Annotated in this window: 64 protein-coding genes, 1 tRNA gene and 5 pseudogenes (2 of these 70 running past the window's edge); 28 read left to right on the forward strand and 42 right to left on the reverse strand. The window is 71.9% G+C overall.

Annotated features, from left to right (window positions below; all coding sequences use genetic code 11):
• Nucleotides 1–5,325, forward strand: partial view of a type I polyketide synthase gene (locus tag OHB56_RS37175; protein ID WP_406358257.1) — the 3' end only. It extends 5,496 nt beyond the left edge of the window; the window shows 5,325 of its 10,821 coding nt (coding positions 5,497–10,821); its start codon lies beyond the left edge, outside the window; the stop codon is at nucleotides 5,323–5,325.
• A gap of 95 nt (nucleotides 5,326–5,420) precedes the next feature.
• Here the strand turns inward: OHB56_RS37175 and OHB56_RS37180 are convergent, their stop codons facing one another.
• The 10 genes from OHB56_RS37180 to mqnE all read right to left on the reverse strand — a co-directional run bounded on the left by OHB56_RS37180 (nucleotide 5,421) and on the right by mqnE (nucleotide 29,814).
• Nucleotides 5,421–6,455: a ketoacyl-ACP synthase III family protein gene (locus OHB56_RS37180; protein ID WP_055628649.1), complete on the reverse strand. Its 1,035-nt coding sequence runs from the start codon at nucleotides 6,453–6,455 to the stop codon at nucleotides 5,421–5,423.
• A complete protein-coding gene (locus OHB56_RS37185; protein ID WP_406358259.1) occupies nucleotides 6,445–18,909 on the reverse strand; it encodes an SDR family NAD(P)-dependent oxidoreductase in 12,465 nt (4,154 codons plus the stop codon). Before OHB56_RS37185 ends, OHB56_RS37180 begins: the two co-directional genes overlap by 11 nt.
• A 255-nt stretch (nucleotides 18,910–19,164) precedes the next feature.
• A complete protein-coding gene (locus tag OHB56_RS37190; protein WP_406358261.1) occupies nucleotides 19,165–23,250 on the reverse strand; it encodes an AMP-binding protein in 4,086 nt (1,361 codons plus the stop codon).
• A 10-nt stretch (nucleotides 23,251–23,260) separates the two neighbouring features.
• Complete coding sequence (locus OHB56_RS37195; RefSeq protein WP_406358263.1) at nucleotides 23,261–24,112, reverse strand: ABC transporter permease; 852 nt, start codon at nucleotides 24,110–24,112, stop codon at nucleotides 23,261–23,263.
• A complete protein-coding gene (locus tag OHB56_RS37200; protein WP_326756107.1) occupies nucleotides 24,112–25,101 on the reverse strand; it encodes an ATP-binding cassette domain-containing protein in 990 nt (329 codons plus the stop codon). Before OHB56_RS37200 ends, OHB56_RS37195 begins: the two co-directional genes overlap by 1 nt.
• Before the next feature lie 111 nt (nucleotides 25,102–25,212).
• Nucleotides 25,213–26,418: a cyclic dehypoxanthinyl futalosine synthase gene (gene mqnC / locus OHB56_RS37205; RefSeq protein ID WP_406358265.1), complete on the reverse strand. Its 1,206-nt coding sequence runs from the start codon at nucleotides 26,416–26,418 to the stop codon at nucleotides 25,213–25,215.
• A 34-nt stretch (nucleotides 26,419–26,452) separates the two neighbouring features.
• The gene (locus OHB56_RS37210) at nucleotides 26,453–27,352 is read right to left on the reverse strand and encodes a menaquinone biosynthetic enzyme MqnA/MqnD family protein (protein WP_055627774.1); all 900 of its coding nucleotides are present in this window, start codon (nucleotides 27,350–27,352) and stop codon (nucleotides 26,453–26,455) included.
• 47 nt (nucleotides 27,353–27,399) lie between these two features.
• On the reverse strand, nucleotides 27,400–28,161 hold the full coding sequence (locus OHB56_RS37215; RefSeq protein WP_055627775.1) for a thioesterase II family protein: 762 nt from the start codon (nucleotides 28,159–28,161) through the stop codon (nucleotides 27,400–27,402).
• Nucleotides 28,162–28,255: 94 nt separating this feature from the next.
• Nucleotides 28,256–28,555 carry a ferredoxin gene (locus OHB56_RS37220; RefSeq protein WP_326756109.1) on the reverse strand — a complete coding sequence of 100 codons (300 nt, stop codon included), beginning with the start codon at nucleotides 28,553–28,555 and terminating at the stop codon, nucleotides 28,256–28,258.
• Nucleotides 28,556–28,650: 95 nt separating this feature from the next.
• Nucleotides 28,651–29,814, reverse strand: coding sequence for an aminofutalosine synthase MqnE (gene mqnE / locus OHB56_RS37225; RefSeq protein WP_326756110.1), 1,164 nt, complete (start codon nucleotides 29,812–29,814; stop codon nucleotides 28,651–28,653).
• Between the two features lie 375 nt (nucleotides 29,815–30,189).
• Between mqnE and OHB56_RS37230 the strand changes: the two genes are divergently transcribed.
• From OHB56_RS37230 to OHB56_RS37240, 3 genes are all read left to right on the forward strand, one after another.
• Complete coding sequence (locus tag OHB56_RS37230) at nucleotides 30,190–31,050, forward strand: 1,4-dihydroxy-6-naphthoate synthase (RefSeq protein WP_326756111.1); 861 nt, start codon at nucleotides 30,190–30,192, stop codon at nucleotides 31,048–31,050.
• A gap of 292 nt (nucleotides 31,051–31,342) precedes the next feature.
• Nucleotides 31,343–41,392 carry a type I polyketide synthase gene (locus tag OHB56_RS37235; RefSeq protein ID WP_406358269.1) on the forward strand — a complete coding sequence of 3,350 codons (10,050 nt, stop codon included), beginning with the start codon at nucleotides 31,343–31,345 and terminating at the stop codon, nucleotides 41,390–41,392.
• Nucleotides 41,393–41,449: 57 nt separating this feature from the next.
• Nucleotides 41,450–50,953 carry a type I polyketide synthase gene (locus tag OHB56_RS37240; protein ID WP_406358273.1) on the forward strand — a complete coding sequence of 3,168 codons (9,504 nt, stop codon included), beginning with the start codon at nucleotides 41,450–41,452 and terminating at the stop codon, nucleotides 50,951–50,953.
• 251 nt (nucleotides 50,954–51,204) lie between these two features.
• Here OHB56_RS37240 and OHB56_RS37245 read toward each other — a convergent pair whose 3' ends face one another.
• The 7 genes and pseudogenes from OHB56_RS37245 to OHB56_RS37275 all read right to left on the reverse strand — a co-directional run bounded on the left by OHB56_RS37245 (nucleotide 51,205) and on the right by OHB56_RS37275 (nucleotide 64,702).
• Nucleotides 51,205–51,771, reverse strand: a complete 567-nt coding sequence (locus tag OHB56_RS37245; RefSeq protein ID WP_055630467.1) for a LuxR C-terminal-related transcriptional regulator — start codon at nucleotides 51,769–51,771, stop codon at nucleotides 51,205–51,207.
• A 586-nt stretch (nucleotides 51,772–52,357) separates the two neighbouring features.
• Nucleotides 52,358–55,279, reverse strand: coding sequence for an AAA family ATPase (locus OHB56_RS37250; RefSeq protein ID WP_326756114.1), 2,922 nt, complete (start codon nucleotides 55,277–55,279; stop codon nucleotides 52,358–52,360).
• A 349-nt stretch (nucleotides 55,280–55,628) separates the two neighbouring features.
• Nucleotides 55,629–57,033 (reverse strand): annotated as a pseudogene (locus OHB56_RS37255) (IS1380 family transposase).
• 617 nt (nucleotides 57,034–57,650) lie between these two features.
• Complete coding sequence (locus OHB56_RS37260) at nucleotides 57,651–60,536, reverse strand: AAA family ATPase (RefSeq protein WP_326756115.1); 2,886 nt, start codon at nucleotides 60,534–60,536, stop codon at nucleotides 57,651–57,653.
• 250 nt (nucleotides 60,537–60,786) lie between these two features.
• The gene (locus OHB56_RS37265) at nucleotides 60,787–62,196 is read right to left on the reverse strand and encodes an acyltransferase (RefSeq protein ID WP_326756116.1); all 1,410 of its coding nucleotides are present in this window, start codon (nucleotides 62,194–62,196) and stop codon (nucleotides 60,787–60,789) included.
• 7 nt (nucleotides 62,197–62,203) lie between these two features.
• The gene (locus tag OHB56_RS37270) at nucleotides 62,204–63,424 is read right to left on the reverse strand and encodes a cytochrome P450 (RefSeq protein WP_055630463.1); all 1,221 of its coding nucleotides are present in this window, start codon (nucleotides 63,422–63,424) and stop codon (nucleotides 62,204–62,206) included.
• Nucleotides 63,425–63,478: 54 nt separating this feature from the next.
• Entirely contained in the window at nucleotides 63,479–64,702 is a 1,224-nt protein-coding gene (locus OHB56_RS37275) for a cytochrome P450 (protein ID WP_406358277.1), read from the reverse strand.
• A gap of 313 nt (nucleotides 64,703–65,015) precedes the next feature.
• On the opposite strand from OHB56_RS37275, the gene OHB56_RS37280 reads away from it, so the two are divergent.
• From OHB56_RS37280 to OHB56_RS37295, 4 genes are all read left to right on the forward strand, one after another.
• Complete coding sequence (locus OHB56_RS37280; protein WP_055629155.1) at nucleotides 65,016–65,225, forward strand: ferredoxin; 210 nt, start codon at nucleotides 65,016–65,018, stop codon at nucleotides 65,223–65,225.
• A gap of 46 nt (nucleotides 65,226–65,271) precedes the next feature.
• Nucleotides 65,272–66,519 carry an activator-dependent family glycosyltransferase gene (locus tag OHB56_RS37285; RefSeq protein WP_326756118.1) on the forward strand — a complete coding sequence of 416 codons (1,248 nt, stop codon included), beginning with the start codon at nucleotides 65,272–65,274 and terminating at the stop codon, nucleotides 66,517–66,519.
• A 94-nt stretch (nucleotides 66,520–66,613) separates the two neighbouring features.
• Nucleotides 66,614–67,618 carry a dTDP-glucose 4,6-dehydratase gene (gene rfbB / locus OHB56_RS37290; RefSeq protein WP_326756119.1) on the forward strand — a complete coding sequence of 335 codons (1,005 nt, stop codon included), beginning with the start codon at nucleotides 66,614–66,616 and terminating at the stop codon, nucleotides 67,616–67,618.
• Complete coding sequence (locus OHB56_RS37295; RefSeq protein ID WP_063793889.1) at nucleotides 67,612–68,397, forward strand: AfsR/SARP family transcriptional regulator; 786 nt, start codon at nucleotides 67,612–67,614, stop codon at nucleotides 68,395–68,397. Before rfbB ends, OHB56_RS37295 begins: the two co-directional genes overlap by 7 nt.
• 21 nt (nucleotides 68,398–68,418) lie before the next feature.
• Here the strand turns inward: OHB56_RS37295 and OHB56_RS37300 are convergent, their stop codons facing one another.
• Nucleotides 68,419–69,426, reverse strand: a complete 1,008-nt coding sequence (locus OHB56_RS37300; protein WP_326756120.1) for an NAD(P)-dependent oxidoreductase — start codon at nucleotides 69,424–69,426, stop codon at nucleotides 68,419–68,421.
• A 200-nt stretch (nucleotides 69,427–69,626) separates the two neighbouring features.
• Between OHB56_RS37300 and OHB56_RS37305 the strand changes: the two genes are divergently transcribed.
• The gene (locus OHB56_RS37305) at nucleotides 69,627–70,220 is read left to right on the forward strand and encodes a dTDP-4-dehydrorhamnose 3,5-epimerase family protein (protein WP_406358281.1); all 594 of its coding nucleotides are present in this window, start codon (nucleotides 69,627–69,629) and stop codon (nucleotides 70,218–70,220) included.
• Between the two features lie 50 nt (nucleotides 70,221–70,270).
• Complete coding sequence (locus OHB56_RS37310; protein WP_326756121.1) at nucleotides 70,271–71,494, forward strand: macrolide family glycosyltransferase; 1,224 nt, start codon at nucleotides 70,271–70,273, stop codon at nucleotides 71,492–71,494.
• Between the two features lie 82 nt (nucleotides 71,495–71,576).
• On the opposite strand, the gene rfbH is transcribed toward OHB56_RS37310, so the two are convergent.
• Nucleotides 71,577–72,878 carry a lipopolysaccharide biosynthesis protein RfbH gene (gene rfbH, locus OHB56_RS37315; protein ID WP_055629150.1) on the reverse strand — a complete coding sequence of 434 codons (1,302 nt, stop codon included), beginning with the start codon at nucleotides 72,876–72,878 and terminating at the stop codon, nucleotides 71,577–71,579.
• Nucleotides 72,879–73,233: 355 nt separating this feature from the next.
• On the opposite strand from rfbH, the gene OHB56_RS37320 reads away from it, so the two are divergent.
• Nucleotides 73,234–74,598 (forward strand): acyltransferase, encoded by a 1,365-nt coding sequence (locus OHB56_RS37320; protein ID WP_326756122.1) that lies wholly within the window; start codon nucleotides 73,234–73,236, stop codon nucleotides 74,596–74,598.
• 114 nt (nucleotides 74,599–74,712) lie between these two features.
• Here the strand turns inward: OHB56_RS37320 and metK are convergent, their stop codons facing one another.
• Nucleotides 74,713–75,936 carry a methionine adenosyltransferase gene (gene metK / locus OHB56_RS37325; protein WP_406358283.1) on the reverse strand — a complete coding sequence of 408 codons (1,224 nt, stop codon included), beginning with the start codon at nucleotides 75,934–75,936 and terminating at the stop codon, nucleotides 74,713–74,715.
• A gap of 192 nt (nucleotides 75,937–76,128) precedes the next feature.
• Here metK and OHB56_RS37330 point away from each other — a divergent pair, with 192 nt between their 5' ends.
• Entirely contained in the window at nucleotides 76,129–76,749 is a 621-nt protein-coding gene (locus OHB56_RS37330; RefSeq protein ID WP_326756124.1) for a haloacid dehalogenase, read from the forward strand.
• 52 nt (nucleotides 76,750–76,801) lie between these two features.
• On the opposite strand, the pseudogene rpsN reads toward OHB56_RS37330, so the two are convergent.
• The 4 genes and pseudogenes from rpsN to OHB56_RS37350 form a co-directional block, all read right to left on the reverse strand.
• Nucleotides 76,802–77,104, reverse strand: a pseudogene (gene rpsN / locus OHB56_RS37335) (30S ribosomal protein S14); the annotation flags it as partial.
• A 34-nt stretch (nucleotides 77,105–77,138) separates the two neighbouring features.
• Nucleotides 77,139–78,391, reverse strand: a protein-coding gene (locus OHB56_RS37340) for an IS3 family transposase (protein WP_406358285.1) whose coding sequence is annotated in 2 segments (ribosomal slippage) — nucleotides 77,139–78,109 and nucleotides 78,109–78,391 — 1,254 coding nt in all. Because the reading frame shifts where the segments join, the coding sequence is not laid out codon by codon here.
• A gap of 532 nt (nucleotides 78,392–78,923) precedes the next feature.
• Nucleotides 78,924–79,733 carry a transposase family protein gene (locus OHB56_RS37345; RefSeq protein WP_326757295.1) on the reverse strand — a complete coding sequence of 270 codons (810 nt, stop codon included), beginning with the start codon at nucleotides 79,731–79,733 and terminating at the stop codon, nucleotides 78,924–78,926.
• A 154-nt stretch (nucleotides 79,734–79,887) separates the two neighbouring features.
• Entirely contained in the window at nucleotides 79,888–80,028 is a 141-nt protein-coding gene (locus tag OHB56_RS37350) for a transposase (RefSeq protein WP_326756126.1), read from the reverse strand.
• Nucleotides 80,029–80,103: 75 nt separating this feature from the next.
• On the opposite strand from OHB56_RS37350, the gene OHB56_RS37355 reads away from it, so the two are divergent.
• The 3 genes and pseudogenes from OHB56_RS37355 (at nucleotide 80,104) to OHB56_RS37365 (ending at nucleotide 83,713) form a co-directional block, all read left to right on the forward strand.
• Nucleotides 80,104–80,598 carry a LysR family transcriptional regulator substrate-binding protein gene (locus OHB56_RS37355; RefSeq protein ID WP_326756127.1) on the forward strand — a complete coding sequence of 165 codons (495 nt, stop codon included), beginning with the start codon at nucleotides 80,104–80,106 and terminating at the stop codon, nucleotides 80,596–80,598.
• A gap of 510 nt (nucleotides 80,599–81,108) precedes the next feature.
• Nucleotides 81,109–82,500, forward strand: coding sequence for an NAD(P)-binding domain-containing protein (locus tag OHB56_RS37360; RefSeq protein ID WP_406358287.1), 1,392 nt, complete (start codon nucleotides 81,109–81,111; stop codon nucleotides 82,498–82,500).
• A gap of 449 nt (nucleotides 82,501–82,949) precedes the next feature.
• Nucleotides 82,950–83,713, forward strand: a pseudogene (locus tag OHB56_RS37365) (IS5 family transposase).
• A gap of 162 nt (nucleotides 83,714–83,875) precedes the next feature.
• Here OHB56_RS37365 and OHB56_RS37370 read toward each other — a convergent pair.
• Nucleotides 83,876–84,745 carry an SMI1/KNR4 family protein gene (locus tag OHB56_RS37370; protein WP_406358289.1) on the reverse strand — a complete coding sequence of 290 codons (870 nt, stop codon included), beginning with the start codon at nucleotides 84,743–84,745 and terminating at the stop codon, nucleotides 83,876–83,878.
• Nucleotides 84,746–84,857: 112 nt separating this feature from the next.
• Here OHB56_RS37370 and OHB56_RS37375 point away from each other — a divergent pair.
• The 5 genes and pseudogenes from OHB56_RS37375 to OHB56_RS37395 all read left to right on the forward strand — a co-directional run.
• Nucleotides 84,858–84,941, forward strand: a pseudogene (locus OHB56_RS37375) (NaeI family type II restriction endonuclease); the annotation flags it as partial.
• Between the two features lie 13 nt (nucleotides 84,942–84,954).
• The gene (locus OHB56_RS37380; protein ID WP_406359288.1) at nucleotides 84,955–85,206 is read left to right on the forward strand and encodes a NaeI family type II restriction endonuclease; all 252 of its coding nucleotides are present in this window, start codon (nucleotides 84,955–84,957) and stop codon (nucleotides 85,204–85,206) included.
• Nucleotides 85,207–85,950: 744 nt separating this feature from the next.
• On the forward strand, nucleotides 85,951–86,028 hold the full coding sequence (locus tag OHB56_RS37385; protein ID WP_381030191.1) for a 50S ribosomal protein bL37: 78 nt from the start codon (nucleotides 85,951–85,953) through the stop codon (nucleotides 86,026–86,028).
• 303 nt (nucleotides 86,029–86,331) lie between these two features.
• Nucleotides 86,332–87,477, forward strand: coding sequence for a hypothetical protein (locus OHB56_RS37390; RefSeq protein WP_406358291.1), 1,146 nt, complete (start codon nucleotides 86,332–86,334; stop codon nucleotides 87,475–87,477).
• 144 nt (nucleotides 87,478–87,621) lie between these two features.
• Nucleotides 87,622–88,605, forward strand: a complete 984-nt coding sequence (locus OHB56_RS37395; protein WP_406358292.1) for an aldo/keto reductase — start codon at nucleotides 87,622–87,624, stop codon at nucleotides 88,603–88,605.
• 34 nt (nucleotides 88,606–88,639) lie between these two features.
• Here the strand turns inward: OHB56_RS37395 and OHB56_RS37400 are convergent, their stop codons facing one another.
• The 6 genes from OHB56_RS37400 to iolC all read right to left on the reverse strand — a co-directional run bounded on the left by OHB56_RS37400 (nucleotide 88,640) and on the right by iolC (nucleotide 95,771).
• On the reverse strand, nucleotides 88,640–89,425 hold the full coding sequence (locus OHB56_RS37400) for a GntR family transcriptional regulator (RefSeq protein WP_326756133.1): 786 nt from the start codon (nucleotides 89,423–89,425) through the stop codon (nucleotides 88,640–88,642).
• Between the two features lie 60 nt (nucleotides 89,426–89,485).
• Nucleotides 89,486–90,979, reverse strand: a complete 1,494-nt coding sequence (locus tag OHB56_RS37405) for a CoA-acylating methylmalonate-semialdehyde dehydrogenase (RefSeq protein ID WP_055626134.1) — start codon at nucleotides 90,977–90,979, stop codon at nucleotides 89,486–89,488.
• An 83-nt stretch (nucleotides 90,980–91,062) separates the two neighbouring features.
• Complete coding sequence (gene iolD / locus OHB56_RS37410; protein ID WP_326756134.1) at nucleotides 91,063–92,934, reverse strand: 3D-(3,5/4)-trihydroxycyclohexane-1,2-dione acylhydrolase (decyclizing); 1,872 nt, start codon at nucleotides 92,932–92,934, stop codon at nucleotides 91,063–91,065.
• On the reverse strand, nucleotides 92,931–93,869 hold the full coding sequence (gene iolB, locus OHB56_RS37415; RefSeq protein ID WP_406358295.1) for a 5-deoxy-glucuronate isomerase: 939 nt from the start codon (nucleotides 93,867–93,869) through the stop codon (nucleotides 92,931–92,933). The genes iolD and iolB overlap by 4 nt, the downstream gene beginning before the upstream one ends.
• 14 nt (nucleotides 93,870–93,883) lie before the next feature.
• Nucleotides 93,884–94,759, reverse strand: coding sequence for a deoxyribose-phosphate aldolase (locus tag OHB56_RS37420; RefSeq protein WP_326756136.1), 876 nt, complete (start codon nucleotides 94,757–94,759; stop codon nucleotides 93,884–93,886).
• A gap of 13 nt (nucleotides 94,760–94,772) precedes the next feature.
• Nucleotides 94,773–95,771 carry a 5-dehydro-2-deoxygluconokinase gene (iolC, locus tag OHB56_RS37425; protein WP_406358297.1) on the reverse strand — a complete coding sequence of 333 codons (999 nt, stop codon included), beginning with the start codon at nucleotides 95,769–95,771 and terminating at the stop codon, nucleotides 94,773–94,775.
• A 319-nt stretch (nucleotides 95,772–96,090) separates the two neighbouring features.
• On the opposite strand from iolC, the gene OHB56_RS37430 reads away from it, so the two are divergent.
• Genes OHB56_RS37430 through OHB56_RS37450 form a run of 5 tightly spaced genes read left to right on the forward strand, consistent with a single transcriptional unit; the run spans nucleotide 96,091 to nucleotide 101,085 of the window.
• The gene (locus OHB56_RS37430) at nucleotides 96,091–97,113 is read left to right on the forward strand and encodes a sugar ABC transporter substrate-binding protein (RefSeq protein ID WP_406358299.1); all 1,023 of its coding nucleotides are present in this window, start codon (nucleotides 96,091–96,093) and stop codon (nucleotides 97,111–97,113) included.
• A complete protein-coding gene (locus OHB56_RS37435) occupies nucleotides 97,113–98,189 on the forward strand; it encodes an ABC transporter permease (protein ID WP_406358301.1) in 1,077 nt (358 codons plus the stop codon). The genes OHB56_RS37430 and OHB56_RS37435 overlap by 1 nt, the downstream gene beginning before the upstream one ends.
• Before the next feature lie 5 nt (nucleotides 98,190–98,194).
• Nucleotides 98,195–99,106 carry an ATP-binding cassette domain-containing protein gene (locus OHB56_RS37440; protein WP_326756140.1) on the forward strand — a complete coding sequence of 304 codons (912 nt, stop codon included), beginning with the start codon at nucleotides 98,195–98,197 and terminating at the stop codon, nucleotides 99,104–99,106.
• Nucleotide 99,107: 1 nt separating this feature from the next.
• Nucleotides 99,108–100,010 (forward strand): sugar phosphate isomerase/epimerase family protein, encoded by a 903-nt coding sequence (locus tag OHB56_RS37445; RefSeq protein WP_406358303.1) that lies wholly within the window; start codon nucleotides 99,108–99,110, stop codon nucleotides 100,008–100,010.
• 55 nt (nucleotides 100,011–100,065) lie between these two features.
• Complete coding sequence (locus OHB56_RS37450; RefSeq protein ID WP_406358305.1) at nucleotides 100,066–101,085, forward strand: Gfo/Idh/MocA family protein; 1,020 nt, start codon at nucleotides 100,066–100,068, stop codon at nucleotides 101,083–101,085.
• Between the two features lie 94 nt (nucleotides 101,086–101,179).
• Here OHB56_RS37450 and OHB56_RS37455 read toward each other — a convergent pair whose 3' ends face one another.
• The 3 genes from OHB56_RS37455 to OHB56_RS37465 form a co-directional block, all read right to left on the reverse strand.
• Nucleotides 101,180–102,184: a Gfo/Idh/MocA family oxidoreductase gene (locus OHB56_RS37455; protein WP_406358307.1), complete on the reverse strand. Its 1,005-nt coding sequence runs from the start codon at nucleotides 102,182–102,184 to the stop codon at nucleotides 101,180–101,182.
• A 78-nt stretch (nucleotides 102,185–102,262) separates the two neighbouring features.
• Complete coding sequence (locus OHB56_RS37460) at nucleotides 102,263–103,039, reverse strand: SDR family oxidoreductase (protein WP_406358308.1); 777 nt, start codon at nucleotides 103,037–103,039, stop codon at nucleotides 102,263–102,265.
• A gap of 72 nt (nucleotides 103,040–103,111) precedes the next feature.
• Nucleotides 103,112–104,299 carry a phytanoyl-CoA dioxygenase family protein gene (locus tag OHB56_RS37465; protein WP_326756145.1) on the reverse strand — a complete coding sequence of 396 codons (1,188 nt, stop codon included), beginning with the start codon at nucleotides 104,297–104,299 and terminating at the stop codon, nucleotides 103,112–103,114.
• A gap of 115 nt (nucleotides 104,300–104,414) precedes the next feature.
• Between OHB56_RS37465 and OHB56_RS37470 the strand changes: the two genes are divergently transcribed.
• Complete coding sequence (locus OHB56_RS37470) at nucleotides 104,415–105,458, forward strand: LacI family DNA-binding transcriptional regulator (RefSeq protein ID WP_406358309.1); 1,044 nt, start codon at nucleotides 104,415–104,417, stop codon at nucleotides 105,456–105,458.
• Here OHB56_RS37470 and OHB56_RS37475 read toward each other — a convergent pair.
• A complete protein-coding gene (locus tag OHB56_RS37475) occupies nucleotides 105,439–106,599 on the reverse strand; it encodes a Gfo/Idh/MocA family protein (protein ID WP_406358310.1) in 1,161 nt (386 codons plus the stop codon). The two genes, OHB56_RS37470 and OHB56_RS37475, sit on opposite strands and share 20 nt — an antisense overlap.
• 207 nt (nucleotides 106,600–106,806) lie before the next feature.
• Here OHB56_RS37475 and OHB56_RS37480 point away from each other — a divergent pair, with 207 nt between their 5' ends.
• Together OHB56_RS37480 and OHB56_RS37485 are read left to right on the forward strand one after the other, a co-directional pair.
• On the forward strand, nucleotides 106,807–107,457 hold the full coding sequence (locus OHB56_RS37480) for a GntR family transcriptional regulator (RefSeq protein ID WP_326756148.1): 651 nt from the start codon (nucleotides 106,807–106,809) through the stop codon (nucleotides 107,455–107,457).
• Nucleotides 107,458–107,894: 437 nt separating this feature from the next.
• Nucleotides 107,895–107,968, forward strand: a tRNA-Pro gene (locus tag OHB56_RS37485).
• A 99-nt stretch (nucleotides 107,969–108,067) separates the two neighbouring features.
• Here OHB56_RS37485 and OHB56_RS37490 read toward each other — a convergent pair.
• The 7 genes and pseudogenes from OHB56_RS37490 to OHB56_RS37520 all read right to left on the reverse strand — a co-directional run.
• Nucleotides 108,068–108,256 (reverse strand): annotated as a pseudogene (locus tag OHB56_RS37490) (site-specific integrase); the annotation flags it as partial.
• A 251-nt stretch (nucleotides 108,257–108,507) separates the two neighbouring features.
• A complete protein-coding gene (locus OHB56_RS37495; RefSeq protein WP_326756149.1) occupies nucleotides 108,508–110,487 on the reverse strand; it encodes an FAD-dependent oxidoreductase in 1,980 nt (659 codons plus the stop codon).
• Nucleotides 110,488–110,535: 48 nt separating this feature from the next.
• A complete protein-coding gene (locus OHB56_RS37500) occupies nucleotides 110,536–111,519 on the reverse strand; it encodes an ABC transporter substrate-binding protein (RefSeq protein WP_406358311.1) in 984 nt (327 codons plus the stop codon).
• Nucleotide 111,520: 1 nt separating this feature from the next.
• Nucleotides 111,521–112,741, reverse strand: a complete 1,221-nt coding sequence (locus OHB56_RS37505) for an FAD-dependent oxidoreductase (RefSeq protein ID WP_406358312.1) — start codon at nucleotides 112,739–112,741, stop codon at nucleotides 111,521–111,523.
• Nucleotides 112,742–112,771: 30 nt separating this feature from the next.
• Nucleotides 112,772–113,833, reverse strand: a complete 1,062-nt coding sequence (locus OHB56_RS37510; protein ID WP_406358314.1) for a cupin domain-containing protein — start codon at nucleotides 113,831–113,833, stop codon at nucleotides 112,772–112,774.
• 157 nt (nucleotides 113,834–113,990) lie between these two features.
• Nucleotides 113,991–114,752, reverse strand: coding sequence for a GntR family transcriptional regulator (locus OHB56_RS37515; protein ID WP_406358316.1), 762 nt, complete (start codon nucleotides 114,750–114,752; stop codon nucleotides 113,991–113,993).
• A 155-nt stretch (nucleotides 114,753–114,907) separates the two neighbouring features.
• Nucleotides 114,908–115,343 carry the 3' portion of an ABC transporter ATP-binding protein gene (locus tag OHB56_RS37520; protein ID WP_406358318.1) on the reverse strand. 755 nt of this gene lie beyond the right edge of the window, so only the last 436 of its 1,191 coding nucleotides appear in the window; the start codon falls outside the window, past its right edge — the gene reads right to left on this strand; it ends in the stop codon at nucleotides 114,908–114,910.

Below are 115,343 nucleotides of genomic sequence, written 5' to 3' on the forward strand. Positions count from 1 at the left end.
CCGGTGCTGGCGGTGGTGCGGGGTTCGGCGGTCAACCAGGACGGTGCGTCCAACGGGCTGAGCGCGCCGAACGGTCCGTCGCAGCAGCGGGTGATCCGTGCCGCGTTGGCGGATGCGGGCGTGTCGGCTGCGGAGGTGGACGCCGTGGAGGCGCACGGGACGGGGACCCGGTTGGGCGACCCGATCGAGGCGCAGGCGCTGCTGGCCACCTACGGCCAGGAACGCGCGGGGGACGATCCCCTGTGGCTGGGGTCGGTGAAGTCGAACGTCGGTCACACGCAGGCGGGTGCCGGTGTGGCGGGCGTGATGAAGATGGTGCTGGCCATGCGGCACGGAGTGCTGCCGACGACGCTGCACGTCGACCGGCCGTCCTCGCACGTGGACTGGGACCAGGGCGCGGTGGAGCTGCTGACCGGGGCCCGGGAATGGCCGGAGACGGGGGAGCGCCCCCGGCGCGCGGGTGTGTCGTCGTTCGGCATCAGCGGCACCAACGCGCATGTGGTGCTGGAGGCCGTACCCGAGGAGCCGGCGGAGGCGGAGCCGGCGGTGTGGGCGGGGCCGGTGCCGTGGGTCCTGTCCGCGCGCAGTCGCGACGCCCTGCGCGCCCAGGCCGCCCGACTCCTCGACCACGTCACCGCGCACCCCGACGCACGGCCCGTCGACACCGCGCTGGCCCTGGCGACCACCCGGACGCCCTTCCCCCACCGGGCCGTGCTCGTCGCCACCGGCCACGAGGAGTTCACCGCCCGGCTGCGGGCGCTGGCCGACGGGGCCCCGCTGCCCGGCACCGTCACCGGCACCGCACGCTCCAGCGGCCGTACGGCGTTCCTGTTCACCGGACAGGGCGCCCAGCGGCCCGGCATGGGACGCGACCTGCGCGCCGCCTTCCCGGCGTTCGCCGAGGCCTTCGACGCCGTGTGCGAGCGGATCCCCGGACTGCGCGAGGCGGTGCACGGTGACGACACCGACGCGCTGACCCGTACCGAACACGCCCAGCCCGCACTGTTCGCCTTCGAGGTGGCCCTCTACCGCCTGCTGGAGTCCTGGGGAGTACGGCCCGACCACGTCGCCGGGCACTCCGTCGGCGAGATCGCCGCCGCCCACGTGGCGGGCGTGTTCCCTCTCGACGACGCCTGCGCCCTGGTCGCCGCCCGCGGCCGGCTGATGCAGGCGCTCCCCTCCGGCGGCGCGATGGCGTCGATCCGGGCCGCCGAGGACGAGGTGCTGCCCCTCCTTGCGGGCCGCGAGCACGAAGTCGGCATCGCGGCCGTCAACGGACCCCTCGCCACCGTCGTCTCCGGAACCGAGGCCGCCGTCGCGGAGATCTGCGACCACTTCGCGGCGGCCGGACGGCGCACCACACGGCTGCGGGTCGGCCACGCCTTCCACTCGCCGCTGATGGACCCGGTGCTCGACGACTTCCGGGCCGTCGCCGCCGGCATCTCCTACGCCGAGCCGACACTGCCCCTGGTCTCCGGCCGGACCGGCGAGACCGCCACGCCCGGCCTGCTCACCGACCCCGAGTACTGGGTACGGCACGTACGCGAACCGGTCCGGTTCCACGACTGCGTCGCACGGCTGTACGGACTCGGCGCCCGCCGTTTCCTGGAGGTCGGCCCCGACGGCCCGCTCACCGCGCTCGCCGAGGCCGCCCTCGCCGAGCCGGAGCCGTCCGCGGCGGACGAGCTCGTGTGCGTTCCGTCCGCCCTGCGCGACGGACCGGAGACGGATCAGCTACTGACGGCCGTCGGCACGCTCTTCGCGCACGGCGCCGCACCCGACTGGGCGGCGCTGTTGCCCGGCGCCCGCGTCGTGCCGCTGCCCACCTACGCCTTCCAGCGACAGCGCCACTGGCTGCCCACCGCGCCCTTTGCCGGCGACCCGGAGGCCGCCGGACTGCGCACCGCGGAGCACCCGTTCCTCGGCGCCGAGGTCACCCGGGCAGGCTCCGACGACCTGCTGTTCACCGGGCGGCTGTCGCTGCGCAGCCACCCCTGGCTCGCCGACCACACCGTCCTCGGTCAGGTCATCCTGCCCGCCACCGGCCACCTCGATCTGGCCGTGCACATCGGCGACCGCACCGGCTGCGCACACCTGAGCGAACTCACCCTGCTCAGCCCGCTCGTCGTGCCCGGCGAGGGCGCCGCCCTCATCCAGGGCACCGTCGACGGCGCCGACGCCGACGGCCGCCGCGCCTTCACCGTGTGGTCCCGGCCCGACGGGGACGACGGCCCCTGGCAGCGGCACGCCCAGGGCGTCCTGGCCCCGCTGGCGCCGCCCGCCCCGGCCGACGACCTGGCCACCTGGCCCCCGCCGGGCGCCCGGACCGTCTCCGACGGCGACCCCTACCCGGCCTTCGCCGCCGCCGGATTCGACTACGGCCCCAGCTTCCGCGGCCTGGGCACCGTGTGGGAGCGCGACGACGAGGTGTACGCCGAGGTCGCGCTGCCGGAGCCGTACCGGCAGGACGCCGCACGGCACGCGCTGCACCCCGCGCTGCTCGACGCGGCCGTGCAGACGCTGCTGGTCCGCCGCCCCGGTGTGCCGGACGATGAGGCAGCGGCGCCCATGCTGCCGTTCGCCTGGTCCGGACTGACCCTGCACGCCACCGGCGCGACCGCGCTGCGGGTCCGCCTCACCCCGGCGGGCCACGACCACGGCTACCGGGTCCTGGTCACCGACACCACCGGCCGGCCCGTCGCCACCGCGGACGCGATCACCCTGCGCACCGTCTCCGCCGCCCCCGCCGAAACCAGCCGGCCCGAACTGCTGCGTCTCGACTGGCGGGAGACCCGCCCGGCCCCCGAGGCCCCGCGTCCGGGCACGGTGCGCTGGATCGTCCTCGGCGACGGCGACGACCGGGTGGCCGCCGCCGTCGACGCGGCGGGGGTCCACCTGGAGACCTACGCCGACCTCGAGGCCCTCGGCAAGGCCGTCGACACCGGCATGACCATGCCCGACGTGGTCCTCGTCGCCCCCGAACCGCACCCCGCCGACGCCCACGCCGCCCTGCCCGAACGGGTCCGCGGCCGACTGGCCCGCGCCCACGAGCTGATGTGCGGCTGGCTCGCCGACGAGCGGTACGCCGACTCCCGGCTGGTGTTCGTCACCCGCGCGGCGGTCGGCGCCGGGGACGCCGGGACCGACGCCACCGGTGCCGCCCTGTGGGGCCTGGTCCGCTCCGGCCAGGCCGAACACCCCGGCCGTTTCCAGCTGGTGGACCTGGCAGCCGACGTCACGGACGACGGCGACGCCCCCGCCCTGCTCGCGGCGGTCGCCTCCGGACGCCCGCACGGCGCGATCCGCGACGGCCGCGTCCTGCACCCCGACGCCGCGCCCGCCGGGGCCGGCGCCGCACCCGCCCTCGCCGACGGCACCGTGCTGGTCACCGGCGCCACCGGCACCCTCGGCCGCGCGGTCGCCCGCCACCTCGTCACCCGGCACGGCGTACGCTCCCTGCTCCTCACCGGCCGGCGCGGACCCGCGGCCGACGGGGCCGACACCCTCGTCGCCGAACTGACCGAACTGGGCGCCCGGGTCCACCTGGAGGCCTGCGACATCGCGGAACGCTCGGACGTCCAACGGCTGTTGGACCACCTGCCGGACGAACTGCCGCTGACCGGCGTCGTCCACGCGGCCGGCGTCACCGACGACACCGTCCTCACCGCGCTCGACGGCGGGCGCTTCGACACCGTGCTGCGGCCCAAGGCCGACGGAGCCTGGCATCTGCACGAGCTCACCGCCGGCCGGTCACCCGCCGCGTTCGTGCTGTTCTCTTCCGCCGCGGGCACCTTCGGCGCCCCGGGCCAGGCCAACTACGCCGCCGCGAACGGCTTCCTGGACGGGCTCGCCGCCCTGCGGCACGCCCTCGGGCTGCCCGCCACCTCCGTCGCCTGGGGCCTGTGGAACGACGACAGCGGCATCACCGGCCGGCTGTCCCACGCCGACCGCGGCCGGCTGGCCCGCGGCGGCCTGCGCCCCCTGGCCACCGAGGACGCCCTCGCGCTCCTGGACGACGCGCTGGCCACGACCGACTCCGCGGTGATCGCCGTCGCCACGGGCTCCGGCCGCTCCGGTGTCCGGGCGATGCTGCGGCCCGCCGCCCCGACCGTCACCCGCAGGACCGCGGCGGGCGCCGACCCGGACGCGGCAGCATCCTTGCTCGCCGGACGCACCCCCGACGAGGGCCGCGCCCTGCTGCTGGACCTGGTGCGCGAACGGGCCGCGACCGTCCTCGGCCACGCCGGACCGGACGAGGTGGAGCCCGACCGGCTCTTCACCGAGCAGGGCTTCGACTCGCTCACGGTGGTCGAACTGCGCAACCACCTCGCCACCGTCACCGGCCTGAAACTCGCCCCAACCCTGCTTTTCGACCACGCGACCCCCGAGGCGCTCGCCGCCCATCTGCACGGCAGGCTCGGCGACCGGGCCGCCCCGGACACCGGCCGGGGAGAAGCGGCGCCGGCCGCTGCCGGGGCGCGCGCCGGGGACACCATCGGCACCCTGTTCAAGCGGGCCTGCCTGGACGGCCGGGTCGACGACGGCTTCACCCTGCTCCAGGCAGCGGCGGCACTGCGTCCCACCTTCGCCTCGCCGGACGAACTCACCACCGTTCCCGGGGCGATCCGCCTCTCGGCCGGCGACACCGCCGCACCGCTGGTCTGCTTCAGTTCCTACGTGGCCCTCGCCGGTGTCCACCAGTACGCCAGGTTCGCCTCCGCCTTCCGCGGCCGGCGCGACGTATGGGCCCTGCCGACCCAGGGCTTCGGCACTGGAGAGGCACTGCCGGCCACCTTCGACGCGGTCGCCGACCTGCACGCCGACGCGGTGCACCGCACCGTGGGCGACACCCCGGCGGTGCTGCTCGGATCGTCGTCCGGCGGCGTCCTCGCCCTGTCCACGGCCCGGCGGATGCAGGAACGCGGCGCCGCACCGGCCGCCGTCGTCCTGCTCGACACCTACATGCCGCGGGCCGACTCCCCGTTCCTCCGGTTCTCCCAGCAGATGCTGGGCGGCATGTTCGACCGCGAGTCCATGTTCGCGCACATGGACTCCGACCGGCTCACCGCGATGAGCTGGTACGTGGCGATGATCGGTGAGTGGGAGCCGGGTCCGCTGGACTGCCCGGTCCTGCTGGTCCGCTCCACCGAACCCCCGGTGCCCGCGGAGCCCGGCGAGGAGATGCGGCCCGAGGAGTGGCAGACGTCCTGGGACCGGGCGCACACCGTGCTCGACGTCCCCGGCAACCACTTCACCATGATGGAGGACCACGCCCGCTCCACCGCCGAGGCCGCCGACGGCTGGCTCACCAACCGGGGCGCCTGACCCGGGACCCCGCCCACGCCAAGGGCCCTGCCCCCTCTCCGGAGGGGGCAGGGCCCTTGGCGTGGGCGGGGAGCGACGAAGCCTGTGCGGCCCGGTCAGACCGCCCAGGCCGGAAGGTCCAGGACGGTGACGACACAGGCCGTGCACATCCAGCCCGGCCCCTGCGAGATCAGCAGCACATGGTCGCCGGGCGCCACCTCCCGATTGCGGACCAGATGTTCCAGGGTGATGATCACATCGGCGCCGCCCACGTGCCCGATGCCCTTGCCGTAGTCGAACGTCGACCGGTCCATGGGCAGACCGAGCGGCATCATCACCGAGTACTCGACCATGCGGCCGTCCATGTTGATCGGAACCACCTTGGCGAGGTCGCCGGCGTTCAGATCGGCGCTCACGAGAGCCCGGCGGATGACACCGAGATTGAAGAGGGTGAGCTTCTCGAGGGTCTCGGAGAGCGGTGTCTCGGTCTCGCTGTACCGCGTGGCCCGTTCGGCCATCTCCTCCTCGCTGCGCTGCCCGTCGCCCGGCAGCAGGGGTCCGTCACCGCGGTGCCACCGCTCCAGTTCCGGAAGGATGCCGGTACTCAGCGACCTGACCTGCGCGAAGCCCTCGTCCGCGCTGACCAGGACGGAAGCGCCACCGTCGGAGAGGAAGTAGGCCTGCCCCAGCCCCGAATAGCGGTTCAGGCCCGTCGCGGTGAAGTTCTCACCGGAGGTGATCAGCACGGCCTCCGCCTCCGCCGCACCGGTGATCTGGCCGACGGCCACCTCCAGCGCGCCGAGCATGCCGTTGCAGCCCTGCCGCAGGTACAGCGAGCTGGTCGGCTCCAGCTCCAGCTCGCGCAGCACGTAGCCCGGCGGATAGGAACCCTGCGGGCCCTGGTAGTAGACGGCACTGTGGACATGGCTCGTGAGGGACTCGGGGTCGAGCTTCGAGCGGTCCAGAGTGACGCGTGCGGCGGCTATCGCGAGTTCGACGGCCGGGATGTCGTGGGCGAGATGGGTGCCGGTCAGGCCGTTCGCGTCCACGATGTCCTGCGCGATCAGTCCTTGCGCCACGGCCCGCTCGACGGGCTCGAAATCGTGCAGCACGACCCCCAGCGAGTCGATGAACACGTTCTCAATTCTCATCCTGGTTCCTTCCGTTGTCGTCGAGAGGCGAGGCGGCCGGGGTGAGGAGCTGCTCGATCAGGTGCCGGGCGAGATCCAGCGGCGTTTCGAAGTCGAACGCCACACCCGCCGGCAGCCGGAGCCCCGTCGCCTCGACGAGCGCCGTACGCAGTTGCAGCGCGGTGAGCGAGTCGAACCCGAGATCCTTCAACCGGGCGTCCTCCGCCACGCCGCCCGGTGTCGTGTGCCCCAGGACCGCGCCCGCCCGCTCCCGCACGAGGCCGGTCACCACGGTCTCCCGTTCCTCCGGATCCATCGCCGCCAAGCGGTGCGCGAGGCCGCCCTGCTCCTCGGGGGTGTCCTGAGCCATGCGGCGCGCGGAGCCGGACACGAGGGACCGCATCACGGCCGGTACGGCACCGGACCTGGCGTCGTCGGCCAGTGCGGCGAAGTCCGGGCGGGAGGCGACGACCAGACCGCGGCCGGCCGCCCACGCCGCGTCGAACAACCCGAGGCCGTCCCCGGTTTCGAGCGGACGCGTTCCGTGCAGAGCCGCCGGCTGCCGGTCCGTCGCGACGGAACCCGCCAGACCACTGGCCCCGGCCCACAGCCCCCAGGCGACCGACGTCGCCGGGATGCCCCGGGAGCGCAGATGGTGGGCGAACGCGTCCAGGAAGGTGTTGGCCGCCGCGTAGTTGGCCTGTCCGGGGCCGCCCGTGATGCCGGCGACGGAGGAATACAGCAGGAACTGCCTCACGCCCGCCTCACGGACCAGGTCGTACAGATGCACGGCCGCGTCCACCTTGGGCCGCAGCACCTCGGTCAGCCGCTCGGCCGTGAGGGACGGGAGAATCCCGTTGTGCACCGTGCCGGCGGTGTGGACCAAGGCACCGATCCGCCGGCCGTCGAGCAGCGCGGCCAGGGCGTCGCGGTCCGTGACGTCACAGGCTGCCACCTTGACCCGGGCGCCGAGCGCGGAGAGCTCGGCCTCCAGGGCCGCGGCACCCGGCGCGCCCGACCCCTGACGGCTCGTCAAGAGTAATTCCCTCACCCCGTGTTCGGTCACCAGGTGCCGGGCGACCGCGGAGCCCAGGGTGCCCGTACCGCCGGTGATCAGTACGGTGCCGTCCGGGCCGGCGTCGAATGCCGGGAGGACGTCGGCGGGGGCGAGGCGCGTCATCCGCGGCACCCGGGCCGTCCGCCCGCGCAACGCCCACTGCGGTTCCGGGGTGGACACCACACGGTCCAGGGCACGCCAGGTGGGCTTGGCGGTGTCGGTGTCCACGAGCACGAAGCGGCCCGGATACTCCGACTGCGCACTGCGGACGAGTCCCCAGACCGCGGCCACCGCGAGATCCAGCGGCGACACGTCGTCGGGACCGCTCACCGCGGGCACGGCACCGCGGGTGAGGAACACCAGCCGGGAGTCGTCGTACAGGGGCGTCGTCACCCAGGCGCGCGCCGTCTCCAGGGCCCGGGCCGTCGTGGCGTGGACGGCGTCCACCAGTTCCCGGCCGGAGAGAGCGGCGGCCTCCCGCAGGAAGGGCACCACGACGACATCGGGCACATCGCGGCCGGCCTCCACGGCGGTGGTGAGCGCCGCCAGATCGGGATACGCCTCCGCGTACCGTCCCGCCGCCATCAGCGACGACCGCGCCCGCACGGGATCCTCCCCCACGATGGCCCAGGTCGTGCCGGCGTCCGCGGCGAGGTGCCGCGTGCCGGTCTCGGCCCATTCGATGCCGAACAGGCTGTCCTGCTGCGCCACGTCCGTGGCTCTGCGCACCCCGCGCGGGACGGCCTCCGGGCGGAGGCACACCGCCGACAGGACGGGGCTGCCGGCCGCGTCGGAGGCGAACAGCGCCACGGAACCGTCGGCGCGGGGGGAAACCCGGACGCGCAGGACGGAGGCGCCGAACGCGTGCAGGGAGACGTCCTGCCAGAGTCCCGCCCGCCAGGAGTCCCCGGCCTGGGGCAGGGCGCCCTCGACGCCCACCAGGCCGAGCGCGGCCTGGGCCAGCACCGGGTGCAACCCGAACCACCGGGCCTCCTCGCGCAGCGTGTCCGGCAGGGCGACCGCAGCGAACACCTCGCTGCCGCGACGCCACACGCCCCCCACGGCGGGCTGCACGGGCAGGTGCCGCAGGTCCGGTACGGACTCGGGGGCCGGGGTGGCGTCGGCGGGCGGCCAGACCTCCAGGTCCCAGTCCGGCCGGTCCGCCGCCGCGGCCAGCTCGCCCGTCGCATGGCAGATCCACGGCAGGCCGAGGACCTCGTCGGAGTGCCGGGAATGCACCGACACCGTGCGCACGCCGGGCTCGGAACCCGCACCCACGGTGACGCGGATCTGCAGCGAGCCGGCCGTCGGTGCCGCCAACGGCGCCTGCGGTGTCAGGGTGGGCAGCCGGCCGAGGCCGAGCTGCTCCCCGGCCGCGAGGGCCAGCTCGGCGACCAGCCAGCCGAGGGCGGCCGGGCGCTCGTTCACCAGCCACGGGTGCGTCGACGCCGAGAGACGGCCGGTGAAGACCACGGTCTCGGTGCCGGGCAGCTCGACGGCCGCGCCCAGCAGAGGATGCGCGGCGGCGACCGCGCCCAGGCCGGACGCGCCACGTGTGGAGTTCGCGGAGGGGGTGAGCCAGTGGTGGGTGCCCTGGAAGGGGTAGGTGGGCAGGTCGGGGTGGACGGGGACGGGGGTGGGGCGTACGGCGATGCCGCTGGTGAAGGCGGTGGCGACGGACTCGGTGAAGTCCCGGGCGTCGCCGCGGTGGCGGTGGAGCGTGCCGAGGACCACGGGTTCCGGGTCGGCCACTTCCTGCAGGGTCTGCTGCACCGGCAGGGTGAGTACCGGGTGCGGGCTGACTTCGATGAACGCGGTGAGGCCCGCTTCCGCGGCGGCGCGTGTGGCTGCTTCGAAGGCGACGGTGTGGCGCAGGTTGCGGTACCAGTAGTCGGCGTCGAGGTCACTGCCGTGGATCAGGTCTGCGGTGAGCGAGGAGTAGAGGGGTGTGTCGGTGTCGCGTGGGGTGATCGGGGCGAGTGCGTCGAGGAGTTGGTCGCGCATCACTTCCACGAAGGTGGAGTGGGATGCGTAGTCGACGGGGACGCGTCGGCAGCGTATGTCGTGCTCGTCGCACCATGCGCTGAGCCGGTCCAGCGCCTCGACGGGGCCGGCGAGGACGGTGTTGTCGGGGCTGTTGACGGCGGCGACTTCCAGTCCGAACAGTGCGGCTGTTTCCTCTGCCTCGGTCCGGGGGACGGCGAGTGAGGCCATGCCTCCGCCGCCGGAGTGCTGGGCGATGAGGCGGGAGCGCAGGGCGACGACGCGTGCGCCGTCGGAGAGGGAGAGTGCGCCGGCCACGGTGGCGGCGGCGATCTCGCCCTGGGAGTGTCCGATGACCGCGGCGGGGCGTACTCCCACCGCCCGCCATTGCGCGGCCAGGGACACCATGACCGCCCACAGGGCGGGCTGGACCACGTCGACCCGCTCGAAGTCGGGCTGGTCGGGCACGCCCCGGAGCACGCCCAGCAGATCCCAGTCCACGAACGGCTCCAGAGCCCGCGCACACCGGGCCAACTGCTCGGCGAATGCCCCGTTCTCCTCCAGCAGTTCCACGGCCATGCCGGACCACTGGGCGCCCTGGCCGGGGAAGACCCAGACCGGATCGCCCGCCGGACGACCCGCACCCCACAGCCCTTGGTCCGTTGCGCGCAGGCGTTCCACCAGTGTGTCGCGGTCCGTGCCGGTGGTGGGAAGGGCGGCGCGGTGTTCGAACACCGTGCGTGACCCGGCGAGCATCCGCGCCACCGCGCCCACGGGTACGTCCGGATGCCGTTCGACGAAGTCCGCGACGCGCTCCAGCGAGGCCCGCACCGCGCCCTCGCTCCGTCCCGACACCAGCAGGGGCAGCAGCGTGTCGTCACTGTCGGCGTCGTCCCGGGGAATCTGCTCGACGGGCGGTGCTTCCTCCAGGATCAGGTGGGCGTTGGTGCCGCTGATGCCGAAGGAGGAGATGCCGGCGCGGCGGGGTGTCGCCGTGCCGGGCCAGGGCTGGGCCCGGGTGACGAGTTGTACGTGACCGGCGTCCCAGTCGACGTGTGACGAGGGGCGGTCCACGTGCAGGGTGCGGGGCACGGTTCCGTGGCGCATGGCCAGCACCATCTTGATCACGCCGGCCACGCCCGCGGCCGCCTGCGTGTGACCGATGTTGGACTTCACCGATCCCAGGAGAACCGGCTCACCGGGGGGCCGTCCCTGCCCGTAGGTGGCCAGCAGCGCTTGCGCCTCGATCGGGTCACCCAACGACGTGCCCGTACCGTGCGCCTCGACCACATCCACCTCGGTGGCCGGAACACCCGCCTGGGCCAGCGCCGCACGGATCACGCGCTGTTGCGCCGGACCGTTCGGGGCCGTCAGGCCGTTGGACGCGCCGTCCTGGTTGACGGCCGACCCGCGCACCACCGCCAGCACCGGATGCCCCAGCCGCCGTGCCTCGGACAGCCGTTCCAGCAGCACCAGGCCGACGCCCTCGGCGAACCCCGTACCGTTCGCGCCGTCCGCGAACGCACGGCACCGCCCGTCGGGGGACATGGCACGCTGCCGGCTGAAGGCGGTGAAGGTGCCCGGCGTGGCGATGACGGTGGCGCCGCCGGCCAGTGCGAGCGAGCATTCCCCGTTCCGCAGCGACTGGGCGGCCAGGTGGATGGCCACCAGCGACGACGAGCACGCCGTGTCCACGGTGATCGCCGGACCCTGCAACCCCAGCAGGTACGAGAGGCGGCCGGAGATGATGCTGGTGGCGTTGCCCGTGAGGAGCATGCCGTCCAGGCCCTCCGGGGCCTCGTGCAGCAGGGTCGAACCGTACTCCTGGGCGATGGCGCCGACGAACACGCCGGCCGTGCTCTTGTCGAGAGACGTCGGGTCGATGCCGGCGCGCTCGAAGGTCTCCCAGGCGGTCTCCAGGAGCAGGCGCTGCTGCGGGTCCATGGTCAGCGCCTCGCGCGGCGAGATGCCGAAGAAGGCCTCGTCGAACCGTCCGGCGCCGTCCAGGAAACCGCCGTTGCGGGTGTAGGAGGTGCCCGGCTTGTCCGGGTCAGGGTCGAACAGGGTGTCCAGGTCCCAGCCACGATCGGTGGGGAACTCGCTGATCGCGTCGGTCTCGGACCGCAGCAGGTCCCACAGGTCCTCGGGTCCTGCGACCCCGCCGGGCAGTCGGCATCCCATGGCCACGACGGCGATGGCGTCGTCGTCCGGAGGGGTGCTCGTCCGCGCCGGCGGCAAGGACGCGGAGGCCGCGGTTCCGGCGAGGCTCTCGTTCAGGTGCTCGGCCAGGGCGTGCGGGTTGGGGTAGTCGAAGACGACGGTCGGGGCCAGCCGCAGACCGGTCGCGGCATTGAGCCGGTTGCGCAGTTCCACCGCGGAGAGCGAGTCGAAGCCGATGTCCTTGAACACGCTGTCGGCGCGTACGGCGTCCGGCGTCTCGTGTCCGAGTACCGCGGCTGCATGCCGGAGCACCAGGGCGAGCAGAGCGCGCTCGGCCTCCTCCGGTGAGAGTCCGGCCAGTTCCGCGAGGGTGCCGTCGGCCCGTCCCCCCTCGTCGGTGGCGGTGCGCCGCGTTGCCGCGCGCACCAGACCGCTCAGCAGGACGGGTACCCCCTCGGGGCGGCGGCGCAGTGCGGCGTGGTCGAAGCGGGCGGCGACACAGGTGGCCGCGTCGCCGGTGACGGCGGCGTCGAGGAGGGCCAGTCCCTGGTCGGCGGTGAGCGGCCTGACTCCGTTGCGGGCGATGCGACCGCGGTCCGTGGCGCCCAGGTGCGCGGTGAGGCCACCGTCCTCCCAGAGGCCCCAGGCCACCGCGGTGGCCGGCAGCCCGAGCGAGCGCCGGTGCTCGGCCAGGCCGTCGAGGAAGGCGTTGGCCGCGGCGTAGTTGGCCTGTCCGACGCCGCCGATGGTGCCGGCGATCGACGAGAAGAGGACGAAGTGCGCCAGGTCCGCGTCGCGGGTGAGATCGTGCAGATGCAGCGCCGCGTCCACCTTGGGGCGCAGCACCGTGTCGACCTGCTCCGCGGTCAGATCGGTGACCATGCCGTCGGCGAGGACGCCCGCGCTGTGCACGACGGCGGTCAGCGGGCGGTCGAGGGCGTCGAGTACGGCCGCCAGCGCATCGCGGTCGGCCACGTCGCACGCTTCGACGGTCACGCAGGCGCCCAGGGCGGTCAGTTCGTCGACGAGTTCACCGGCTCCCGCCGTCTCGCGTCCGCGCCTGCTCAGCAGCAGCAGATGGCGGGCGCCGTGCGCGGTGACCAGGTGCCGGGCGGCGAGCCGGCCCACGCCGGTGGTCCCGCCGGTGATCAGGACGACCCCCTCGGGGTCCAGCCGGCGCGGTTCGCCGGGTGCCGCGTCCGTGGCGTGCGTCAGGCGGGGGATCAGCGGGCTGCCGGCGCGCACCGCGGTCTGCGGCTCTCCGGAGGCGGCCGCGGCGAGCAGCCCGGCCACCTCGGCGGAACCGGCTCCGATGTCGGCCCCGGGCTCCAGGTCGACCAGGACGGCCCGCCCCGGCTGTTCGGCCTGCGCCGCCCTGACGAGACCCCAGGTCGCCGCTCCGGCCGGATCGGTCACGCCGGTGGCGGCATCGGCGGGCACGGCGCCCCGGGTGGCGACGATCAGACGCGTCGCCGCGTACCGCTCGTCGGCCAGGTGACGCTGTACGTGTGCGAGCGTGTCCTGGACCCGGGCACGGGCCGCGGCGGCGGTGTCCTCGGCTGTCCCCGCGGGCCGGTCGCGGAGCAGGAGCAACGTGTCGGGCGTCGGACCGGAGGTGTCGGCGCTCGGGTCCGCCACGGCGTGCGCGTCCACGCCTGCGCCGGCGAGGGCGGCGGCGAGCCCGGACGCCCGGTCGCCCACCACGAGCCACCGGCCCGACGGCTGCGGCGCGGGCGTCGGCGCGAGGGCCCGCCACTCCGTGCGCAGCAGCATCCGCCGGACGGCCTCGTCCGCCGCGCTCACCGATCCCTCGGCCACGGGCCGGGTCAGCAGCGTGTTCACGGAGACGACGGGGGCTCCCGCCGGGTCGACGGCGAGCAACGAGACGCCCTCGGACTCCGACCATGTCAACCGGACCCGCAGGGTGGTGGCACCGGACGCGTGCAACTCCACGCCCTGCCAGGAGAACGGCAGGCTGAGCGGCCCGGTGCCCTCCTTCTCGACCTCGTTCAGCACGTCGGCGTGGAGGGCCGCGTCGAGCAGCGCCGGATGGACGCCCCAGCCGTCGGACTTCTCCCGCTCGGGCAGGGCGACCTCGGCGAAGACGTCCCCGTCCCGGCGCCAGACCGCCCGCAGGCCCTGGAACACCGGTCCGTAGCCGTAGCCGGCGCGGGCCATCCGCTCGTAGGCGTCCGCGACGGGCACCTCTTCGGCGCCCCGGGGCGGCCAGTTGGCGAACACCCCGGCCGCTGCGGAGTCGGCGCCCCGCCCCGCTGCGGGGGTCAGGAAGCCGCGGGCGTGCCGGGTCCACAGCGGACTGTCGGTCGACTCGCCGCTCTGCGGCGCGGAGTGCACGGCGACCGGGCGGCGTCCGGACGCGTCCGGCGCCCCGACGGTCACCTGGACGCTGACGGCCTGCCGCGCCTCCACGACGAGCGGGCTCTCCAGGACCAGTTCCTCCAGGGTGGACGCTCCCACCTCGTCACCCGCCCGGATCGCGGCCTCGACGAAGGCCGTACCGGGGAACAGGACGGTCCCGTTCACCACGTGGTCGGCGAGCCACGGGTGGGCGGCCGTGGAGATCTGCCCCGTGAAGACCAGACCGTCCTCCTCCGCGCGCTGGACCGCCGCCCCGAGGAGGGGGTGGCCGACGGGGAGCAGACCGAGGGACTGGGGGTCACCGCCGGTGGACGGGGTGAGCCAGTGGTGGGTGCCCTGGAAGGGGTAGGTGGGGAGGTCGGGGTGGAGGGGGGTGGGGGTGGGTCGGACGGGGATGCCGTTGGTGTAGGCGGTGGCGACGGACTGGCTGAAGTCCTGGGGGTCTCCGTGGTCGCGGTGGAGTGTGCCGAGGACGACGGGCTGGAGGTCGGGCAGTTCCTGGAGGGTCTGCTGGACCGGCAGGGTGAGGACGGGATGCGGGCTCACCTCGATGAAGCCCATGGCACCCGTCTCCGCGGCCGCGCGGGTGGCGGCCTCGAATTCGACGGTGTGGCGCAGGTTGCGGAACCAGTAGTGCGCGTCGAGGTCACCGCCCGGCACCAGTCCCGCGGTCAGCGAGGAGTACAGCGGTATGTCACCCTCGACCGGCGCTATCGGAGCCAGGACCTCCAGCAGTTGGTCGCGCATGATGTCGACGAAGGAGGAGTGGGAGGCATAGTCGACCGGGACGCGTCGGCATCGGATGTCGTGTTCCTCGCACCATGCGGCGAGTTGGTCGAGTGCTTGGGCGGGGCCGGAGAGGACGGTGCTGGTGGGGCTGTTGACGGCGGCGACTTCGAGTCCGAAGCGGGTGGCGGCTTGTTCTGCGTCGGTTCGGGGGAGGGCGAGGGAGGCCATGCCTCCGTCGCCGGCGTATTGGGCGATGAGTTGGGAGCGCAGGGCGACGACGCGTGCGCCGTCGGAGAGGGACAGGGCGCCGGCGACGGTGGCGGCGGCGATTTCTCCCTGGGAGTGTCCGATGACCGCGGTGGGGTGTACTCCGACGGCGCGCCATTGTGCTGCGAGGGACACCATGACGGCCCAGAGGGCGGGTTGGACCACGTCCACGCGGTCGAAGCCGGGCTGGCCGGGCTCGCCGCGGAGGACTCCGAGCAGGTTCCAGTCGACGAATGGTTCGAGCGCGTCCGCGCACTGGGCCAACTGCTGGGCGAATGCGCCGTTCGCGTCGAGCAGTTGGACGGCCATGCCGGTCCACTGGGCGCCCTGGCCGGGGAAGATCCACACTGGATCGCTCACCGGGCGGCCCGTCCCGCGCATCACACTGTCAGGGGTGCGCAGGTGCTGGATCAGCGTGTCGCGGTCGGTGCCGGTGAGGGGGATCGCGGCGCGGTGTTCGAACACGGTCCGTGAACCGGCCAGCATCCGCGCCACCTCGCCCACCGGCACGTCCGCGTGCCGTTCGACGAAGTCCGCGACCCGTTCCAGTGACGCACGCAGCGCACCCTCGTCACGCCCCGACACCACCAACGGCACCAACGCGCCGGAATCGGCAGTCGGCGGAACCTGCTCGACGGGCGGCGCCTCTTCGAGGATGAGATGGGCGTTGGTCCCGCTGGCACCGAAGGAGGAGACGCCGGCGTGGCGAGGTGTCGCCGTACGGGGCCAGGGCTGTGCCTGGGTCACCAGCCGGACGTCGCCCGCGTCCCAGTCCACGTGAGACGACGGCTGGTCGACATGCAACGTACGGGGCATCGTCCCGTGTCGCATGGCCAGCACCATCTTGATGACGCCGGCGACACCGGCGGCGGCTTGTGTGTGGCCGATGTTGGACTTCACCGAGCCCAGCAGCACCGGCTCACCCGAGGACCGTCCTTGCCCGTAGGTGGCCAGCAGTGCCTGCGCCTCGATCGGGTCGCCCAAGGACGTGCCCGTGCCGTGGGCTTCGACCACGTCCACGTCGGCGGGCGACACGCCCGCCTGGGCCAGGGCGGCGCGGATCACCCGTTGCTGGGCCGGTCCGTTCGGCGCGGTCAGGCCGTTGGACGCGCCGTCCTGGTTGACCGCCGAGCCGCGCACCACCGCCAGTACGGGATGGCCGTGCCGCCGTGCGTCCGACAGCCGTTCCAGCAGCACCAGGCCGACGCCCTCGGCGAACCCCGTACCGTTCGCGCCGTCCGCGAACGCACGGCACCGCCCGTCTGCGGAGAGCGCGCCCTGCCGGCTGAACTCGACGAGCGCACCGGGGGTGGACATCACGGTGGCGCCTCCGGCCAGCGCAAGTGAGCATTCCCCGTTCCGCAGCGACTGGGCGGCCAGGTGGATGGCCACCAGCGACGACGAGCACGCCGTGTCCACGGTGATCGCCGGACCCTGCAACCCCAGCGCGTAGGAGATGCGGCCCGAGGCCACGCTGGCGGCGGCGCCGTTGCCGAGGTAGCCCTCCAGGTCCCGCGGGGAACGGTCGTAGAGTCCGGGGCCGTAGCCTCCGTGCATCACCCCGGCGAAGACGCCCGTCCGGCTGCCCTTCATCGTGGCCGGGTCGATGCCGGCGCGCTCGAAGGTCTCCCAGGCGGTCTCCAGGAGCAGCCGCTGCTGCGGGTCCATCGCCAGCGCCTCGCGCGGCGAGATGCCGAAGAACGCGGCGTCGAAGGTTCCCGCCCCGTCGAGGAACGCGCCCTGGCGGGCGGACGACTTTCCGCCGCCCGCCCCCTCGTCGTCCAGTAGACGGTCGAGGTCCCAGCCGCGGTCCTCCGGGAGCGGGCCGACGGCGTCGGTCTCCGCCACGAGCAGGTTCCAGAAGTCCTCCGGTGTCCGGGTGCCGCCCGGCAGGCGGCAGCCCATCGCCACGATGGCGATGGGCTCGTCCGGCTCCGCGGCTGTGGCGTCGGCCGCCGGTGCCGCCTCACCGGTGGCGGAGCCGCCTCGGGCCAGCCCGTCGAGGTACTGCACGAGGGCCTGCGGAGTCGGGTGGTCGTAGGCCATGGCGGCCGTGAGACGGTGGCCGGTGGCCGCGGACAGCCGGTCGCGCAGGGTGACGGCCGCCAGGGAGTCGAAGCCGACCTCGTGCAGGGGCCGGTCGACGACCACGTCCTGGACGGACGGCAGACCGAGGATGTCGGCGATCACGGAACGCACCAGGGTGAGCAGTTCGTGCCGGGCCGCGGACGGGCCGGTGCCGTCGGTTGGCGGGATCACGACGGTTGCCGCGCCCGTGCCGTCGGTACCGTCCGTGCCGTCGGTGGCGGGGCGGACGGTGACGGCCGGGTTGACGAGGAGGAGCGTCGTGGTCAGGTCGCGCAGGCGCCGGCGGGCGGTCTTGCCGTTCGCCGTGCGCGGGACGGCGTCGATGACGTGGAACTCGTCGGGCACCTTGAAGTAGGACAGCTCCCGGCGGCACGTCTCCAGGAGCCGCCCGGTGTCGATGCCCTCGGCGCCGTCGGGTCCCGGCACCAGATAGGCGACGGGCACCTCGCCGAGCACGGGGTGGGGCTTGCCGGCCACCGCCGCCTCGGCCACGCCGGGCACCCCGGCGAGCACCTGCTCCACCTCGGCGGGATGGATGTTCTCGCCGCCGCGGATGATCAGCTCCTTGGTGCGCCCCGTGATGCTGAGAGCTCCGGCCGGGTCCAGGCGGCCGAGGTCGCCGGTGCGGTACCAGCCGTCCACGAGGACGGCGTCGGTGGCCTCAGGGTCGTTGTGGTAGCCGACCATGGTGGCCGGGCTGTGCACCCAGATCTCGCCCTCCTCACCCGCGGCCACCTCTTCTCCGGTCCGGGGGTCCGTCAGGCGCAGCGTCAGGCCGGGCAGAGGAGTTCCGCAGGAGCCCGGAACCCGCGCCCTGGCTGGCTCCTGGGTGGTGATGGCGCCTCCGGTCTCGCTGCTGCCGTAGCTGTCCACGAGGCGTACGCCGAAGGCGGCCTCGAAGTCCTCGTGCAGTTCGGGCGGGCAGACGGAGCCGGCCGCCATGCACACCCGCAGCCCGGGCAGTTCGACCCCCTCCTCGCGCGCCAACTCCACCATGCGGCGGTAGGTGCTGGGGGAGTTGACCAGGAAGGAGGCCCGCTCGCTGCGGACGGTCCCGATGATCTCGTCCGGGGCCGAGCCCTCCAGGATGTACGCTGACGCGCCGACGGCCAGCGTGGCGAGGACGCCGATGTTGTGCGAGGCGGCGTGGTAGAGCGGCATGGGCCACACCACCCGGTCGTCCGGGGACAGGCCGAGGATCGTCGCGGTGCACGCGGCGGTGGCCCACAGTGACTTGCGCTGGGTCGACACCACGCCCTTGGGGCGCCCGGTGGTGCCGGAGGTGTAGAGGATCCAGGCGGTCTCGTCGAGGCCGAGGTCGTCGCGCGCGTCGGTGGCGGGCGGGGTGACGGCGAGTTCCTCGAAGTCGGCGGTCCCGGGTACGGGTTCGGCGGCGCCGACGACGATCGGGCCACCGTCGAGGGCGCTGCCCCCGAGCGTCCGCTGCACCTGGGACAGTTGCGCCACGCCGGTGATCACCGTGCGCGCTCCGCTGTCGGTCAGGTGGTGGGTGAGCTCGGCGTCGGAGGACTTCGGGTCGACCGGTACGCCGACCGCTCCCGCGCGCGCGACGGCGAGGTAACTCTCCACCATCTCGACCCGGTTGCCCATGCGCAGCAGGACACGGTCGCCGCGGCCGACCCCGCGCGCGACGAGGTGGCCGGCCAGGAACCGCGTGCGCCGCTCCAGAGCGGCGTAGGTGACGGCGCGGCGGCCGTCCTGGAAGGCCCGCGCGTCCGGCCGGGTCCGGGCGTGGTCCGCGAGGATCTCATGCAGCGGCCGGACCAGCGCAACACGGGGCTTCTCAGTCACGACGCTCGACTTCCAATCACCTTGGCAACGGAGACACACGACTCGGGCGGTCCGGGCCGCCGGGCACGCGAACGGCGGGGAGTCCTCCCCTGCCTACGGGGTCAGTATGGGCGCGGGCGGGTTAGGTCTTTCTCTAGATCCGGCAGGCCCCGTGACCGGCCGGAACGGCACCCCGGGCGCGGTCGCACGGAGCGCACGGCCGCCTGCCGACGTTCCCCGCACGACCGCACGACCACGCGGGGCGACCGGAGTCCGTCAGCCGTCCCGGTCGGCCAGCAACTCGCCGCACAGGTGGCGGGCCAGGCCCGCCGGTGTCGCGAAGTCGAAGACGACCGAGGCGGGCAGGGAGAGCCCCGTCGCCGACTCCAGCGCGTTGCGCGCGCTCAGCGCCGTCAGCGAATCGAACCCGAGGTCGCGGGTCTCCGCGTCCCCGGGGACCCGACCCGTCGTGGCGAGCCCGAGCACCGACGCGAACCGGTCACGCACCAGGCGCAGCAGGACCTCCTCCTGCTCGGCGGCGGTCAGCACCGTCAGCCTCTGGCGCAGGCCCCCGGGATCGGCGGCCGCGTCACGCGCCGTTCGCCGTACGAGCCCGCCCGCCGCGTCCCGCAGCAGCGCGGCCGTCGCGGTGAGCGGTCCGCTGCCGTGCGGGACGCGGAGGTCCGGCCGCTGCGCCGTGAGCGAGGTCCGCCCCGTGGCGACGGCGGCGGCGAACAGGTTCGTCGCCTCGTCCGTGGCGCCTTCGGGGCCGCGCAGCGACACCGCGGGAACACCCGCCCGCCCCAACGCCCGGACCCACACGTCGAACACCGCCGCCACGGCCGCGTCCGCCAGGCCCGCCACGGCGGGCGCGGGCGTCGCGAACACGACACGGGCGAGGTCACGCCCCGGCGCCGACCGCACCAGCTCGAGCGCCGGGTCGAGCACCGGACGCAGCGCGGCGTCCACGTCGGCCCGGGCGTCCGCCGTCGGGCCGTCGGCGCGCACGGCCGCGGTGAACAGCACCGTGCGGGGAGCACCGTCCAGCAGGGCCCGCACCGGCCCGGCCGGGTCCACCGGGTCCCAGCGCAGCAGCTCCGGCGTCGCGACACACGGCCCGAGCCGATCGGCGACGTTCTTCGCGAACGGCCCCGTCAGCAGCGGCCCGGCCGCCCCCGGCCCGGTGCCGCCGCCGGCCCGGGCGAGGAGCGCCTCGGCCGGCCCTTCCGTCTCGACGCCCGCGAACAGGGCCGTGCGCCCGCGGGCGGGGGCCGGCGCGGGACCGGCGGGGACCCGCACCGCGCGCGGGGCCAGGGCACGGCCGTCGCGCAGGGCCAGTCGCGGTTCGCCGCTCGCGACGGCGTCCTCGACACGGCGCCAGGAATCCGGCCCGGCATCCGTGTCGAGGAGCACGAAGCGCCCCGGCGCACGGTCCTGCGCGGCGCCGACGAGACCCCGGACAGCCGCCGCACCCGCGTCCGGCATCCGCCCGTCGTCCGTGACGACCGCGTCGTGGGTCACGACGGCCAGCCGGGTCCGCGCCAGCCGGGGGTCGGCGAAGTGCCGTACCCATGTGAGGGCCTCACCGACCGCCGCACGCACCGCGTCCGCCGGGTCCGCGCCGCCCCGCGCGGTCGGGGAGACGACCACGACGTCCGGGACGGGCGCGCCCTCCTCGACCGCCGTCAGCAGCGCCACCGGATCGGGATACCCCTCGCTGGGGCGGCCCGCCGACGACAGGGCCGCACGCACCCGCGGCGCGTCCGGACCGACCACGGCCCACCGGTGCGTGCGGACCGCGGACCGCGGCAGTGCGTACGGCTCCCAGGACTCCTCGAACAGGGCGTCCTGCTGCGCCGCCGACGCGGTACGCACGGCGTCGCTCCGCAGCGGCGCGCAGGTCACCGAACGCGCGCTCAGCACCGGGTCCCCGGCGCCGTCGGCGGCCTCCAGTTCCCAGGAGCCGTCCGGCGTCTCCCGCAGCCGTACGCGCAGTACGCAAGCGCCGGTGGCGTGCAGCGTCACGTCCCGCCAGCGCACCGCCACCACGGGCTCGGCACCGGCCGGTGCCGCCCCCCGGGCCAGGCGCAGCGCCCACGCCAGCGCCGCGTCCGGCAGCGCCGGATGGAGCGCGTGACGGTCCTGGCCCGCCACCCAGTCGGGCAGCGCCACCTCGACGAAGACCTCGTCGCCGCGGCGCCACACGCCGCGCGGCGTGCGCGCGGCCTCCGGCCGGTCGGCACCGTGCTGGTCGGTGACCGGGGTGGCCCCCCGCGGGGGCCACACGGACCGGCCCGCGGCGGGTTCCGCGACGGGGGCCGGTGCCACCGTCGCCGTCGCATACCGGGTCCACGGGCGTCGTGCGGCACCGTGCTCGTCGCGCCGCCCGTGCACCGTCACCCGCCGGACCCCGTCGGCCTCCGGCACGCCGACCGTCACCCGGAGCTGCACGCCACCGTGGCGCGGCAGCACCAGCGGCTCGTCCGCCGTCAGGTCCAGGGCCCTGGCGCAGCCGGCGCGGCCTGCCGCGTGCAGCACCAGATCCAGCAGGGCCGCCCCGGCGAACACCGCCGTGCCGTCCGCGCGTTGCGGCAGGGTCGGATCGTCCCCGGTCGCGGTGACCCGGCCCGTGCACACCAGTTCGTCGCGCCCGGGCAGTTCGACCACCGCCGACAGCAGCGGATGGCCCGCGTCGTCCAGGCCCAGACCGACGGCGGCCGACGAGCGGGGCGAGGACTCAGGACCCTGCCGGGGCCGTCGCCACAGCGTCCGCGTCGGCAGCCCCGCCAGCAGCTTCCGGGCGATCTTCCCGCCGGGGTTGCGGGGCACCTCGGTGACCTCGTGGATCTCCTCCGGCAGTTTGAACGCCGACAGCCGCCGCCGGCAGACGGACAGCACCGCCTCCACGTCGAGCCCGCCGGCCGCCGGGACCACGTAGGCGACCGGCACCTCGCCGAGCGTCCCGTGGGGGACCCCCGCGACGGCCGCGTCCGCGACCCCGGGCGCTTGGACCAGGACCCGCTCCACCTCCCGCGGATGGATGTTCTCCCCGCCCCGGATGATCAGCTCCTTGAGCCGGCCGGTGATCGTCACGTATCCGTCGGCGTCCTGGCGGGCCAGGTCACCGGTGCGGTACCAGCCCCCGGAGAGCACCCTCGCGGTCTCCTCCGGCTGCCGGTGGTAGCCCAGCATCAGCGCCGGACTGGACACCCACACCTCACCCTCGGCGCCCCGCTCCACCTCGTCGCCGGTGCGCGGGTCCGTGAGCCGCAGCGTCAGCCCCGGCAGCGGAACACCGCACGAACCGGGCACGTACGGGCCCTGCGGCAGGTTCGTGGTGATCGCGCCGCCCGTCTCCGTGGAGCCGTAACTGTCCAGCAGCGCGAGACCGAACGCGGAGCGGAACGCCTCGTGCAGGGACTGCGGGCACGACGAGCCCACCACCATGCACACCCGCAGCCGCGGAACCGCGAGCGCACCGGACCGCGCGAGCTCCACCATCTGGTGGTACAGCGTCGGCACGCCCACCAGGAACGTGGCGTCCTCCTCCGAGGCCCGGCGCAGCACCTCGTCGGCGTCCAGACCGTCCGTGATGCAGACCGTGGCACCGACGGCCACGGCACCGAGCACGCACACGTTGTGCGCCACCGCGTGGAAGAGCGACATCGGCCACACGACGCGATCCCGTGGGGACAGGCCCAGCAGCGGCGCGTTGCAGGCGGCGGTCGCCCACAGCGACGTCCGCTGCGTGCACACCACTCCCCTGGGGCGCCCGGTCGTCCCCGACGTGTAGAGCAGCCAGGCCGGCTCGTCGAGGCCCAGGTCGTCGCGGGGCGGATGACGCAGCGACCACGACGACGCCAGCTCCTCCCAGCGCGGCAGCACCGCACCGGCCCCCTCGGCGAGGCCGGCCGCCTCCGTGAAGCCCGGCTCGCTGCCCTCGCCGACGAGGACCACCACGGTGCCCGGCCGGTCCGCGAGCACCCGGCGCACCTGGGGCAGCTGCGCGGCACCGGTGACGACCAGCCGTGCCGCGCAGTCCTCCAGCAGATGGGCCAGTTCCGCGTCGGTCGACCCCGGATTGAGCGGCACCCCGACGGCGGCGGCCCGGGTGACGGCGAGGCAACTCTCCACCGTTTCCACCCGGTTCGGCAGATAGATCACCGCCGACGCGCCGCGCGCGAGCCCCAGCTCCACGAGATGGCCGGCCACCCGGGCGGTACGCCGGTCCAGCTCGGCCCAGGTCAACGCCCGACGGGTGTCCTTGAAGGCGATGAGGTCGGGCTGCCGCGACGCGTGCCCGGCGAGCAGTTCGTGCACCGGGCGGATCAGCTCCGCCCGGAACGTGGCGTCCGCGATCACGAGTCTCTCCTCAGGAGCCGGCCGAAGCGTAGCGGCGCACCGCCAGTGTCCGGCACACCACCGCGATCAGCAGCGACCAGGTCACCGACACCAGCACGGGATGCTCGGCGGGCCAGGAGCCCGTGGCGGTGAGCCCCGGGTTGCCGAACAGCTGCCGCGCCGCCTGCACGGTCGCGCTCAGCGGGTTCCACTCCGCGGCCCAGCGCAGCACCGTCGGGAGCGTCGAGGGCGCCACGAACGCGTTCGACAGGAACGTCAGCGGGAACAGCCACAGGAAGTTGCTGGTGGCCGCCGCCTCCGGGGCGCGCACCGACAGGCCGATCACGACACCCACCCACGACAGCGCGTATCCCATGAGCAGCAGCAGCGCGAACGCCGCGACGGCGCGCGGCAGCCCGTGGTGGATGCGCCAGCCGACCAGCAGCGCGCACAGCACCATCACCGCCACCACGATGACGTTCTGCACGAGGTCCGCGACGGTGCGGCCGGTGAGCAGCGCGCTCCGCGCCATCGGCAGCGACCGGAAACGGTCCACCATGCCGCTCTGCACGTCGTTGGCCATGCTGACGCTGCTGTTGCTGGCGGTGGCGAAGGCGATGGTCTGCGCGAAGAACCCCGGCATCATGTACTCGCGGTACGCCGCCGCCCCCTCGGCGCCGGGCAGAGTGAAGGACCCGGCGAACAGGTACGCGAAGAGCAGCACGAAGACGACGGGCTGCACCAGACTGAGGATGAGCACCTCGGGGATGCGCACCGACCGGATCACGTTGCGCCGCGTCACGACGAGGACGTCGCGCAGGGACTTGGCGGCCGTGCCCGACTTGAGTTCGGGTACGGGCGGTGCCGCTGCCGACACGTTCATCACTCCTTCTCGATCGGCGCGCCGGCGCCGACCGCCGCGCGCCCGGTGTCCCGCGGGGTGTCCTCGGTGAGGGCCAGGAAGACCTCGTCCAGCGTGGGGCGGCGCAGTCCGATGTCGGTGAGCGCGATGCCGTCGGCGTCTAGTGCGGCGATGACCTCCATGAGCAGCCGCACCCCGCCGTTCACCGGCACGGAGACCGTGCCGCGGGGCCGGTCCACGTCCGGGGCACGGGTGCCGTGACGCGTCAACAGCGCAGCGGCGGCGTCGAGTTGCTCCGGCCAGGACACGACCACCTCGATGCGCTGGCCGCCCGCCTGCTCCTTCAGCTCACGCGGTGTGCCCCGCGCGATGATGCGTCCGTGGTCGACCACGGCGAGGTCCCGGGCGAGGCGGTCGGCCTCCTCCAGGTACTGGGTGGTCAGCAGCAGTGTGGTGCCCTGGGCCACCAGGTCCTCGATGGCGTCCCACAGCATCAGCCTGCTCGTGGGGTCCAGACCGACCGACGGCTCGTCGAGGAACATCACCGAGGGCCGGACCACGAGGGCCCCGGCCAGGTCGAGTCGCCGCCGCATGCCGCCCGAGTAGGTGCTCGACACGCGGTCGGCGGCCGCGGCCAGGTCGAACCGGTCCAGCAGTTCGTCCGCCCGCTGCCGGGCGGCGCGGGAGCGCAGCCCGTACAGTTCACCGATCATGCGGAGGTTCTCCCGGCCCGTCAGCCGGTCGTCGACAGCCGCGAACTGGCCCGAGAGCCCGATCGACAGCCGGACCCGGTCCGGGTCGCGGACCACGTCGTGCCCTGCCACGGTGGCGGTGCCCGCGTCGGGCCGCAGCAGCGTGGTGAGCAGCCGGACGGTCGTGGTCTTGCCCGCTCCGTTGGGGCCGAGCAGTCCGAGCACGCCGCCTTCCGGCACGTCCAGGTCTACTCCGTCCACGGCCCGGACCTCGCCGAAGGTCTTGACCAGACCCGTGGCGTGAATGGCGCCCGCCATGGGCTTCTCCGTCCTCGTGTGCAGGGATGGGGGAGGGCTGTGCGCCGGGGTGAGCCGGAGGGCGTGTGTCCGGGACCCGGCACGCGCGAGCCCCGGATATACGCCCGGGGCTCAGGTGGTGGCGATCAGCTTCAGCTCGGGGTGGGCGGTGCCGCCCGCGATCGCGGTGGAGGACACGTGCGAGACGATCCGTTCGTCGACGGGGTCGTTCGCCGGGTCCTCGTGCACCACCAGGTGCTCGTACGTCGTCGACCGCTGCGCCGGGACGCGGCCCGACGCCCGGATCAGGGTGAGCAGTTCGACGAGGTTGGAGCGGTGCTTGGCGCCGGCGGAGGAGACGACGTTCTCCTCGAGCATGATCGAGCCGAGGTCGTCCGCGCCGTAGTGCAGGGACAGCTGGCCGATCTCCTTGCCGGTGGTCAGCCAGGAACCCTGGATGTGCGCCACGTTGTCCAGGAACAGCCGGGCGATGGCGATCATCCGCAGGTACTCGAAGAGCGTGGCCTGCGTGCGGCCCTTCAGGTGGTTGTTCTCCGGCTGGTAGGTGTACGGGATGAACGCCCGGAAGCCGCCCGTGCGGTCCTGCACGTCCCGGATCATCCGCAGGTGCTCGATCCGCTCGGCGTTGGTCTCGCCGGTGCCCATCAGCATCGTGGACGTCGACTCGACGCCGAGGCCGTGCGCGATCTCCATGATCTCCAGCCAGCGCTCGCCGGACTCCTTCAGCGGGGCGATGGCCTTGCGCGGCCGCTCCGGGAGCAGCTCCGCGCCCGCGCCCGCGAACGAGTCCAGTCCCGCCGCGTGGATACGGGTGATGGCCTCCTCGACCGGCACCCCCGAGATCCGCGCCATGTGCTCCACCTCGGACGCGCCCAGCGAGTGGATGACGAGCTGCGGGAACTCCTTCTTGATGGCGGCGAAGTGCTTCTCGTAGTACTCCACGCCGTAGTCCGGGTGGTGACCGCCCTGGAACATGATCTGCGTGCCGCCCAGCTCGACGGTCTCCGCGCAGCGCCGCAGGATGTCGTCCAGGTCGCGGGTCCAGCCCTTGGCCTGGTCCTTGGGCGCGGCGTAGAAGGCGCAGAACCGGCACGCGGTGACGCACACGTTGGTGTAGTTGATGTTGCGCTCGATGATGTACGTCGCGATGTGCTCGGTCCCGGCGTACCTGCGGCGGCGCACCGCGTCCGCGGCGGCACCCAGCGCGTGCAGCGGCGCGTCGCGGTAGAGGTCCAGGGCCTCCTGAGGGGTGATCCGCCCACCGGCGGCGGCACGGTCGAGGACGGGCTGGAGCGGATGCTGCGAGGGTCGAGGCATGGTGGCCGGGCCTTTCCGGTGGCGTGTGTTCGGATCAGAGTGCGGAGGGTTCGAGCAGCCGGACGGCGACGTCGGGCGGGAACCCCTCGGCGCCACCGCCCACTCGACGCGCGAACTCGTGGATTCCGGCGAGCTGTGCGGCGCCGAGAGTGAAATCGAGGGCCGTGGTGTAGTAGCGCTCCAGCGTCGACGCGTCGAACTCCTCCCACCGCGAGGCCTGTTCGCAGACCTTGGTCACCTCCGCCAGCGAGAGGTCGCGGGAGCCGAGCAGATCGGAGTGGACCTGGCGCACCAGCTCCGGTTCGCGCTCCAGGAAGTCACGGCGTGCGGCGAACACGGCGAACACGAACGGCAGACCCGTCCAGTCCTTCCACATCCGGCCCAGGTCGTGCACCTGGAGACCCATCCGGGGCGCCTCGTGCAGCGCCGCCCGCAGCGCGGCGTCACCGATGACCACGGCGGCCTTCGCCTCGGCCATCATGGTGCGCAGATCGGGCGGGCACACGTAGTACTCGGGTTGCACGCCGACGCGCTCGGCCAGCAGCAGCTGTGCCAGACGCACCGACGTACGGCTGGTCGAACCCAGCGCGACGCGCTCGCCGTCCAGTTCCTCCAGCGGCACCTGGCTGATGAGGAGGCACGACATCACGTCACCGTCGCTGCCGACCGCGATGTCAGGCAGCGCGACCAGGTCGTCGGCGTGGCGCAGGAACTCCAGCAGGCTGATCGGCCCCATGTCCAGCTCGCCCGCCGCGAGCGCTTCGTTGAGGCCGTCCGGCGTGTCGGCCCGCAGGTCCATGTCGAGCAGGCTGCCGGTACGGGCCAGCCCCCAGAACAGCGGAAGGCAGTTGAGGAACTGGATGTGGCCCACCCGAGGACGGCGCCGGAGCACCTGCGCCGACTGCGCGGCCTCGGGGGCGGGTTGCTCGATCATCGTGCACAACTCCCGGAACGGGTCGAGGGGGGAAGGTCGGGCGCCGGTCAGCCCTGGCGGGCCGAGGCGGCGAAGTGCTCGTTGAGGACGGCCAGCACCTCGGCGGGCCGCTCCGAGAGGAAGAAGTGGCCGCCGGCGAAGGCCCGCACGTCCGCATCGGACAGGGTGTGCTCGCTCCAGGCCTGTGCCTCCTCCAGTGACGTCCGGGGGTCGGCGTCACCGGTCAGGACGGTCACGGGGCAGTGCACCACCGCCCCGGGCTCGCAGCGGTAGGTCTCCACCGCCCGGTAGTCGCTGCGGATCGCCGGCAGCACCATGCGCAGCAGCTCCTCGTCCTGGAGTACCTGGGCGTCCGTGCCGGCGAGCGCCCGCAGTTCGGCGATCACCCCGTCGTCGTCGAGGGTGTGCACGCGTTCGTCCCTGGTGCGGGACGGTGCGCGCCGTCCCGAGGCGAACAACCGGACCGGCCCTGACCCGGTGCGCTCCATGCGGCGCGCCACCTCGAACGCGACCAGCGAGCCCATGCTGTGACCGAAGAAGGTCAGCGGACGGTCGTCCCACCCGGCCAGGGCCTCGACGATCCGGTCGGCCAGCTCGGCCACCGACGCGGGGCCCGGCTCGTGCCGCCGGTCCTGACGCCCCGGGTACTGGATCGCGGCGACGTCGACGCCGGGGCTGAGCGCGTCGGCGACCGGCACGTAGAAGCTGGCCGAACCCCCGGCGTGCGGGAAGCACACCAGCCGCTCGGCGGCGTCGGGGGAGGGCCGGAACCTGCGGATCCACAGGTTGTCGGGGGTGGGGGACCTCATGGGATGTACGTGTCCTTCCGAAGTGTCGTGTGCCCGGGCCCGGCCGCCGGGCGGCATGGCGGGACGCCCGGTGGCCGGGGGAGCGGGGGCCGGATCAGTCGTCGGCCCCGGGACCGTACACCTCGACCTGGTCGGAGACCCGGCGCACGTGGATGCACTCGCCGGGGCACTCCTTGGCCGAGTCGACCACGTCGGTGAGCAGATCCAGCGGGACGCGGGTCGTCGAGCCCGGCGACTGGAGCAGCTCGTCCTGCTTGCTCTTGACGTAGGCGAGACCGTCGATGTCCAGCTCGAACACCTCGGGCGCGTACTGGGCACAGATACCGTCACCGGTGCACAGGTCCTGGTCGATCCAGACTTCCAGGTCCTCGTCGTTCGTCGTCTGCGGGGACATAAACACCTGCCTGGCAGTGTCGTCTTGGCGCGCGCACGGTGGTGGGACGTGCACGCCGGTTCACGAAGGGCCCGGCCACGGAGGGCCGGCCGGGGTCACACGCGCATCGGCTGCGGCGCCTCGCGACGCTGCGGGTCCGGGCCGTCGTACTCGCGGATGATCTCGTAGCGGGTGTTGCGCTCGACCGGCCGGAACCCGGCGTCGCGGATCAGGTCCAGCAGATCCTCGCGCGTCAGCTTGTTCGGGGTGCCGTAGTTGTCGGCGTCGTGCGTGATCTTGTACTCGACGACCGAGCCGTCCATGTCGTCTGCCCCGTGCTGCAGGGCGAGCTGCGCCGTCTGCACGCCGTGCATGACCCAGAAGACCTTCACGTGCGGCACGTTGTCGAACAGCAGCCGGGAGACGGCGAACGTCCTCAGGGCCTCCGCGCCGGTGGCCATGGTGGTGCGGGCCTGGAGCCGGTTGCGGATCTTGCCGTCCTTCATGTCCACGAAGTCGTGCTGGTAGCGCAGCGGGATGAAGACCTGGAAGCCGCCGGTCTCGTCCTGCAGTTCACGCAGCCGCAGCACGTGGTCCACGCGGTGGCGTCGCTCCTCGATGTGGCCGTAGAGCATGGTGCAGGGGGTCTTCAGCCCCTTCTCGTGCGCCAGCCGGTGGATGCGGGACCAGTCCTCCCAGTGGGTGCGGTGGTCCACGATGTGCTGCCGGACCTCCCAGTCGAAGATCTCCGCGCCGCCGCCGGTGAGGGACTCCAGACCGGCGTCGATCAGCTCGTCGAGGATTTCGGAGGCGGACATCCCGGAGATGGTCTCGAAGTGGTGGATCTCGGTCGCCGTGAAGGCCTTCAGCCCCACGTTCGGCAGCGCCTTTTTCAGCTCCCGCAGCGACCGCGGGTAGTAGCGCCACGGCAGGTTGGGGTGCAGGCCGTTGACGATGTGCAGTTCCGAGAGGTGCTCGTTCTCCATCGCCTTCGCCAGGCGAACGGCCTCCTCGATGCGCATCGTGTACGCGTCCTGCTCGCCCGGCTTGCGCTGGAACGAGCAGTAGGCGCAGGACGCCGTGCACACGTTGGTCATGTTCAGGTGCCGGTTGACGTTGAAGTGCACCACGTCGCCGTTCTTGCGGGTGCGCACCTCGTGTGCCAGACCGCCCAGCCACGCCAGGTCGTCCGACTCGTACAGGGCGATGCCGTCCTCACGGGACAGCCGCTCACCGGAGAAGACCTTCTCCTCCAGCTCGCGCTTGAGCCCAGCGTCCATGGCCGGGAACCTCCTCGTTCAGTGCCTGGCGGCACGCGTAGTGGGGTCTGCGCACGGGGCGCGGGATGCCACGTCGGCGAGCCCCGGACGACCGGCGCCGACTGACCACGGTCCCGGCCGCCGCGCCCGGAGACGGGCGGACGCGCGGCCGGGACCGCACCACACGGACACTCCGTCGCACCGGCGGGCCGTCACGTGCCCGCAGCGCCGGCCAACGATCCAGCAGCCGCGGGCCCGGCCGGCCGGTGGGTACCGACGCCGCGTCGGGTGGGGCTCCCCCATCCTGAGGGAGGGCAGTCTGGGGAAAACCCCATACCCGCAACAGCTTTGCTGAGGGCACGCCGCCCACACCACAGACCTGACGAAGGGGACCCCATGCCGGCACCACTGAGTCTCGCGCACTCGCCCTGCCCCAACGACACGTTCGTCTTCCACGCCTGGACCGAAGGCCTGCTCCCCGACGCCCCCGACGTACGGCTCACCCTCGCCGACATCGACATCACCAACGGCCAGGCCCAGCGCGGGGAACTCGACGTCCTGAAGGTCTCCTACGGCGTCCTGCCGCACATCCTCGACGACTACGAGCTCCTGCCCTGCGGCGGCGCCCTCGGACACGGCTGTGGGCCCCTCGTCCTGGTCGCCGACCCCACGGAGCCCGCCCGCCTCGCCGGCGCCCGCGTCGCCGTCCCGAGCACCACCTCCACCGCCTACCTGCTGTTCCGGCTGTGGGCGGCCGACGCCGTGCCCGGCGGCGTCGGCGAGATCGTCGTCCTGCCGTTCCACGAGATCATGCCCGCCGTCCGCGACGGCGCCGTGGACGCCGGACTCGTCATCCACGAGGCCCGCTTCACCTACGGCCGCTACGGCCTGCACTGCGCGGCCGACATGGGCGAGGAATGGGAGAAGCGCACCGGACTGCCCATCCCTCTCGGTGCCATCGTCGCCCGCCGATCCCTCGGCGAGCCCGCGCTGCGCACCATCGCCGACACCGTCCGTGCCTCCCTGCGCGCCGCCCGGCAGGACCCCGAGGCCTCCCGCGCCCACGTCCTGCGCCACGCCCAGGAGATGGAACCCGACGTCGTCGACCAGCACATCGACCTCTACGTCAACGAGTTCACCGCCGACCTCGGCGAGAACGGCCTGCACGCCGTGCGCACCCTGCTCGACCGCTCCGCCGGACTCGGCCTGCTGCCCCGCCTCCCCGACGGCGCCCTCGAAACGACCCGCGCCCTGTGAGCGACCCGCCCACGCCGGACAGCCGGCTCACGGCCGCTGCTCCCGACGCCCGGCAACGCTAGAAGTTCTCTTAGAGCACCCGGCGCGAACCCCGAACACCGGCACCACCCTTCCCACAATGGGCCCGAGGGACAGGCCCGGCACCGGGAGCGCCACGGCCTGTCCCCACGAGGGCATCGGGTGGCACGCCCGCCCCTCACCGACCCCGACGCCCCACAGGGCGCCGGGGCCCGCCCGATGCCCCCGTGCCCACCGGCGGGCCGGCGCGCCCGCTGCCGAAGGGAGACCGACCATGAGCGAGGACAGGCTGCGCGACTTCCTGACCCGTGTCTCCAACGACCTCCAGCGCACCCGCGCCCGGCTGCGCCAGGTCGAGGGCAGGGCCACGGAACCGATCGCCGTCGTCTCCATGAGCTGCCGCTACCCCGGCGGGGTCCGCACCCCCGAGGACCTGTGGCACCTCGTCGACACCGGCACCGACGGCATCACCCCCTTCCCGGACGACCGCGGCTGGGACCTCGACGCCCTCTACGACCCCGACCCCGCCGGCACCGGCACCTGCTACACCCGCGAGGGCGGCTTCCTCCACGACGCCGCCGACTTCGACCCCGCCTTCTTCGGCATGTCACCCCGCGAGGCTCTGGCCACCGACCCCCAGCAGCGCCTGCTGCTCGAAGTCGTCTGGGAGTCCCTCGAACGCGCCGGACTGCGCCCCGCCGACCTGCGCGGCAGCGCCACTGGCGTGTTCGCCGGCGTCATGTACAACGACTACGCCACCCGCTTCCCCGAGCCGCCCCCCGGCGTCGAAGGGCATCTGGGCAACGGCAGCGCCGCGAGCATCGCCTCGGGCCGCATCTCCTACACCTTCGGCTTCGAAGGTCCCGCCCTCACCGTCGACACCGCCTGCTCCTCCTCCCTCGTTGCCCTGCACCTCGCCGTGCAGTCCCTCCGCCAAGGGGAGTGCGACCTCGCCCTCGCGGGCGGCGTCGCGTTCATGTCGACACCGGTCACCTTCCTGGAGTTCAGCCGCCAGCGCGGCCTCGCGCCCGACGGCCGCTGCAAGTCCTTCGCCGACGCCACCGACGGCACCGGCTGGGGCGAGGGCGCCGGCGTCCTGCTGCTCGAACGCCTCTCCGACGCCCGCCGCAACGGCCACCCGGTCCTCGCCGTCATCCGCGGCTCCGCCGTCAACCAGGACGGCGCCAGCAGCGGCCTGACCGCCCCCAACGGTCCCTCCCAGCAGCGCGTCATACGTCAGGCGCTGGCCTCCGCGGGACTCTCGCCCCAGGACGTCGACGCCGTCGAGGCCCACGGCACCGGCACCACCCTCGGCGACCCCATCGAAGCCCAGGCCCTCCTCGCCACCTACGGCCAGGACCGCGCCGACGACCAGCCGCTGTGGCTGGGCTCCCTCAAGTCGAACATCGGCCACACGCAGGCCGCCGCCGGCGTCGGCGGCGTCATCAAGATGGTCATGGCCCTGCGCCACTCCCGCCTGCCCCGCACCCTGCACGTCGACGCCCCCACCACCAAGGTCGACTGGTCCGAGGGCAACGTGCGTCTCCTCACCGAGCCCGTCGACTGGCCGGACACCGAACGGCCCCGGCGCGCCGGAGTGTCCGCCTTCGGCGTCTCCGGCACCAACGCCCACGTCATCCTCGAGGAAGCCCCGGCGGCCGAACCGGCCCCCACGCAGATCCCGGAGGACGACGAGCCCCCCGCGCGCCCGCTGCCGCCGGTGATCCCCTGGACCCTCTCCGCCCGCACCACCGACGTCCTCGGCGCCCAGGCCGCCGCCCTGCTCGCCCACCTCGACACCCGTCCCGACCTCGACGACCGGTCCCTCGCCCACACCCTCGCCACGCGACGCTCCCTCTTCGAACAGCGCGCCGTCGTCCTGGGAACCGACCGCGACACCCTCACCGCCGGCCTCAAGTCCCTCACGGACAAGGAACCGTCACCCGACGTCATCGTCAGGACCGCCCGGCGGGGCGGCAGGACGGCGTTCCTGTTCTCGGGGCAGGGTGCGCAGTGTCCGGGTATGGGCCGGGAGTTGTACGAGGCCTTCCCGGTGTTCGCGGAGGCTTTCGACGCGGTGTGTGCGCAGGTCGGTGAGGAGCTGCGTGAGGTCGTGTTCGGTGAGGACGCAGATCGGCTGAGCCGTACGGAGTGGACGCAGCCCGCGTTGTTCGCGGTCGAGGTGGCCTTGTTCCGCCTGATGGAGTCCTTCGGTGTCCGTCCCGACGTCCTGATCGGCCACTCCATCGGTGAGATCGCTGCCGCGCACGTGGCGGGGGTGATGTCGCTGGAGGACGGGTGTGCCCTGGTGGTGGCGCGGGGCCGGTTGATGCAGGAGTTGCCTGCCGGTGGCGTGATGGTGGCCGTGGAGGCCGCCGAGGCGGAGGTGCTGCCCCTGCTCGAAGGGCGCACGGCTGAGGTGTCGGTCGCGGCGGTCAACGGTCCGCAGGCTGTCGTGATCGCAGGCGTCGAGGCGGCGGTCGAGCAGGTCGTGTCCGAGGTGAAGGGGCAGGGCCGGCGTACATCGCGTCTGCGGGTGTCGCACGCGTTCCACTCGCCGTTGATGGAGCCGATGCTCGACGCCTTCCGCGAGGTGGCCGAGCGCGTCGACTACGCCTCCCCGTCGATCCCGGTCGTCTCGAACGTGACCGGACAGCTCGCGAGCGAAGGTGAGTTGGCCTCCGCCGACTACTGGGTTCGTCATGTCCGCGAGGCGGTTCGTTTCGCGGATGGTGTGGGTGCCCTGGCTGCCGAAGGTGTGACGCGCTTCCTGGAGATCGGTCCGGACGGCACCCTCACCGCGCTCGCACGGACCGTGCTGGGTGACCGTGCGCAGGACGCGGAGTTCGTTCCCGTCCTGCGCAAGGACCGGGACGAGCCCCGCACAGCGGTCGCCGCGCTCGCGACACTGCACGCCTCCGGCCGGACCGTCGACTGGGGCGCCCTGCTGCCGGAGACCTCCGACGTGGTCCCCCTGCCGACGTACCCCTTCCAGCGGCAGCGCTACTGGCTGGACCCGGTGGCGGACCGTCCGGGGCACCGCGGGGAGCACCCGCTCCTCTCCGCCGGGATCGCCCTCGCCGGATCCGCCGGCGTGGTGGCGACCGGACGCCTCTCCGCACGCGCCCAGCCCTGGCTCGGTGAGCTCGCCACCAGCGGCGGAGCGCTCGTGCCCGCCTCCGTCCTCACCGACCTGGCCCTGCACACGGGACGCAGCCTCGGCGCCCACCGTCTCACCGAACTGCACATCGACGAGCCGCTGCCCCTGCCCGCGGCCGGTGAGACGGAGATACAGACCGTCACCGAGCCCGTCACGGGCGAACAGCGCTGGACCTTCACCCTGTACGCGCGGCCCCACGACCCCGACGAGCCCGGGGAGTGGACTCGACACGCGCACGGCACGCTCGCCGCCACCCCAGCCGCCACCGACGACGTGAGCGTCCCCGCCGGAACCTGGCCCCCGCCCGGTGCGACCCCCGTCGACCCGGACGAGCTGTACGACGCGCTCGCGCTTGCGGAGGGTGTCGCACCCCCCGCCCTGACCGCAGTCTGGCGCCTGGGCGAGGAGATGTTCGCCGAAGCCGTGCTCCCGGAGACGAAGGCGGGCGAGGCGGCCCGGTTCGCCCTCCACCCCGTGCTCCTCGACGCCGCGCTGGTCGCGCTCGGCGCGCCCGCCCCCCACCTCGTGACCTGGTCCGACCTGACGCTCCACGCGAGCGCGGCCGCGAGCGTACGTGTGCACGCCGTCCCGCGGTCGGCGACGGAGGCCACCCTCAGGGTTCTCGACTCCGTCGGCGCGCCCGTCCTCACCGCTCGGAACGTCACGGTCCGGCCCGTTGACACCGACCGGCTCCCCGGCGTCGCACGGAAGCGCGGCAGCGACCTCTACACCGTCACATGGACCCCCGTCGCCGCCGCCACAGCGCCCGAACCGGTCCCGGCCCCGGTCCACCACAGCCCGGACGAACTCCTCGCCGCCCTCGCGGACACCTCGGACGCCCCGTTCGCCGACCTGGTCGTCGTCCCCTGGCACACCCCCGGGTCCGAGACCGGCGCAGCCCTGACGACCGGCGTGCACACCGCCACCGCCTCCGCCCTCACCCTGCTCCGGCACTGGCTCACCGACGCGCGCGCGGCCCGCTCGCGCCTGCTGGTGCTCACCCGGGGAGCGGTCGCCGCCGGCACCGCAGAGACCGTGACGGACGTGACCACGGCAGCGGTCCGAGGACTGCTGAAGTCGGCCGTCTCGGAGAATCCCGGACGGATCCTGCTCCTCGACGCCGACACCACCCCCACCCCTGCGCAACTCGCGGAGGCCGTACGCCACGATCATGCCGAACTCCTGCTCCGTGAGGGCCGGTTGCTGGCGCCGAACCTCACCCGGGTCCCGGACGCCGCGGAGCGTCCGACCACCGCGTTCCCGACCGACCGCACGGTCCTCATCACCGGAGGCACCGGCACGGTCGGGTCAGCCGTGGCCCGCCACCTCGTCACCCGGTACGGCGTCCGCCACCTGCTCCTCGTCAACCGGCGCGGTGTCCAGGCCCCCGGAGTTGCCGAACTCACCGACGAACTCGCCGCCCACGGAGCCCGGATCACCGTCGTCGGCTGCGACGCCGCCGACCGCGACGCCCTCGCCGAGGTGATCCACGGCCTGCCGCCCGAGCAGCCCCTCGGAGCCGTGGTGCACGCGGCAGGAACGCTGGACGACGGCGTCATCACCTCCCTGACTCCCGACCGTCTCGCCACGGTCCTGCGTCCCAAGGCCGACGCGGCGGTCAACCTCCACGACCTGACCCGTGACCTCTCCCTCTCGGCGTTCGTCCTGTTCTCCTCGGCCGCCGCCACCCTGGCGGGCCCCGGGCAGGGCAACTACGTGGCCGCGAACGCGTTCCTCGACGCCTACGCCGCCCGCCTTCGTGCCGAGGGGCACCCGGCCGTTTCCATCGCCTGGGGCCTGTGGGAGGCCGACAGCGCGATGACCCGGGAACTGGCCGACGCCGCGCACGACCGCGCCGCCCGCAATGGCATCGGCGCCCTCCCCACCGAGGACGCCCTCGACCTCTTCGACCGGGCCCTGGCGCACACCGGGGGCCTGGCAGTGCCGCTGCGCGTCGACCGCGCTGCGCTGCGCCGGTCCGCCGACAGGCTGCCCCCGCTGCTGCGCACCCTGGCCGGCCGCCCTGCGCTGGGTGAGGCCGCCGCTCGCCCGACGTCCGCCGGTTCGCCGCTCGGTCTGCTTCACCTGCCGGAGCAACGGCGCCGGGAGGCGGTCACCGACCTCGTGCGCTCCGCCCTGGCCGGCGTGCTCGGGCACGCCCCCGATGCGCAGATTCAACTCGACGTGCCTTTCACGCAGTTGGGTCTCGACTCCCTGACCGCCCTCGAACTGCGCAACTCCCTCTCCCAGGCGACCGGCACGCTCCTGCCGGCGACCCTGGTCTTCGACCACCCCACCCCCGCGGCCGTCACGGACCTCCTCCTGGCCGAACTGGCACCGGCCGGCACCCCCGACGGCCACGCGGCGCCCGTCGGCGACCCCGCCCCACTCTCCGACGACCCCATCGCCATCATCGGCATGGGGTGCCGTTTCCCGGGCGGTGTCGAAACCCCCGAACAGTTCTGGGAACTGCTCCTCCAGGGCGAGGACGCCATCGGTGACTTCCCCCCCGACCGGGGCTGGGACAACCTCGACGCCCTCGACGACCTGGATGCCGACGGCTCGGGCCCGTCCACGTACACCCGACTCGGCGGGTTCCTGTCCGATGTCGGTGGTTTTGATGCGGAGTTCTTCGGGGTGTCGCCGCGTGAGGCGTTGGCGATGGATCCGCAGCAGCGGTTGTTGCTGGAGACGTCGTGGGAGGCGGTGGAGCGGGCCGGTGTGGATCCGGCGTCGTTGCGTGGCAGTCGGACGGGTGTGTTCACGGGGACGAACGGTCAGGATTATCCGGCGTTGTTGGGTGTGTCGGAGGGTGACTTCGGCGGGTACGTGGGCACGGGCAACGCGGCGAGTGTGGCGTCGGGTCGTGTGTCGTATGTGCTGGGTCTTGAGGGTCCGGCGGTGACGGTGGACACGGCCTGTTCCTCGTCGTTGGTCGCTTTGCATCTGGCGGTGCAGTCGTTGCGGGCGGGGGAGTGTGATCTGGCGCTGGCCGGTGGTGTGACGGTGATGTCCACGCCGGGGGCTTTCGTGGAGTTCAGCCGGCAGGGTGGGCTGGCTGGCGATGGCCGGTGCAAGGCGTTCGGTGAGGGTGCGGACGGTACGGGCTGGGGTGAGGGCGCGGGTGTGCTGTTGGTGGAGCGCCTGTCGGATGCCCGCCGCCTGGGGCACCGTGTGCTGGCGGTGGTGCGGGGTTCGGCTGTGAATCAGGACGGTGCGTCGAATGGTCTGACGGCTCCGAATGGTCCGTCGCAGCAGCGGGTGGTCCGGGCGGCTTTGTCGTCCGCGGGGTTGTCGGCTGCGGATGTGGATGTGGTGGAGGCGCACGGGACGGGTACGCGGCTGGGTGATCCGATTGAGGCGCAGGCGTTGCTGGCGACGTATGGCCGGGACCGTGATGCGGGTCGTCCGTTGTGGTTGGGGTCGGTGAAGTCGAACCTGGGGCATACGCAGGCTGCTGCGGGTGTGGCGGGTGTGATCAAGATGGTGGAGGCGTTGCGGCACGGTGTCCTGCCCGCCACGCTCCATGTCGATGAGCCGTCGTCGCATGTGGACTGGTCGTCGGGGGCGGTGCGGCTGCTGACGGAACGCCGGGTGTGGCCCGATGCGGGTCGTCCGCGCCGGGCGGGTGTGTCGTCGTTCGGCCTCTCCGGCACCAACGCCCACGTCATTCTGGAACAGGCGCCGGAACCGGACGTCCAGGTTGAGGACAGCACGATCAACGGCCCGATCGCCTGGCCACTCTCCGGTCGCTCCCAAGAGGCCCTGCGAGCACAGGCCGGCGCTCTCGCGGCCCATGTCGGTCGACACCCCGAGATCGACCTCCACCGGACGGGCCTGTCCCTGGCCACGACACGTACGCACTTCGAGCATCGGGCAGTCGTCGTCGCGGACGACGCCACCGGTCTGACGGAGGCCCTGCACGCACTCGCCAACGGCGTGTCCTCGCCGAGGGTCACGAGCGGAAACGAGCGGGGTGAGCAGCCTCAAGCCTTCTTGTTCTCGGGGCAGGGTGCGCAGCGTCCGGGTATGGGCCGGGAGTTGTACGAGGCCTTCCCGGTGTTCGCGGAGGCTTTCGACGCGGTGTGCGCGCAGGTCGGTGAGGAGCTGCGTGAGGTCGTGTTCGGTGAGGACGCAGATCGGCTGAGCCGTACGGAGTGGACGCAGCCCGCGTTGTTCGCGGTCGAGGTGGCCTTGTTCCGCCTGATGGAGTCCTTCGGTGTCCGTCCCGACGTCCTGATCGGCCACTCCATCGGTGAGATCGCTGCCGCGCACGTGGCGGGGGTGATGTCGCTGGAGGACGGGTGTGCCCTGGTGGTGGCGCGGGGCCGGCTGATGCAGGAGTTGCCTGCCGGTGGCGTGATGGTGGCCGTGGAGGCCGCCGAGGCGGAGGTGCTGCCCCTGCTGGAAGGGCGTGCGGGTGAGGTGTCGGTCGCGGCGGTCAACGGCCCCCGCGCCGTGGTCATCGCAGGCACGGAGTCGGCCGTTGAGCAGGTCGCCTCCGAGCTGACGGCGCAGGGACGGCGCACCACCCGTCTGCGCGTGTCCCACGCCTTCCACTCGCCGTTGATGGAGCCGATGCTCGACGCCTTCCGCGAGGTGGCCGAGCGCATCGACTACGCCTCCCCGTCGATCCCGGTCGTGTCGAACGTGACCGGACGCCTCGCCGCCGAGGGTGAGTTGGCGTCCGCCGACTACTGGGTGCGCCACGTCCGCGAGGCCGTCCGTTTCGCCGACGGCATCACCGCACTCAGCGCCCAGGGTGTGACCCGTTTCCTGGAGATCGGCCCCGACGGCACCCTCACCGCCCTGGCCCAGAACTGCTTCCCGGACCTCGACGAGGCCCCCCTCTTCGTGCCGACGCTCCGCAAGGACCGTGACGAGGTGGACGCCGTCGTGTCGTGTGCCGCTGCCGGCTATACGGCGGGTGTGCCGGTCGACTGGACCGCCATGATCGGCCCGCGCTCCACTGTCGGCGTCGACCTGCCCACGTACGCCTTCCAGCGTGAGCGGTACTGGCCCCAGACGAAGCGCAGTGCGGCCGTGCCGGAACTTTCCGCATGGGAACCGGCGGCGCCCGAGGAAGCACGCGAACTGGCCACCGCACTGGACATCAGCGAGGACGTCGTACAGGAGATCCTGTCGGAGTTCTCCGGTCGGCGCCGGGAGCGGACGGAACGCGCCGAGGTGGACGGCTGGCGCTACGGAATCCACTGGGAGGCAGTGACTCCCGCACCCGGCGCGAACCGGACCGGGCGTTGGCTCGTCCTCCACCCCAAAGCGGATACGGCGTTGGTCGATGCCGTTGCCGCGAGCCTGTCCGAACCCGTACTCCTGCCCCTTCCCGAGCGTCCCGACCGGTCGGAAACCGCCCGAGCCGTCACCGCCGCTCTGGCGTCGCCGGCGACGCGGGTGGCGGGCGTGATGGTGCTGCCCGGCACGGTGGTGCAGGCGCTCGTCGCCACTCAGGCACTGGGTGACGCCGAGGTGGCCGGGCCCGTGTGGTGGGTCACCCAGGGAGCCGTCACCGTCGGGCAGCCCGCCGACTGCCGACTGCGTCCCGAGCAGGCCGGAATCTGGGGCCTCGGACGGGTCGTGGCGCTGGAACACCCTGATCGCTGGGGCGGGTTGGTGGATCTGCCGGAGGCCCCGGTCCGCGATGCCGCTCGCCTTCTCGCGGACGTCGTCGCCTCCTCCTCCGCCGAGGACCAACTCGCCGTACGGGACGGCCGGGTCTTTGCCAGGCGTCTGCGTCAGGACCCGGCGCCGCACGGCACCGGGCAGGCGTGGAGGCCCTTCGGACCGGTTCTGGTCACGGGTGGTACTGGTGCCCTCGGTGCTCATGTCGCACGCTGGCTCGTCCGCCAGGGCGCCGACGAACTGGTTCTCACCAGCCGCCGCGGCGCCGAAGCGGACGGGGTCGCCGAACTCGTGGCGGACCTACACGCGTTGGGCGCCCGGCACGTGAGCGTCGAGGCCTGCGACCTGGGCGAGCGGGACGCCGTCGCCGCGTTGCTCTCCCGGCACCGGGTCGACGCCGTCTTCCATGCGGCCGGCGTACCGGACCACATGCCCTTCGACGATATCGACACCGCGTACCTGGAGCGGATCGTCGGGGCGAAGGCGTACGGCGCGGTGTACCTGGACGAGCTGACGCGTGACCGTGACCTGAGCGCGTTCGTGGTGTTCTCGTCGATCGCGGCCGTGTGGGGAAGCGGAGCCCAAGGCGCCTACGCGGCGGCGAACGCCTGGGCGGACGCGGTGGTGGAGGACCGCCGTGCCCGCGGCCTGGCGGGCGTCGCGGTGCAATGGGGCCCGTGGTCGGGCGGAGGGATGGTGTCGAGCGCCGGGGCGGTCGAGTTGCGCCGGCACGGGCTGCGGGTGATGCAACCCGGGCGCGCGCTGCTGGGGCTCGCGTCCGCGCTGGAAGGACGCGGTGGTGCGGTGGCCGTGGCCGACGTGGAGTGGGACCGCTTCCTGCCCGCGTTCACCAGCCGTCGTCCCAGCCCTCTGCTGAGCGGCCTCCCCACCGTCGGGGCAACGGCGCCCGACGCCACCGAGGGGAAGAAGACGGAGGACACCCGCGCAGCCCTGGTCGCGCGCCTCGCGGACCGGCCGGAGAAGGAGCGCCGGCGGATCCTGCGGGAGATCGTCCGGGAGCGGGCCGGTGCCGTGCTCGGACGCTCGACGGGCACTGCCGTTGACCTCGACCGATCCTTCCGGGACGTCGGCTTCGACTCGCTCACCGCGGTGGAACTGCGCAACCAGCTCCACGCCGAGACCGGTCTGCGGCTGCCGACGACGCTGGTGTTCGACCACCCCACCCCGCGTCACCTCGCCGATCACCTCTACGAGGAACTCTTCGCGGACGAGGCGGCGGCACGGGGCGACGACGAAGCCGCGTTCCGTACCGTCCTCACCACGATCCCCTTCTCCCGTTGGCAGGAGAGCGGCCTGTTGACGGCCGTCCTGTCCCTGGCGCACGACGGCGCGGACTCCCGAACGGCCGACGCGGCGACCGAACCCTCGGGCCCCTCCGGACCCACCGGCTACGGCACCGCACACGTCCCCGGTCTGCCCGACGGCACACCCGCACCCGGCGCGATCGACGCGATGGACGTCGACGCACTCGTTCAACTGGCCCTGGGTGACTCCACCTCCTGAGCACCGCCCGTCCCGCAGCCACTCTCCCCGTCCGCCCACGAACCAGTGGAGCTGAGCATGTCCACCTCCGAAGAACGCGTCGTCGCTGCGCTGCGCGCCTCCCTCTCCGAGAACGAGCGTCTGCGCCGGCGCAACGACGAACTCGCCCGGGCGGCCTCCGAGCCGATCGCCGTCGTCGGCATGGCCTGCCGCTACCCCGGCGACGTCACCACCCCGGAGCAGCTGTGGGACCTGGTGCTGTCCGGCACCGACGCCATCACACCGCTCCCCGCGGACCGGGGCTGGGACACGGCGGACACCGGAGCCGCGGCCATCACCGGACAGGGCGGATTCGTCACCACGGCGGCCGACTTCGACGCAGGCTTCTTCGGGGTGTCGCCACGTGAGGCCCTGGCGATGGACCCACAGCAGCGCCTGATCCTGGAGACCTCGTGGGAGGTTCTCGAACGCGCGGGCCTGCAACCCACCTCCCTGCGCGGCAGCCGCACCGGCGTGTTCATCGGGTGCAGCAACCAGAACTACGGCGCCGTCGGCGGCGACGATCTGCCCGAGGGCATCGAGGGCCACCTGCTGACCGGCAACGCGGCGAGTGTGGCGTCGGGTCGTGTGTCGTATGTGCTGGGTCTTGAGGGTCCGGCGGTGACGGTGGACACGGCCTGTTCCTCGTCGTTGGTCGCTTTGCATCTGGCGGTGCAGTCGTTGCGGGCGGGGGAGTGTGATCTGGCGCTGGCCGGTGGTGTGACGGTGATGTCCACGCCGGGGGCTTTCGTGGAGTTCAGCCGGCAGGGTGGGCTGGCCGGCGATGGCCGGTGCAAGGCGTTCGGTGAGGGTGCGGACGGTACGGGCTGGGGTGAGGGCGCGGGTGTGCTGTTGGTGGAGCGCCTGTCGGATGCCCGCCGCCTGGGGCACCGTGTGCTGGCGGTGGTGCGGGGTTCGGCTGTGAATCAGGACGGTGCGTCGAATGGTCTGACGGCTCCGAATGGTCCGTCGCAGCAGCGGGTGGTCCGGGCGGCTTTGTCGTCCGCGGGGTTGTCGGCTGCGGATGTGGATGTGGTGGAGGCGCACGGGACGGGTACGCGGCTGGGTGATCCGATTGAGGCGCAGGCGTTGCTGGCGACGTATGGCCGGGACCGTGATGCGGGTCGTCCGTTGTGGTTGGGGTCGGTGAAGTCGAACCTGGGGCATACGCAGGCTGCTGCGGGTGTGGCGGGTGTGATCAAGATGGTGGAGGCGTTGCGGCACGGTGTCCTGCCCGCCACGCTCCATGTCGATGAGCCGTCGTCGCATGTGGACTGGTCGTCGGGGGCGGTGCGGCTGCTGACGGAACGCCGGGTGTGGCCCGATGCGGGTCGTCCGCGCCGGGCGGGTGTGTCGTCGTTCGGCCTCTCCGGCACCAACGCCCACGTCATTCTGGAACAGGCGCCGGAACCGGACGTCCAGGTTGAGGACAGCACGATCAACGGCCCGATCGCCTGGCCACTCTCCGGTCGCTCCCAAGAGGCCCTGCGAGCACAGGCCGGCGCTCTCGCGGCCCATGTCGGTCGACACCCCGAGATCGACCTCCACCGGACGGGCCTGTCCCTGGCCACGACACGTACGCACTTCGAGCATCGGGCAGTCGTCGTCGCGGACGACGCCACCGGTCTGACGGAGGCCCTGCACGCACTCGCCAACGGCGTGTCCTCGCCGAGGGTCACGAGCGGAAACGAGCGGGGTGAGCAGCCTCAAGCCTTCTTGTTCTCGGGGCAGGGTGCGCAGCGTCCGGGTATGGGCCGGGAGTTGTACGAGGCCTTCCCGGTGTTCGCGGAGGCTTTCGACGCGGTGTGCGCGCAGGTCGGTGAGGAGCTGCGTGAGGTCGTGTTCGGTGAGGACGCAGATCGGCTGAGCCGTACGGAGTGGACGCAGCCCGCGTTGTTCGCGGTCGAGGTGGCCTTGTTCCGCCTGATGGAGTCCTTCGGTGTCCGTCCCGACGTCCTGATCGGCCACTCCATCGGTGAGATCGCTGCCGCGCACGTGGCGGGGGTGATGTCGCTGGAGGACGGGTGTGCCCTGGTGGTGGCGCGGGGCCGGCTGATGCAGGAGTTGCCTGCCGGTGGCGTGATGGTGGCCGTGGAGGCCGCCGAGGCGGAGGTGCTGCCCCTGCTCGAAGGGCGCACGGCTGAGGTGTCGGTCGCGGCGGTCAACGGCCCCCGCGCCGTGGTCATCGCAGGCACGGAGTCGGCCGTTGAGCAGGTCGCCTCCGAGCTGACGGCGCAGGGACGGCGCACCACCCGTCTGCGCGTGTCCCACGCCTTCCACTCGCCGTTGATGGAGCCGATGCTCGACGCCTTCCGCGAGGTGGCCGAGCGCATCGACTACGCCTCCCCGTCGATCCCGGTCGTGTCGAACGTGACCGGACGCCTCGCCGCCGAGGGTGAGTTGGCGTCCGCCGACTACTGGGTGCGCCACGTCCGCGAGGCCGTCCGTTTCGCCGACGGCATCACCGCACTCAGCGCCCAGGGTGTGACCCGTTTCCTGGAGATCGGCCCCGACGGCACCCTCACCGCCCTGGCCCAGAACTGCTTCCCGGACCTCGACGAGGCCCCCCTCTTCGTGCCGACGCTCCGCAAGGACACCCCGGAACACACCGCCGTACTCCGCGCGATCGCACTGCTCCACGTCGACGGAGCAGAGGTCTACTGGACCGAGGTGCTGCGCTGCGGGGACGGCGGGCAGCCGGTCGAGCTGCCGACGTATCCGTTCCAACGCCGCCGGTACTGGCTGGCTCCGAACGAGCCGTCACCCCGCGTTCCTTCCGGCCCGACGCGCGCCTCCGCGGTGGTCGACGCCGACTTCTGGACGGCCGTGGAGCGTGAGGACCTGTCGGCGCTGGCCGCGGACCTCGACCTCTCGGCGGACAGGCTGGGGCCTGTGATGCCCGCGCTCTCGAAGTGGTACCGGCAGCGGCAGGAGCGGGCAGCGCTCGACGCGTTGCGGTACGAGGTGTCCTGGCGACCGCTGACCCTGCACGACGAGACCACAGCCGTGGCTGGCCGGTCTCGAACGGGCGAGTGGACGGTCTTGCTCCCCACCGACCTGGACGGAGCGGCGCGCGGTACGGCGGACGGCCTCCTCCGCGGCCTGCGCAAGCAGGGAATCACCCCGTGCATCGCCGAGGTGACGGACCCCACCGACCCTGCCGCGTGCGGCGAGGCGCTGAGCCGCGCCGCCACCGGGACGGACGAATCCGGCGGTCGTCGGAAGCCGGACGGCATCCTTTCCCTGCTCGGGCTTGCGGCGAACGTCGATCCGGTCGTGAGCGCCCTGGCCGCGCTGCGCGGAATCGCCGAGTCCTCCACCTCGGGCGTACGACTGTGGACCCTCACCCAGGGCGCCGTCGGCGTGGGCGGCGCGGATCGTGTCGTCAGCGTCGAGCTGAACGCCGTATGGGGACTGGGCCGCGTCGCGGCCCTCGAACACCCGGATGTGTGGGGCGGGTTGATCGACCTGCCCGCCGACGTCGACGACCGGGTGTGCGCCCGTCTCGCCGTGGCACTGACGCGTCTGAAGCCCGGCGAGGACCAGGTCGCCGTCCGCGCCCACGGCATCTTCGGCCGCCGGCTCGCCCCGGCCGCACCACTCCCTCCACGCAGCACCTCGGGCTGGGAGCCCGGCGGAACAGTACTGATCACCGGAGGCACCGGAGCCCTGGGCGCGCACGTGGCCCGCTGGGCGGTGGAACGAGGCGCCCGCGACCTGCTCCTCGTCAGCCGCAGCGGCGCGTCGGCCCCGGGTGCGACCGAACTATGCACGGAACTCGAGGAGATGGGCGCGCGGGTCACCTTGGCAGTCGTGGACATCGCCGTACGCGATCAGCTTGCCGCGCTCCTCGCCGAGCACCGGGTCGACGCGGTCTTCCACACCGCCGGGATCCTGGACGACGCCACGCTGCTGGCGACCGACGCCGAGCGCATCGACAGGGTCAGGGGCCCCAAGGCCACGGGTGCGCTCCTGCTCGACGAACTGACACGGGACCGCGACCTCTCCGCGTTCGTTCTCTTCTCGTCCCTGGCCGGAACACTGGGAAGCCCGGGACAGGGCGCCTACGCCGCGGCCAACGCCGTCCTCGACGCGCTCGCCGAACAGCGGAGGGCGGAGGGCCTTCCCGCCACCTCCCTGGCGTGGGGCCCTTGGGCCGGCGACGGCATGGCGGCGGAGGCCGGTGGCCGGCGCCGCGGCCAGGGAGCCGTGACAGCACTCGATCCCGGTCTCGCCCTCTCCGCACTCGGTGCCGCGCTCGACACGCGTGCCACCACCCAACTGGTCGTGGACGCCGACTGGGCCGACTTCGTCCCTGCGTTCACCGCGGTCCGCCCCAGTGCGCTCCTCACGTCGGTGGCCCCTGCCGATCCCGGTCGCACTGCCGAACCGCGAGGCACCGAAGGCCCTGAAAGCGCCCTGCGCTCACGCATCGCCGGGATGCCGCGCGAGGCGGGACAGCGTCTCGTGGTGGAGGAGGTCCAAAGGCTCACGGCCCTGGTGCTGGGACACGACGGTGCCGAACAGGTGGGTGCGGAGCGGGCGTTCCGTGATCTGGGCGTGGATTCCCTGATCGCGGTCGAGCTGCGCAACGTCCTGGCTGCCGTGTCGGGTGTGCCGCTCCCCGCGACGGCCGTCTTCGACCACCCCACGCCCCGGGTGCTGGCCGCTTTCCTGTACGGCGAGTTGTTCGGGGACGATGTCGTCACCGTGGTCGACGCGGAGAGCGGCAGCGCGGTCGAGCTGGACGAGCCCGTGGCGATCGTCGGGATGGCGTGCCGCTTCCCGGGTGGTGTGGAGTCGCCGGAAGACCTGTGGACTCTCCTCGTCGACGGCCGTGACGGCATCGGCGACTTCCCGACCGACCGCGGCTGGGACCTCGACGTGCTCTTCGCCCCTGCCCCGGACAACCCCTACGCCAGCCACACCGCACGCGGCGGGTTCCTGTCCGATGTCGGTGGTTTTGATGCGGAGTTCTTCGGGGTGTCGCCGCGTGAGGCGTTGGCGATGGATCCGCAGCAGCGGTTGTTGCTGGAGACGTCGTGGGAGGCGGTGGAGCGGGCCGGTGTGGATCCGGCGTCGTTGCGTGGCAGTCGGACGGGTGTGTTCACGGGGACGAACGGTCAGGATTATCCGGCGTTGTTGGGTGTGTCGGAGGGTGACTTCGGCGGGTACGTGGGCACGGGCAACGCGGCGAGTGTGGCGTCGGGTCGTGTGTCGTATGTGCTGGGTCTTGAGGGTCCGGCGGTGACGGTGGACACGGCCTGTTCCTCGTCGTTGGTCGCTTTGCATCTGGCGGTGCAGTCGTTGCGGGCGGGGGAGTGTGATCTGGCGCTGGCCGGTGGTGTGACGGTGATGTCCACGCCGGGGGCTTTCGTGGAGTTCAGCCGGCAGGGTGGGCTGGCTGGCGATGGCCGGTGCAAGGCGTTCGGTGAGGGTGCGGACGGTACGGGCTGGGGTGAGGGCGCGGGTGTGCTGTTGGTGGAGCGCCTGTCGGATGCCCGCCGCCTGGGGCACCGTGTGCTGGCGGTGGTGCGGGGTTCGGCTGTGAATCAGGACGGTGCGTCGAATGGTCTGACGGCTCCGAATGGTCCGTCGCAGCAGCGGGTGGTCCGGGCGGCTTTGTCGTCCGCGGGGTTGTCGGCTGCGGATGTGGATGTGGTGGAGGCGCACGGGACGGGTACGCGGCTGGGTGATCCGATTGAGGCGCAGGCGTTGCTGGCGACGTATGGCCGGGACCGTGATGCGGGTCGTCCGTTGTGGTTGGGGTCGGTGAAGTCGAACCTGGGGCATACGCAGGCTGCTGCGGGTGTGGCGGGTGTGATCAAGATGGTGGAGGCGTTGCGGCACGGTGTCCTGCCCGCCACGCTCCATGTCGATGAGCCGTCGTCGCATGTGGACTGGTCGTCGGGGGCGGTGCGGCTGCTGACGGAACGCCGGGTGTGGCCCGATGCGGGTCGTCCGCGCCGGGCGGGTGTGTCGTCGTTCGGCCTCTCCGGCACCAACGCCCACGTCATTCTGGAACAGGCGCTTGAGGAGGCAGATCCTCATGATCTCGGGTCGGATGACGACGCGGTGCTGCTGCCGTGGCTCCTGAGCGGCCGCAACGAGGCTGCCCTGCGCGCCCAGGCCGGAAGACTGCTCGAGACGCTCAAGGAACGTAACCACTCGGCGCCCGTCCACATGGCCCGCGCTCTGGCCACCACCCGGAGCTCCTTCGAGCAGCGTGCCGTCATCCTCGCTGCCACCCACCAAGAGCTTGCCGAGGAACTGCGGAACCTCCACTTGGGCGCAACGGGCCTCCGCACGCTCCTGGGCGAGGCACGCAGCGGTGGTCGGACGGCGTTCCTGTTCTCGGGGCAGGGTGCGCAGTGTCCGGGTATGGGCCGGGAGTTGTACGAGGCCTTCCCGGTGTTCGCGGAGGCTTTCGACGCGGTGTGCGCGCAGGTCGGTGAGGAGCTGCGTGAGGTCGTGTTCGGTGAGGACGCAGATCGGCTGAGCCGTACGGAGTGGACGCAGCCCGCGTTGTTCGCGGTCGAGGTGGCCTTGTTCCGCCTGATGGAGTCCTTCGGTGTCCGTCCCGACGTCCTGATCGGCCACTCCATCGGTGAGATCGCTGCCGCGCACGTGGCGGGGGTGATGTCGCTGGAGGACGGGTGTGCCCTGGTGGTGGCGCGGGGCCGGCTGATGCAGGAGTTGCCTGCCGGTGGCGTGATGGTGGCCGTGGAGGCCGCCGAGGCGGAGGTGCTGCCCCTGCTGGAAGGGCGTGCGGGTGAGGTGTCGGTCGCGGCGGTCAACGGCCCCCGCGCCGTGGTCATCGCAGGCACGGAGTCGGCCGTTGAGCAGGTCGCCTCCGAGCTGACGGCGCAGGGACGGCGCACCACCCGTCTGCGCGTGTCCCACGCCTTCCACTCGCCGCTGATGGAGCCGATGCTCGACGCCTTCCGCGAGGTGGCCGAGCGCATCGACTACGCCTCCCCGACGATCCCGGTCGTGTCGAACGTGACCGGACGCCTCGCCGCCGAGGGCGAGTTGACCTCCGCCGACTACTGGGTGCGCCACGTCCGCGAGGCCGTCCGTTTCGCCGACGGCATCACCGCACTCAGCGCCCAGGGTGTGACCCGTTTCCTGGAGATCGGCCCCGACGGCACCCTCACCGCCCTGGCCCGCACCGCGCTCGCCGACGACGCCTCGCTCCTCACCCCGGCCCTCCGCAAGGACACCCCGGAACACACCGCCGTACTCCGCGCGATCGCACTGCTCCACGTCGACGGAGCGGAGATCGACTGGGATACCGTGATCGGCCCGTGCTCAACCGTCGGTGTCGACCTGCCCACGTACGCCTTCCAGCGCACGCGCTTCTGGCCCACGGTCACCGCGCACGCCGTGGCATCTGCCACCGCGTCCGACCTGCGGGGCGACGCGTCGTTCTGGTCGGTGGTGGAGCAGGGGGCACCGGACCTGGCGGACACGCTCGGGGTGCCCGAGGAGGCGCTGAGTGCCGTTCTGCCGGCGTTGGCGGAACTCCGCCGCGAGCACGGGGAACGCGCCGAGGTCGACGGCTGGCGCTACCGTGTCGACTGGGAGCCGGTGGAGCTACCCACCCAACGTACCCTCGGCGGACGCTGGTTGCTGCTGCAGGCATCCGGTGACCTCCCGCTGGAGGGGATCGAGCGGTTCGTTCCCGGACTGCAGCGGGTCACCTGCGATGCCCGGGACCGAGAAGGGCCGGCCCGCGCCCTGGAAGCCGCCGTCGACGGCGCCGAGCCGGCCGGCGTGCTCTCGTGCCTGGCCATGCCCGTGACCGGTGTCGGAGAGGCAGAGCAGGACTCCGAGGCGAACCCCGGCGTCGTCGGGACGATGGCGCTCGTCCAGGCCCTCGGCGACCTCGGGGCGTCGGCGCCGCTGTGGGTCCTCACCCAGGCCGCTTTCGGACCCGGCCGTGCGCCCGGCGACCCGGCGCAGGCCGCCGTCTGGGGGTTCGGGCGGGTGGCGGCGCTGGAACACCCGGAACGCTGGGGCGGTCTGGTCGATCTGGCGCCACAGCCGGGAGACGACGAACTCGTCGCGCTCGTCTCGGTGTTGAACCACGGCGGCGAGGACCAGGTGGCGGTGCGCGGTGCGGCGGTCCTTGCCCGACGACTGCGTCCGGCACCGCCGTCCACGTCGGCGGCGGCCTCGTTCGGTGGTGACGGCGACTGCCGCGTTCCCCGGCGCCTCCTGGTCACCGGCGGCACCGGCGCGCTCGGTGTGCGCGTCGCCGAATGGTTCGCCGGGCGGGGGACCAGGGAACTCGTCCTCGCGAGCCGCGGCGGCAGCGACGTCGAAGGGCTGGCCGGTACGGTCGCCCGGCTGGAGGCGGCCGGCGCGGAACGCGTCGACGTCGTCGCCTGCGACGTCGCCGACCGCGCCCAGGTCGCCGCACTGCTCGCAGATCACCGGGTCGACGGCGTCGCCCACGTGGCGGGAATACTGGACGTCGAACCGATCGACGCGACGACGCCCGCCCGGGCGGAGCGGATCATGGCGGCGAAGGCGATGGGCGCCGTACACCTGGACGAGCTGACGCGGGACGAGGACCTCGACACCTTCGTGGTGTTCTCGTCGATCGCCGGAGTGTGGGGGAGCGGCGGACAGGCGGTGTACGCGGCCGCCAACGCGTGGGCCGATGCCGTGGTGGAGGCCCGTCGCGCCCGCGGTGCGATGGGTGTGTCGGTGGCCTGGGGCCCCTGGTCGGGCGGCGGGATGGTCTCGGAGGGGGGCGCGGCGGAGCTGGAGCGTCGTGGCCTGCGGGTGATGGATCCGGAACGTGCCCTGCTGGGACTCGAGTCGGCGTTGGCCGGGAGCGACGGCACGGCGATCGTGGCCGATGTGGACTGGGAACGCTTCGTTCCGGCGTTCACCAGCCGTCGTGCCGCGCCCCTTCTCACCGGCCTTCCCCAGGCTGTCGGGGCGCTGGGAGAGTCCGACGCGGTGTGGCCGGAGCCCGGTGCCGGGGGAGGGCTGCCCGCCCTGGTCGAGCAGGTGGCCGCCCTGTCGCCGCAGGCGCGCGCCGAAGCCCTCCTCGGCCATGTGAGGCGGGTCGCGGCCCGGGCCCTAGGACACACCGACAGCAGTGGTGTCGGCGCCGATCGGGCCTTCCGTGACATGGGGTTCGACTCGCTCACCGCGGTGGAGCTGCGCAACGGTCTGATCAAGGACACCGGTCTCTCGCTGCCGGCGACCCTGGTCTTCGACCATCCCACCCCGGCCGCGCTGGCACGATACCTGGACGCCGAACTCTCCGGTGAGGGCGGGACGATGGCGACCATGCTGGCCGACCTGGAGACCAGTGTGGCCCGCATCATGAAGGCCGGCCCCGACCAGGATGCCCGCACGCTGCTCGGCGCCCGGCTCAGGGCTCTCCTGGGTGAGATCGAGACGGTCGGCGGCGACGGGGCCGACGACGGCGGGACGCACGACGGACTGTCCCTCGGCGACCTGCTGGAGGGTGCCAGTGACGAGGAGCTCTTCGACCTCATCAGCCGCGAGTTGGAGCAGTAGCGACGGGTGCCGGCCACGGGTGCCGACCGCGCAGCGAGCCCACGGGCCCCGGTCGGCGGACGTCGGCAAACGGTACCGGCCGCGCAGCCTGACCGGAGGTGGTCAGCCCGGCGAACGCCCCCGTACACGGCCCGGCGGCCGTACCGATAGGGACGGTACGGCCGCCGGGCCCTCGCGGGGCGGTGCGGCGTCGGCCGCTGGGTGGCTGTGGTGCCTGGTCGAGGAGGTGGCCCCAGGGAGGAGGGACGCTGTTACTTGATGAAATCCGGCAGTACCCGCGGTGGCCACTGGCCGACCGACAGCATGCCCATGGAATGGGCACGTGCCACAAGAGCGGCGCGATTGGGCGCCTTGAGCTTCCGCAGCATCAGGCCGACGTGGTATTCGACACCCTGCCGACTGAGGTAGAGCCGGGAGGCGAGCTGGACCGTGGAGGCGCCGCTGGCGACCCCTTCGAGGACCTGCGCGTCGAGCTTGCTGAGCATCCGGTCCTTGGGGTTGACGACGCCGCCGTCGGCGTCCGTTCCCGTCACCGCGTCGTCCGGCCGCACCTGCACCACGATGCCCGACACGAGGCCGGTGGTGTTCTGGACGGCGATGCCCGTCAGCTCTCCCGAGAAGGCCCGGCCCTCGTCCCCGAGACCGACCATGCGTGAGGCGAAGCGGGTGCAGCGCCCCTCCGACAGCCGGTTGAAGTGCCGTTTCAGCACCGAGGGGGAGCTGGGGTGCAGCAGTTCGTACAGATTCCGTCCGCAGACGTCGGCCGAGGTGCGGCCGAACGGGACGGAGAAGTCGGGCTCCGCCGCCACGATGTGCATGTCGGTGTCGATGTGCGCCGTGTACAGGCGGCGATTGGCCTCCAGGTGTGGCCGGCCGTCATGCTGCGTTCGTTGAGGGGCCGAGGAAGTGTGCGGAGCCGCGGCCCTGTCTCTGTTGTGCCAGGGGCCTGCTATTCGCGTGGTCACTGCGAAACGCACCGTCTTTCTGGATTCAACTGTGGGGGATTACTGCCCGGGGGCGATTTTACTGAGAGGCGGGTCGGGCTTGCCGTGTCGGCAGCCTTGGTCGGTGACCCGTCAGGAGCGCCTTTGAGCACCTGCGGTCGAGACTAGGAATGGGCTCGCAGACGGGTCAAGCAAACTTTTGCTTGGCGCCAAAACACTGTGGTTCGGTGGTTCGGTGGTGCGGTCGTGGGCGATGCGGAGAGGGCACCGCCGACGGTCATCACCCGTTCCTGAGCGGCCAGTTGGTCAGGTGACGGCCCCGTCACGCCTCGATGTCGGCTCCGAAACCCCGGAGCGGTGCGGGCGATGCCGCGCGCCACCGGAATGCAACGGGCGCGTGTCCGTTTCCTCGTGCACAGTGCCCGAATCCCCGCGGTGCGGTGCCCGGTTGGTGCCCGGTTCACGACCGCTGTTCTCCGTCGAGCTTCTTGAGCGCGGGGCGCAGTTCGGGACGTCCCCGAATTCCGAGCTTGCGGTACGCGTTGGTGAGGTGTTTCTCCACCATGCGTGACGACGTGCCCAGTTGACTGGAGATTTCCGAGTTGCTGAGGCCGGTCGCGGCGAGCCGGGTGACCTTGCGCTCCGACGGGGTGAGCCGGTTGCCGGACGTGCCGGATTTCCCTGCTTTCTTGGCTTGTTTGCCGCGTATCCATGCGGCCGGCTCCGGGATGTCGTGCTCCTCGATCAGCTGCTGTGCCCGTTCGAGGGCGGAGGAACTCCGGCTTCGCCCCGTTTCAGGGCGGGTGGCCAGTGCATACAGGGCCCGGCACAGGTCGTAGGCGTTGTTGCCCTTCTCCAGCAGTGCGACGGCCTCTTCGAGCACCTCGGTGCCCCGTCGTCCGGGGGTGACCCGGCCCAGGACGATCAGGGAGCGGCCGAGCCAGCTGTCGGAGCCCCAGGCGCGGTAGCGGCCCACCTCCAGTTCCGCGGCGGCCAGTGCCTCCTCGGGTTCGCCGAGGCGGTGGTGCATGAGGGCGACGCACGAGGACCACGGCAGGACGACCGGGTTGAGCCAGCCGATCCGCTCGGTGTGCCGGCCCGCCGTCCGGAAGTGGTCGAGCGCGGTCCGCGGTTCGTCGCGCCGGGCCGCCAGCGAGCCGCGCGCGGCGTGCAGCAGCGCGGCCAGATGCTGGTTCTCGGTGTGCAGTCGGTGCTGCGTGAGGATCTGCTCCGCCAGCTCCGGCCGGCCGGTGTTCATGGCGACGATCGCGAGAACGGCCGCGCACACGGTCGGTAGTCCGCTGGTCTCCGGGCCCGCGAGGGCGTCGGCCTGGATGATCTTCTCCTGGGCGTAGGCCCGTTGCCCGTCGGCGAGCGCGACCAGGGCCTGCTCGCAGTGGATGACGGCCTGCTCCACGTCACCGCCCCGGCGCTGTGCCAGCCTGTTGGCCTCACGGAGCCAGTTGGCCGCGCCCTCCACCTGCCCGGTCCCGGCGAGGATGTTGACCGCCAGCGGCACGGTGGTGTGGACGTGCTCGGGGGTGGGGGGTTCCTGCTCCAGAAGCCGGGTGCACAGTCCCGTCAGCTGCTCCGCGGGGACGGTGTTGGCGACGAACGCGATGTGCATCAGGGACGTGACCAGCTCCCGTTCCCCCGTGGTGGCGAGCCGGGGCGACGGCCCCAGCGCACGGAAACGGCGCAGCGCGCGCTGGATGTGCTCGGGGTCCTGCGCCGACAGGATGTGCTCGCGCGCCTCCAGCCGCAGGGCCAGTTCGCGTTCCACCCAGTCCTCGGTGCCCGCGTGGCCCAGCTCCTCGGCGACGGCGGCCCGGATGGTGTCGATGCGGAAGGCGGGCGGGTCCATCTGCAACGGTCCCAGCCGCGCGATGGCGTCGGCGCGCTCCCGCACGGAGTCGAGGAGCGGGACCGCTTCCACCACGTGCCGCAGCGAGGCCGCGGTCGCGAAGCTGCGCTCGGCGGTGGCGAGGTCGATCAGCAGCAGGGCCCTGTCGCGTCCCGAGAGGGAGGGGTCCAGCAGGGCCCGTCGCAGATAACGCGCCGCGTCCCGGGGCGAACCGCGGCGCAGGGCGCTGTCCGCGGCGGTCCGCAGGATCCGCACCGCCTCCGGACCGTGCAGGCTGATCGCCCCCATCAGCTGCTCCGCGGCGAGTTCCGCCGGATGGCCGGTGCGGTGCAGCAGTTCCGCCGCGACCCCGCGCATGGCGGTGCGCTCCTCGGCGGGCATGCTCTCCTCGAGCAGGTCCCGCAGCACCGTCCCCGCGGTGAGCCGGAAGTGGCGCGGGTCGACCAGGCCTGCGCGGCGCAGCACGTCGATCGACTCCGTCAGACCCAGGTCGTCGAGTTCGGCGAGGTGCGCCACGAACGGGGCGTCCGCGGCCGTGCCGAGCACGGTCAGGGCGTGGGCGGCCCGGCGCACATGGTCCGGCTGCGAGCGGAAGAACGCCTCGAGACGCTGGCGCACGCGCTCCGGGCGCAAGGTCGCGGCGACGGCGGCGTGCGCCGCCGTGGGGCGCAGCCGCAGATAGTGCGCCTCGTCCAGCACCGTCCGCAGTAGCAGGGGATTGCCTCCGGAACGCGCCGACACGGTCTCCACGAACACCGCGTCCGTCGGCTCCCGGAAGGTCTGCTCCACCAGCAGGCGGATGCTGTCGGCGCCGAGAGCGGACAGCTCCAGCGTCCGGTGGTGGGGAGGCCGGGCGCACGCGTGGGGGACCTCGGCGGCGGACGGTCCCGGCGCGCCCAGCCAAGGGGTGAGCAGGTCGCGCACGTGCTGCTGGTTGCCGCGCACGTCGCCGGGGAGCACAGAGAACACGAAGAGGATCGGCCATCGCGCGCGCTGCGCGAGAGGCAGCGCGAGGGCCTGCAGGGACTCGGTGTCCGCCCACTGGAGGTCGTCCACCATGAGGACCACGGGCCGCGCCTCGGTGATGGAGCCGAGGAGTCCAGCCAGCCAGCGGGGGACCTGCTGCCAGGTGAGCGCGGACCACGGAGGGAGCGGCGTGACCGGATCGTCCGTCGGGATCGCGGTCCACGTGCCGCCGGGGAGCGAGGCGGCGGCCTTCCGCAGCCACCCGACGAAGTCCTCGGGCGGCACGACGGCCCGCAAGGAGTCCACCAACTGCCGGACCACGCCCAGCCGGAACCACTCCTCGGCCGCCGAGGCCTGGGCCCTGAGCAGCAGGAACCCCTGTTCGCGGGTGAGTGTGGACAGGGCGTCGAGGAACGCCGAGCGGCCCACCCCCATGGGCCCCTGGACGACCAGCGACGAACCCTGCCCGCCTTCGGCGCGGCGCAGCGCGGCGGCGGCCTCGGCCAGTGCCGATTCGCGTTCCAGTAACACGGTGGTGGTACTTCCCCTCATGTGCGCGGTGTTCTGCTCGGCTGCCGACGTGCTACCGGTGCCGCGGGCCGGGAAGGCCGGTCGGCTGCCGGCGACGGGGCGCGGCGAGGGAGGCAGCGCCCGTCGCTCGGGCGGGGCGAGGAAAATTCTTGGATTCGCTCATGCCGGATGAACTCCCGCAGGTGCAATCAGAGTTCCCTGAAAGCTAGCCTCGAAGTTTCGTGACGGTCCGCCGACGGAGTCGGTGGACCGTTTTCGTGCCGTGGGCTGAGGCTGTGCAGACCGAAGATCCGAGTGTCGCCTCGGGATGGCGCCGGGTTCCACTGTTCCGGGTGTTGAGGTGCTGTCGAAGAAACGGGGAATCCGTTGGTCAGCCAGGGTCGGGCAGTTGGGTGAGCCGGTCGAGGGCGGCGGTGATGTGACCGGTCCAGGGCCAGTGCCGGGCCAGGCGGAGGATTCGCCGACGGCCGGTGGTCACGAGCTGTCCGGCCGCGGTGAACAGACGGAGCCGCAGTCGGCGGGGCTCCCAGAGCCTGGCCTTGCCGGTCAGCGCGAGCATCGGCATCCTCCCCCAGACTTCGTCCGGGGGCACCCCCAGCCAGCAGGTCGAGAGCGATCTGCACGATCTCCAGCCAGATCCGGTTCTGGGCGGTGCGGTGCAGAGGCAGGTTCCGCAGCCCGGTGGCCCGGGCGGCCCGGATGCGGTCCTCGGCCCGGGCCCGCAGCCGGTGACGGAGCTCGAGCTCGGCGATCGGACGGTCGGCGGTGTTGGTGGCGAAACAGGTCAGCCGCATGCCGTCCGCATCCGTGAGCCGCAATTGGGCCCCGGGGTGCGGTCGTTCCTTGCGGACGATCAACCGCATGCCCTTGGGCCAGCCGTCCAGGACGTCGCCGGTGAGTTCGGCGACCCAGGCGCCGTCGCGGATCTCGCCGCCGGTCTCGACGGCCGCCGTCCAGGCCGATGCCGGAACCTTCAGCACATGCTGATGGATCGCCTCGGTGATCACCATGCCGACCGAGTAGGACAGCCACCGTCCCCGCTGAGCGAGCCAGGCGACGAAGTCGTGGGTGCCGCCCGCGGAGTCGGTGCGGATCAGGGTCCGGCGCCCGCGCCGGTACTTCTTCGGCAGCTGGACCAGGGCCAGTTGGGCGACGGTGATGTGGTCGACCGCCGTGTTCGATCCCGCATTGCCTGGTCTGAGCAGGGCCGCGACCGGTTCACCGGTGCCGCCCGGTCCGTGGTCGACGAACCCCATCAGCGGGTGGTGGTCGTAGGTTCGCTTCCACGTGGGTGCGGTGTCCTCCTTGTCCGAGTGCGCGATCACCAGCACCCCGTCGAGGTCCACGGTCACCGTCCTGCCCGCATCAGGCGCTGTCCGGCCGGCCAACCGCCAGACACTTTCGCGGACTTCAGCCCGCGCGGCACGGATGACCCGCAGGGCCTTCTCCCCGGAGGCGGCGAGGGTGTCGATGAGGCGAGAGACCGTCGGGTCGGAGGCGACCGGTCCGAACACGGTCGGCTCGGCCTGCAGCACGCCGACATCCGCGAGGCAGTCCCCGCCCAGCGCGACCGCCAGGGCCACGTCCAGCAGGATCTTGCCCGGATCGTGCACCGCCCGAGCCTTCCGCCACGGCGTCAGCGCCGCCGATATCGCGGTGTCCAAGCCGGCCTTGCGGACGGTCTCGACCAGCAGCACGCCCCCGGCCTGCGAGACCACCGCCCGGCCGCCGCCCTCGATGCGGACACGCGGGTACGACCCGATACGCTTCTTCACCTGGAGAGTGCTTCTTTCCGTGCAGCCAACAGGACCCTAGACAAGTCCCATCGTTGCAGGTCAGGAGCACTCTCCGCTTATTTGATCAAGCATCGGACATCCACCTCGTGAAAGCGCGAGGCTAGCTTGAGCGTCAGCAGATCACAGCGAGGGGCGGGCAAGCAAGGGAAGACAAAGAACGATGGAGGAACGACATTGTGTGCCAGTCGCCCGAAGGCACATCGCTTTGCGAGGCGTTGCGTTCCTTGCCCGTCGGAACGGGGACCGCGACGGGCGAGGTGTCCGCCGCCGCGGGCGGGCCCGTCCGGCCGGACCCCGGTCCGAAGTGACACAGCGTGCCGGGTGGGCGGTCCGAGAGGGCGATGGCGGAGGGCCGTACGTGGTTCCCGCGGAACGGGAACAAGTGCGCTTCATTCCTGTGAAGGCCGTGTCACGGAAATGAGTCGGAATCCACTCCTCCAGTATTCAACGGGATTTTGAGAACGGTTTCATTCGGTGCCTCATTGCCGTCGGCGAGTTCGACTGGAAGTCAGCCCTTTCGGCATGAGTGACCGTTGGACAATTCACGGAACGACAATTGACTCACCGGTAACTCCGGGCAGCAACCGCCCCGGCAGTCACGTCCCGTGTGCGGCGGTGCCGGCGTCCGCCGACTCCAGGGCGTCCCGCAGCTCCCGCCGCCCCGACAACCCCAGCTTGCGGTACACGGAGGTCAGGTGGACCTCCACCGTCCGCTGTGTGACGAAGAGCCGCTCGGCGATCCACGCGTTGGACCGGCCGTCGGCTGCCAGCCGGGCCACCTGCGCCTCGCTGTGGGTCAGCGCCCCCAGGCCCCGCGAGACGGGACGGCGGGGCCGTGCGCCGGTGGCGAGCAGAGCCCGGTGGGCGACCCGGTGCAGCGAACGGGAACCGACGGTGTACGCCTCCTCCCAGCCCTGACGCAGGACCTCGCGGGCGGCCTTGTTGTATCCGAGCCGGTGGAGCATCTGCCCCCGGGCGACCCGCACCCGTGCCCGCAGCAGCGCCGCCCCCGTGTCCGCCAGCACCTGCTCGGCCTCCTCCAGCAGCGGCAGCCGTTCGTCGTCATCGACCGTCTCCGCCCAGAGCCCGAGGCCCGACCCCAGGGCGCACGGCAGGTGCGCGGCACGGGCGTGGCCGACGGCCTCCTCGGCCAGCGCGCGGGCCGCACGGCGGTCACCGAGCGCCAGATGCGCCCTCCCGGCCCAGTACCACCAGGGCGACACGGCCGGACTGACGCGCCGCCACTGCGCCTCCCGGCGCTCGCACTCCTCGAGGTGGGCCAGGGCGCGTTTGGGATCGTCCTTCGCCAGGTGCAGCCGGCCGCGGGCGCACAGCACCTCGTTCCACTGCCACGCCTCGTCCTGGACCGGATCGGGTATCTGCGCCTCCAGGAGGGAGGCTTCCGCCACGTCACCCCGGTCGAGAAGGGTGTGCAGCCGCACCGCGAGCGGCAGCGCCTGGTGCACGGTGGCCCGCGGGACGTCGACGTCCCGCAGCACCGCCGCGGTGGCGCGCAGCGCCTCGTCGAGTCCTCCGAGGCGCTGGTGCGCCATCGCGCTGAACGCCAGCAGACTCGGATGGATCCGGTCCGTCAGCGGGTCGGTGTCCTCCAGTAACTGCCGGTAGACGCGCTCCGCCTCGTGCGGCAGGTCGGCGTACAGCAACGCCAGACCGGCGGCACAGCGGAAGGGCATGGCGTCGGTGGTCGACGAGGCGCGGTCGGCGACGGTGCGGGCCGCGGCGACCGACTCGGCGACGCGGTCCAGGCGGCAGACGGAGATGACGGCACGGGCCGCGAGCAGGGCGCGCTCCTCGGCGGTCTCGCCGGGCAGCGAGACATCGAAGGTCACCGTCTCGAGCAGTTCGGTGTAGGCGGCACGGTTCGCCGAGGCCGCGAGCAGCATCTGCGCCTCCAGCAGATGCGGACTCGCCACACCGGACGAGGGCGCGGTCACGTCCGAGCGGTACCGGGCCAGCAGCGCCACCGCGTGGGCCACCTGCCCCCGGCGCGTCAGGGCCTCGGTCAGCGCGCCGAACGCCGTCAGCCGCAGTCCGGGCCGGGACGCCCGCTTCAGCGCCGCCGTCAGGTGGCGGACGCTCGCCGCGGGGTCCACCCTGGTCTCCGCCACACCCAGCTCGACGAGCAGGGCCAGGTCGCACGTGTCCTCGCTCCCCTCGGGCACACAGGGGCGCAGCAGTTCCACCGCCCGGTCCGGCGAGGAGCGCAGCATGGCGTCGCGGGCCGCCTCCCGCAGCACCGTCCGCGCCCACGGCTCCGGCGCCGTCGCGGCGCGGCGCAGGTGTTCGGCCACGTCGGCGGCGCTCGCCCCGCTGTCGTGGAGCAGCCGGGCGGCCCGTCGGTGCGCGGAGGCGAGTTCCTCCCCCGACATGTCACCGAGCACGGCCTTGCGCAGCAGGGCGTGCGCGAACGACCAGGTTCCGTCGCCGTTGGAGGTGACGAACCCGATGGAGCTCAGGACCAGCACCGAGCCGACGAAGGCGGTGCTGTCCAGATGGGCCAGCCGGGCGGACGTCTCCGGGGCCGCGCCGTCGCCGAGCACGGCCAGCGCGCGGGCCGCCTGCACGGTGGTCCGCGGCTGCCGGTGCAGCAGCCGCAGCGCACGCGGGCGGAAGGCCAGGACGTCGTCCTCGTCCATCGACGTGAAATGGGTGGCCGTGAGGGGAAGTTCCTCCTCCCGCAGCGCCGTGAGCAGCCGGGTCACCATCAGCGGATTGCCGTTGGTGGCGGCCAGGGCCGACTCCTGGAAGGCGGAGTCCGCCCCCGTCCCGACGAGCCGCCGGGTCAGCAGGCCGATGCCGGCGCCGGTGAGCGGCCGCGGACGCAGCACGTGGCACAGGGGGAGGGCCGCCACCTCGTTCAGGGACGCCACGTGGGCGCCGCTGGACCGGGCGAGCGCCAGGAGCACGGGCAGACCCGTCATACGCCGCGCGGTGTGGGCGAGGAACCGCAGGGACGCCGGGTCGGCCTCCTCGACGTCGTCGACGGCGATCACCAGCGGACCGGCCATCGCGGCCCGCCGGACGACCTCGTGCAGTTCGGCCAGGACCGAGAACGAGACGCTCGTGGCGCCGACGTCGTAGCGGAGCAGCCCCTGGGGCCGGGCCGTCGCCCCGCCGGGCGGGCTCGGCCACGCGGTCAGCGGCAGCCCGGCCGAACCGTCCGTGCTCAGGCCGGCCAGCAGGGCGTGCGTGGTGCTCAGCGGGAGGCGGTGCCCCGTCTGCCCGGCGCGCGTGTGCACGACGCGCAGGCGCAGCTCCCGGGCCTGCGTCATCAGCGCGTTCATCAGGGTCGTCTTGCCGATGCCGTCGGGACCCTCGAACACCACCAGCGCCGGCTCGCCCGCCGCGGTGCTCCGGAGCAGCCGGGCGATGAGGGCGAGTTCACGCTCGCGCTCCACCAGCTCCGGGCCCGGCCCCTCCGGCCGACGGTCCCGGGGACTGCTCCCGTGCGCAGCGGTCATCACCTTGTCCTCCCTCCCGGAGCACCGGCGGTGGTCCCGCGGGACGTCTGTGCGCGGCGCCGGGGGAGGTTCGGTGATGACCCGCCACCCCGCCCTGCACCTCTTCTGCACGCGTCATCCTGGCTTACCCGGAGCCGACTGGGAAGTCCGCGATCACGCGTGTCCCGCAGCGGGGACCTCGTCCCGGACGTCCTCGCCCGGGACCGGTGCGCCGCCCACCGACGCGCGGCGGCGCAGCGGCCGCACCCGGTCACGGCCCGGTGGGCGACCCGCTGTACAAGTGCAGCCGCTCCCGCCAGAGTCGGGTGTCCACCAGGGCGGCGTCGGACTCCGGCAGACACAGGTACACATCCCGGCTCCCGTCCTCCTCGGGCGTGGGCGCGATGTGCACCGTCGGCACCGGAAGGTCGGGGAACTCGTACCAGAACGGCCGTCCCGCGCCCAGGTCGATCCGGTACAGCGGGAACTGCGACCAGTTGTTGACCGACACGGACGTCGTCGACACGTCGGGCGCCCGTACCGACATCACATGACGGGACACCCCCTTGCGCCGGTAGGAGTCGAGGAAGGCGATCTCGTCGCGGATCTTGTCCTCGGTGTTGCTCTCCAGACAGCGCCGCACGTCCCGCGCGAGGGAACCCAGCGACGACTCGCGCAGCCGGCCCGCCGTGAGCGAAGTCCAGCTGTTGCTGACGCAGTTGCCCCAGTACGACGCCGGCAACGCGTCGCCCAGCCGGGGCCGCACGCCGACGATCAGCCCGAGCCACTCCGTCGCCTCGGCCGGCCGGTTCCGCAACTCGCCCAGCACCTGCCACAGATGGCCGGTCAGCGCGTCGTTCGTCGACACCCAGGCGCCGGGCTCCTGAAGGGTCCGCTGGGCCTCGGCCTTGAGCGCGGCGAGTTCCGCGGCCCCGAAGCGCGTCGTGACGGTGGCGAGCTTGTTGATCCCCGCCCGCAGTGTGGTCGTCAGATGCCGGATCCGGCCCGCGCCGACGAACGCCCGCGCCTCCCGCGTGACGGGGTCGGCGGACGGCCTGCCCAGGGCGTCCAGTGCACCGCGGTCGTGCGAGGGGTCCTCCCACGGCAGCCCGAGGTGCTCGCGCGACCAGCTCTCCAGGAAGGCGACGGTGCTGCCGCCGTCCGCCAGGGTGTGGTTGATAAGCACGCCGAGGACGGACCCGCCGCCCCTCATCCGGGTCAGCCGGATCTTCAGCAGGGGCGTGTCCTTGCCCACGACACCGAAGGCACTCACCTCGCGCAGCAGGTCCCCGATGACCGGCTGGGCGCGCAGGCCGTGGCCGTAGTCGCGCATCGGGTCGGCACAGGCCGCGTCGGTGAACCGCACGCCCGCGTCGGAGCACACCACGCTCAGCCCGCCGTCCGCGTCCCGCTCCAGGCGCCCGGCCAGCAGCGGGTAGCGGCGCAGCGTGCGCGCCAGGGAGTCGCGCAGCGCCGCGCCGTCGAGCGTGTCGCGGTAGAAGAACGTCAGCGGCGTGTACCACGGCCCGGTCAGCAGGTCGTAGCCGGTGAGCCGCACACGGCGGCCGTCCGCCTGCCCGGCGCGCACGGTGTGCACCCGCTCCACCCGGCTGTCGATGACGGTGCGGAAGGCGGGTACGCCCTTCCTCCCCGCCCGCGAGGCGGTGCTTCTCCTTGCCACGGCGGCCTCAGTCCCAGGCCACGAGCAGCTGGTCCACGCCGTAGTGCACGGCCCGGTCGCGCAGCGGAACCTCCTCGGCCGGCGTCGCCAGCCGCAGTGCCGGGAACCGCTCGAACAGGCTGCGCAGTCCGATGCGCATGCTGGCCCGCGCCAGGTGCTGGCCCAGGCACTGGTGCGCGCCGAAGCCCAGGGCGAGGTGCTTGCGCGGGACGCGGGTCACGTCCAGCCGGTCGGGGTCGTCGAAGACCTCCGGGTCGCGGTTGGCGGCGGGCAGCGACAGCACGACCGTCTGACCGGCCTTGATGGTGGTGCCGCCGATCTCGACGTCCTCCAGCGCGCACCGGCTCGACCCCATCTGCGAGATCGTCAGGTACCGCAGGAGCTCGTCCACCGCGCCGGCCTCGTACAGCTCCGGGCGGGCGCGCAGCAGGGCCAGCTGGTCCGGGTGCTCCAGCAGCGCGAAGGTGCTCAGGGCCAGCATGTTCGGGGTGGTGTCGAGCGAGCCGCCGAGGGTGAGGACCGCCAGGTTGACCAGTTCGTCCTCGGTCAGTTCACCGCTCGCCGCGAGCCGCCCGAAGAAGTCCTCGCCGCGCTGCGCCATCCGCTCCCGCACCATCGGCCGGATCAGCGCGTCCATCGACTCCACGTGGTGGATGAACTCCTCCAGCGTGTACGTCAGGGTCATCAGCGCGCCGAAGTGCTCCTGGATGCCGTCCATCAGCTCCGGGGAGACGTCCATCAGCGAACACACCGAGCGCAGACTGACCTTCTCCGCGAAGTCGGTCACCAGGTCGGCGGGGGAGCCCTGCGCGGCCATCGCCTCCAGCGCCCCGTCGACGATCCGCGTCAGCTGCGGTTCGTAGCTCTGGATGCGGCGCAGCGTGAAGTGGCCGGCCAGCAGCCGCCGGTACTTGGTGTGCTCGGGGGCGTCCATCTTCGCGAAGGAGCCGGGCGGCGAGGGCTGCGGCGCGTACTCGGTCATCGGGAACGGCGGCGCGACCACGTGCGCCAGCAGTTCGTTGCGGTGGCTGAAGCGGTCGTCGGCGAGGATCTGCCGGACCAGGTCGTGGCGGGTCACCAGCCAGCCCGAGGTGTCCTTGGGGGCCACCTGGAAGGTCACGGGACTGACCGGTTCCTCGGCGCGCAGCCGGGAGTACTCGGCGGGCGGGTCGAACGGGCACCTTCCGCGTTCCGAGGGGATCACGGGCGGGCCGGGCCTGGGCTTCATGAAGTCACTCCGTCGGCAGGGTGGGGGAGGGTCGGTAGGGGGTGGGGCCCGGCCTCACGCGCGGTGCACCCGCAGCGGCAGGTGCCGTGCGCCGAAGACGTTGGTGCCGTGCCAGGTGAGCCGCACCGAAGGGTCGACGGCGATGCGGTCGTACCGGTCGAGCAGGGCCTCCAGCGCGATCCGGCCCTCCAGCCGGGCCAGCGGGGCCCCGATGCAGTAGTGGATGCCGTGTCCGAACGCCGCCTGGCGGGAGTTGGAGCGGCCCGCGCGGAACTCGTCGGCGCCCTCGAAGACCCGCTCGTCGCGGTTGGCCGACAGCAGCCAGAGGTGGACCAGCGTGTCGGGGCCGACCGCCGTTCCGGCGACGGTCGTCCCGGTGGTGGTGACCCGCTCGATCCGGGTGAAGGGCGGACGCAGCCGCAGCGTCTCCTCGATCACCGCCGGGATCAGCGAGCGGTCCGCGCGCACCTTCGCCAGCAGTTCGGGGTCACGGTCCAGGCAGAGCAGCGCATTGCCCACGAGCACCGAGGTGGTGATGTGCCCGGCGAGCAGCAGCAGGGTCGCGAAGCTCGCGATGTCCTCGTCCTCCAGCCGCTCGCCGTCGACCTCGGCGCCGACCAGGGTGCTCAGCAGGTCGCCGGTCGGCTCCCTGCGCCGGGCCTCGATGAAGCCCTGGAGGTAGGCGGAAATGGTGACCGCCGTCTCCTCCATCCGGCGCACGCTCTCCGGGTCCTCCGGGTCGGTGGACAGCAGCTGGTCCGCCCAGCCCTGGAAGCGGTCGCGGTCCTCGGCCGGGACCCCCAGCATGCGGGCGATGACCGTCACCGGCAGCGGGTTGGCCAGCGTGTCCACCAGGTCGAAGGCGTCCTCGGGAGCCGCGTCCAGCAACTGCCCGGTCAGCTCTGTGATCCACGGCTCGAGACCGGCGATCAGCCCCGGCGTGAAGGCCTTGCTCACCAGACGGCGCATCTTGCCGTGCAGCGGCGGGTCCAGCAGGAGCAGCGTGCCGCGCGGAGCCTGCTTCTCACCGCCCGACAGCCTGCCCACGGTGTCCGAGGAGAACGTCGCGGGATCGGCGAGGATCCGCTGCACGTCCGAGTGACGGAACACGTGCACATGACCGGCGCCGTCGCGCCAGGCCGGCTGCTCCTCGCGCATCCGGGCCGCCCAGGCCAGCAGGGCGACGCCGCCGTCCGGCTCCACGGCCGGCGGGCGTTCGGGCGCGGAGTTGGCCCCGGGCGCCGGGTCGAGTGTGTCCGGGGTGCTTTGCTGCGCCACCCAGGTCCCCTTTCGCAGGTGTCGTACGACGGCTCCGGCAGGCGGCGTTCCGCATCGCCGGCCGGGCTGCCCGATCGCCCGGTCACTCCAGCACGGGGGCGCCGCGCCGGGCCAGCGCGGGCCGCGAGGTCTAGGGATTCACCGAGTCCTGGCCGCGACGGCGCGGCCAGGACCCCTCCGGTGCGGCGCGGCGTGCGAAGTTCTGGAGGAAACCCCAGTCAGCGGTCGCCGCACGGCCGAACCCCGGTGCGGGCACCGCAAGATGGGCTCGCTCCGGCATCCCACGCAAGCGACGAGCGCACAGGAGGCCCGCATGGACATCACGATCGACCATGACAAGTGCATTGGCGCCGGCCAGTGCGCCCTCATCGCACCCGAGGTCTTCGACCAGGACGACGACGGAATGGCCCTGCTGCTCGTCGACCGACCCGGGGCCGCGCAGGCCCCCGCCGTGCGGGAGGCCGCCGAGTCCTGCCCGCTGAGCGCCATTTCCGTGGCGGAGGACCGGCGCGGGGCGGCCTGAGCGCCACCCCGGTTCGCCCCCACGGACCCGACGAGGAGAGGAACCCATGCGCGTCCTGTTCGCCGGCCTGCCGGAGAAGTCGCACGTCTTCACCATGGTGCCGCTGGCCTGGGCCCTGACGGCCGCCGGGCACGAGGTGCTGATGGCCAACGCACCGTCCCTGAACGACGCCGTCACCGGCGCCGGCCTCGTCGCCGCCCCGGTCGGCACCGACCACGACCTGCACCGCGAGATGGCCGTCGCCCGCGACTCCCAGGACGCCGACGTCGCCAACTGGAGCCGCCTCGGCTACGGCGACGTCGACCACGCGAGCCTCGTCGAGCGCTACTCGATCAGCGTCCCCTACGGATTCGCCCGCTACAACGACCCGATCCTCGACGACCTCGTCGCCCTCGCCCGCGACTGGCGCCCCGACCTGATCATCCGCGACCCCATCGCCTACGCGGGCGGTATCGCCGCCCGTGCCTGCGGCGCCGCGCACGCACGCCTGCTGTGGTGCGCCGACGTCTACGGACAGGCCCGCCGCACCTTCGTCGAACTCGCCCTCGACATGCCCGAGGACCGGCGTGCCGACCCGCTCGCCGACTGGATCGACGAACGCGGCAGCGCCCACGGCGTGCGCTGCGACGAGGAACTGCTCAACGGCCAGTTCACCCTCGACACACTGCCGCAGAGCCTGCGCCCCGCCAGCGACCTGAAGCAGCTCTCCATGCGGTACGTGCCCTACAACGGCACCGCCGTGCAGTGGGACTGGCTGCGCGAACAGCCCAAGCGGCCCCGGATCTGCGTCACCCTGGGCCGCACCAACACCGAGGCCTACGGCGGCGACTACGTGGACGTCGCCGACCTGCTGAGCGCCCTGTCCCGGCTCGACGCCGACATCGTCGCCGCGCTCATGCCCGAACAGGCCGAGGACCTCGACGACCTGCCCGCCAACGTCCGCGCCGTCAGCGGGGTGGCGCTCAGCACCCTGCTGCCCACCTGCTCCGCCGTGGTCCACCACGGCGGCTGGGGCACCTTCTCCACCGCCCTGGTCAACGCCGTGCCGCAGCTCGCCCTGTCCACCCTCGTCGCCGACCAGGAACTGCGCGGCCGGAGCCTGGAGGACAACGGCGCGGGCCTCTTCCTGCACCACTCCGAAGCCGACCCGGACCGGGTCACGGACCTCACCCGGCGCCTCCTGGAGGAACCCTCCTTCACCACCGCCGCACGCCGGCTGCGCGACGAGTCCGCAGCCATGCCCACCCCGCACGCCGTCGTCCCGGAACTCGAACGTCTCACCGCGGCCCGCTGAACCACCCACCGCGGTCGCCGCGCCCACAACCGCACGCCCTGAGGAAGGAGGACGGCGCCCGCTCGGTACGCCCGCTGACGCGCGCCGCACCCCGATGAGTAAGACGCGCATCCTGGTGACCGGCGGGGCCGGCTTCATCGGATCCCACTACGTCCGCACCCTGCTCGGCCCCCTCGGCCCCGACGACGTCACCGTCACCGTCCTCGACGCCTTCACCTACGCGGCCAACCCGGCCAACCTCGACCCGGTGGCGGACTCCCCCCGCTACCGGCTCGTCATCGGCGACATCTGCGACAGCGAGCACGTCGACCGGCTGATGGCCGAACACGACCAGGTCGTGCACTTCGCCGCCGAGTCGCACGTCGACCGCTCCCTCGCCAGCGCCACCGAGTTCGTGCGCTCCAACGTCCTGGGCACCCAGACCCTCCTGGACGCCGCGCTGCGCCACGGCATCGACCGGTTCGTGCACATCTCCACCGACGAGGTCTACGGCTCCATCCCCGAGGGCTCCTGCTCCGAGGAACAGCCCCTGCACCCCAACTCGCCGTACGCGGCGTCCAAGGCGTCCAGCGACCTCATCGCCCTGGCCTACCACCGCTCCCACGGGCTGGACGTGCGCGTCACCCGGTGCTCGAACAACTACGGGCACCACCAGTTCCCCGAAAAGATCATCCCGCTGTTCGTCACCCGCCTCCTCGCGGGCGGCAAGGTCCCCCTCTACGGTGACGGCCTGAACGTGCGCGACTGGCTCCACGTCGACGACCACGTCCGCGCCGTCGAGCTAGTCCGCACCGGGGGGAGGGCCGGCGAGGTCTACAACATCGGCGGCGGCACCGAACTCGACAACCGCGGTCTGACCGCGCTGCTCCTGGAGGCCTGCGGCGCCGACTGGGACAGCGTGGAGTACGTCACCGACCGCAAGGGCCACGACCGCCGCTACTCCGTGGACTGGCGCAAGGCCCACGTCGAGCTCGGCTACAAGCCGCAGAAGGACTTCACCGAGGGCCTCGCCGAGACGGTCGCCTGGTACCGGGACAACCGCCAGGTGTGGGGCCGGGCGCTCGACCCGGACCGGACGGCCGGGACCGCGCCGTGCTGACCTGGCGCACCCTCGGCCCGCTGCGGGTGTCGCACGGCCACCGCGACGTCACCCCCACCGCGCCGAAGGTCCGCCAGGTGCTGGCCGTGCTGCTGGCCCGCCGCAACAGCGTCGTCCCGCTGAGCGCGCTCACGGCCGAACTCTGGCCGGGACATCCGCCGCGCAGCGCCACCGCCACCGTGCAGACCTACGCGTACCAGCTGCGCAAGGCGCTGCACGGCGGCGAGGACCCCGGCGACACCGGCCCCCTCGTCACCCGCGCGCACGGCTACCTGCTGCGCGTGGAGCCGGGGGAGTGCGACGCGGAGGAGTTCGCCCGGCTCACCGGCCGGGCACGGTCGGCGCTGGCCGACGACGACCCGGCCGGCGCCGTCGCTCTCCTCGACCGGGCCCTCCTGCTGTGGAACGGCCCGCCGTTCACGGACGTCACCCACGGCCCCGCGCTGCACGGGTACGCCCAGCGGCTGGAGGAACTCCACCTCCAGGCCGAGGAATTGCGCATCACTGCGGGCTTCCGCCTCGGTCGGCACCGCGAACTCGTCGGTGAACTGAAGGAACTGGCCTGCACCTACCCGCTGCACGAGTGGTTCCAGGGCACCCTCATCATCGCCCTCCAGCGCTGCGGCCGACGCAGCGAGGCACTGGAGGTCTACCAGCGCCTGAGCACACAGCTGCGGGACGAACTGGGCCTGGATCCCTCACCCGGTCTTCAGCGGCTGCGCCAGCACGTGCTGACCGACCGGGTCAGCACGGCCGACCTGGACCTCCTGCCCGGCTGACGTCGCCGCCCCGCCCGCCGCTCACCCGTCGGCGGCGGGCCCGTCGTGCTGCCCGGCCGCCGCGGCCCGCCACAGGTCCTCCACCATGTCGCGCGGGGTGCGCCGCGGCTCCCAGCCGAGGACCGTACGCGCGGCCGACACGTCCACGGCCATCCAGTCGGCGTCCGGCAGCGACCGCGGACCCGTCCCGGGCAGCTCCACGAGCCGCGCGGGACGGCCGCTGATCGAGATCAGCAGGTCCACCATGTCCCGGACCGGCTGCGAGGCGCCACTGGCGATGTTCACCACCCGCCCGCGGCCGTCCGCGGCGCCCACCGCCGCCACCACGGCCCACGACACGTCCTGCGCGTCGACGAAGTCCCGGCTGCTGCGCAGCGGTGACACCCGCACCTGAGCGGGCCGTCCCCGCACCGCCCGGTCGAGGAGCTGCGCGGCCACCTGGCCGAGCAGACTGCCCCGCGGGGTGCCGGCCCCGATCACGTTCGACAACCGCAGCACCACCGCATCCACGGCACCCGTCTCCACGGCCCGCAGCACCGCCCGGGTGCCGTGGAGCTTGGTGCGCCCGTAGTCCGTGGCCGGTTCCTCCGGCGAGGACTCGGTCAGCCATACCCCGCGGGGCTGTGGCGCGTACTCGTGCACGGATCCCAACTGCACCAGCCGCGCCCGGTGTCCGGACACGGCGAGCGCCGACAGCAGGCGGTCCACGAGCAGCCGGTTGCTGCGGTGCATCCCTTCCACGGTGCGGGACCACACCTCGCCCGCGGCGTTCACCACGGCCACGGGGCGTTCCCGGTCGATGAGTTCGACCAGTGCCCCGGGGCCGGCGTCGACCAGGTCCATCGGATGGAAGCGCCAGGACGCGGGTGTCTTGCGGGGATGACGGGCCACTGCGAGGATCTCGTACCCGGCCTGCTCCAGGGCGCCGCCCACGTGGCGGCCGACGAACCCGGTCGCCCCGAGAACCACCACACGGCCGGACCTCCTGTCCGCGGCGTTGGGCAGTCCCAGCTCACCGACCTCCGCCATTGCCTCTCTCCTCCCGGGCCCGCGCGGTGCGCCCGTTCGCCGTGTGCTGCCCCGCTGAGACGCGGGTGTGACGTCTCCACTGAAGCAGCCGCCGATCGAGGACCGATCCAGGCCCCGTCGAGTGGAGCGGGCCACCAACGGTTCTCGACCGGTCCTCGATCCCGACGACCTACCGTGTGGCCACCATGAAGGTTCGAGAGATGGCTGTGCCGGACGCCTACCACATCACTCCGTACCAGCACCGCGACGAGCGCGGGAGCTTCTACGAGTCGTTCCGGCACGACAGGCTGGCCGAGGAACTCGGCCGCCCCGTGCCCGTGGCGCAGGTGAACTACTCGGTGTCGCGCCGCAGCACCCTGCGCGGACTGCACGGCACGCTGCTGCCGCCGGGGCAGGCGAAAGTGGTGTGCGTGGTGCGCGGCGCCGTCCTCGACATCGTCGTGGACCTGAGGGTCGGCTCCCCGACCTGGGGAGTGCACGAGGCGAACCGGCTGTCCGCCGAGTCGGGCGACACACTGTTCGTCGCCGAAGGCCTGGTGCACGGCTTCCTCGCCCTCACCGACGACACCTGCGTGTCGTATCTGTGCTCCACCGAGTTCGTGCCCGGCACGCAGGTGGACATCGACCCCTTCGACCCGGACCTCGCCCTGCCCTGGCGCCTGTCGGAGGCACCCCTGATGTCGCGGAAGGACTCGACGGCGATCTCCGTCGCCGAGGCCCGGGACACCGGCCTCCTGGCCCGATACGAGGACTGCCTGGCCTACTACGAGGCGCTGCGCGAGGGCCCCCGCTGACCCACTGGCCACCCGGCCCCGAGGGCCGGCTGACACCCATCGGAGAGCTGATGCCGCCCGGCACACCCACCCCCGGCCGCCACTACGCCCTGCTGCTCTTCGCGGACTTCGGCCATGTCGCCCCCACCCTGGGGGTGGCGCGCGAACTCATCGCCCGCGGCCACCGCGTCACCTACGTCGTCGACGAGCGGTTCGCCCCCCTCGTCGAGGACTGCGGCGCCCGTGCCGTCACCTACACCTCCGCGCGCGGCGCGTTCTACCGCACCGGCGACCCGAGCCCCGACCGGCTCGCCCGCGACGGCTACGACCTCCTCGTCGACACCGTCCGCACCGTCTTCCCCGCGGCCCGCGACGGCCTCGCCGCCGACCCGCCCGACGCGGTGCTCTACGACTTCGAGACCGTCGCCGCCGGCCGGGTCACCGCCCGTGTCCTGGACGCCGTGCCGGTGCAGGTCTGCCCGAGCCACGCGGCCAACGAGACGTTCTCCCTGCGCGCCCAGCTGTGGGACCCGGGGCATCCGCTGATGGCCGAGGGCGCCTCGGTGCTCATCGACTTCATGGGACAACACGGCATCGGCCTGGAGGAGATGGGCCGTTACGGCGCCGAATGGGACGAGCGCAACCTGGTCTTCCTGCCGCGCGCGTTCCAGATCGAGGGGGACTCCTTCGACGACCGGTTCGCCTTCGTGGGCCCCACCTTCACCGAACCCCGCCCGGGCCTGTGGTCGCCGCCCGCCGACGGATGCCGCGTCGCCCTCGTCTCGCTGGGCACGGAGTCCGGTGACCGCGGCGGCTTCTTCCGGCTGTGCGCCGAGGCGTTCCCCGCGTCCGAATGGCAGGTCGTGATGACGCTCGGTCGGGACACCGACCCCGCCGCCCTGGGGCCGCTGCCCGCTCATGTCGAGGCCCACTCCTGGCTGCCGCACCCCGCCGTGCTGCCGCACGCCGACGTGTTCGTGTGCCACGCGGGCATGGGCAGCCTGATGGAGTCCCTGGCCTACGGAACGCCCGTGGTCGCCCTGCCGCACGCCCACGAACTCGTCCTGAGCGCCCGCCGGCTGGAGGAGCGCGGGGTGGGACGCAACCTGCCCCGGGCCGGTCTGACCGCCCGGGGTCTCGCGGACACGGTCGCCGGACTCCTCGCCGACCCCGCGACGCCGCCCGCGCTGTCCCGTATGCGGGAGGCCGTGCGCGAGGCGGGCGGCGCCGCCCGCGCCGCCGACCTGCTGGAGGCGTGGGCCGCGCGGTCCCCCGCGGTCGAAGCGGCGGGCTGAGCGGCCCCTCGTCCGCTCCGGCTCGACGGGGTGGGATCGACACCGTCCGGTGCCGGGCCCACCCCGCACGCGTTCCAGGACGTCAGTGCGGCAACGTCACGTATTCGATCACGGTGTTGATGCTGTGGTCGATCATCTCGTCGGTCAGGCCCGGGTACACCCCGATCCAGAACGTCCGCTCGGTGGTGATGTCACTGTTGGTGAGCGGCCCGCTGACCCGGAACTCCCGCCCCTCGTAGGCCGGGTGACGCGTCAGGTTGCCGGCGAAGAAGCGCCGGGTGGCGACCTTGCTGGACTCCAGGTGGTCGATGAGGGCGGCCGGCTGGAACGGCGCGTGCGGCTCGACGGTGATGGCGAAGCCGAACCAGCTCGGGTCGCTGCCCGGGGTCGCCTCCGGGAGCAGCAGGTGCGGCAGCCCGTCCAGTCCCTTCCGCAGCCGGTCCCAGTTGTGCCGGCGGGCCCTGCCGAACTCGTCGATCCGGGGCAGCTGCGTGAGCCCCAGAGCCGCCGAGATGTCGGTCGACTTCAGGTTGTAGCCCACGTGGGAGAAGATGTACTTGTGGTCGTAGCCCTCGGGCAGTGATCCCATCTGCTGCTCGAACCGCTTGAAACAGCGGTTGTCCTCGCCCGGTTCGCACCAGCAGTCGCGGCCCCAGTCCCGCATCGACTCCACGATCCGCGCGAGGATCAGGTTGTCCGTGAGGACACAGCCGCCCTCACCCGTCGTGATGTGGTGGGCCGGGTAGAAGCTCTCCGTCGCGAGGTCACCGAACGTCCCGGTCAGCTGCCCCTGGTAGGTGCTGCCCAGGGCGTCGCAGTTGTCCTCGATGAGGAACAGGTCGCGGTCCTGCGCCAGTTGGGCGATCTCCTTCACCTGGAAGGGGTTGCCCAGCGCGTGCGCCATCATGATGGCCCGGGTGCGCGGGCCGATCGCCTGCCCCACCCGCTCGAGCGAGGCGTTGTAGGTGCCCAGTTCGATGTCGATGAAGACCGGCGTCAGGCCGTTCTGCAGGATCGGGTTGACCGTCGTGGGAAAACCGGCGGCGACCGTGATCACCTCGTCGCCCGGCTTCAGCCGGTCCTCGCCGAGCTGCGGCGAGGTGAGACTGGCCAGCGCCAGCAGGTTCGCCGACGAACCGGAGTTGGTCAGGTGGGCCTTGCGCAGGCCGAAGTACTTGGCCAGCGCGCGCTCCAGCCGACGCGAGCTGACACCGGCGGCGATGCGCATGTCGAGCGCGGCCTCCACCAGGGCCACCCGGTCGTCCTCGGTCAGCACCGCACCGGAGGCCTGCACCGGGGTCACGCCCGGAACGAACCCCGATGAGACGGTGGAACGGTGGTACTCGCGGACCAGGTCGAGGATCTCGGTCTTGTCGTTCCCCACGGCTGATGGCCTCCTGTGTGTGCCGGTGGGGACGAGACGTACGGCCGGCTCGCAGTCGAAGCGGGTCCCCACGCCCGTATCGTTCGATCGGGGGAACCCCAGACCAGCACGCGCCCGCGCCCGCGGGCCAGAAACGCCGCCCGAATCTAGGGATCCACCAAACATTGACCGCCGCGGGGACCCCGTCCGGCCCCTGCCGCGCCCCCGTTTCGACCGCGACGGCCGACCCGGTCCCGCCCGGTGCGCGGGGTGGCCACGAGCGCCGCCGACGGGTCTAGGGAATTCACGAATCCAGGCCGGGCAGTCTGAGGTGCCGGGCCCGGCGAGGGCCCCCCGCCCGTCCCTGGAGACGCCCATGAAGATCGGCCGCCCGCCGGGCCACCCCGGGCGCACCGCCGTCCTGCGCGGAGGAGGGCCGTCCGGCGAGCGTGTCCGACTCGGCTTGCACGACCTGATGAACGGCACGTTCGCCACCCCGCGCATCTTCTTCTACCGGCGCACGCTGGACGCCGACGCCGTGGAGGACTCGCTGCGCCGCGCGCTCGCCCACTACCCGCTGCTCACCGGGCGTCTCGTACGCGATCCGGACGGCGGACTCAGCGTGGCGTGCGACGACGCGGGCGCGGTGTTCGCCGTCGCCCACTCCGACCGGGCCATGCCCGACTACGGGCCCGACCGGCCGGCCCACCAGGACCTGCGTCGCTACATCCACCCCGTCAACGCCTTCCGCGTCGTCGGCCACGACACCCCGCTGCTGTCCGTCAAGGTCACGCACATGCGCGGTGGCGGCTCCGTGCTCGGCGTCTCCATCAACCACGCCGTGGTCGACGGCGGCGGCTACCTGGGCTTCCTGCTCCACTGGTCCCGCACGCACGCCGGCCGGGAGAGCCGTCCCGCGCCGTACGACCGCACCCCACTCGACCGGCTCGCCGCCGACGTGCCCGCGGCGCCCGACGATCCGCAGTACGAGGTGATCACGGGACGCCGGAGGTTCGGGTTCATCTGGAAGGTCAACGCCCGCGCGCGCACGATGCGCACGATCACCGTCCGCTTCAGTGCCGACGAGGTCCTCGACCTGCGCGTGGCGGCGCGGGCGGGACAGGACGCGGACCGGCCGCCCGCGTCCAGCGGCGACGCCCTCGGGGCGCACCTGTGGCGGGTGCTCGGCGCGCTGCGCGGCCGGGACCCCGCGGCCCAGGAGCGCCTGGGCATCGTGGTCGGGCTGCGGGCCGCGCTCAAGGACCGCCTCCCGGACGGCTACTGGGGCAACGCGGTCTCCAACACCACGGCCGCGCTGCCCGCACGGGAACTGCGGGAGGAACCCCTGGCCCACACGGTCGCCGCCGTCCGCGCGGCCCTGGACCGGGTCACCCTCGACCGGATCCGCCAGGAGGCCGCCTTCCTGGAGGCCCAGCGCGCGGCCGGCCGGTCCGGCCGTGTCTTCAGCAGGATGTCGCTGGACGCCTTCGAGGGCACCGTCGCCCTCAACAACGTGAGCCGGCTCCCCGTCTACGCCGTCGAGTTCGGTGCCGGCCGGCCGTTCTGGTTCGCGTTTCCGGCGAGCCCCATCCCGTGGACGGTCCTCATCACGCCCACCCCGGACGACGACCACAGCCGCGACGTCCACCTGAGCGTCCCCCGGGACGCCGCCGATGCCCTGCGCGGCCCCGAGTGGACCAGGCGTCTGCACGACCCCGGCCGGCGTGCGGGCCGCCTCTGACCGCACGGACCGTCGGTCGGCGCGTTGGACGCGTCGCGCCGTGCACCAAGGGCCTGTCGAGGATCCGTTGGACGGTCCCGACAGGCCCTTGCCGTGCGCGGGCGGCCGGGGGGTCTACGCCCCGGCCGCCCGGCGCAGGGCGTCCACGCGGTCGGTGCGCTCCCAGGTGAAGTCGGGCAGCTCCCGGCCGAAGTGGCCGTAGGCCGCGGTCTGGGCGTAGATCGGGCGGAGCAGGTTCAGGTCGCGGATGATCGCGGCCGGACGCAGATCGAAGACCTCGTCGATGGCCCGCTCGATCCGCTCGGCGTCGACCGTGGCGGTGCCGAAGGTCTCGACGAAGAGACCGACCGGCTCGGCCTTGCCGATGGCGTACGCCACCTGGACCTCGCAGCGGGAGGCCAGGCCGGCCGCCACCACGTTCTTGGCGACCCAGCGCATCGCGTACGCCGCCGAACGGTCGACCTTGGAGGGGTCCTTGCCGGAGAAGGCGCCGCCGCCGTGGCGGGCCATGCCGCCGTAGGTGTCGATGATGATCTTCCGGCCGGTGAGGCCCGCGTCGCCCATCGGGCCGCCGATCTCGAACCGCCCGGTGGGGTTGACCAGCAGCCGGTAGTTCTCCGTGTCGAGCTTGATGCCCTCGTCCAGCAGCGCCCTCAGCTCGGGCTCCACGACGAACTCGCGGATGTCGGGCGCGAGCAGTGACTCCAGGTCGATGTCGCTCGCGTGCTGGGAGGACACCACGACGGTGTCCAGGCGGACCGCCTTGTCGCCGTCGTACTCGATGGTGACCTGGGTCTTGCCGTCCGGGCGCAGGTAGGGGATGGTCCCGTTCTTGCGCACGTCGGACAGGCGCTTGGACAGGCGGTGCGCCAGGAAGATCGGCAGCGGCATCAGCGTCGGCGTCTCGTCCGTCGCGTAGCCGAACATCAGACCCTGGTCACCGGCGCCCTGCCGGTCCAGCTCGTCGGCCACTCCGCCTGCGGCGGCACCCTCGACCCGGGACTCGTACGCGGTGTCGACGCCCTGCGCGATGTCCGGGGACTGGGAGCCGATCGACACCGACACACCGCAGGAGGCGCCGTCGAAGCCCTTCTTCGAGGAGTCGTAGCCGATCTCGAGGACCTTGTTGCGCACCAGCGTCGCGATGTCCGCGTACGTCTTGGTGGTGACCTCGCCCGCCACGTGCACCAGGCCGGTCGTGATCAAGGTCTCGACGGCGACCCGGGAGGTCGGGTCCTCACGCAGGAGCGCGTCGAGAACGGTGTCGCTGATCTGGTCAGCGATCTTGTCGGGGTGACCCTCGGTCACGGACTCCGAGGTGAACAGACGACGGGACATGACTCTCCAGTGGTTGCCGCGGTGCTCCGGGCGGGAGGCGGCCAAGGGGACTCGGATCAGGACGGCCGTCTCCATGCTCGCGGTCAACTCACGAGGAGATCCCTAGAGCGGGCGAACACGGTGTGACCAGTCGTGAAGGATCGTGCACATGTCTGGTGTGAGCCCTCTCACGGGTGGCATAGTCGAAGACTCATGTCTGCTCACACCGCCGCCGTGTTCTTCTCCTTGGACTGCGTCCTGGTCCGGGGAGGAAGTCTGTCCCGCACGCTCGAGGAGCGCCTCGGCCTGAGCGGGCCGTTGAGCCTGCACGAAACGGCGGAGACCGACGCGGCGCGCTGGGCGGGCTTCTCCGAGACCGCCCTGCACACCCAACTCACCCGTCTGCCCCTGCTTCCGGGGGTCGCGGAGACGACCCACTGGTGCTGGGGCAACGGTCTGGTGCCGGTCATCTCGAGCCTCACCTGGGCCCCGATCGGTGCCCACCTCGCCGACCGGTTCGGTGTCCACTCCTACTTCGGCTGCTCCCTGGAGACGGCGGACGGCCGCTTCACGGGCAAGGTCGGCAACTGGCCCGTGCTCACGGACGAGGGCGAGTTCGCCCGTCGGCGAGCGGACGAACTCGGCGTCCCGCCGCAGGACTGCGCGGCCGTGGGCGCCTGCTCGGCCGACGGAGCCCTCTTCGACTCCGTCGGCCTCGGCATCGCCTTCAACACGTCACCGCACAGCTCCACGCGCGCGACCACGTCGGTCCGGGGCGACGACCTGCGCGCCGTGATCCCGGCGCTGAAGCACCTGACCGCCACCGGGGTATGACGCCGGCGCCTCCGTGCGGCCGATCCCCGTCGCACGCGCGGGGTGAGGGCCACCAACTGCTCTTGGTCACTCCCGGGAGCTCGCCCGCGTGGGCCATCTCGCGCAGGCGGATGCGGGACAGGCCGAAGGCGCGCAGGTGACCGCGGGGGCGTCCGTCCACGGAGTCGCGGTTGCGCACGCGGGTGGCGCTGGCGTCGCGGGGCTGCCGGCGCAGCTCCCGCTGGGCGGCGGCGCGTTCCTCGTCGGACGCCTGGGCGGATGAGCTGATCGCCTTCAGCTCGGCGCGGCGCTCGGCGTGGCGGGCCACGACGAGGCGTCGCTGCTCGTTCTTGGCGATCTTGCTCTTCTTCGCCATCAGACCTTGAACCGCCCCGGGTTCGGTAGAGACCTCAGATTATGGTGGTGACCTGGGGTTTCGTGAGTTCCGTGTAGTAGTTGGTCTCGTACTCGACGGGTGGGACGTGGCCTGTCTCACCGTGCAGTCGGCGGTGGCAGTACCAGTCGACCCACTCGGCGGTGGCCAGCTCGACCTGGGAGAGGGTCTTCCAGGGCCGCTGCGGCTTGATCAATTCGGTTTTGAACAGGCCGATCGTGCTCTCCATCAGGGCGTTGTCGTACGCATCGCCGACCGAGCCGATCGAGGCCGCGATGCCGGCCGCGTCCAGGTGCTCGGCCAGCTTGAAACTGGTGTACTGGCTGCCCGCGTCGCTGTGGTGTATCAACTCGCCGCGAACATGGTGGTGTTCATCGCGGTCGCGCTGCCACAGTGCCATCTCCAGAGCGTCCAGGACGAGCCGGGTCTCCTTCGACGTCGCGGCGGACCAGCCGACGATCCGGCGGGAGAAGGTGTCCACGACGAAGGCGACGTAGACCACTCCGGCCCAGGTGGCCACGTGCGTGAAATCCGCGACCCAGCAGCGGTTCGGCGCGCCGGCGACGAAGTCGCGGTCCACCCGGTCCGGTGCCCGCTCGGCCTGCTGGTCCGGAATCGTGGTGATGACCCTTTTGCCGCGGACGGCGCCGGCGATGCCCAGCTCGCGCATCAGCCGTTCGACGGTGCAGCGGGCCACCGTGTGACCCTGCCGGTTCAGCTCCCGCCAGATCTTCCGGGCCCCGTAGACACGGTAGTTGTCGGTGTGGACCTGGCGGATCCGCTCCTTGAGTTCCGCGTCCCGCACGGTACGGGCAGACGGGACGGCCAGGCGTTTCTTGTGCGCGTAGTAGGTGGAAGGGGCGATCTTGCAGTCGTGCTCGGTGAGGGTCCTGCAGATCGGCTCGACTCCGCCGAAGCGGTCCCGGTGCTCGTCGATGAACGCTACGAGCGCGTGTGTGGCCGGTCGAGCTCGGCCGCGAAGAAACTCGCTGCCGCCTTCAGGATCTCGTTGGCCCGCTTCAGTTCGGCGTTCTCCTTCTTCAACGCCTTGAGCTGGGCCGATTCCTCCGTCGTCGTTCCCGGCCGCGTCCCCGCGTCGATTGCATGCTGCTTCACCCAGTTCCGCAGCGTCTCGCGGGAGCCGATGCCGAGCTTGTCGGTGACCGCCTGCAGAGCGGCCGTCTCGTTCGGGTGGTCGTCGCGCACCTCGGCGACCATGCGCACCGCGCGACGGCGCAGCTCAAGGGGATAACGGGAAGGTCGTGCCATGACTCGATCCTTTCATGAAATCGAGTCTCCATTCGAACCGGGGCGGTTCAGCTGGCTCAACGGCGGACAAATACCCAAGCTGTCCCCATTACCTGGGGACCAGTTGGGGACCACACGGTGCTCGCGACCCTGAACAGCACGCGCGGGGACGCGCGTCCTGCACCCTAGTTCTGCCTGATATGTGCAGGTAGTTCCTATGGCCCTCACTCCTGGGGGTCAAGGGGTCGCAGGTTCAAATCCTGTCGTCCCGACTCGTGAGAGTCGCAGGTCAGGGCCGGTTTCGGAGACATCCGAAACCGGCCCTTGATCTTTTTTGGGGACCAGTTGGGGACCGGCGCACTTGACGGGGCTGAGGCGCACCTTGACCCGGTCAAGGTGCGCCATGCGGTCAGTTGACGTGCACACTTTCCGCTCTCTGCGGGCCGATGACCGTACGGCCGTGTCCATCCAACGCCCCTGTCGGTAGCGGCCTGTGCTCGTGCTTATGTTCCGGGTGCCGACCAATGGCTCACTGAGGTTTTCTCAACGATGGTCACTTCCAGATTCCGTTGAGGACGAGGGCGGCGCGGGCGATGTCGCCGATCCGGCTGGGGCTGAGGGTGACGTGCTGCAGCGTGCGCCAGCGCTGCTTGAGCTCGGCAGCGGTGCGCTCGCCCAGGGCCCGAACGCTCCGCACGAGGGTGTTGAAGGCACGGGTGTCCGCGCAAAGTGCCTGCTCGGACTGGTTGTTGGGGCGGCGGACGGGAATGAGGATGCCGATGCCGGCGCCGATGTAGCCCTTGTCGGCCAGGGTCGGCAGCCCGTCGGCCGCCGCCTTGTAGAGGGCGGGCAGGGCGTGGATGCGGGCGGCGGTGACGTCGGGGGTGGAGCCGGGTTCGACGTCGGAGACCCACAGCGGGGTGCCGTCCGGAGCGGCCAGGAACTGCACGTTGCCGCCGAACGCCTTGTGTTTCTGGCTGAACCACCAGTCGTTGCCGTTGTCGCGGACGCCGGCGAGGCGGTCCGATTCGATCAGTGTGCCGTCGAGGATCACGTGGGTCATCCCCGCGCGTCGGCAGTGGTCCAGGACCGCGTGCAGGTCCGGGGCCTGGGCGGCGAGGACGTCGATGCCCTCGTGCAGGTAGCGGTAGCCGGTGGCCTGAGAGACGCCCGCGTCGCGGGCCAGGCAGTGCACGCAGCCGCGTTCGCGGAACCAACGCAGCACCAGCACGGCCTGGCGGAACGGGCCGAGCGCCCGGCTGCCTCGCGGAGTGCCGATTCGGCGGCGGTGGGCGGCGAGCAGACGCGAGAGGTGGTCCACGACGTGGCGCGGGACATCGAGCGTGGCAACATAGGTGACCAACGTGAAGCCTCTGGTGGTTACGGACATGATCTTGTGGTGAGACCTGTCCTACCAGGGGCTTTACGTCTGTCCACGGCCGGGCCCAGTCCGTCCGGCCTGCTCACGCATGGAGCGGTTCATGCCGCTTCGCGTAGATCATTTCGCTGAGAAAACGTCACTGGCGCACCCACGTGCGCAGCGTCTCGGAATTCATCTCGAGTTCCCGGGCGACATGAGCGATCGGCTTGCTGGATTTCAATGCCAACTGGACCGCTTCTTCGCGGAACTCCGGCGAGTACGGACTTGGACGTGCCACTTGCTTCTTCCCTCGATTCCTTACAGGACAACCCCATTGGGCCCCTGTCCGGGATCTTCGGGCCCCTCAGGCCTGGTGGCGCTCCCGATCCTGGACGACCACCAGCTCACCGTCCGCTCCGCGGCCCGCGACGAGATCGTGTATCTCAGCTCCGACCCCGAGCGTGCCCGGCGTCCCGTCACGCCCGCCCGCCTCGCGGACGCCAGACTGGTCCTCTCCGAGGCCACGTGGGGCGAACGGGACTACACCCGTCAGCAGCTCACCCGTGCCGTACAGACGGCGCACCGCACACTGCGGCCGCACATCGAGGTCGAGAACGTCGAGACCGCGCTGGAGATCGCCGCCCGCGGACACGCCGACACGATCGCGGCACGCGGCGTCGTCCACCGCCTCGCCGGCCGGCTTCCCCACCGGCTCCACTCCGCCCCGCTGCGGCCGAGACTCTACGACCACTTCGCCATCGTGCACCGCCGCAACACCACCCTCAGCCGGGCCACCCGCACCCTCATCGACCTCGCCACCACCCGCCTCCGGCAGGCGACGGCCCGAGGCAGGCAGGCCGATCCCTGAGGCGCCCCTGACACACCTTCACTCGGACAAGACGGAGAACCAGATTACGGATCCGCTTCCTTTTGTATCTCGGAGGAATGAGATTGCGCAGACCGGGAAGGAACTGCGGTCGGGCATATTTCCGCCAGGGCGCCATCCGCCCTTTCTGCTGCGTTGCTGATGTGAAGTTCAAAGGGTGAAGGCATGCAGGGCGACGACCTTCGTGGCCAGCTCGAGGGGGCGGCCCTTTCGCACTCGACGAGGTGACGAAGCTGCAGTTCATCCGCCGAGAGTGGGGCTCGATGTCGACCTGTAGCCGCACGGCCGGACCGACTGTCGCGACCCGCACCTCCGACGGGTTGACGCCGTTGATTGCGGCAGCAAATTAGCGCAACTGGGCCAATCCTGCTACGGTCAAAAGAAATCCGTCTCTCTGAGCCGGTCGATACGTGCGGATTCTGGCGACCGGATGGCTCCGTCCTGCCCGTGAGGGTGGATGCAGGGTCGCATGGCGAAAATAAAGGGACATACGTGACGAACGGAAAAAGAGTAGCGATTGTCGGTGCCGGCCCCTCGGGCATGGCTCAGCTGCGGGCCTTTGAGACCGCAGCGCGCGCGGGGGCGGACATCCCCGAGATTGTCTGTTTTGAGAAACAGGCTGACTGGGGTGGCCAGTGGAACTTCACCTGGCGCACCGGACTCGACGAGTACGGCGAGCCCGTGCACTCGAGCATGTACCGCAATCTGTGGTCGAATGCGCCGAAGGAAGCGCTGGAGTTCGCTGATTACACCTTCGACGAGCACTTCGGTCGCGCCGTCTCCTCATATCCGCCGCGCCCGGTTCTGTGGGACTACATCGCCGCCCGGCTGAAGAAGACGAACGTGCGCGATTTCATCCGTTTCCAGACCGTCGTGCGCTGGACGGAATACGACGCCGAGCGTGAGGTCTTCACGCTCACGGTCGAGAATCTCCCCACCGGAGAAACGACGACCGAGGAGTTCGACCATGTGGTCGTCGCCAGCGGCCACTTCGCTTTCCCCAACGTGCCGCAATTCCCTGGCATCGAGACCTTCCCCGGGCACATCGCCCACGCGCACGACTTCCGCGGCGCGGAAGACTTCAAGGGGCAGGACGTCCTCGTCGTCGGCTCCAGCTACTCGGCCGAGGACATCGGCAGCCAGGCGTTCAAGATGGGCGCACGCTCGGTGACGGCGAGCTATCGTTCCGCGCCGATGGGCTACGACTGGCCCGAGGGCTTCGAAGAATGCCCCGTCATCAAGCGCATCGAGGGCAACACGGTCCACTTCGCCGACGACACCTCGAAGCACATCGACGCCGTCATCCTGTGCACCGGCTACCTGCACAAGTACCCGTTCCTGCCCGACGAGCTCGCGCTGACCTCCCCGAACAACGTGTACCCGGACGGCCTTTACCGCGGTGTCGTGTGGCAGGACAACCCGCGTCTGGCCTACCTCGGCGCGCAGGACCAGTGGTTCACCTTCAACATGTTCGACGCGCAGGCCTGGTACGTACGCGACCTCATCCTGGGCCGCACCGAGCTGCCGTCGGAGACCGAACGCTCCGCGTCCATCGCCGAGTGGCGGGAACGTTTCGAGAAGCTTTCCTCGGACGCCGAAGAGATCCGCTTCCAGGCCGACTACGTGCGTGATCTGCTGCGGCAGACGGACTACCCCGAGTTCGACCTCGACCGGGTCGTCGAGATCTTCCTCGCGTGGAAGCGCGACAAGAAGGCCGACATCATGGGCTACCGCGACCGTGTTTACCGCTCGGTCATGACGGGAACCCTGGCCGCCGAGCACCACACACCGTGGCTCGAAGAACTCGACGACTCGATCGAGCGCTACCTCGCCGAGGACCCCGCCAAGACTCCGCAGAACGCTGAGCGCGGCCTGGCGGCGTAACTCCCCGAGGTCGGGGGCGGACCCCACTACGGTTCAGGGGCCCAGCAGCTCTCGCTGCGGGCCCCTGAACCGTATCCATGGGGTGGGCACAACTGGGGGATGTCGGTTGCCGGTTGCCGGGGCCAGGGGGAGTGCGCCGTGGGCCATGGGAGCGTGCCGTGAGCCGTGCCGGATGGCTTGTGTGTGAGGGGTGGGGATCGAGCCGCAGCCCTGCGAAGACCCTCCGCAACCGCCTCGGCGTCGGCGCGGCCCGCTCAAGAACCCTGGCCTCCGTGATCCGCGCAGAACGCAACGACCACTTCCAAGGGCAGCCCTGGTCGAATACAGTGAGCTGTTTCCAACCTGGCTGATTTCAGGCTGAGTTGGCGTGGGGTCCGGAGGTGGGAAGAGGTGAAGCTCCTGGTAGATGGGTTGTCGACCAAGAGCAACCTGTCCGCCCGGAGCTTCGTGTGCTTGTCTACCCATCGGGACTCGATCTGTTCAGTTCCACCCTGCGGTTCCTGTCCGGGAAGCTGACCGCCCTGCGACGTGAACGCGGAACACGGTGGCGCCGGCTCGGAACGGACCAGCAGGCTCTGCTGGTCCTGGCTCACCTGCGGTGCGGACACACCTACACCTACTCGCAGCCGGGTTCGGCATCGGCGTCAGCACCGTCTACCGGTACGTGACCGAGGCCGTCGAGATGCTGGCCGCGCTTGCTCCCGATCTTGCCGAGGCCGCGCAGGCCGCTTCCCGCAAAGCCTTCGTGATCCTGGACGGAACCCTCCTGCCGATCGACCGCATCGCCGCCGACCGGCCCTTCTACTCCGGCAAGCACAAGAAACATGGCATGAACGTGCAGGTCCTCGCCGACCCGGCAGGCAGACTCCTGTGGGCCTCGCCCGCGCTGCCCGGCGCCGTCCATGACATCCGCGCGGCCCGCGAACACGGCATCATCGACGCTCTGGCCGAGGCCGGCATCCGCTGCTGGGCGGACAAGGGACACCAAGGCGCCAGAGGCACGGTCCGGCTGCCCTACCGCGGCCGGTGGGAGACTCTCTCCGCAGGCCAGCGGGAGGTCAACCGGTCTCACGCAAAGATCAGGGCCCTCGTGGAACAGGCCGTCGCCGCCCTCAAGTCCTGGCGGCTCCTCCGCAAGCTCCGCTGCTCCACCACCCGCATCACCAGCCTTGTCCAGGCCGTCCTCACCCTGCATCTGGCCAGCTCAGAGTGAGGAGAGAAAGGGCTCACTGACTCCCGCCCTCTCTCGTTGTCTCTCACAGTTCGCGGCCCACCTCCGACACACTCGACAGCCGAAGGACGTGGTGCCAGGCCGCGCCCCGGGGCGCGCCGCCGACCGAATTGGCCGTCAACCAAGGGCATGGTGCTGCGTGCGCTATTCCATCGCCGTGTCCAGCTCCACGTTCCCGGAGCAGTCCATGAACCAGTGCGCGCGGAAGTCCACCGGCATCGGGATCGGGTGCTGCGGGTCGGTGAGGTGACGGAACAGGTACTCCGTGGCCGTGCAGTCGAACCGATCCCCTGCCTCCGGTTCGGCTCCGGTGACGTAGACGGGCCATCGGTCGGGGTCGGAGCCCTCGGTGATCCAGTGGAACCACTGCTCGTGCTCGTTGCTCATCCAGGGCACTAGCCCGCCCGAGGCCGGGAACGGCGGATGCGGCTCCCAGGGCGCCCGGCCCAGCCTCGCCGCCGACTCGGCGTTCTTGATCAGGTCGTCCGGCATGGACACGCAGTGGAAACCGTCGAACATGCCATCGCCGAACGTCTCGACGAGCGCCTTGTAGTCGCTCGGCAGGGGCGTTCCCAGGCGGGACTCGACTGCTGCCCAGTCGACCTGGCCCGCAGCCCTCGGCACCCAGCCGGTCACGGCGACGAGCCTTTCCAGCCAGGAGGCCTCCGCGGGCAACTGCTCCGCGACCGGCGTGCTGCGCAGGGCGATCATCAGGGCGGGTCCGGCATCCTCGCCTTGACCGGTCCGGCCGAAGGCGACCCACCGGTTACTGAACGGCCAGGCGTACCTCCAGTCGACCTGCCCGGACAGGGGCAGTGGCGGCAGTCGGTCGGCGCCGGCGGATGGCTCGCCGTACCGGCCGGAAAGCGTCTCGACGAGGTTGCCCAGGTCAGCACGACCGGAGATGGGAAGGCAGACATGACCTGGCGCATGCCCGTGCTCGCGGCAGGCCAGGTCACGGAGATCTGGCCACAGGGTCTCGGCCACGGCGGTCAGAAGCTGTTCGTCGTCCATGCCGCGAGTCAACCACTCGCCGCCGACAGCAGAGCTCAGCGAGGCAGCGTCGTACTCTCCAGCCAGCCGTCCCGCCACATGACCTGCTCAAACTGAGGTTGGAAAAGGCTCCGTGGTTCAGCAGAAGGACTACATGAAGCGCATCTGCGGGAACGGCGGATCCCGCTCAGCACTTCGGGACGAAGGAATCATCATCATGGGCGACTACGATGCACACCGGCACACCGGCACACCGGCACATCGCCCGTCAGCTCGGCCTTCCCGTCCCCCGGGATGGAGGGTTCGTCAGCGCGCGGATTGTGCCGGCTCTGCCTGGGGTTGGCAAGCCTGTCGCGGAGATGGACGGCCGACTGTGGTCTCTGGCCTCTCCGGAAGACCCTGTGCACCGCGCACCGGCGCTTCCTTCACATTCGCACTCGGCAGCAAGCAGTGATCATGTGGACGGGCCCCGCCGGAGATGATGTGGGCCTCGTCGCCCGACGGTCGGCCAGCCGCAGGTGCCCGTCCTGAGGGGCGCTGTCGGGTTCGGCGAGGATACGTATTTCCCGCCCTCCGCGTGCGGATACCCGAACGACCACTTTGGGCTTGCCTGAGACCAGGCGGCGTCGATCCCCGCGCCGCTCGGGATGGAACCGCTCGTGTCGCCGATGTTGCCATGGTGGTCCCCTGCTTGAAGCCTGACGGCCTGGCGGTCGGCCAGGAAGGAGGAAGGTGTGAGCTGCCCCCGTGGCCGTACCGTTTAGCTGCCCTCTCGGTGCCCGCAGGGTGCGGTAACAGAACTCGTCCTTGGGGACCAGTTGGGGACCACACGGTGCCCGCGCGCTCGCACGACACGCCTGGCACCGCACGTTGTGCACCCTGATTTTAAGTCGTATGTGGTGATGAAAGGGATAACCCTTACTCCTGGGGGTCAAGGGGTCGCAGGTTCAAATCCTGTCGTCCCGACTCGTGAGAGTCGCAGGCCGAGGGCCGGTTTCGGAGCAATCCGAAACCGGCCCTCGGTCATGCGTGGAGACCGGGTGGGGACCGGCGTTCCTCTACCGGTGACGATACGGAGCGTCTCGGGCCACCATCGGGACGTAGGTCATCCGTGTGCATCCGCATCGGGCGTGTTTGCCGTCGCGCCGACTGGAAAGGGGCTCTGTGATCACCGGACGCGACAATCCGGTGGAAACTGACTCAAAAGCACGGAAAGAGGAGGTCCGATGTCCTCGAAGCGACGTCGTAAGAAGAAGGCCCGCCGCAAGAACAGCGCGAACCACGGCAAGCGTCCGCAGTCCTGAAAAAGCCCTGAAGAAGGCCTGAAGAAGGCCTGAGGCCGCGCCGACCCATCGGGTGGGTGGCAGGTGCCACCCACCCGAACGCGTTCACGGGCACGGTACGGCCAGGCCACCTGCGGGCCGGGAGGGCCGCGAACACGGCGACGGCCCTTTCGGCGTCCGCCCGGTTCGCGTCGCTTCCGGGCGGCCGGGCACGGCTCGTCGAGTCGTGACCGTGCCGGTGTCCGTGCGGTGTCGCAGGTCATGGACGGTGCGCCGGTCTACGGACATACTGATCGGGCCCCCGGTCACTCACAGAACGACTCCATGGTCAAAAACAGCACTCCCCCGCCCACCGTCCCCGACACCGTATGGCTGGCGCGCGGACGCCATACGGGTCCCGAGCCCGATCTCGACGTCCGGCGCAACCTCATCGCCCTCAAGGCGGCCGGGGGGCTGGACGACTTCCTGGAGCTCGACCCCGTCGAGGCGGTCCGGTCCACCGTCCTGTACCCCCGGGACGCCTCCGCCGACCCCGGCCCGTCGGCCCGCCGCCTCTTCGAGGCCCGCTGGCGTACGGCCGAGGACGTCACGGTGCGCGCGCAGCTGACCACGTACGAGCCGCAGGCCCGCGGGGACGAGGCCGAAGGCGTCACCTGGTTCCTCGCCGCCGAGGCGGAGCGTGCGTGGGACGCTCGCTGGCCGTCGCCCGCCACCATGTTCTGGCCCGACAGCAGCCGGGTCGAGTGGGACCACGACACGGTGCCGGGCGTACGCCTGCGGACGGTGAACCACCTGCCGAAGGACGACGACGAGGTGCGCCGCCGGCTGCGGGACTGCGCCCGCGACAGCTGGTTCGTCCATGTCGTGGTGCACGAGGCGATGACACCGGACGCACGGGGGCAGCGGCCGATCGCGGAGTTCCTGCCGCCGAGCCTGCGGCACCGGGTGGTCGAGCACCGGGGCACACCCGAGCAGGCCCGGATCGCCGACTTCGCGCTGCAGCGGGAGCTGAAGTTGCGGATGCCGCGCGGCGGCGCCGTCGTCCTGCCCACGGTGCCGCCGGGACCGGACTACGACCCGGAGCACTTCACGGTGCGCAGCATCTTCCTGGACGGCTCGGAACCGGTCGAATTCCTCGACAGGATCATCGAGTTCGCCGCGCTGCCGCGCCCCCTGCCGGCCGAGGCCGAGCAGGCCCTGACGCGGCTGCGCCGGGGCTGGCACCTGCTCAGCCCGGAAGAGGAACTGGCCCACGCCCAGGACATGGTCGCCCGGTACGCCCACGCGCTCGACGCCATGACGGAGTCCCGCGACCTGTACCGGGAGGCTGCCGAGGCCGCGCAGGCCGCACTCGCCGAGGAGGCCCGCGGCGCACCCCGGTTGCCCGTGCCGGGGCCGGCCGGAGGGGAGGGCTCGCCGCTCAGCGGCTTGACGAAGGCCTTCGGCCGCTTCCGGGGCACGAACAAGTAGGCCGCGCTCACGCCGGCGCCCGGCCCCCCGCCCGGGGGGCCTCTTCGTCGATCCGCCGCGTACGCCCTTGACTTGAAGTGCGCTTCAAGCAGAAGACTCCCGTTCCGTACCCCGACCACGGGGCGCTCACGGGAGGGAAACCCCATGAAGTACCGCACCATCGGCAGCGACCCGCGGACCCGCCGGGAGGTGAGCGTGCTCGCGCTCGGCGCGATGCTGTTCGGCTCCGTGACGGACGAGAAGACGTCCTTCGCCGTACTCGACCGGTACGTCGAGGCGGGCGGGAACTTCATCGACACGTCCGACAACTACGCCTTCTGGACCGACGGAGGGCAGGGCGGGCAGAGCGAAGCGCTGCTCGGGCGCTGGCGGCGCAGCCGGGGCGTCGGCGACGAGATCGTCGTCGCGACCAAGCTGGGCGCCCGCCCGCTCGCCCCCGGCACGAGCTACACCGACAACCCGGAGGGCCTGTCGGCGAAGGTGATCCGGGAGTCGGCCGAGCGCAGCCGGGAGCGGCTCGGCACGGACCGGCTCGACCTGCTGTACGCCCACATAGAGGACCGCGCCGTCCCGCTGCGGGAGACCGTGGAGGGCTTCGCCGGCCTCGTCGCCGAGGGCACGGTCGGACTGCTCGGCGCGAGCAATCACGCGGTGTGGCGGGTGGAGCGGGCCCGTGCCCTCGCCGCCGCGGCGGGACTCCCCGGCTACGAGGTGCTCCAGTACCAGCACAGCTACCTGCGCCCCCGCGCCGACCTGCCCGAGGACCTCTTCCCCGACGGCAGCCTCGGACACGCCGGCGCCGAGCTGCTCACCTACCTGCGGGCCGAGCCCCGGCTGGCCCTGGTCGCCTACTCGCCGCTGCTGAAGGGCGCGTACGCCCGACCGGAGCGGCTGCCCGGGGACTACGACCACCCGGGAACCCCCGCCCGGCTGAAGGTGCTGCACGAGGTCGCCCGGGAGACCGGGGCGAGCGCCGGCCAGGTGGTGCTGGCCTGGCAGCTCGGCCACGAACTGCCGATCCTGCCGCTGGCCGGGGTGTCCTCGGTGGCGCAGCTGGAGGAGAACCTGGCGGCGGTGGACCTGGAACTGTCGCCGGAGCAGCGGGACCGGCTGGACGCGGCGCACTGAGACGGCGCACCGAGACGGCGCACCGAGGCGACGATCAGGACCTGACCAGCAGCTGGAAGTCGAACGAGTAGCGCGAGGCGCGGTAGACGTGGGTCGCGTACTCCACCGCGCGGCCCGTGTCGTCGTAGGCGGTGCGGTGCATGGTGAGCAGGGCGGCGCCCTCCTTCTCGTCCAGGCGGGACGCCTCCCCGGCGGTGGCCGAGCGGGCGCCGACGGTCTGCCGGGCGCTGTGCAGGGTGATGCCCGCCGTGCGCATCACGCGGTACAGGCCGGTCGACTCCAGCCGGGCGTCGTCCAGTTCCAGCAGGCCCGACGGGAGGTAGTTGCACAGGAGGGCGACGGGTTGGCCGTGGGTGCGGCGCAGGCGTTCGAGGAGGACCGTTTCTCCGCCCTCGGGCAGGCCCAGGGCCGCCGCCACGCCGGGGGGTGCCGGGACGGTCTCGTGGCGGACGACCTGCGTACTCGGGCCCTGGCCGGCCGCCTCCAGGTCGTCGTAGAGGCTGCTGAGCTCCAGGGAGCGCCTGACCTGGCTGTGCACCACCTGGGTGCCCACCCCACGCCGCCGGACCAGCAGTCCCTTGTCGACAAGGGACTGGATGGCCTGGCGGACCGTGGGGCGGGACAGACCGAGGCGTACCGAGAGATCGACCTCGTTGCCCAGGAGGTTGCCCGGGGCGAGGTCGCCCTGCGTGATCGCCGCCTCCAGCTGCTGGGCGAACTGGTAGTACAGCGGCACCGGACTGCCCCGGTCCAGGGTGAAGTCCAGTGAGCTGAGCGCGGGTTCGGTCACTGCACGGGCCCGGTCACCGGTCTTCGCCATGGGCGTGCCTTCCTGTTGGGGGGCGCTGTCGAGGGCAGGAGCCGCTCGGGAAGCTGAGGGTCAGGAGTTGCTCGGGAAGCCGAGGTTGATGCCTCCGTCGGACGGGTCCGGCCAGCGCGTGGTGATGACCTTGCCCTGGGTGTAGAAGGCGACGCCGTCGTTGCCGTAGATGTGGTGGCCGCCGAAGAGGGAGTCCTTCCAGCCGCCGAAGGAGTGGTAGCCGACCGGGACCGGGATCGGCACGTTGACGCCGACCATGCCCGCCTTCACCTCGAGCTGGAAGCGCCGGGCGGCGCCGCCGTCCCGGGTGAAGATCGCGGTGCCGTTGCCCCAGCGGGAGTCGTTGATCAGCGCGATGGCCTCGTCGTAGGTCTCCGCGCGGACCACGCACAGCACCGGGCCGAAGATCTCGTCCCGGTAGGCGTCCGCGGTCACCGGCACCCGGTCGAGCAGCGAGACCCCGACGAAGAAGCCGTCCTCGTGGCCGTCGACCGCCAGGCCCGTGCCGTCGAGCACGACCTCGGCGCCCTGCGCCGCCGCGCCCGCCACGTACGAGGCCACCTTGTCGCGGTGCTCGCGGGTGATCAGCGGGCCCATCTCCGAGGTGGGGTCGTTGCCCGGACCGATGCGGAGCTTCTTCGCCCGCTCGGTGATCCGGCCGACCAGGTCGTCGCCGATGTCGCCGACCGCGACCACGACCGACACGGCCATGCAGCGCTCGCCGGCCGAACCGTACGCCGCGTTGATCGCCTGGTCGGCGGCCAGGTCCAGGTCGGCGTCGGGCAGGACCAGCATGTGGTTCTTGGCGCCGCCCAGCGCCTGGACGCGCTTGCCGTGCTCGGTCGCCTTCAGCTGGATGTGCCGGGCGATCGGGGTGGAGCCGACGAAGGAGACCGCCTCGATGTCGGGGTGCTCCAGGATGCGGTCCACGGCCGTCCGGTCGCCGTGCACGACGTTCAGCACGCCGTCCGGCAGGCCCGCCTCGGTGGCCAGTTCCGCGAGGCGGACGGAGGCCGAGGGATCCTTCTCGGACGGCTTCAGCACGAACGTGTTGCCGCACGCGATGGCCAGCGGGAACATCCACATCGGCACCATGGCCGGGAAGTTGAACGGTGTGATGCCGGCGACCACGCCCAGCGGCTGGCGGATCGAGGCGACGTCGACGCGGCTGGAGACCTCCGTGGACAGCTCGCCCTTCAGCTGCACGCTGATCCCGCAGGCCAGTTCCACGATCTCCATGCCCCGCGCGACCTCGCCGAGGGCGTCGGAGTGCACCTTGCCGTGCTCGGCGGTGATCAGCTCCGCGATCTCGTCGCGGTGGGCGTCCAGCAGCTCGCGGTACTTGAACAGGATCGCCGTGCGCTTGGCCAGCGACGAGGTGCCCCAGCTCTCGAAGGCGTCCTTCGCGGCGGCGACGGCGGCGTCCACCTCGGTGGTGTCCGCGAACGCGACCTGCTTCTCCTGGGCGCCGGTGGCCGGGTTCCAGACGGGGCCGAAACGGCCGGAGGCGCCTTCGACGGGCTTGCCGCCGATCCAGTGGCTGATGGTCTTCATGAGAGCGGACGACCTTTCACGTGCGGTGAGTTGAATCGGGAGCGGGGCTCGAGTACCGGGCCCGGGGGTGCGGGAGATGCGGTTCAGAGGTGCCGGCGGCGGCCGGCGACCTGGGCGTCGTAGCGTTCGCGCGCCCGGACGGCGGCCTCGCGGGAGGAGACCTCGGCCACCGGCACGTCCCACCAGGCCTCGGCCGGGGGAGCGGTGGGCGCCGGGTCCGTCTCGACGTACACGCACGTCGGACGCTCGGCGGCGCGGGCCTCGGCCAGGGCGTGGCGCAGCTCCCGCACGGTCTTGGCGCGCAGCACGTCCATGCCCAGGCTGGCCGCGTTCGCCGCGAGGTCCACGGGCAGCGGGGCACCGGTGAAGGTGCCGTCCTCGGCCCGATACCGGTAGGCGGTGCCGAAGCGCTCGCCGCCGGTCTCCTCGGAGAGGCCGCCGATGGAGGCGTATCCGTGGTTCTGGATCAGCACCATCTTCACGGGCAGCCGCTCCTGGACGGCCGTGACGATCTCGGTCGGCATCATCAGATACGTGCCGTCGCCGACCAGCGCCCACACGGGCGTGCCGGGCGCGGCCTGCTGGACGCCGATCGCGGCCGGGATCTCGTAGCCCATGCAGGAGTAGCCGTACTCGAGGTGGTACTGGCGCGGGCTGCGCGCGCGCCACAGTTTGTGCAGGTCGCCGGGGAGCGAGCCGGCCGCGTTGATCACCACGTCGGTCTCGCCCACGACCGCGTCCAGCGCGCCGAGCACCTGGGTCTGGGTGGGCACGGCGTTCTCGTCGTCGGCGCGGTAGGCGGCCTCGACGACCCGCTCCCAGCGCTCCTTCCCGGCTGCGTACCCGGCCTCGTACGCCGGGTCCACGCGGTGTCCGGCCAGCGCCCCGGCCAGTGCCTCCAGACCGCTTCGCGCGTCGCACACCAGGGTGTGCGCTCCCAGCTTGTGGGCGTCGAAGCCGGTGATGTTGAGGTTGAGGAAGCGTACGTCCGGGTCGGCGAAGAGGGTGCCGGAGGCGGTGGTGAAATCGGTGTACCGGGTGCCGACACCGATCACCAGGTCGGCGGTGCGGGCCAGTTCGTCGCTCACCGCCGTGCCGGTGTGACCGATGCCGCCCAGGTCGGCCGGGTGGTCGTGGCGCAGGGAGCCCTTGCCGGCCTGGGTGGAGGCGACCGGGATGCCGGTGGCGTCCACGAGCGCCCGGAGCGCCCCCTCGGCCTCGCTGTGGTGGACACCGCCGCCCGCGACGATCAGCGGACGCCGGGCGGCCCGTACGGCCCGCACCGCCGCCTCCAGCTCGACCGGGTCCGGAGCCGGACGCCGTACGCGCCAGACGCGGTCGGCGAAGAACTCCTCCGGCCAGTCGTACGCCTCGGCCTGCACGTCCTGCGGCAGGGCGAGGGTGACGGCGCCGGTCTCGGCCGGGTCGGCGAGCACCCGTACGGCGTTCAGCGCGGACGCGATCAGCGCCTCGGGACGGTTGATCCGGTCGAAGTAGCGGGAGACGGGGCGCAGCGTGTCGTTGACGGACAGGTCCGCTTCGACCGGGTGCTCCAGCTGCTGGAGCAGCGGGTCCGCCGCGTGCGAGGCGAAGTAGTCGCCGGGGAGCAGCAGTACCGGCAGCCGGTTGACGGTGGCGAGTGCCGCGCCGGTGACCAGGTTGGTCGCGCCGGGGCCGATCGACGTCGTCACGGCCTGCGCCGAGAGCCGGTTGAGCTGGCGGGCGTGGGCGACGGCCGCGTGCACCATGGACTGCTCGTTGCGGCCCTGGTGGTACGGCATGACCTCCGCGTACTCGACGAGCGCCTGCCCGACGCCCGCCACGTTGCCGTGGCCGAAGATGCCCCACGTGCCCGCGATCAGCCGGTGTCGGACGCCGTCCCGCTCGGTGTACTGGGCGGCCAGGAACCGCACGAGTGCCTGGGCGGTCGTCAGTCGGCGGGTGGGGGCGCTCATACGGACCTCTCGGGTGCGGTGTAGAGGGGCAGGCGGGGGTCGACGGGCTGGTCGGGCCAGGTGGAGCGGATCCAGGCGTGCTCGGGATGGTCGCAGATCAGCCAGGCACGCTCGTCCTCCGGGCCCGCCATGACGTTGAGGTAGTACATGTGGTGGCCGGGCACGGCCATGGACGGCCCGTGCCAGCCGTCCGGGATGAGCACCACGTCGCCGTCGCGCACCTCGGCCAGTACGTCCGTGTCCCGGCCGGGACCGGACGGGGAGACCCGCTGGTAGCCGAGGCCGGGGACGCCGTCGTGGTCCGCGAACTCGAAGTAGTAGATCTCCTCCAGCACGGACTCCTCGCCCGGCCGGTGTTCGTCGTGCTTGTGCGGCGGGAACGACGACCAGTTGCCGCCCGGGGTGATCACCTCGACCGCGATCAGCTTGTCGCACTCAAACACCCCGGCCGCCCCGAAGTTGTTGACCTGGCGGGAGCAGTTGCCGGTGCCGCGCAGCTCCACCGGGACGTCGGCGGCCGGCCCGTAGCGGGCGGGCAGGCGCCGGGTGCAGCGGGCGCCGGTGAGCGCGAACCGTCCGCCGTCCGGCGACGTGACGGTCGCGCGGGCGTCGCGCGGCACGTAGGCGAAGTCGCTGACGCCGTCGAACACGCTCGTGCGGCCGGCGAGGTCGAACGTGTCGTGGCCGAAGTCGTCGGCGGAGGCGACCGTGCAGCCGCCGCTGAGCGGCAGGACGATCCACTCGCTGTCGCCGGTGTCGAAGGTGTGCGAGCCGCCCGGCTCCAGCTCCAGCACGCGCAGGCTGGAATGACTCCAGCCGCCCGGCTCCAGCTCCAGCACGCGCAGGCTGGAATGACTCCAGCCGGCCGACTCCGGCGTCACGTCGACGAGGTACGGGCCGGCCGGAGCACGGTCCGCGGGAAGGTGATGGGTCATGACTGCCTTTCCGGTCACAGCAGGCTCACGGCCGTGTCCACCGCTTCCTCCACACTGCCCCCGGCCGGGTAGAGCAGCGAGCGGCCGACGACCATGCCCTGCACGGAGGGCAGCTTCAGCGCCTTGCCCCACCGCTCGTACGCCGCCTCCTGGTCGCCGACCTCCCCGCCGAGCAGGACGACGGGCAGCGTGGAGGCGCGCAGGACCTCCGCCATGTCGTCGGCGTTCTCGGTGACGGGGAGTTTCAGCCAGGTGTAGGCGGAGGTGCCGCCGAGGCCGGAGGCTATGGCGATGGAGCGGGTGACGGCCTCGGCGGACAGGTCGTTGCGGACCCTGCCGTCGACCCGCTGCGAGATGAACGGCTCCACGAACACCGGGAGCCGGCGTTCGGCCATGGCGTCGATCGCGCGGGCGGTGGACTCCAGGGTGCGCAGGGAGCCCGGGTCGTCGTAGTCGATGCGGACCAGCAGCTTGCCCGCGTCGAAGCCGAGCCGTTCGATGTCCTCGGGGCGGTGGCCGGTGAAGCGGTCGTCCATCTCGAAGGCCGAGCCGGCCAGACCGCCGCGGTTCATCGACCCCATGACGACCTTGTTCTCGAGCGCGCCGAGCAGCAGCAGGTCCTCGAGGATGTCGGCGGTGGCCAGCACCCCGTCGACGCCGGGCCGGGACAGCGCGACGCACAGCCGCTCCAGCAGATCGGCACGGTCGGCCATGGCCAGGCGCCGGTCGCCGATGCCGAGCGCACCCCGCGCGGGATGGTCGGCGGCCACGATCATCAGCCGGCCGCTGTCGCCGATCAGCGGACGGCGGACCCGGCGGGCCGCCGCCTCGGCGACGGCCTGCGGATTCCGGGCCCGGACCGTGGTGAGGTCACAGATGCTGAGGTTCAAGGAAGGACTCCGTTCAGGACTGGCTCGGCAGGCTCGCGCCGTCCGGCGGCACGGCCTGAGCGAGGAGGTCCGCCACTTCGGCCGCGGTGGGCATGGCGGACGAACAGGCCAGGCGCGAGGCGACGAGAGCGCCGGCGGCGTTGGCGTGGCGCATGGTCCGCTCCAGGTCCCAGCCGGAGAGCAGACCGTGGCAGAGCGACCCGCCGAAGGCGTCGCCGGCGCCGAGGCCGTTGACCACGCCGACCGGGACCGGCGGCACCTCGGCGCGGGTGCCGTCGCGGTGCACGGCGAGCACGCCCCGGGGACCCTGCTTGACGACGGCGAGTTCCACACCGGCCGCCAGCAGCGCCTCGGCGCAGGCCTGGGGCTCGCGCACTCCGGTGGCGACCTCGCACTCGTCGAGGTTGCCGACCGCGACCGTGGCGTGCCGCAGGGCCTGGCGGTAGTAGGGGCGGGCCTCGTCGGGATCGCGCCAGAACATCGGGCGCCAGTCCAGGTCGAACACCGTGGTGCCCGCCTTGGCCCGCGCCTCGAGCGCGTCGAGCGTCGCCGAGCGGCTCGGCTCCTCGCTCAGACCGGTGCCGGTGATCCAGAAGATCCCGGCCTCGCGTACGGCGGCGAGATCCAGCTCGGCGGTGTGGATCTCCAGGTCGGGAGCCTTGGGCCGGCGGTAGAAGTACAGCGGGAAGTCGTCCGGCGGGAAGATCTCGCAGAAGGTGACCGGCGTCGGGTACGCGGCGACCGGGGTGACCCACCGGTCGTCGACGCCGAAGTCCTTCAGGGCCTCGTGCAGATAGGCGCCGAAGGGATCGTCTCCCGTACGGGTGATCACGGCCGTCGAGCGGCCGAGCCGGGCGGCGGCGACCGCGACGTTCGCGGCCGAACCGCCGAGGAACTTTCCGAACGTTTCGACCTTTGTCAGGGGAACGCCGGTCTCCAAGGGGTAAAGGTCCACCCCGATGCGACCCATGGTGATCAGGTCGAAATACTGTGGTGCGTCTGAGTCGGTCATCGAGCGAAGCTCCTCGAACTGCTGGGGATGCGGGTCCCTGGGCGCCCTGCCACGGTGGGGGCGTGGAATCCAGGGACCTGTCGCCTCTCAGGTGTAGGTCTCGGAGGGCGGCGCTGTCAATAGTTTGTACTTACATTCGGACTAGCTGGTGAACTGATGTCTTAACAAAGTATTGACAGAGTGCGTGCCAGGGGATTTGATCCCGTCCCAACACGACAGCCGTTTCGCACGATGACACAGACCCGGACGTCCGAGGCTCCGGGGAGGATCCTCGGACACCCGCCCTTTTTCCGCGTAGCCCAGTGAGGTGCAGGCAAAGATGGACCGCTCTTCTCACAACCGTCCCCGCAGAATCGCGCCCTTCGTCGCGGTGGCCGCGGCGGCCGCCCTGACCCTGGCCGGCTGTTCCAGCGGTTCCGGCGGCAAGAAGGCCGACGAAAGCGGTGGCGACGGCGCGTCGGCCGGCAAGGCGAACACGCCGCAGATGACGGTCGCCCTGGTGACCCACCAGGGGCCCGGCGACACGTTCTGGGACATCGTCCGCAAGGGCGCCGAGGCGGCCGCGGCCAAGGACAACGTCAAGCTGATCTACTCCGCCGACCCGAACGCCGGCAACCAGGCCAACCTGGTGCAGAACGCGATCGACCAGAAGGTCGACGGCATCGCCGTCACCCTCGCCAAGCCGGACGCCCTCAAGGGCGTCCTCGGCAAGGCGGAGAAGGCGGGCATACCCGTCGTCGGCCTCAACTCCGGACTGAGCGACTGGAAGGACCTCGGCCTGCTGGAGTTCTTCGGCCAGGACGAGTCCGTGGCCGGCGAGGCCTTCGGCAAGAAGCTCAACGAGGTCGGCGCCAAGAACACCGTCTGTGTCATCCACGAGCAGGGCAACGTCGGTCTGACCCAGCGCTGCGACGGTCTGAAGAAGACCTTCGAGGGCGACACCCAGATCCTCAACGTCAACGGCGTCGACATGCCGTCGGTGAAGTCGACGATCACCGCCAAGCTCAAGCAGGACTCCTCCATCGACTACGTCGCCACCCTCGGCGCGCCCTTCGCGCCGACCGCGGTGCAGTCGGTGGGCGACGCCGGCAGCAAGGCGAAGGTCGCCACCTTCGACCTCAACAAGGACCTGACCAAGGCGATCCAGGCGGGCGACATCGAGTTCGCCGTGGACCAGCAGCCCTACCTCCAGGGCTACCTCGCCATCGACGGCCTGTGGCTCTACAAGAACAACGGCAACTACAGCGGCGGCGGTGAGCAGCCGGTGCTCACCGGCCCCGCGTTCGTCGACAAGTCCAACGTCGACGCGGTCTCCGAGTACGCCGCGAAGGGCACTCGGTGATGAGCATGACCCGACAGGCTGAGCCGGCGGTGACCCCACCGCCGGCCCCCGGCCCGAAGGTGAACGACGGCCGCACCGCGCAGCGCACGCCGGCGCGGAGGCTGCTGGCCCGTCCCGAGGTCGGCGTCTTCCTCGGCGTCGTGGTCGTTCTGGTGTTCTTCCTGATCGCCGCCCCGCCGATGCGGGACAGCAGCTCGATGGCGAACATCCTGTACCAGTCCTCGACCATCGGCATCATGGCCCTGCCGGTGGCACTGCTGATGATTGGCGGCGAGGTCGACCTCTCGGCCGGCGTCGCCGTGGTCACCTCGGCGCTCACCGCGAGCATGCTCGCCTACCAGCTGTCCATGAACGTATGGGTGGGCGTCATCGCCGCCCTCGCGGTGTCCCTCGCCGTCGGCATGTTCAACGGCTGGTTCCTGATGAAGACGGGACTGCCCAGCTTCCTGGTCACCCTCGGCACCTTCCTGATCCTTCAGGGCATCAACCTGGCCGTGACCAAGACGGTCACCGGGAACGTCGCGACCGACGACATCAGCGACATGGACGGCTTCGCCCAGGCCAAGGCCCTCTTCGCGTCCAGCTTCGAGCTGGGCGGCGTCCAGGTGAAGATCACCATCGTGTGGTGGCTCGTCTTCGCCGCCCTCGCCGCCTGGGTGCTGCTCCGCACCAAGTACGGCAACTGGATCTTCGCGGTCGGCGGCAACAAGGAGAGCGCCCGCGCCGTCGGCGTGCCGGTGACGTTCACCAAGATCTCCCTGTACATGCTGGTCGGCTTCGGCGCCTGGTTCGTCGGCATGCACCAGCTGTTCTCCTTCAACACCGTGCAGTCCGGCGAGGGCGTGGGCCAGGAGCTCATCTACATCGCCGCCGCGGTGATCGGCGGCTGCCTGATGACCGGCGGCTACGGCTCCGCGATCGGCCCGGTCTTCGGCGCCTTCATGTTCGGCATGGTGCAGCAGGGCATCGTCTACGCCGGCTGGAACCCGGACTGGTTCAAGGCATTCCTCGGCGTGATGCTCCTCGGCGCCGTCCTCATCAATCTGTGGGTCCAGCGCACGGCGACCCGGAGGTGACCGCAATGACCGACGACACGACCGGCACCCACGGTGCCGTCCTGCAGGACACCGCCCCGGACGGGGAGCACCCCCTGGTCGAACTCCGCGGGGCGGGCAAGTCCTACGGCAACATCCGCGCCCTGCACGGGGTCGACCTGAGCGTCCACCCCGGCCGGGTGACCTGCGTGCTCGGCGACAACGGCGCCGGCAAGTCCACCCTCATCAAGATCATTTCCGGGCTGCACCAGCACACCGAGGGCGAATTCCTCGTCGACGGCACCCCGGTACGGTTCTCCACCCCGCGCGATGCCCTCGGCAAGGGCATCGCCACCGTCTACCAGGACCTCGCCGTCGTCCCCCTGATGCCGGTGTGGCGCAACTTCTTCCTCGGCTCAGAGATGACCAAGGGCCCCTGGCCCCTCCGCCGTCTCGACATCGAACGGATGAAGAGGACCGCGGACGAGGAACTGCGCAACATGGGCATCGTCCTCGACGATCTCGAGCAGCCCATCGGCACCCTCTCCGGCGGCCAGCGCCAGTGCGTGGCCATCGCCCGCGCCGTCTACTTCGGCGCCCGCGTCCTCATCCTGGACGAGCCCACCGCCGCGCTCGGCGTCAAGCAGTCCGGGGTGGTGCTGAAGTACATCGCCGCCGCCCGCGACCGCGGCCTCGGCGTCATCTTCATCACCCACAACCCGCACCACGCCTACATGGTGGGCGACCACTTCAGCGTCCTGCGCCTGGGCACCATGGAGCTCTCCGCCGCCCGCAGCGAGGTCTCCCTCGAGGAACTCACCCACCACATGGCCGGCGGTACCGAGCTCGCGACCCTCAAGCACGAGCTGGCACAGGTACGCGGCGTCGACGTCGAGGAGCTCCCCGAGGAGGGAGACCTCCAGGCCCCCGCAGTGGCATCCCCGGAAGGAAAGACCTGACATGGCAGTCGCGCTCGACCGCATCCGGGTGGGCTCCGCCCCCGACTCCTGGGGCGTCTGGTTCCCCGACGACCCCCAGCAGGTGCCCTGGCAGCGCTTCCTCGACGAGGTCGCCGAAGCCGGCTACTCCTGGATCGAACTCGGCCCCTACGGCTACCTCCCGACCGACCCGGCCCGCCTGACCGACGAGGTGAAGAAGCGGGACCTCAAGGTCTCCGCCGGCACCATCTTCTGCGGACTGCACCGCGGCCCCTCCGAGTGGGAGTCCACCTGGGAGCAGGTCAGCCGGGTCGCCTCGCTCACCCGGGCCATGGACGCCAAGCACCTCGTCGTCATCCCGTCCTTCTGGCGCGACGACAAGACCGCCGAGATCCTGGAGTCCCCGGAGCTCACCACCGAGCAGTGGGGCCACCTCGCCAAGGGCATGGAACGCCTCGGCCGGGAGGTGCGGGACACCTACGGTCTCGACATCGTGGTCCACCCGCACGCAGACACCCACATCGACACCGAGGAGCACGTCGAGCGTTTCCTCGACTCCACCGACTCCTCCCTGGTCAACCTCTGCCTCGACACCGGGCACTACGCCTACTGCGGCGGCGACAGCGTCAAGCTGATCGAGACCTACGGCGAACGCATCGGCTACCTGCACCTCAAGCAGGTCGACCCGGACATCCTCGCCGACGTGGTCGCGGGCGGGATCCCGTTCGGCCCCGCCGTCCAGCGCGGCGTGATGTGCGAACCGCCCGCCGGAGTACCGGAGCTGGGAGCGGTCCTGACCGCGGCCCAGAAACTGGACGTGGACCTGTTCGCGATCGTCGAGCAGGACATGTACCCCTGCGAGCCGGACAAGCCGCTGCCGATCGCGGTGCGCACCCGCAAGTTCCTCCGTTCCTGCGGCGCCTGACCCCGGCGCCCGGCCCCCTGGAACCCGACCCCCCCTGGAAAGGGAGGCGAGAACCGTGCACGGGAACGAACCCCTGGGAATCGCCGTCATCGGCACGGGCCGCATGGGCGCGGACCACGTGCGCCGGATCGACCGGGTCATCAGCGGCGCGCGGGTCGCCGCCGTCGCCGACACCGACGCGGAACGGGCCAGGGCGGTGGCCGCCGGCATCGACGGCTGCACCGTACACACCGACCCGGCCGCCGCGATGGCGGCGGCCGGCGTCGACGCCGTACTCGTCGCCTCCCCGGGACCGGCCCACGAGGCCGCCCTGCTCGCCGCGTTCGAGCGGGACCTGCCCGTACTGTGCGAGAAACCGCTCACCCCCGACGCCGCTTCCGCACTGCGCGTCGTCGAAGCCGAACAGGCACTCGGCCACCGCCGCGTCCAGGTCGGCTTCATGCGCCGCTACGACGCCGAGTACGTCCGTCTCAAGACGCTGCTGGAGACGGGGCAGCTGGGCCGGCCCCTGATGCTGCACAACAGGCACCGGAATGTGGCCAGTTCACCCTTCTTCACCAGCTCCATGCTGATCACCGACTCCGTCTCCCACGAAGTGGACGTCACCCGCTGGCTGTTGGGTCAGGAGATCACTGCGGTCACGGTGCACGCCCCCGCATCCTCCTCCGGGGCGCCCGACGGGCTGCGCGACCCGCAGTTCGTCGTCCTGGAGACCGACGGCGGCGCGCTCAGCGACGTCGAGATCTTCGTCAACTGCGGCTTCGGCTACCAGGTCCAGGCCGAGATCGTCTGTGAACGCGGCACCGCCCGTGTCGGCGACGGCCACCACCTGGTCGCCCAGGCGGCCGGCCGCTGGGGCGGCACCATCACCCAGGACTGGACCGAACGCTTCGCCCAGGCCTATGACGACGAGCTCCGGGCCTGGGTCGACACCGCCCGCCGGGGCGAGGTCGGCGGCCCCAGCACCTGGGACGGTTACGCGGCGGCCGCCGTCTGCGAGGCCGGAGTCCGCGCCCTGGAGGAGGGCGGCCGGGTGGAGGTCGAACTGGCGGAGAAACCGGCGCTGTACGGGTGAGACGACGTGATGCGTGTGTGGGGGCCGCCCTCCGGAAGGGCGGCCCCCACACACGTTGTTCACGTCACCCGGGTCGAGGAGCGCGTACCACCGCTCACGCCTGCCGCACCTCCTCGATGGTGACGGGGCGGTGCTCGTGCAGGGACAGGGTGCACGCGTCGGCGATCCAGCCCGCCTCCAGGGCGTCCGCCACCGTGCACGGGGACGGCCGGGAGCCGGCCACGACCTCGGTGAACGCGGTGAGTTCGGCGCGGTAGGCAGCGGTGAAGCGGTCCATGAAGAAGTCGTGGGGAGTGCCCGCCGGGAAGGTCGCCCCGGGCTCCACCGACCGCAGCGGCAACTTGTCCTCCAGACCGACCGCGAGGGAGTCGGCGAAACCGTGGATCTCCATGCGGACGTCGTAACCACGGGCGTTGTGGCGGCTGTTGGAGACCACGGCGATGGTGCCGTCGTCCAGGGTGAGGATCGCCCCGGTGGTGTCGGCGTCGCCCGCCTCCTTGATGTAGTCGGCACCCCGGTTGCCGCCGACCGCGTACACCTCGGTCACCTCGCGGCCGGTCACCCAGCGGATGATGTCGAAGTCGTGCACGGAGCAGTCGCGGAAGATGCCACCGGAGGCGGCGATGTAAGCGGCCGGCGGCGGCGCGGGGTCCAGCGTGGTCGAGCGCACGGTGTGGAGCTTGCCCAGCTCCCCGCCCCGCACGGCCTCCCGTGCGGCGACGAAGCCAGCGTCGAAACGACGGTTGTAGCCGATCTGGATCGGCACGTCCCGGCCCTCGACCGTCTTCAGCACCCGCACGCCCTCGGCCATCGTGCGGGCCACCGGCTTCTCGCAGAACACCGGGACGCCCGCCTCGACACACGCGAGGATCAGCCTCGGGTGGGCGTCGGTCGCCGCGGCGATCACCACGCCGTCCACGCCGGCGGCGAGCACCGCCTCGGGGGAGTCCGCGACCTCGGCGTCGAACCGCTCGGCGGCGGCCTTCGCGGCGTCCGCGAACGGGTCGGAGACGACGAGCGACTCGACGGTGTCGAGCCCGGAGAGGGTCTCGGCGTGGAAGGCGCCGATGCGGCCGAGGCCGAGGATTCCGATGCGCATGGGGTGGTGCTCCTTGAGTGCGGGGTGCGACGTGCGGGTGTTCTCTTGGGTGGGGAGGCGAGGACCGGGCGGGGGCGGTCAGTCGAGGCCGCCGAGGACGTTCTGGTCCCAGTCGATCACGGAGCCGGTCACCACGCCGGACCGGTCGGACAGCAGCAGGACCACGAAGCCGGCGATCTCGTCCGGCCGGCCGAGCCTGCCCATCGGCAGCCGGGCGGCGGCCCGCTCGCGCCAGTCGTCGCCCGCGCCGTGGAAGGTGCGCTGGGTGGCGTCCTCGCCCTCGGTGGCGGTCCAGCCGATGTTCAGCCCGTTGATCCGGATCCGGTCCCAGCGGTGGGCGTGCGCCGCGTTGCGGGTGAGGCCGATGAGACCGGCCTTCGCGGCGACGTAGGGGGCCAGGAAGGGCTGCCCGCCGTGCGCCGACGAGGTGATGATGTTGACGATCGTGCCGGGCTGCTCACGCCGTACCATGTCCGCCACGGCGGCCTGCATGGCGAAGAACGGCGCCTTGAGGTTGATCGCGATGTGCTGGTCGAACAGTTCCGGGGTGGTGTTCAGCAGCGTTCCGCGCGAGGTCAGCCCCGCCGAGTTGACCAGGCAGTCGACCCGGCCGTACGCCCGTACCACTTCGGCGACGGAGTCCTTGGCCTGTTCGGCGTCGGCCAGGTCGGCGCGGACGAACATCGCCTTGCCGCCCGCGGCGGCCAGCTCCGCCACCAGGGCCTCACCGGGCGCGGGGCGGCGCCCGGTGACGGCCACCACCGCTCCCTCGCGCACCGCGGCCCGCGCGACGGCGGCGCCGATGCCCTGGCTGCCGCCGTTGACGAGGACGATCCTGTCGTCGAGAAGTCCCATGCCGTTCGGGGGTCCTTTCCGTTCCTGAGCCGGTCGCGCGGGGTGCGGGACGCGGGGCGGGGCAGCGTGGTGTCAGCTCGCGCGCCGCTCGGTGCCGGCCCGCAGCGCCTCCCGCAGGGCGCGTACGGTCCAGCCCTCGCGCAGCGCCCGCCGGACGAGGTCCGCCTGCGAGGGCGGGGCCAGGCCGTCGACCGGCGGGTCGTTGTCGAGATTGGTGGGGAAGGGGTAGCCCTCGGCGCTCGCCGCGATCACGTTCTCCTGCCACTGCTCGCCGGCTCCCTCGGCCCGCGCCCTGAGCAGCACCGGGTAGACGGCTGCCGTCACGGTCTCGCGGTCCACCGTCTCCATGGCCCGCCCGAACGCGGAGGACACCTGGAGCAGGTTGGCCATGCGCCGGATGTCCGCCGAGTGGTTGGCGCCGGCCGCGTGGAACAGGGCCGGGTTGAAGAAGACCGCGTCGCCCTTGGCGAGGGGCAGTTGTACGTGGTGGTCCTCGAAGTACGCCTGGAACTCGGGGAGCCGCCAGGCGAGGTAGCCGGGTCCGTACTTCTGCGAGTGCGGCAGGTACAGCGTGGGACCGGACTCGACGGGCATGTCGCAGTGCGCGACCGCGCCCTGCAGGGTGAGCACGGGGGAGAGGTGGTGCACGTGCGCCGGGTAGGCGGCGGCGACCTCGTTGGAGAGGAAACCGAGGTGGTAGTCGCGGTGCACGGTCTGGGCGGCACCGCCCGGGTTGACCACGTTCACCTGGGAGGTGACCTGGTAGCCGGGGCCGAGCCAGGCCGTGGACACCAGGGCGATCATGTCGTTGGCGTAGTAGTCGGCGAAGACCTGCGGGTCGTGGAGGGCGGCCTTCTCCAGGGCGTTCCACACCCGGTCGTTGGCGCCCGGCTTGGCGAAGTGGTCGCCGGAACCGGCGCCCGTGGCGCGCTGCTGGGCGATCAGGGCGTCGAACACGGCGGTGGCCCGGTCCACGACCGCCGGGTCGGGGAAGGCGCCCCGGACGACCACGATGCCGGGGCCGTCGGCGAGGGCGCGCACCAGCTCGGCCTGGACCTCGCGGCGGTCCGCGAGGGCGAGCCGGTCGGCGTCGTACAGCAGCACGTTCCGCTCCACGGCACCGGCGTGCGGGTAGGCGGAACGGTCCGTGGTCCGCTCGACCAGGGCACGGAACGCGTCCAGGTCGCAGTCCTGCTCGGACAGCCAGGGCCGCTGGTGCGCGGACGGCTGGACCGGGGTGGAAGCGGTGGAGAAGGACATGGTCGTCCCTTCGGGTCACAGGGGGACTCGGCTCTGTCATTCTTGTCAGTACAAAGCCTTCGAACAACCAGCAGTCAGCCATCAAAAACCCCTCAGGAGTTCCAGGAGCCGGCGCATGGGCCACCCCTTCCCCATCAGGGAAATCGCACGTCAGGCAGGGTTGAGCGAGGCCACGGTCGACCGGGTGCTCAACGCCAGGGGCGGAGTGCGGGACAGCACCGCGCAGGAGGTGCGCCGGGCGATCGCCGACCTGGACCGGCAGCGCACCCAGGTCCGGCTGGTCGGCCGTACGTTCATGGTGGACATCGTGATGCAGTCGCCGGAGCGGTTCTCCACCGCCGTCCGTGCGGCCCTGGAGGCCGAACTCCCCTCCCTGCACCCGGCCGTGGTCCGCTCCCGCTTCCACTTCCGCGAGACGGGTTCGGCGGGGGAGCTGGTCGCCGCCCTCGACCGGATCGGGCGGCGCGGCTCGCAGGGGGTGATCCTCAAGGCCCCGGACGTCCCCGAGGTCACCGCCGCCGTCGGCCGGCTCGCGGCGGCGGGCGTCCCGGTGGTGACGCTGGTGACCGACCTGCCCGCGAGCGCCCGTGTCGGCTACGTCGGCAGCGACAACCGGGCGGCCGGCGCGACCGCCGCGTATCTCATGGGGCAGTGGCTCGGCGACGGCCCCGGCAATGTGCTCACCAGCCTCTCCAGCGGTTTCTTCCGCAACGAGGAGGAGCGCGAGATGGGCTTCCGCAGCGCCATGCGCGCCCGGTACCCCGAGCGCGCCCTCGTGGAGATCGCCGAGGGGCAGGGCCTGGACACCACCCAGTACGACCTCGTCCGGGCGGCCCTGGACCGCGACCCGGGCATTCGCGCGGTCTACTCGATCGGCGGCGGCAACATCGCCACCCTGCGGGCCTTCGAGGACGCCGGGCGCGAGTGCGCCGTGTTCGTCGCGCACGACCTCGACCACGACAACACCCGGCTGCTGCGCGAGCACCGCCTGTCCGCCGTGCTCCACCACGATCTGCGCCACGACCTGCACGAGGCCTGCCACCTCGTGATGCGCGCCCACGGCGCCCTGCCGCCCGCCGGCCCCACCCTGCCGTCCCCGATCCAGGTGGTCACGCCCTACAACATGCCCGCCCACACCCCTACAGCGACGGCACGTTGACCCACGCGCCGCTCTCGGCCGAGCGCACCATCGCGTCCAGTACGGCCGCGCTGCGCACGGCGTCGGCGAGCGTGGCGCCGTACGCGGTGTCCTCGGCGACGGAGCGCAGGAAGCGGTGGGCCTCGACGACCTTCAGGTCGTCGTAGCCCATCGCGTTCGCCGCGCCCGGCTGGAACGCGCCGAACTCGCCGTCGCCCGGGCCGACGTACACCGTGCTCACCGGCTGGTCCTGGTAGGCGGTGCCGCGGCTGACGCCGAGTTCGTTCATCCGCCGGAAGTCCCAGAACACGGCGCCCTTGGTGCCGTGCACCTCGAAGCCGTAGTTGTTCTGCTCGCCGACCGAGACCCGGCAGGCCTCCAGCACGCCGCGCGCACCGGAGGCGAAGCGCAGCAGGCAGTTCACGTAGTCCTCGTTCTCCACCGGGCCGAGTTCGCCGCCGGTGGCGCGGGCGTGGCCCGCCGTGGCGCCGGCCGGGCGGGCCCGCTCGGGCAGGAAGATCGCCGTGTCGGCGGTCAGCGAGGCGATGTCGCCGAGCAGGAAGCGGGCCAGGTCGGCGCCGTGCGAGGCCAGGTCGCCGAGCACTCCGCTGCCGCCGCGTTCCCGCTCGTAGCGCCAGGTCAGGGCGGACTCGGGGTGGGCGGCGTAGTCGCTGAACAGGCGGATGCGGGCATGGGTGACGGTGCCGATGTCGCCGGCGGCGATCAGCGCGCGGGCCGCCTCGACGGCGGGCGCGTTGCGGTAGTTGAAGCCGACCGCGCTGCGGACGCCGGCCTTCTCGACGGCGGCCGACACCGCGCGGGCGTCGTCGGCGGTGAGACCGACCGGCTTCTCGATCCAGATGTGCTTGCCGGCCTCGGCCATCGCGACGCCGATCTCACGGTGCAGGAAGTTCGGGGCCGTGATGCTGACCGCCCGGACCCGCGGGTCGGCGGCCACCTCGCGCCAGTCGCGGGTGGCGCGGGCGAACCCGAACTGCGCGGCGGCCTCCTCGGCCCGGCCCGGCACCTCCTCGGCGACCGTGATCAGTTCCGGGCGCAGGGCGAGCTGCGGATAGTGGTGCGGCACCCGCGCGTACGCCTGGGTGTGCACCCGCCCCATCCAGCCGAATCCGATGACGGCGACACCGAGCGTATCCACCATGAGAGCCCTTCCTCGGACCGTTCCGTACCCGGACCGTTCCCTGTTCCGTCCATCCTTGTCCAGACAAACCTTGAGTGTGTACGGGTGAGGGTGTCAAGGAGGGGCCAGGTGGGCGGCGCTTGTCCGCGATGGGGAGAACCAGAGAATTGACTGTTATGCCTGGATAGGCTTAGGGGTACCAGGCACCCACTCGGGGGGAGAGCGACGATGCCCGACCAAGGCTGCCCGAGCAGCGGAGAGCAGGCCAAGCGGCATGCCGTCGCCCAGCTTCGGCAGGCGATCCTGTGGGGCGACATGGCGCCGGCCCAGCGGCTGGTGGAGGACGAGCTCGCCGAGCGGTTCGGGGTGACCCGGGCCGGCATCCGGGCCGCGCTCATCGATCTGGAGGCCCAGGGTCTGGTCGAGCGGATCCACAACCGCGGCTCACGGGTGCGGGTGGTGACCGTGGAGGAAGCGGTCGCCATCACCGAATGCCGGATGGTGCTCGAAGGGCTGTGCGCCGCCAAGACCGCCGCTACGGCCGACGACGCGCAACTGGACCGGCTCGCCGAACTGGGCAGGGCGATGACCAAGGCCGTGGCCGACGGCGACCCCCTCACCTACTCCCAGCTCAACCAGGAACTCCACACCCGCATCCAGGAGTTCTCCGGTCAGTGGACCGCCGTGGCCCTGCTGGACCGCCTCAACAGCCAACTGGTCCGGCACCGCTTCCAGTTGGAGCTCAGGCCGGGGCGCTCGCAGCGCTCCCTGATCGAGCATCTGGCCCTGATCGAAGCGATCAGGGCCAGGAACCCCGAGTCAGCCGAGGCGGCCGTCCGCGCCCACCTCACCAGTGTGATCGAGGCGCTGCGCGGCTGACCGGACCGGCCCCGGGTCCCCGTCCAAGCCCTCGGAGGTCCCCGAGGTCCCCGCCGCCCACCACCGCCTCCGCCTCGCCCGCCAGCACGGTGACGTGCTCGTCGCAGTTGTGCGAATGCAGCGGTGCCCCGAACCAACCGGACAGACGCTCATACCGCTGGTAATCCGGGTCTCCCCGCCCGCCTGCCGCGTGGTGACCGGCGGGGGCGTGGCGACCGCACCCCCTCGGTCCTGTGCCGCTCGGGGGAGCGCAGCGCCGCCACGGCCGCCGAGCGCCGGGAACGGGGAGTACCGGTGACACCGGAGGCGTGGCGCGAGCCGACGGAGAGCGCGGCCGGGCCGCGGCCGTAGACCCCCGCACCCTCCGTCCCTGGACCACCTTCCGGATGCGGTAGTGTTGACCTGCGTGATCACGCGGTACGCCGCGCGGGACGCATCGGGACGTGGCGCAGCTTGGTAGCGCACTTGACTGGGGGTCAAGGGGTCGCAGGTTCAAATCCTGTCGTCCCGACTTGAGAGAGTCGCAGGTCAGGGCCGGTTTCGGAGGCATCCGAAACCGGCCCTTGATCATTCTTGGGGACCAACTGTGGGCCAGCGTCCTTGACCGGCGTCAGCGGGTGACAGTCATAGGGCTCGGCAGGGAGCGTGGGGCGCGCAGCACGCTGAGGTGTGCCGAGAGTGCTGCGCCGACGGCCGTGATCTTGTGTACGTCCGGGTGGAGGCAGCGCTGGGTGGCGGTCAGTGATCCGTGGTCTGCGACGCGTCGCAGGACGTGGACTTGGACTCCCGCGTCGGCGAACCCGGAACGGTTCGCAGTGCCGTCCGGTCGACCGCCCTCGCCGCCGCTGTGACCGGCACACTCACCTGGGCCCCCCACCGTGTCCGCCCTGCCGAACGAGCCGACGCCCCCACCTCCAACGCCCCACGGAGAGCCTCGAGCCTGATGCCGGCAGCGTCGCCATCACCAAGACATCTCACGGAGGGCTGATCCGGCCGGCGCCGGAAGGCGGGCAGGGATCGCCAGGCTCCTGTCCGCCTTCCGGCGCCCCCTCAGAGACGGGAGCCGATACGGGCGCCGTCGAGCGTGGCGTGCACCAGCCGTCGCGGTGCCAGGCAGTCGCCGATGCGGTAGAACTCGCTGCCGGTCTCGGGGAAGTCGACCGGCTCGGCGCCGGTGGCGAACACGATCGAGTCGAAGTCGCCGAGCTCGGAGGTCTCCCCGGAGAAGACGTTCCGTACCTGGGGGCGCGTTCCCCCCTTGACCAGCTGGGTGAGGGCCTCGATCCGCACGCGCTTCTCCAGCAGCCGTTTCGTCAGCAGGTGCAGGATGGACGGCTCGGCGGCCTGACCGGGCAGGATGCACTCCGACAGCAGCACGACCTGCTTGCCCCGGTCGGCCAGCAGGTCGGCGGCGGCAAGTGGCGCGAGGTGGTCGTTGAGGCCCCCGACGACCAGTACGTTCTCGCCGAGCTCCGCCAGGTCCACCTCAAGGATGTCCAGGGCGGTGTACGCCCGGATCTCCTCCAGACCGGGCACGTCCGGGACGGCGGGGACCGCCCCGGTGGCGGCGACCACCACGTCCGGCGCGAGCTCGGCGACGGACTCGGGGGTCACCTCGAAACCGAGCCGCACCTCCACCCCGGCCTCCGCCACATCCCGGGCGAGGTCGTCGATGAGCGAGGCCATCTCCCGGCGGTGCGGGTCACGGGAGAGCAGGGTGATCTTGCCGCCCAGCGTCTCCTTCTTCTCCGCCAGCACCACCGAGTGGCCCCGGTTCGCCGCCGTGCGGGCGCACATCAGGCCGGCGGGGCCACCGCCCACCACCAGGACCCGCTTGCGCCGGGTGGGGGCGGGCACGTCCAGCTCGCGCTCCCGGCCCGCCCACGGGTTCACCGGGCAGGAGGAGACCCGGTCGGGGTAGTGGCACTCGTTGATGCCGATGCACTTGTGGATGCGGTCCGCCCGCCCGGCCGCGGTCTTCTTCACGAACTCCGGGTCGGCGATCAGGGCGCGGGTGGTGCCCACCAGGTCCGCGACACCGCTGCGGAGCACGTCCTCCATCAGAGCGGGGTCGTTCATCCGGCCTGTGAGGATCACCGGCACGGAGACCGCCTCCCGCACAGCGGCCGCGGCGTCGGCGTTGAAGCCGGGCTCGTAGTGACTGGAGGCGACGTAGGGGAGCACCACGCCGTCGTGCAGGGCGCCGATCGTCCCGGCGGTGATGTTGACGTAGGCCAGGGAGGACTCCACGGTCTTGACGACGGCCGCGATGTCGTCCGTGGTCAGCCCGCCGGGGTGGGCCTGGAGGCCGCTGATGCGCATCCCGATGGGGAAGTCCGCTCCGCACTCTTCGCGGATCGCCTCGAGCACCTCGGTCAGGAAGCGCATCCGGTTGTCCAGTGAGCCGCCGTAGCGGTCCGTGCGACGGTTGGTGGACGGCGAGAGGAACTGCTCGACCAGGTAGCCGTGGGTGGCGTGCACCTCGACGCCGTCGAGCCCGCCCCGCTGGATGCGAGAGGCGGACCGGGCGAACAGCCGCACCACCCGCTCCACTTCGCCGGTGGTCATCTCGCGCGGCTGGGCCCGCACGTGCGGGTCCGGTATGCCGCTGGGCGAGACCATCGCCTGGAAGGTCTCGGGCAGCCGGATGGAGCCGCGGTTGGCCACCTGGCCGAAGACCAGCGCCCCGTGCCGGTGCGCGATCTCGGCGCGGGCCCGCAGCGGCGGCAGGAGGAGGGAGTCGAAGAACTCCCTGCCCTCCTCGGTCTCGGGGTCGGCGGTGCCGTCCAGGTCCCGGGCGGAGATCCCGTCGAGCTGGCCGGGCGTGACATAGGCCAGGGTCGAGATGGTCTCGTTCAGGACCGGTATGCCGACCATCCCGACCCCGCCCGCGACCCGGGTCTCCAGGTACTGCAGGTAACGCTCCTCGCTCATCTTCGGGTTGTGGGTGGTGAGCATGATCCGGTTGCGGACCGTCTTGCCACCGATGGCGAAGGGGCTCAGAAGTGTTGCGAACTCACCGCTGCTCATCAGCGTCTCCCAATGGGTAGGTCATATGCGGCGCTCGCGCGCCGCCCACTACACGACGAAGCTCTCGTGGGTCTCCGGGGCGAACAGTTCCTCGGGGGCCAGCAGCCGTCCGGTGAGCCCTTGCTCGTGCAGGTAGCGCAGGAAGGCCGTCAGGCAGGCGTGGTTGGGTGCCAGGCCGTAGGGCCAGATGTCCTCGCCCATGACGTCTCGTGCCGACTGCGCCGCCAGATGGCCCCACGGCAGCATCCCGGCCAGCGCGACGGTCTCGCCGAGCGCCCGGTCGGCGTGTTCCTTGGCCTCCTGGAAGGCGTCGGTCAGTGCCCTGGCGAGCCAGCGGTTGCGCTCGTAGACGTCCCGTCGCAGCACTACGGTGTGCATGATCGGGAAGATGCCGGTCCGCTCGAAGTACTCCTTCTCGGCGGCGGCCGGGTCCGCCCACAGCCGGCGCACCCGGCGGGTGCCGTCGGCGAAGTGGCGGGGCACCCGGGCGGTGTAGAGGGCGTCGATCTCGCCGGCCTCCAGCATGTCGGAGAGGTTCTGCCCCTCCGCGATCGGCGTGATGTCCACGCCGGGGACGTGGATGGCCAGCTTCTCGGTCCGGCCGGGTTCCAGCAGTCCCCCGGTGCGGTAGGAGACCGAGTCCACCGGAAGCCCGTAGTGCTCGTCGAAGATGCCCCGCATCCACACCGCGGCCGTCATCTGGTACTCGGGGATGCCGACGGTCTTCCCCTTGAGCTGCTCGGGGTGGGTGAATTCGCTGTCGGTGTGGACGTACACCGCGTGGTGCCGGAAGGTGCGCGAGGGGAACACCGGGATCGCCACGAACGGCCGGTCCCGCTCCAGCGTCAGCGTGTACGAGGACAGCGACATCTCGGAGGCGGAGAACTCGCCGTGCCGCGCCATCCGGAAGAAGATCTCCTCGGCGCCCAACGGCAGCCAGGTGAGGTCCACTCCGGGGACGCGCACCCGGCCGTCGGCGAGCGCCGCCGTGCGGTCGTAGGGCCCGCAGGCCACGGTCAGGTCGATGGTCACTTCATCGCCCCTCGGTGTAGAAGTCGAGCCGGGCGGGCGGCTGCGGGGCGGGCGCCCCGCCGGTGCCGTAGAGCCACTCGGCGAGCGAGTAGTCGTCCGCTGTCAGGGAGTTGAACGCGAAGTCGCGCAGGACCGCGCCGACGCCGCCCAGGTGGACCATCTCCCCGAAGAAGCGGGTGTTGCGCTGCACCGCGGCGGCCCTCGGGAAGCGGATCTCCTCGTACTCCTTGAGCGCCGTGACCGGATCGTTTGGGCTGTCGGCGAGGGCGGCGGCGAGCGCGACGGCGTCCTCCATGGCCTGGCCGGCGCCCTGTGCGAGGTACTGGCGCATGGGGTGGGCGGCGTCGCCCAGCAGCGCGACGCGTCCCTGGGCCCAGCCGGGCGTGGGCTTTCTGTCGAACTGCTCCCACCGCTTGCCGAGGTCCAGGTGGTGCAGCGCCTCCCGCACGGGGTCGCAGGTGTCGGCGAACTTCTCGAAGAGCTCCTCCGGGGTGGCCCAGGTGTCGCTGCCCGGCGCACCGCGGTCGCTGCGGAACGAGGCCACCCTGTTGAGCAGTTCGCCGCCCTGGATCGGGTACTGCATCAGGTGCAGCCCGTCGCCCGCGTACAGGGTGACCGCGTCCTCCACCCCCTCGGGGCGGGGTCCGGGGCCGCGGTAGATGGCGTACCGGGAGACGGCCGGCTCGCTGTCGTCGAGCACCTCGCGGCGGACGGCGGACCGCAGGCCGTCGGCGCCGATGACGACGTCGGCCGAGTGCGTCGACCCGTCGGCGCAGGTGACGGTGGCGCCGCGGGCGTCCTGTTCGACGCCGACGACCTCCTTGCCGGTGAACGCCGTCACCAGGCCGGTGGCGAGGCTGCCCTGGAGCAGCGTGTCGAGCAGGTCGGCGCGGTGCATCACCGTGTACGGCGCGCCGAACCGCTCGGCGAGCGCCTGCCCGAACCGTGCCTGGTAGATCTCCCGGCCCGTGTAGGCGTCCAGGATCACGAACCGTTCCGGGAGCACGGCGGTGCGCAGCACGCTGTCCAGCACGCCGAGTTCGCCGAGCAGCCGGCCGGCGTTCGGGCCGAGTTGCAGTCCGGCGCCGATCTCCTTGATCTCCGGCGCGCGTTCCAGGACGTGCACCGACATACCGCGCCTGGCGCACGCCAGGGCTGTGGTGAAGCCACCGATTCCGCCGCCGATCACGAGAACGTGCGGCCTGCTTTCCGGGCCGGCCATGGGGACCTCTTTCCTCGGAGTCGTCATGGGTCAGGCGAGCTGTTCGCGGTAGAGACCGAAGGGTTCGAGCATCGGCCGGTCGCTCATGGCGAACAGGGTGACGTCCGGGCTTCCGTCCGCCGCGACGTGCTCGTACCAGGTCCAGGAGGGGACGACGAAGAAGTCGTTCTGCTCCCAGTCGTAGCGTCGGCCGCCGATCACGCTGTGGCCCGAGCCCCGGGTCACGCAGAACACCGTGCTGGAGGTGTGCCGGCGACGGCGGGTGCGGCGTCCGGCCGGCAGCAGCTGCGCGGCACACCCCAGGGTGGGCATCACCGGACCGCCGGTCTGCGGATCGGTGTACTCGACGGTGACCCCGTGCTCCGGGTCGCCCTCCGACTCCCGCAGCCGCTCCAGACTCTCCAGGGTGGCGGCGTAGGAGTACTTCATCAGGGGCGAGTGCGCCCGGCCGGTCCGCGGGCCGGCCGGTACGATGCCGGCGCCGTACCGCGCCACGCTGTCGTCCTCGGCGACCCGCGCCGGCTGCATCCGCTTGTCCTCGTAGTCCTCGTAGAACTGGGCGTTGAGGCCGCGGACGAAGGGGACGTCGAGGCCGTCGAGCCAGATCATGGGCTCGTCGCCCGCGTTGCGGTGGTCGTGCCAGTTCCATCCGGGGGTGAGGACCAGGTCGCCGGGCTCCATCAGCACCGGCTCGCCCTCGACGGTGGTGTGCCCCCGGCCGGCGAGCATCAGCCGGACCGCGGCGGGGGTGTGCCGGTGCGCGGTGGCCTCTTCGCCCGGCAGGACCAGCTGGTAGCCGGCGACCATGGTGTGCGTCGTGCCCCACTGGCGGGCGGGGTTGACGCCGTTGAGCGCCCGGCGCTCCGCCTCGCTGCCCAGGTCGATGGTGCGGCCGGCCTCCTCCATGAGGGGGATCAGTTCCCGCCAGCGCCACACGTGCGGGACCTCGGCCGGTTCGGGCTCCGGAGCGTCCGTGCCCGGGACCCGCCACAGCGGCACCACATGCGCCCCGGCCAGCCTCTCGTAAAAGTCCGCCGGTGAATCCGCCGGGGAATCGGCCAGGGAAGCGGTTCGGTTTTCCACCGTCGTCATATTTCCTCCACTCCTCTTATTCGGACACCCGGTACCGGGCCATGAAAAACGTTGTCGAAATCACCGGAAAAGGCAGTGTCGAACCCGCACACCCTTTCCAGAAGGCTGGAGAAAAGTGCGCTTTCTCGTGTTCCTGCGTTATCCGGCGTGCAGGGCGTCAGCTTTCCTCGGGCACCATGACCACTCCACCGTCACTCCTGATGTCCAGGCGTGAACGCCATTCGTACAGATCACCGCGGTACCAGCTGTGCAGTACGTCGATGGGGCCGTCCACGGAGCTCAGGATCCGCTGGGAGAACAGCACCGGCGCACCCAGTTCGGTCTCCAGATGCCTGGCCACCTCGGTGTCGGCGAGCTGCGCCGACACCCGCTGCTCGGCTCCCTCCATGGCCACCCCGTCGCTGTGCAGCACCGTCAGCAGCCCGTTGGTGCGCAGGCGGGGATCCCGTGCGAAGTGCTCGATCTGCGGGGCCAGATAATGGGTCGAGTAGACGAACACCGTGCCGCCGGCGGTACGCCGGTTCCAGATGACGTTGCCGGTCTCCCGGTCGGTGCCGAGGGTCGCGCGGACCGAGGCGGGAAAACGGACCCCGATCTCCACCCCGACGTCATGGAGCGGCATGCGTGGCGTACCGGAGATGAGGTCGAGCAAGGACCCCCGGAAGACACTGCCGATCTTCTCTTCCGCGTCCCCGTACACGAACGTGCCTTTCCCTTGCCGGCGAAATACCAGGCCGCGGGCGATGAGCTCGTCCACGGCCTTGCGGATGGTCGCCTTGCTCACCGAGAACTCGGCGACGAGCCGGTCCTCGGTGGGCAGCGCTTCTCCCGCCGGGTAGTCACCCAGACGAATCCGCTGGTAGATCACCCCGAATACTCGCTGATACAGAGGAGCGGGGGGTGGCGTGTGCTGCATCATTCCCCTAGGAGGTCACGGATTATTTCAACCCTGCATATTAACAGCCGGATAAACCGGCACGTGGGTGGACGGCATTCTCTCGGCGGACGTTCCGGAAGAAAGAAGTCTCTCCCGTCCGGAACGCCGGCGCCCTGGTCGTCGGCACAGCCGTTCGGCTACCGCGCCAGCGCCCTGACGTCGGACGGCGCGACCGAGAGCCGCACGGAGCCGCCCGTCTCCAGGGGCACGTCCCCCGTCGCCCAGTGCATGACCTCGTGGTCCCGGTCCCCCAGCGTGATGCGGCTGTCGGTGAAGGATCCGTAGAACTCCGAGGTCCGCACCGTCCCCGGCCAGCAGTTCCCGCCGCCGTCGGCGCCGTTGAGGACCGTGCGGTCGGGCCGCCAGACCGCGGCGATCTCCTGCCCGGTGCGCAGGCCGTCCTGTCCGGTGGCGGCCTCGATGTCGCCCAGCGCGGTGGCGACCGTGACGCTGCCGTCGTCCCGGACGGCCGTGACCGTGCCCTCCACCTCGTTGAGCTTGCCGATGAACCGCGCCACCCTGAGGTTGGCCGGCCTGAGGTAGACCTCGCGCGGAGTGGCGACATGGGCCACG

It is taken from the genome of Streptomyces sp. NBC_01635 (assembly GCF_045209715.1).
Lineage (GTDB): Bacteria > Actinomycetota > Actinomycetes > Streptomycetales > Streptomycetaceae > Streptomyces > Streptomyces hirsutus.

What these genes read in the sequence shown, in the direction of transcription:
- OHB56_RS37180 (WP_055628649.1), bottom strand. Translation starts at nt 6,455, where the DNA reads ATGAGAATTGAGAACGTGTTCATCGACTCGCTGGGGGTCGTGCTGCAC.
- OHB56_RS37195 (WP_406358263.1), bottom strand. Translation starts at nt 24,112, where the DNA reads ATGAACGTGTCGGCAGCGGCACCGCCCGTACCCGAACTCAAGTCGGGC.
- OHB56_RS37200 (WP_326756107.1), bottom strand. Translation starts at nt 25,101, where the DNA reads ATGGCGGGCGCCATTCACGCCACGGGTCTGGTCAAGACCTTCGGCGAG.
- mqnC (WP_406358265.1), bottom strand. Translation starts at nt 26,418, where the DNA reads ATGCCTCGACCCTCGCAGCATCCGCTCCAGCCCGTCCTCGACCGTGCC.
- OHB56_RS37210 (WP_055627774.1), bottom strand. Translation starts at nt 27,352, where the DNA reads ATGATCGAGCAACCCGCCCCCGAGGCCGCGCAGTCGGCGCAGGTGCTC.
- OHB56_RS37215 (WP_055627775.1), bottom strand. Translation starts at nt 28,161, where the DNA reads ATGAGGTCCCCCACCCCCGACAACCTGTGGATCCGCAGGTTCCGGCCC.
- OHB56_RS37220 (WP_326756109.1), bottom strand. Translation starts at nt 28,555, where the DNA reads ATGTCCCCGCAGACGACGAACGACGAGGACCTGGAAGTCTGGATCGAC.
- mqnE (WP_326756110.1), bottom strand. Translation starts at nt 29,814, where the DNA reads ATGGACGCTGGGCTCAAGCGCGAGCTGGAGGAGAAGGTCTTCTCCGGT.
- OHB56_RS37230 (WP_326756111.1), top strand. Translation starts at nt 30,190, where the DNA reads ATGCCGGCACCACTGAGTCTCGCGCACTCGCCCTGCCCCAACGACACG.
- OHB56_RS37235 (WP_406358269.1), top strand. Translation starts at nt 31,343, where the DNA reads ATGAGCGAGGACAGGCTGCGCGACTTCCTGACCCGTGTCTCCAACGAC.
- OHB56_RS37240 (WP_406358273.1), top strand. Translation starts at nt 41,450, where the DNA reads ATGTCCACCTCCGAAGAACGCGTCGTCGCTGCGCTGCGCGCCTCCCTC.
- OHB56_RS37245 (WP_055630467.1), bottom strand. Translation starts at nt 51,771, where the DNA reads ATGCACATCGTGGCGGCGGAGCCCGACTTCTCCGTCCCGTTCGGCCGC.
- OHB56_RS37250 (WP_326756114.1), bottom strand. Translation starts at nt 55,279, where the DNA reads ATGAGGGGAAGTACCACCACCGTGTTACTGGAACGCGAATCGGCACTG.
- OHB56_RS37260 (WP_326756115.1), bottom strand. Translation starts at nt 60,536, where the DNA reads ATGACCGCTGCGCACGGGAGCAGTCCCCGGGACCGTCGGCCGGAGGGG.
- OHB56_RS37270 (WP_055630463.1), bottom strand. Translation starts at nt 63,424, where the DNA reads ATGAAGCCCAGGCCCGGCCCGCCCGTGATCCCCTCGGAACGCGGAAGG.
- OHB56_RS37280 (WP_055629155.1), top strand. Translation starts at nt 65,016, where the DNA reads ATGGACATCACGATCGACCATGACAAGTGCATTGGCGCCGGCCAGTGC.
- OHB56_RS37285 (WP_326756118.1), top strand. Translation starts at nt 65,272, where the DNA reads ATGCGCGTCCTGTTCGCCGGCCTGCCGGAGAAGTCGCACGTCTTCACC.
- rfbB (WP_326756119.1), top strand. Translation starts at nt 66,614, where the DNA reads ATGAGTAAGACGCGCATCCTGGTGACCGGCGGGGCCGGCTTCATCGGA.
- OHB56_RS37300 (WP_326756120.1), bottom strand. Translation starts at nt 69,426, where the DNA reads ATGGCGGAGGTCGGTGAGCTGGGACTGCCCAACGCCGCGGACAGGAGG.
- OHB56_RS37305 (WP_406358281.1), top strand. Translation starts at nt 69,627, where the DNA reads ATGGCTGTGCCGGACGCCTACCACATCACTCCGTACCAGCACCGCGAC.
- OHB56_RS37310 (WP_326756121.1), top strand. Translation starts at nt 70,271, where the DNA reads ATGCCGCCCGGCACACCCACCCCCGGCCGCCACTACGCCCTGCTGCTC.
- OHB56_RS37320 (WP_326756122.1), top strand. Translation starts at nt 73,234, where the DNA reads ATGAAGATCGGCCGCCCGCCGGGCCACCCCGGGCGCACCGCCGTCCTG.
- metK (WP_406358283.1), bottom strand. Translation starts at nt 75,936, where the DNA reads ATGTCCCGTCGTCTGTTCACCTCGGAGTCCGTGACCGAGGGTCACCCC.
- OHB56_RS37330 (WP_326756124.1), top strand. Translation starts at nt 76,129, where the DNA reads ATGTCTGCTCACACCGCCGCCGTGTTCTTCTCCTTGGACTGCGTCCTG.
- OHB56_RS37370 (WP_406358289.1), bottom strand. Translation starts at nt 84,745, where the DNA reads ATGGACGACGAACAGCTTCTGACCGCCGTGGCCGAGACCCTGTGGCCA.
- OHB56_RS37380 (WP_406359288.1), top strand. Translation starts at nt 84,955, where the DNA reads ATGCACACCGGCACACCGGCACACCGGCACATCGCCCGTCAGCTCGGC.
- OHB56_RS37385 (WP_381030191.1), top strand. Translation starts at nt 85,951, where the DNA reads ATGTCCTCGAAGCGACGTCGTAAGAAGAAGGCCCGCCGCAAGAACAGC.
- OHB56_RS37390 (WP_406358291.1), top strand. Translation starts at nt 86,332, where the DNA reads ATGGTCAAAAACAGCACTCCCCCGCCCACCGTCCCCGACACCGTATGG.
- OHB56_RS37395 (WP_406358292.1), top strand. Translation starts at nt 87,622, where the DNA reads ATGAAGTACCGCACCATCGGCAGCGACCCGCGGACCCGCCGGGAGGTG.
- OHB56_RS37400 (WP_326756133.1), bottom strand. Translation starts at nt 89,425, where the DNA reads ATGGCGAAGACCGGTGACCGGGCCCGTGCAGTGACCGAACCCGCGCTC.
- OHB56_RS37405 (WP_055626134.1), bottom strand. Translation starts at nt 90,979, where the DNA reads ATGAAGACCATCAGCCACTGGATCGGCGGCAAGCCCGTCGAAGGCGCC.
- iolD (WP_326756134.1), bottom strand. Translation starts at nt 92,934, where the DNA reads ATGAGCGCCCCCACCCGCCGACTGACGACCGCCCAGGCACTCGTGCGG.
- iolB (WP_406358295.1), bottom strand. Translation starts at nt 93,869, where the DNA reads ATGACCCATCACCTTCCCGCGGACCGTGCTCCGGCCGGCCCGTACCTC.
- iolC (WP_406358297.1), bottom strand. Translation starts at nt 95,771, where the DNA reads ATGACCGACTCAGACGCACCACAGTATTTCGACCTGATCACCATGGGT.
- OHB56_RS37430 (WP_406358299.1), top strand. Translation starts at nt 96,091, where the DNA reads ATGGACCGCTCTTCTCACAACCGTCCCCGCAGAATCGCGCCCTTCGTC.
- OHB56_RS37435 (WP_406358301.1), top strand. Translation starts at nt 97,113, where the DNA reads ATGAGCATGACCCGACAGGCTGAGCCGGCGGTGACCCCACCGCCGGCC.
- OHB56_RS37440 (WP_326756140.1), top strand. Translation starts at nt 98,195, where the DNA reads ATGACCGACGACACGACCGGCACCCACGGTGCCGTCCTGCAGGACACC.
- OHB56_RS37445 (WP_406358303.1), top strand. Translation starts at nt 99,108, where the DNA reads ATGGCAGTCGCGCTCGACCGCATCCGGGTGGGCTCCGCCCCCGACTCC.
- OHB56_RS37455 (WP_406358307.1), bottom strand. Translation starts at nt 102,184, where the DNA reads ATGCGCATCGGAATCCTCGGCCTCGGCCGCATCGGCGCCTTCCACGCC.
- OHB56_RS37460 (WP_406358308.1), bottom strand. Translation starts at nt 103,039, where the DNA reads ATGGGACTTCTCGACGACAGGATCGTCCTCGTCAACGGCGGCAGCCAG.
- OHB56_RS37465 (WP_326756145.1), bottom strand. Translation starts at nt 104,299, where the DNA reads ATGTCCTTCTCCACCGCTTCCACCCCGGTCCAGCCGTCCGCGCACCAG.
- OHB56_RS37470 (WP_406358309.1), top strand. Translation starts at nt 104,415, where the DNA reads ATGGGCCACCCCTTCCCCATCAGGGAAATCGCACGTCAGGCAGGGTTG.
- OHB56_RS37475 (WP_406358310.1), bottom strand. Translation starts at nt 106,599, where the DNA reads ATGGTGGATACGCTCGGTGTCGCCGTCATCGGATTCGGCTGGATGGGG.
- OHB56_RS37480 (WP_326756148.1), top strand. Translation starts at nt 106,807, where the DNA reads ATGCCCGACCAAGGCTGCCCGAGCAGCGGAGAGCAGGCCAAGCGGCAT.
- OHB56_RS37495 (WP_326756149.1), bottom strand. Translation starts at nt 110,487, where the DNA reads ATGAGCAGCGGTGAGTTCGCAACACTTCTGAGCCCCTTCGCCATCGGT.
- OHB56_RS37505 (WP_406358312.1), bottom strand. Translation starts at nt 112,741, where the DNA reads ATGGCCGGCCCGGAAAGCAGGCCGCACGTTCTCGTGATCGGCGGCGGA.
- OHB56_RS37510 (WP_406358314.1), bottom strand. Translation starts at nt 113,833, where the DNA reads ATGACGACGGTGGAAAACCGAACCGCTTCCCTGGCCGATTCCCCGGCG.
- OHB56_RS37515 (WP_406358316.1), bottom strand. Translation starts at nt 114,752, where the DNA reads ATGATGCAGCACACGCCACCCCCCGCTCCTCTGTATCAGCGAGTATTC.